Here is a 115,343-nt window from a genome sequence, read left to right as displayed (position 1 = left end):
TGAAGAATTTTCTTCAACAAATCAAAATATTGATATTATTTTCTTAGATATTAGTTTACCTCCATCAAAAGATGGTAAATTATTATCGGGTGAAGATCTAGGTTTGTTAATTAATGATAAACTTCCCAATTCAAAAATTATCATTTCAACCACTTTTAATGACAATTATAGAGTTCACAGTATTTTAAAGAATATAAATCCTGATGGTTTCTTGGTAAAAAATGATATTACTCCTGTAGAGTTGGTTATGGCGATTAAAGAAGTTCTATCTGAACCTCCTTATTACAGTAAAACTGTAATGAAAATGTTGAGAGACCAAGTAATGAATGATTATTTTTTAGATGATTTAGACCGAAGAATTCTATATGAACTCTCTATGGGAACAAAAATGAAAGATATGCCCAATTTAGTACCGTTATCTTTTGCTGCCATAGAAAAAAGAAAACGAGTTATTCGAAAAATGCTAGACGTATCTAGCTCTGAAGATAGAGAATTAATACTTACTGCTAAAGAAAAAGGATTTCTGTAACGAAATCCTTTTTCTCTTTTAATAAATCAATTCTAGTATTTATTATTCATTAAATTCTTTTGGGTATTCAACTATTCCACTAACATTTTTTAATCCATTTTCGATAAGTTCAATTGCCATACAATTCTCTTTTGGTACTTCAAATGGTAATTCTATTCCAAATTCATGTGCTTGTTTGTAACCGAATTTGGGATAATACTTTTCGTGTCCTAAAAGAATAATTGATTTATACCCTAATTCTTTAGCTATTTTGTGTGATTCGAGTATTAATTTTCCTCCAATCCCTTTTCCTTGAAATTCGGGTAAGACTGAAACTGGCGCTAAAGCTAATGAATTGAATTCATTTTCCTTATTTTTTATTTTTAGTTTTGTGGTTAAAATATGTCCAACAATTTTCCCGTCAATTTCCGCAACAATTGATAATTCAGGAATAAAGGCTTTTGACTTTCGTAATCTTTCAACTAAAAACTGCTCTTTATGGTCACTCATTTGTTCAAACTTAAAAGCCTTTTCTATTAGATTGAATACAGCTTTAAAGTCTTTTGACTCTTCTTTTCTTATGGTAATTCTCATTTCTTTTTATCCTTTTTTTTGCGTTTCATTCCTTTACATCACAACAAGTCATACTACAATCTATTATCAATAATACTCTGAACTACTTCTGGATTTAGAAGTGTAGATACATCTCCTAAATTATCCAACTCATTATGTGCAATTTTACGTAAAATGCGTCGCATAATTTTTCCTGAACGCGTTTTTGGCAGACCAATTGTAAATTGAATTTTATCCAATTTAGCTATCGGACCAATATGTTCTGTAATTATTTGATTGATTTCTTTTCTTAAATTATCATGATTTCTTCCTTCACCAACATCTTTTAGAATTACATATCCGTACAACGCATTTCCTTTAATATCATGTGGAAATCCCACAATAGCACTTTCAGCAACTGCTGGATGTTCGTTAATTGCATCTTCTATAGGAGCTGTTCCAAGATTGTGACCAGATACAATAATAACATCATCTACTCTACCGGTGATTCTATAATAGCCTACTTCATCACGTAAAGCTCCGTCACCTGTAAAATACTTGTTTTCAAACGTTGAAAAATACGTGTCTTTATAACGTTGATGATTTCCCCATATAGTTCTAGCCATTGATGGCCAAGGAAATTTCACACACAAACGACCATCAACTTGATTTCCTGTTACCTCTACTCCATTTTCATCCATTAAGGCTAATTGTATTCCAGGTAATGGTAACGTTGCATACGTTGGTTTTGTTGGTGTTGTATACGGTATAGGAGAAATCATCATCCCACCTGTTTCTGTTTGCCACCAAGTATCTACAATAGGTGATTTTTTCTTTCCTACATTGTCATTATACCAATGCCATGCTTCTTCGTTAATTGGCTCTCCAACAGTTCCTAACACTTTTAATGATGATAAGTCGTATTTATCTACAAATTCTAACTTTTCTTTTGCTAAAGCTCTAATTGCGGTTGGCGCTGTATAAAACTGATTGACTTTATGCTTCTCAACAATTTCCCAAAAACGACCAAAATCTGGATAACTTGGTATTCCTTCAAACATTACAGTAGTAGCTCCATTGGCTAATGGACCATATACTATGTAGCTATGACCTGTTATCCAACCAATATCTGCAGTACACCAATACACATCGTTTTCTTTATAATTGAACACATTTTTAAACGTGTAGGCTGTATAAATCATATAACCTGCTGTGGTATGCATCATTCCTTTAGGACTTCCAGTAGAACCCGATGTATATAGAATAAATAACGGATCTTCTGCGTCCATAATTTCTGGTTCGCATGCTGTTGATGCTTTATCTAACAATGGTTGTAACCAGTGATCTCTACCCTCAACCAATTGAATATTAGAATTAATCCTTTTTGCTACTAAAACAGTATCAACACAAGAACAACTTTCTAAAGCTTCATCTACAATTCCTTTTAAATCAATCGTTTTATTACCTCGATAAGAACCATCAGATGTAATTACCATTTTTGCTTCACAATCGTTAATTCTGGTTGCCAATGCTGTGGATGAAAATCCTGCAAATACTACTGAATGTATCGCTCCAATACGAGCACAAGCCAACACAGAAATAGCTAATTCTGGAATCATAGGTAAATAAATACAAACTCTATCTCCTTTTTGTATTCCGTTTTCTTTTAACACATTGGCAAATTTGCAAACACGCTCGTGTAACTCTTTGTAAGTTATGTGCTGTGCTTCTTCATCAGGATTATTAGGCTCAAATAAAATGGCTGTTTTATCTCCTCTAATTTGCAAATGACGATCAATACAATTTTCAGTAATGTTTAATTTTGCTCCTTCAAACCATTTTACTTCTGGTTTTGAAAAATCATAACTCAGTACATTATCCCATCTTTTTCTCCAGACAAAATGCTCTTCAGCAATTTCTTCCCAAAATAGTTCAGGATTTCGAACTGATTTACGATATACTTGAAAATATTCTTCTAAATTTTTTATATGATAATTACTCATTTGGCTAGCTTATTTTTAAAAGTGAACTAATCTACAAAAAAACGATTAAACTTAATTTTTCTAATATATTTGAGGTAATGGAAATTCTGCTTGAAACACTTACCTTAAATTGGCACATTATAAGTTTATTCTTAATTATAGCCATCTTATATTCTTCTGTAGGTTTTGGCGGAGGCTCAAGTTATTTGGCTGTTTTAGCTTTAACGGGAATTGTTTACACTCAAATACGATCAACTGCTTTGTTATGCAACATTATGGTCGTTTCTGGTAATGTTTTATTATATCTTCAACAGAAACAATACAACTGGAAAAAAGTAATTCCGCTTGTACTATTTAGTATTCCTTTAGCTTTTGTTGGTGGATATTTACGAATTAGTGAAACTTTCTTTTTTATACTTTTAGGCAGCACACTTCTTTTTGCTTCAATTACGATGTGGCTCTCAAAAAGGATTACAAATTCAATAGAAATTAGTGTACAAAAAAATGCTACTTATGGTGGAGTTATTGGCTTTATTTCTGGTATGGTAGGTATAGGCGGAGGTATATTTTTAGCTCCTCTTTTGCATCTAACCAATTGGGACACTCCCAAAAAAATAGCAGCAACTTCTAGCTTTTTCATTTTAGTAAATTCAATAAGCGGGTTAATTGGTCAATATACAAACCCTGAATTTACTATTGATTGGGGGTTAACTTCCGTTTTATTAATCACCGTTTTTATAGGAGGTCAAATAGGTAGTAGACTAAGTAATAAACTATTTAGTCCTATTCAATTAAAAAAGGCAACCGCTGTATTGATTGCCTTTGTAAGTATTCGAATTTTAATTAAGTATCTTTTTTAACCCAACCAAGCATTCATCATCCATACTGTTTTTTCTTGTTCTGAGATAAAATCACTCATCATAGAATTGGTTCCTTCATCGTCAGCTTCGTCAGATAATTCCAATATTGAACGTTCTATTTTTAATAATTCTGATAGAGAATCAACCACCAACTTAACCGCTTCAACATCGTTTGAAATATCTTTACCCACAGGTACTTTTGATACACTTGTATAATCTTCAAAAGTATGTAACGGAACTCCTTGTAAGGTTAAAATTCGCTCTGCAATCAAATCCACTTTTTCTTGTGCATCGGTATAAAACTCTTCAAATTTCATATGCAATTCAAAAAAGTTTTTCCCTTTAATATTCCAATGTAACCCTCTTGTATTTTGATAATATCCTTGAAAACTAGCCAACAATACGTTTAATTCATTTACTAATTCTTTTGTTTTCTGTTTATCTAATCCTAAAATTGTTGTCGTCATAATTTACTGATTTGTAGTTATTTTCTTTTACCACAACAAATTTATTGCAAGTTTTTATCGTTTTACTATAAAGGTAATTGATTGTTTTAATATCTTTATCGAAAATTATTATACAAATGACTATCACGCAATTAAAATATACACTAGCAGTTGCTGAATATAAAAACTTTACTATTGCTGCAGAACATTGTTTTGTTACCCAACCAACGCTAAGCATGCAAATTCAAAAGTTGGAAGAAGAATTGGATGCGAAAATTTTTAATCGCTCTAAAAAACCTATTGAATTAACTGAAGTTGGTAAGCGAATTGTAGAACAAGCTAAGGTTATTGTTGATGAAAGCAATCGAATTATTGATATTGTTCATCAGCAAAAAGGATATGTTGGAGGTGAATTTAAATTAGGAATCATTCCCACTATTATGCCAACACTACTTCCTATGTTTTTAAAAACATTCAGTAGAAATTACCCAAAAGTACAATTGGTAATTGAGGAATTAACTACCGAAGAAATTGTACGAAAATTAATGGATGGTCATATTGATGCTGCCATAGCTGCTACTCCGTTAGAAAACGAAGCAATTAAAGAACGTGTTTTATATTATGAGCCTTTTGTGGGATTGGTACCTAGTGAACACAGATTATTTAATCAACAAAAAATAAAAATTGATGATTTAGAAGTTGATGATATTTTATTGTTAGAAGATGGTCACTGCTTTAAAGACAGTGTTATCAACCTTTGTAGAACTAACAAAAGAAGTACTACGCATCATTTTCAATTAGAAAGCGGAAGCTTTGACACACTTATCAAACTTTCAAAAGATGGCTTAGGAATGACGCTACTTCCGTATTTAAATACCTTAGACTTAAACGAAAAAGATAAAACCCATTTAAGAGAGTTTGAAACGCCACCTCCTGCGCGTGAAGTAAGTTTAATTTACCATAAATCACAATTAAAAATGCAATTAATTGAAGCCTTAAAAAATACTATTGATAGTGTTATTAGAGGAGCTATTGCTTTTAGCGATGTGGAAATAATAAGTCCGCTTCAAAAGAATTAAAACATAAAAAATCCCGCAGATAGCGGGATTTTTATACTATTTAAACCAATATTTTGGCATCGTTCTGCGATTAAAAACTATATTCAGATAAAGGCTTTGGAAACTTTTCAGGGTTCGCTGCTAAATGATAACGAGGATCATCTATAGCTTCTTCAATAACATCCGTAAAAATTGGACTTGCCTTATATAATAACACTTTACAATCTTCACTTAAATGCTTTAAGGTTACCTTCTTCCCCACTGCTTGATACTTTTCTACCAATAAAAAGATTGCTTCAATAGCAGAATGATCAGAAATACGAGATTCAACAAAATCTATCTCAACATTAGCTGGGTCGTTTTTAATGTCAAATTTTTCATTAAAAGCTGTAATGCTTCCGAAGAATAAAGGACCCCATATTTCATAAACTTTGGTTCCGTCTTCTTTAAAACGTTTTCTCGCTCTAATTTTCTTAGCATTTTCCCAAGCAAAAACTAAAGCAGATATAATAACTCCAACAAATACTGCAATTGCTAAATCGAAAATTACAGTTACTGCCGATACAATTATTAATACAATGGCATCCGATTTTGGAATCTTATTCATGATTCTAAAACTAGACCATGCAAAGGTATCAATCACCATCATAAACATTACTCCTACTAACGCAGCAATAGGAACTTGCTCGATATACTTATCAGCAAAAAGGATAAAAATTAGTAATGTAACCGCCATCATAACTCCCGATAAACGTCCTCTACCACCAGCGTTTACATTAATTACAGTTTGACCAATCATTCCGCAACCGCCAGTTCCACCAAACAATCCGCTCAACATATTTCCTGCACCCTGAGCAACACATTCTTTATTTCCATCCCCTCTAGAGTCTGTCAACTCATCCACTAAATTCATAGTCATCAAGGTTTCAATCAATCCTACAGAAGCCGCTAAAAAGGCGTAGGGTGCGATAAACTTTAACGTATCTAAATTAAAAGGCAAGTGACTCCAAAGTTCTGCTAAATTCATTTTTTTAGAAATTTCATCAAACCCGTTTAAACCAGCTCCACCTCCATCTCTAATAAAATCTCCAACATTAATAGACTCTAATCCTCCAATGATTGAAACAAACGTAACAATTAAAATAGCTGTTAATGCTGCCGGAACTTTTGTTGTTAATTTAGGCAACAACCAAATAATTAACATGGTTAACAGTACCAAACCAATCATCGTATATAGTTTTGTTCCTTGTAAGGTTGATTTTACAACTCCACTATCTTTAACAGAATAAAATCCGTCTTTTTCAATATTATATACCACTTTTTTAGTTTTTGCATCGAAAACTTGAATATCTGACTTTACAAAAACCTCTTGGTTCGTTTGACTATTGATAACTGAATTTCCTTGGATTGAAAACAATTCAGTTCCTGATGCTAAATCTTTCACTTGATTATTTTCTACCTGATATACCAATTCTTTCGATTGAGTTTTACGCATGTTTTGTCCGAAAATATCCTTCTTATTTTCTTTGAACATTCCAAGCTGGGCTATAAAAATCACTACTGCTAAACCGTTTACAAACCCCATCATTACAGGGTGTGGAATTAATCTAACCAGCTTCCCAAGTTTAAAAACTCCTGCTAGTACTTGTATAATCCCCATTAAAACAACAGCCGCTAATAAATAGAAGTATCCCATGTTTTCAACAGGTGTATCAAACAACAATCCTTTTGCGTGCCCTTCTTGTATCATGTTTACAAAAATTACAGCAACAGCACCTGCTGCACCAGAAATTAAACCAGGTCTACCTCCAAAAATTGCTGAAATAATTCCAATCATAAAAGCTCCAAAAAGCGCTACAATAGGACTTATTTGAGCCACAAATGCAAAAGCAACAACTTCTGGTATCATAGCAAGTGATACGGTTATACCTGCTAAAGAATCGTCTTTAATGTTAATCTTCTTACTTTTAATGTATTTCATCATATCTAATCCGTCTTTTATTGGCTATATTTAGAAAAATAACAAAGAATTTAGCACCCTTTGTTCATTCTAAATCTCACAATGTGAGTAAAAGTCCGCAAATGTAAAGATTATTTTATAGACGCTCTTTTATGTTTCAGTAAGTTTAATTTTGTCAACGTAATTTTTTAGCTTATTTTTGAACGTTGAACTATCAAACCAATTTTGATAGCAAAACATGAGCAGAAAAACACTACTTACTTCGAAAGAAATTGAAATCATTCTGCATCGATTAGCGTGTCAGTTAATCGAGAATCACAACGACTTTTCTAATACCGTTTTAATAGGATTACAACCAAGAGGTACTTATTTAGCAAATCGCTTAACTAAGATACTTAAAGAAGAATATCGTATTAAAGACTTACAATTAGGCTTATTAGACATTACTTTTTACCGTGATGATTTTCGCAGAAGAGAAGCACCGCTTGAAGCTACTTCAACTCAAATAGATTTTTTGATTGAAGGAAAAAAAGTGGTGATTATTGATGATGTTTTATACTCAGGAAGAAGCGTTAGAAGTGCGTTAACAGCATTACAATCGTATGGTAGACCTGATAGTATTGAGTTGTTAGTACTTATCGACCGTCGTTTTAGTCGTCATTTACCAATTCAACCAAATTATAGAGGACGACAAGTAGATGCTATTAACGAAGAAAAAGTAGTAGTTAACTGGCAAGAAACTCATAAAAAAGACACAATTTATCTAGAACCCAAGCCTTCTAAGCTTGATTAGTTATGATTAAAAAAATAAACTAAAATGAAGCAGTTAAGCGTTGAACATTTATTAGGAATTAAATACCTTAACAAAAATGACCTTGAGCTTATTTTTGAAACTGCTGCTCATTTTAAAGAAGTCATTAACCGACCTATAAAAAAGGTTCCTTCGTTACGTGATATTACCATTGCTAATTTATTTTTTGAAAATAGTACACGTACCAAACTATCGTTTGAATTAGCTGAAAAGCGTCTTTCAGCCGATGTTATTAACTTTTCAGCAAGTCAATCTTCTGTAAAAAAAGGAGAAACTTTAATTGATACTGTAAACAACATTTTATCAATGAAAGTTGATATTGTTGTGATGCGTCACTCAAATGTTGGAGCAGGAATTTTCTTATCAAAACATGTAGATGCAAAAATCATCAATGCTGGTGATGGTACTCACGAACATCCAACCCAAGCATTGCTAGATAGCTTTTCGATGAGAGAAGCTTTGAACAGTGATTTAAAAGGTAAAAAGATTTTAATTGTAGGTGATGTTTTGCACTCTCGTGTAGCTTTATCAAATATTTTTGCCTTACAATTACAGGGAGCTAAAGTTAAAGTTTGTGGTCCAACAACTTTAATTCCTCGTTACATTTCAACCCTAGGCGTTGAGGTAGAAACCAATCTTAAAAAAGCATTAGAATGGTGTGATGTTGCCAATGTTTTACGTGTGCAGCACGAACGAATGGATATAAAATATTTTCCTTCTACAAGAGAATACACCCAACTTTTCGGAATTAACAAAGAGATTTTAGACAACCTTGGCAAGAAGATTGTTATCATGCACCCAGGACCTATAAATCGCGGTGTAGAATTAACAAGTGATGTAGCAGACAGTAATCAATCTATCATTTTAAATCAGGTAGAAAACGGGGTTGCTGTTCGTATGGCTGTTATATATTTGTTAGCACAGCAAATTAAAAGATAATTATGAAAATAGAACATAAAGCTGATTATACTTTAGTAACTTCTGACGAAGATTCTTTTTCTGATTTTTTTAGAAACTTTGAAAGTGAATATCAAAATTTCACAGGAAAAAACCTGATTCTTGCAATTTCACAACATTTTAATATTGCCAACAAAAATATTTTGCTATTTTTGAAATATGCTCATGAACATCAAGATAATGGCATGTCTTTTGTATTAATTGTAAAAGATGTGGATATTGATGAATTTCCTGAAACATTCAACATTGTTCCTACTTTAGTAGAAGCAGAAGATGTTATTGAAATGGAAAACATTCAACGAGATTTAGGTTTTTAACCTTATTTTAGTAATTATTCATTCCCCCTAAATGATAATCTATGGCAAAAAAAATACTTTTATTAACTTTCTTATTCTCGATTACATTTGGTTTTTCGCAAGAAAAATCAATCGATAAGTTGGTTGCATCCCCTAACCCTTTTACTAATAGTACTACTATTTACTTTAACGCAAAAAATGATCAAACAGTATTTTTAACTGTTAGAAATGTGTTAGGTAAAACAATTTATAGTAAAGAATTAAAAGTTGTTAAAGGACGAAATTCTTTTCCGTTTCAACGTAACGATTTAAAATCTGGAATGTACATTTATGCAATTCAAAGTAATAATGAAATAATTTCAAAACGCTTTGTAATTCGATAAATGAGTTTACACTTAACTATTTTAGGTTGTCATTCTGCAACCCCTAGAGTTAATGCTTATCCTACTGCCCAATATTTAGAAATTAACAATCGTCATTTTTTGATTGATTGTGGAGAAGGCACGCAACGACAAATGCGAAAATATAAAGTTGGTTTTTCTAAAATCAACCATATTTTCATCTCTCATTTGCATGGCGATCATTTTTTTGGTTTGGTTGGATTGATTTCTACATTCGGAATTTTAAATAGAGAAAAAGAATTACACATCTACGGTCCAAAAGGAATTAAAGAAGTAACCACACTTCAATTAAAAATTTCTAAGTCATGGACAAAATATCCTATTGTTTTTCACGAATTAACTTCAAAAGAAAGTGAACTTATTTTTGAAGATGATAAAGTTTCTGTAAGAACCATTCCTCTTGATCATAGAGTTTACACAAATGGTTTTCTATTTACCGAAAAGCCTAAGCTTAGAAAGTTACTTCTTGAAAATATTCAGCAATATGATGAAATAGAAACCTGTGATTTTCATAATATAAAAGCTGGAAAAGACTTTGTATTATCAACTGGAGAGGTAATTCCTAACAACGAACTTACAATAGATCCTCCAAAACCACTAAGCTATGCTTTTTGCAGTGATACGGCTTACAAACCTACAATTGTTCCGATAATTGAAAATGTAGATTTGTTATATCATGAAGCTACTTTTTTAAAGGATAGAGAAGATTTATGTGAGAAAACAAAACATTCTACTGCAGAACAAGCAGCATCAATTGCTCATCAGGCAAATGCTAAAAAATTAATAATTGGTCATTATTCCAGCAGATATAACAACATAGAAGATTTTAAAGCTGAAGCTCAAACAGTTTTTAAAAATGTTGAATTAGCTGAAGCTGGTAAACAATACAGCAACAACTCTTTTCCTGTAGAAATTCTAAATTAATACTGACCAGTAGACAACAGCACTAAGGTACACGCTATTTCACTTTCTATTTTATGCTCTTTTAAAACAGCCATAAACTCAGCATTTTCTGTTCCTGGATTAAAAATTACTCTTCGAGGTTTCAAACTTATAATATAATCGTAGTATTCAACTTGTCGAGTAGGATTCAGATATAACGTAACTGTATCAATATCTAAAAATTCTTTTTTATCTGTTTCAATCGTAACATTACCAACTTTCCCTTTTTTCAACCCTACAGCAACAGTTTTTATATTGTTATCTGTCAATCTTTTAATGGCAATATTTGAATATCGAACAGGATTTAATGAAGCCCCAAGTACCAATGTTGTCTTTTTCATTTTTGTTAATAATACGTTAAACTCTGTTAAACTAGGTAACAAAGATACACTACAAGAAGTCTATTAGACATTAAAACAATTCAAAAAACACCAAAATGAAAAACATATTACTAGTGCTTTTAGCTGTATTTAGTACTGGCGTATTTGCCCAAATGCCTAAAAGTAACCTTCCTAAACCAGGTGAAATTTCTGGTAAGGTCGTAGATCAAACAACCAAACAACCTCTACCTTATGTTAATATTATAATCAAAGATGCTGCCAAAAAAATTGTTACTGGAGGTATTACCGATGATAACGGTTTATTTGCAATAAAAAATATTCCTGAAGGAAACAGTACTGTTGAAGTTCAGTTTATAGGATACAAAACTGTTAGTAAACCTATTAGTGTTACTAATAAAAATAGAAAAATTGATTTAGGAGTTATCGGTTTAAGTGAAGATGCTACCACTTTAGACGAAGTTGAAGTACGTGCAGAAACCTCATCAGTAACTCAAAAAGTTGATAGAAAAGTAATTAATGTTGGTAAAGATTTAACTTCGGCAGGAGCCACGGCTTCTGAATTGTTAAACAATGTGCAATCGGTAAGTGTAGATAGCCAATCAGGAAACATTAGCTTACGTGGTAACGAAAATGTACGTGTACTAGTTGACGGTAAACCTACTAACATTCCTGCTGCGCAACTTTTAAAGCAAATTCCGTCTACATCAATTAAAAGTGTTGAATTAATTACCAACCCTTCTGCTAAATACAACCCTGAAGGAATGAGTGGAATTATCAATATCATTTTAAATAAAAATGCTAATATGGGCTTTAACGGTTCTATTAACACAGGTGTTGAAGCTGGTCATTTTGTTCGTTATAATGCTTCTACCAACATGAATTACAAAACTGGAAAAGTTAACTTCTTTGGTAACTACGGGTATAATGGTGGTGAAAGATATAACTTTGGATTTGTTAGTAGACCTGGAACAAATTATCAAGATTTTGTTTTTACAAATGATAACCAATCTCACTTATTAAAATTAGGTGCTGATATTTATTTAGATGACAAAAACACTTTGTCTTTTTACACAACACAAAACTGGTTTGATAGTAGTGCTGGTGGACGTGCAATAATATCAGACAGTAATGGTGATTTAATAGAAAACTCACCTAACACTCAAAATAACGAAAGTCATAATCAAGCATATAATGTAAATTATAAACACGATTTTGACAAAGAAGGGCACAATATTGAATTTGAAGCTAACTTTTCAAAAAATGAGTCTCCTAATTTTTTAGAAAATAGATTTTTACAAAACTCTCAACCTGACTATATCAATGATATTAATAATACAAGAGAAAATACATTATTAAATTTAGATTATACAAACCCTATATCAAAAAACGGAAAGTTAGAACTTGGGTTAGAATATAGAGTTGACCAAACGGATAATACCAACGAAACTACTCAAGTTGGCTTTAGCAATTCTTCTTTCAAATACGATAGAGATATTTATTCAGCATATATTAACTACGGACATAAATTCGGAAAATTAAATATGCAATTAGGTGCACGTTTAGAACAGTATAACATAGAAGGTGTATTTAATCAAGAAGGTGAAGCAACCGAAACCGTAAAAGACGATATTTTTACTATTTACCCGTCAGCTTTTTTCACATTCAATCCATCTGATAAAAATCAATTTCAGTTAAGCTATAGTAAAAGAGTTGACAGACCAGGAATCCAACAAGTAAACCCGATTAGAGAATGGAGTACTCCGTTAATCACTTCAGTTGGAAATCCTGATCTAGTACCTCAATTCACTAATTCTTTTGAATTTAACTACACAAGAAAAATTAAAGGAGGATCTATTACTATTGGAAGTTTTTACAGAAATATTAATGATGTAATTAACAGAGCAACATATAAAGACCCAAGTGATGATAACGACGTAAGACAAATATTAACTTTCGCTAACTTTGATGATACAGACGCATATGGTTTAGAATTCTCTGCTAACTACAAAATTGCTAAGTGGTGGCGTGCCAATGCTAGTATGGATTATTACTCACAAAAACAATTCGGCACTACCGATTTAAGTGATCCTAATGCACCTACTACAGAGGTTAAAACAGATATTTTTAATGCTAGAATAAGCAATAGCTTTACAGTTAATAAAAATTTACGTTTACAATTATTTGCGATGTATAGAGGTCCAAGAGAAGACATTCAATGGAATGTAAAACCTATGAAAATGGTAAACTTAGGAGCTAACTACAGCATACTAAAAGGTAAAGGAAATTTAACTTTTAGAGTAAATGATATTTTTAACACTATGAGATTTAAGTTTGATTCTACAAGACCTTTTGTTCAAAACGGGCGATTTAAATGGGAAAGTAGGACTACCTACATCGGATTTAACTACCGATTCGGAGGTGGTAAAAACAAAGCTAAACAACGTAGAAGAAGAGATAATAACGAGAAACAAGGTGGTGGAGGTTTCTTTTAAAACCTATTAAACTTCAAAAAAATAAAAAAACTGATGTAAAAAACATCAGTTTTTTTATTTTTAGAGAAATATTTAAGTCCCTTCGAATGAAAAAATTGCTATTAATAATTGTAACATTAAGTATACAATTATGCTTTTCACAAAATTATCAAGTTACAGGTAAAATACTAGACAAAAACACTAACAAACCTTTACCATATGTAACCATTACTTGTAAAACTACTACAAAAAAAATACTTACAGGTACGATTTCTGATAATGATGGTAATTTTATAATTAAAAAACTGCCAGAAGAAAAACTTTCTTTAGTTTTTCAGTTTATAGGTTTTAAAACAATAAACAAACAGTTAACTATTCAAGGTAATATTGATTTAGGTTCTATTTTTTTAGAAGAGGAAACCTCTTCTTTGGATGAGATAGAAATTCAAGGAGAAGCATCAACAATTATTCAGAAAATAGATAGAAAAATAATTAATGTAGGTAACGATTTAATTTCTGCTGGAGCTACTTCTTTAGAAATGTTAGAAAACATTCCTTCTGTTAGTGTAAATCATTTATCTGGAAGTATAAGTCTTAGAGGAAACGAAAATGTTAGAGTTCTTATTAATGGAAAACTGTCTAACATTAATACCGAACAATTATTAAAACAAATCCCTTCAAACACGGTAAAAAGTATTGAAATCATCACAAATCCTTCTGCGAAATACAATCCAGAAGGGATGAGTGGAATTATAAACTTAATCCTTAAAAAAAACACAACGATAGGTTTTAACGGAACCATTACAACAGGATTACAGCATAGTAAAAATACTAGACCTGAAATTTCTCTGAATACAAATTATAAAGTAGGAATTTCTAATTTTTACGCTAATTACAATACTAGTTGGGGAGATTATGAAACGATTAACAATTTAAACCGTACAGAATCTAATATTTTTCAAAATATTAATTTTCTAAACAATTCTAAAGTGCATAGCTTTAAACTAGGGGTTGATTTAGATTTAAACTCAAAAAGTGTATTATCGCTTTATACAAATCAAAATTTTGATACTAATAGTTTAAACACACACACATTAGTTAACGAAAACAATAACTTAACTTTTAATAATAATAGTATTTCAACCTACAAACAAAAAGACCATTCTTACAATATAGATTACCTCTATAATTTTGATGATAATGGGCAAAACTTAGAAATAGAATTAAACCATTCTATAACTAACAATCCTGAAAACACAATTAACTCTGAAATAGTTAACCCAACATCAAAACAATATAATTACACAAATTCTATTAAAGATACTCGTAAATTATGGTTATTAAATATTGACTATATAAAACCAATAAAATCGGGAAAATTAGAATTTGGTTTAGAGTATAGAAAACAAGATTTTCACAATCAGATAATTACTGACCAAGAAACCGCTATAAATACCTCAACAAATTTACAAGCTGTTGGAAATACTTCGCTAGATTACAACCGCAATATATATTCGGCTTATATTAATTTTAATAAAGAATATAAAAAATTCGCTTTTCAAACTGGCTTAAGGTTTGAGTATTTCTATTTAGAGGCTTTGTTTTCTAACACAGAACAAGGTAATACTCCTTTAAACGACCAAATTTTCAGCATCTACCCATCAATTTCTTTCAATTATAACATAACTGAAAAAGATGAAATGCAATTAGCATATAGTAGAAGGGTAGATCGTCCTTCTGCACACCAAGTAACACCTATCCAAGAATGGAACTCTCCTTTAACCATTTCAAGAGGAAACCTAAATTTAACACCTCAGTTTACAAACTCTTTAGAATTAAACTACACAAAAACAATTACCAAAGGCTACATCTCTTTCGGAACATTTTACAGACGAACAAACGATAAAATAGGTAGAATTCTTAAACAAGACGAATCGATTTCTAATAGAGTTATTTCTTCTTTCACAAATTATGATTTTGCCGATAGTTATGGAATTGAATTATCGGCAAGTTTCAAACCAAAAAAATGGTGGACGCTAAGACCTTCATTTGAAACTTACATTCAAGATTCTCAAGGAATTTTAAACAACGTGTTTTTAACTGTCAAAAACACTATATACAAAGCACGTGTTAGTAATTCGATTAAAGCATCTAAAAAACTTAGTTTTCAACTATCTGCAATTCATACCGGAAAGAGACAAAACATACAATATACCGTTAAACCTTATACAATGATAAATGCTGGAGCAAGATTAACAGTACTAGATGGAAAAGGAAAAATAACTCTTAGAGGTACCGATATTTTTAACAATGTGAATTTTGATTATTCTACAAACAATCCATTCAATCAAACTGGAAAATATATTTTAGAATACAACTCTATTTATCTTGGGTTTTCCTATAACTTCGGAAGTGGAAAAAATAAACAAAAAGGAAGAAAATATAGGGATGACAACGAATCTCAAGGAGGTATGTTTTAATAAAAAATCCGAAGGTTAAAACTTCGGATTTTTTATTTTATATAAAGATGATTTATTACCAACGAATCACTACAGACCCCCAAGTAAACCCACTACCGAAAGCAGCTAACACTACTAAATCTCCATCATTTATCTTACCTTTTTCCCATGCTTCAGTTAATGCAATAATAACAGATGCAGCGGTTGTATTTCCATACTTCATAATGTTATTAAACACTTTATCATCTGACAATTGGAACTTCTTCTGAATGAATTGAGCAATACGTAAATTCGCTTGATGCGGAATTAACATATCAATATCTTCTTTTTGTAAACCGTTTGCTTGCAAACCTTCTACAATAGCTTCAGAAAAACGAACTACCGCATGTTTAAATACAAACTGCCCGTTCATATAAGGATAATAAGAAGTATCATCTGGATCATTCTCTTCCATAATAGCATCTACCCATCTTCCTGTAGAAGGACCTATTAAAGCTAACTCTTTAGCATGCTTTCCTTCAGAATGTAAGTGAGAAGATAAAATTCCTTTTCCTTCCTCTTCACTACGAGATAAAACAGCAGCTCCTGCTCCATCACCAAAAATTACAGTCACCCCTCTACCTCTTGTAGATTTTTCTAAACCTCCAGAATGATTTTCAGAACCAATTACAAGAATATTTTTATACATTCCTGTTTTAATAAATTGATCTGCTACCGAAAGCGAGTAAATAAAACCAGAACACTGGTTACGAACATCTAACGCACCAATGGTAGGCATATCTAATAAATCTTGAATCTGAACTCCACCTCCTGGGAAATATAATTCAGGACTTAACGTAGCAAAAATGATAAAATCGATATCATCTTTTGTTAATCCTGCTCTTTCAATAGCTATTTTAGCAGCTTTAGCCCCCATAACTGAAGTAGTATCTTCAGTTTTTGGGTCAATCCAACGACGCTCTTTAATCCCAGTTCTCTCTTGAATCCATTCATCACTAGTTTCCATAAACTGAGTTAAATCATCGTTAGTCACCACGTTCTCAGGAACATAATAACCTAAACCTGTAATTTTTGAATTATACATATTTTTGTATCAATCTTTTTATTAAAATATAAATTATAACAAACAAAAATAATAATTAATTTATTACTCAACAATTTACTTAAAATAAACTCTTACTATTTTCGCCAAAAACAAATCATTTCTTGCAAGTTATACAACTTATCATTGAAATTTTGTTCTTTACACAAAAAAGTATTTTCTTAGACGTCTTATGAATCCTAAAAAAATATTTCATTTAATCTTATTTATTTTAGCAGCTGAGGTAATTTACACCTTGCCTTATGGAATTATACGAATTTTTAGACCCACATTTTTATATGCTTTTAATATTTCAAATACTGATATGGGCTATTGTTATACTTTATACGGAATTACCGCTTTAGCTTCTTATTTTTCTGGAGGGATCATAGCTGATAAATACCAACCAAAGTTTTTAATATTTTCAGGATTACTACTCACCAGTTTAGGAGGTTTTATTTGGGTTTTGATTCCTTCATTAACTACACTTTATATGCTTTATATTTATTGGGGAATCACAACTATTTTTTTCTTTTGGTCACCTGTAATTAAAGCTGTTCGTATATGGGGAGATAATAATAAACAAATAACTGGTTTTGGTTTTTTTGAGGGTGGTAGAGGTACTGTAGCCGCCTTAATAGGAACTTTAGGAGTTTTTATTTATGCCACTTCAATACCAAATATTGAGCTATCAAAAGAACAACTACAAATAGCTGTGAAAAAAGTTTATTTTATCGTATCTATTATAAGCATGCTTTTAGCAGGTTTGTTTTTATTATTACCTAATTATACTAGCAATGAAAAAAGTAAAATAATAACTACTAAAAGTTATAAATACAATGTTTTAAAATCATTACAATATCCTGTCGTTTGGATGTTAATGTTAATTATTCTATCGGCATATACAAGTTATAGAATAGGAGATATTTTCACACAATATGCTAGTGAAATATACCATTACAATGAAAAAGAATCTGCTACTTTAGGAGTATTTTTTGCTTACCTAAGACCCCTAGTATGTTTAATTATAGTGTTTTTAGCAAAAAATACTAATCCTACCAAATGGTTAATTATTGGTTTTATTATTATGACTTTAGGCAGCTTGTTGCTTACATTAAACCTTAATTTATCTATAACACATGTAGCGGGGTTAGCTTCTTTTGTTAGTACTTTAATTGGAGCATACGTGATAAGAGTTATATATTTTACCATTTTAGAAGAAACAAAAATACCTTTAACAATTACAGGAACCGTTATCGGTATAATATCTATCATTGGCTTTTTTCCCGATGTTTTTATAGGACCTTTAACAGGCTACTATTTAGATGAAATAGGAGGAAAAATAGGGTATCTATATCTATTCATTTTTCTTTTAGCAAACTCAATAATAGGTTTATTATCCTCTATATTACTACATAAAACCATAAAAGCAAAACGATAACCACTGTCATCTTGTCACTATACGTGCTTTGGTATTTTTTTTGTCCACTTTATCATCAGAAAAAACTAATTGTCATTTCGAGTCAATTTTCAAAGAATAAGAAAATTTGTATCGAGAAACCTCGACTCTACTCGATTTGACATCCATAAAATAAACATATAATTATGAGCAAAGGAAACATTAATGTATCGGTAGAAAATATATTTCCACTGATTAAAAAATTCTTGTATTCTGATCACGAAATCTTTTTACGTGAGTTAATTTCTAACGGAACTGACGCAACTACAAAACTAAAACACCTTATTTCTATTGGTGAAGCTGAGGTAGAATATGGTAATCCGCAGATTGAAATTAAAATTGATAAAGACAATAAAACACTTCATATTATCGATCAAGGTTTGGGTATGACCGCTGATGAGGTTGAAAAATACATCAATCAAATTGCCTTTTCTGGTGCTGAAGAGTTTTTAGAGAAGTACAAAGACTCTAATAACGAAACAGGTGTTATTGGTCATTTCGGACTAGGTTTTTACTCAGCATTTATGGTGGCTGATAAAGTAGAAATCATCACTAAATCGTTTAAAGACGAACCTGCTGCTCACTGGACTTGTGACGGTTCTCCTGAATATACGTTAGTTGAACATGACAAAACAGAAAGAGGTACTGAAATTATTTTACACATTTCAGAAGATGAAAAAGACTTTTTAGAAGATTCTAAAATTTCTGGTTTATTGACTAAATACAATCGTTTCAACCAAATTCCAATTAAATTCGGAACAAAAGAAGAAACCTTACCATTGCCAGAAGACGCTGCTAAAGATGCAAAACCAGAAAAGATTACTGTAGATAATATCATCAACAATACTGAACCTGCTTGGACTAAAAAACCAGCCGATTTAGAAGCTGACGACTATACAAAGTTCTATCGAGAATTGTATCCAATGCAGTTTGAGGAACCTTTATTCCACATTCACTTAAATGTTGATTATCCGTTTAACTTAACAGGTATTTTATACTTCCCGCGTTTGTCGCAAAACATGGATATTCAAAAGGATAAAATTCAGTTATATCAAAACCAAGTATTTGTTACCGATAATGTAGAAGGAATTGTACCTGATTTCTTACAAATGTTAAAGGGTGTAATTGATTCTCCAGATATTCCATTAAATGTATCGCGTTCGTATTTACAAGCTGATGGAGCTGTTAAGAAAATCTCTGGATATATTACCAAGAAAGTAGCCGATAAACTTTCTTCTTTATTCAAAAACAACCGTGAAGATTTTGAGCAAAAGTGGAACGACATTAAAGTAATTATCGAATACGGAATGTTATCAGAAGAAAAATTCTTTGATAAGGCTAAAAAGTTCGCTTTGTATCCGACGGTAAACGATACGTATTTTACGTTTGATGAATTGGTTGAAAAGACCAAAGATGCACAAACCGACAAGGACGGAAACCACATCATTTTATATGCTGCCAATAAAGACGCACAACACAGTTATATTGAAGATGCCAAAGCAAAAGGATATGAAGTAGTTTTATTAGACTCTCCTATTGTAAGCCATTTAATGCAAAAGTTAGAAATGGAATCGGGTGATGCTAAAGTACAGTTTAAGCGTGTAGATGCTGATGCTATCGATAATTTAATCAAGAAAGACGATACGGTAATTTCTAAACTTTCTGAGGAAGAAAAAGAGAAATTAAAACCAGTTATTGAAGGAGCTGTAAACAACTCTAGTTACACAGTTCAATTAGAGGCGATGGATTCTTCTGCTTCTCCATTTATTATTACTGTCCCAGAATTTATGCGTCGTATGAAAGAAATGCAAGCTTCTGGTGGTGGCGGAATGATGGGAATGGGTAATTTACCTGAAATGTACAATTTGGTAGTTAACACCAACCACGAATTAGTAAGTGAGATTTTAAATGCTGATGAAGACAAACAAAAACAATTGGTTTCTCAAGCGTTTGATTTAGCTAAATTATCTCAAAACTTATTACACGGTGAAGAGCTAACCAACTTTATAAAACGTTCGTACGAATTGATAAAATAGTAGTGAATCACCACAGATAAATTATAAACCTCTTTGAATACACAAAGAGGTTTTTGTTTTAACAAATTCTTAGCTATTCTTTTTGGTATATTTGTTTACAATCAAAACACGTAACCATGAAGAAAATCTTCTTAACCATTATAGCTACTGCTACCCTACTTGCTTCTTGTAAACAAGAAAAAAAAGAAGCAGTTACTACTCCTGTTAAAGAAAACACTGAGTTTAATCAACTATTAAAAGACTATAACGAAGGTAAACTACAATTAAATCCGCTAAATGCAACCTTTGCTGGAGATTATCGTTATAACGATGTATTTCCTAACTTTTTATCGGATGAGTATCAGCAAAAAAGCAATCAATTTTTTAACGATTACAAAGCTAAACTAGCTCAATTTAACGATGCAGACTTAACCGAAAGTCAACAAATGAGTAAGGCAGTTTTAGATTGGGATTGTGATATGGCTTTAGCGCAAGCTAGCTATAAAAACGATTTGTTAACGCCAATAAACCAAATGTGGACGGTTAATTTAACCATGGGCCAATTGGCTAGCGGAAGTAGTGCACAACCTTTTAAAACAGTACAAGATTACAAAAACTGGTTACAAAGACTAGAACAATACAATGTATGGTTACAATCTGCAAAAGAACGAATGACACAAGGAATTAACGAAGGGTATGTGTTACCAAAATCATTAATTCAAAAAGTAATTCCGCAGTTTGAATCGGTTGCAGAAACAAAACTAGAATATCATTTGTTTTATACACCTATCAAAAATTTGCCTGCTGATTTTTCTGAAGAAGAAAAAGAAAAATTAACCAACAGTTATACTACTCTTTTAAATGAAAAATTAATTCCATCATTCAAAAGTTTACATGAATTTTTAAAAACTGATTATTTAAATGCAGGTAGAGAAGATAGCGGTGTTGACGGTGTACCACAAGGAAAGGAATATTACCAACATGCTATTAAAAACTATACAACTACCAATATGACTGCAGATGAAATCCATGAATTAGGATTGAAAGAAGTGGCTCGTATTTTAGCTGAAATGGAAAAGGTAAAAACCGAGGTTGAATTTACAGGTTCTTTAAAAGAGTTCTTCAATTATGTTCGTGATAATAAAGAGTTAATGCCATATACGGAACCTCAACAGGTTATCGATAATTTTAATGCGATTCATGAAAAAATGAAGCCACAATTAGAAAAACTATTCGGTAACAAACCAAAAACTCCGTTTATAGTAAAACAAACAGAAAAGTTTAGAGAAGCTTCGGCTAGTGCAGAATATAATCCGGGTTCTTTAGACGGGACGCGTCCGGGGGTTTTCTATACGCCAATTCCTGATGCTTCAAAATACAATGTGTTTTCTGATGAAGCCTTGTTTTTACACGAAGCTATTCCTGGACATCATTATCAAATTTCGTTAACACAAGAAAACGAAGACTTACCAGATTTTAGAAAGACATTATGGTACAGTGCTTATGGTGAAGGTTGGGCATTATATACTGAAAATTTAGGTAAAGAATTAGGATTATATACTGACCCTTATCAATACTTCGGAATGTTAGGAATGGAAATGCACCGTGCTATTCGTTTAGTGGTTGATACAGGTATGCACGCTAAAGGATGGAGCAGAGAAAAAGCGATTCAATATTCATTAGATAACGAAGCTGAAAGTGAAGCTAGTATTATTTCTGAAATTGAACGTTATATGGCTAACCCTGGTCAAGCATTATCGTATAAAATTGGTCAGTTAAAAATTAGAGAATTACGCGATAAAGCCACCAAAGAATTGGGTGATAAATTTGATATTCGTGAATTCCACAATCAAGTATTAGAAACTGGTTGTATTCCGTTAGCTCTATTAGAAAATAAAATTGATAAATGGATTGCTTCAAATAAACAAGGGTAAAAACACCTTTTCAAAAAAAGAAAACACTCTTAAATAAAACATGAAAAAAACACCTTAATTAATTAAGGTGTTTTTTTTAGTTTCGTAACTCAAATAGTATTTATCATTTTTCCTCTTATCACCAACCAATTTTGTAATCAATTAACTAAAAACAAATAAAATGAGAAAAACTATTACCCTATTAACTATCTGCTTAGCTATTAATTTAGGATTTAGCCAAAATGTTTACATCCCTGATGCCAATTTCAAAGCTGCATTATTAACCGGTCCTAATTCAGGAATTGACACTAATAATGATGGAGAAATTCAAGTTTCTGAAGCACAAGCATGGAACAGTCCTATTGATGTAACTAGCAAAAGTATTTCAGATTTAACAGGAATTGAAGCTTTTATAAATATTGACATTCTAGCTTGTGGTGGAAATAATTTAACTAGTTTAAATCTAAATCAGAATACTAAATTAGAAAGGTTATTTTGTATGAATAACCAAATTGGAAGTTTAACTTTATCTAACAACAGTAATTTAACTCTTTTATATTGTTACGGTAACAACTTAACTAGATTAAATGTTTCTAACAATAACAACAGTGCTATTACGATTTTTAATGCTTCTAATAACCCGAATTTAAAATGTATTCAAGTAGATAGGTATTTTACGCCACCTAGTTTTTGGACAAAAGATGCTACAGCAGTTTTTAGCAACTATCCTTGTAAACAATCTATTGATCCAATAAGAACTCTACTTTCTTCGACTGGAGGGTTAGGAGATCCTTTAAAAACTGTAGAAAATGCAAGCGTGTATCCAAACCCAACTAGTGATATTATAACTATTAAAAGTTCAAAAAAGATTAAAAGAGTAGAAGTATATACTTTAAATGGTGATATGGTTTTAGAATCGACTTCTAAATCTTTAAACATTTCAAAATTAGAAAAAGGAATGTATTCAGTAAGAATCGTTTCTGATAAAAACGAAATTATTCACAGAAAGCTTATTAAAGAGTAGGTAGCTTTTTAGTAATAATTTAATGTGTAAAAACAGCGTATAAACGCTGGTTTTATATTTATTTAAACCTTTTTTAAGAACTATATTTTCTTCCAAAATGATTTTTTAAATAATAAATCTGAACAAAAATCATTATCGTAAAAAAGAAGCAAGCGTATAACATCGTATTGGAAACTGTAATTCCTTCAAATAGATTAGGGAATTGAAAACGTGAAAAGTAATCTAGTTCTAGCTTTGGCATTTTCACCCAAGGTAATGAAGTTCCTCTCGATACATATAGTATAGATGCAAAAAGAACTGTTGCTAAAACTCCCCATACTTTTTTTGAAATTAACGGAGATGCTTTATAAATTTCTGAATTTTCAGCATGCGAAACATGTTGCATTATATTCGCTGTAAAATCAACTGGTGGAGTCTCTATCTCTACTTCTTTTATGTACTTTTTTGCAAAAGCATCTAACTCTTCAATATGTTTATTTTCTCCCATAATGATTAATTAATTCAGGTTCAACATTTGTTTTTACTATTGATAATAGTCTTTTTCTTGCTCGGTGTAATTTTACTTTTACATTCGCTTCCGATAAATCGGTAATATCAATGATTTCTTTCAAACTTAATTCTTCAAAATAAAACATCCATAAAATAGAGCGCTCATCTTCTGGCAATTGCAACATACATTTATTAATTACTGCTGCTCTTTCTTTTCTTTCAATTCCTTCTAAAATTCCTTCAGTAGCTTTAATTTTATGAATCGTAATTTCGTCAATCGTATCAGTTTGATACTTTCCTTTATTCTTTTTAAAGCTATCTAAACAATTTCGATACGCAATTTTATACAACCATGTCGAAAATTTTGAATCTCCTTTAAATTTAGATAAATTCTTATAGGCTTTTATAAAAGTATCTTGCGAAATTTCTTCAGCCTCTTCTCTACTCTTTACCATTTTTAACGCCAAGGTATACACCATCGTTTTATACTTTTCAACTAAAAAAGCATAAGCATTTGCATCTCCTTTTAAGATTTTATCTATATATGTTTGGTCGTTAATAATAGTCATTTTAATCTTTGACTTCTTCTATTAAAAAAAGGTTACACTTTATTTTAAAAAATATTTTTATTTATTTTTTGTAACCTTTTTAAAAACATTGCAGTCATACTTGCAAACACATTAAAAATAATCATTTAAAATCAAAAAAATATGGAAGTAGCAATTGTATTTATGTTCTTATTCGCAGTAATCTTCGGAATCTTTTATTTATTCTATTCAACAAGAAACAAAGAACGTTTAGCTTTAATAGAAAAAGGTGTTGATGCTAAAATCTTCATGCAAGGAGAAAGAAAAAAATCAACATTAACTTGGAGAGTTATCATCTTAAATTTTGCTCTTTTAGCAATGGGAATTGGAGTTGGTGTATTACTAGGTGCTCTTCTAAGCTCAATGTTTGGCTATAGTGGTACTTGGGCAAACAGACCAAACAACGCAATCGATTCTGAAGTATTCTTTGTATCATCAATATTTATTTGCGCTGGTGCAGCTTTATTTGTAGGGTTTAACTTAACAAAAAAATTAGAAAACGAATAAATCTCATTACCTATATAAATTAAAACCACTTCTTTTTGAAGTGGTTTTTTTCTTTTAAAAAACAATGTATCTTTAGATCAATACTAAACAAACTATGAGTAAAGACTATAACAGTTCGGTTTTTAAAGATTTATTAGATAGATTACAGCAAGATAGCTGGCAATTAGAATTGCTTATTTCAGGTTTTGCCATTTTTGGATTATTTTCTGCTATTGGACCTATCGAAATTAACTACGAAATTGCAAAACACGACAGCAAGCTAGCAGAAACTATTTTGTGGTATGCCATTAAAGTATCTTGTTGGATTTTAATATCAAACCTATTAATTCACGTTATATTAAGAGGTTTATGGATTGGTGCTTTAGGGTTACGATATGTTTCTGGTGATATTGATTATAAAGAATTAAAATATACTTCAAAATTCACCAATTACCTTCAAACCAAAATAGGATCTTTTGATAAATACATAGCAAATTTAGAAAACTACTGTAGTGTGCTTTTTGCAGTTTCTTTCTTATTTATTTTTTACTTTTTAGCGTGTTTATTTACACTTTTAGGTATTTTATTTACTGTTTTTATTTTTTTAGATACCGATTTAGATGGTATATGGGAAAAAATTTCAACTTTTATCGGAATAGTTCTTATCGTATTCATTTTTAGCGGTGCCTTTTTAACCTTTATTGATTTTATTACTCAAGGTTTTTTAAAAAAGAAAAAATGGCTTGTTAAAGTATATTTCCCAGTATATAGAATTTTCAGTTTACTAACACTGTCCTTTTTATACCGTCCATTAGTATACAATTTCTTAGACAATAGATTCGGTAGACGATTAAGTTTTGTTGTAGTTCCTATTTATGCTTTTATCTTGTTTTCATCAACCTATACCTACAACAAGTCTAACTATTTAAAAGAAGACAGGAAATCTTCTGAAATTTATGCAAACCCAAATAATTACGAAGATCAATTAATCAATGATACCGATTTTATTGAAGTAGCTACGATACCCTCAAAAGTAATTACTGATAATCACTTAAATATTTTCATTGCTTTTAACGAACGATTGGAAGATAAAATTTTCAACTATAACAAAGATTTAAAACCCAAAGAAGATATTAGAGGGTTAAAATCTAAAATGCTTTTTTGGAATAGTTTCATTAAAAATAAAGACAGTTTAATTCATGTATATCATAAAACCTTTAACGATATGTTTTCTGTTTACATTAATAAAACTAAATATCCTACCGAGTTTATTGCTACAAAAAACAAACGTAAAAACTTAGGTTATGAAACTTACATAAATATCGATTCTTTATCAGCTGGTAATCATTTATTAAAAATCACTAGAAAAAGAATTCACAAAAACGATACAACTAATATTATAATAGCCAAAATTCCTTTTTGGCATTATAAAAAATAAAGAATGAAACCTCAACTATATTTTAAAACTGATACTGAATGGCGAGAATGGTTGGTAAACAATCACAATGAAAGTGATGGTGTATACTTAATTCTATACAAAGTTGAAACTAACAAACCAAGCATGCGATGGGAAGAAGCTGTAAAAGTGGCATTGTGTTTTGGCTGGATAGATTCTACTGTAAAAAGTTTAGGTGATGGAAAACGCCAACAATACTTTTGCCCCCGCAAACCAAAAAGTGTTTGGAGCGCTTTAAATAAAAGATATATTGAAGAGTTAACATCTAATAACCTTCTTCACAACTCTGGATTAAAATCGATACAAATTGCAAAAGAAAACGGTTCTTGGTTTGCTTTAGATGATGTTGAAAACTTAATTATTCCGAAAGATTTACAAATTGAATTTGATAAAAACACTACAGCCTTTAATAATTATCAAAACTTTGCTCCATCCTATCGAAAAAGCTATTTATACTGGTTGCAACAAGCAAAAAGAGAAGAAACTCGACAAAAAAGAATTATAGAAATAATTCGCTTGTGTACACTAAATGTTAAAACTAAATAATTTTTAGTATTTTGTTCCTAAATCAATCAACTATATGCAACTAGAATCCCTTGTAAAAGACTTTAGAAATAAAGACGTAAAAGCATTCGAGAGTCTCTACGAGATGTACAAACAAAGCGTTAATGGAGTAATTTACAATATTGTTAGAGACGAAACAATAGCTGAAGAAATAACACAAGATGTTTTTATTAAAGCATGGAATAATTCAGACTCTTATTCAGAAAATAAAGGACGGTTTTTCACTTGGATTATCAATATTGCTAGAAATGCTGCTATTGACAAAACAAGGTCTAAAAACTTTAAGAACAGTTCAAAAAACCTTGATGCTGAAATTTTCGTAGATATATTAGAGACCCAAGATAGTTTAGATTCAAAAACTGATGCTATTGGTATTAAAAACTTTGTTTCTAAATTAAAAGATACATGTATTAAAGTTATAGAACTTTTATACTTTAAAGGATTTACGCAAAAAGAAGTTTCTGAAGCTTTAAACTTACCAATAGGAACTGTTAAAACCAGAAACAGAAATTGTATTAACGAATTAAGAACCATGCTTAAATAATGGCTGTAAATAAACACATAGAATCTGGAATTTTAGAGTTATACGTTGCTGGTGCACTTTCTGAAAAAGAAAACCAACAGGTTTATAATTTAATAAAAGAGCATCCTGAAATTTTAGGTGAAATACAAGAAATTGAAAAATCAATTTCAATACTAACCGCCCAAGTTGCTCCAAAAAACATTGACAATTCTTTTAAAGATGTTTTAATTAAAATGTTGCAAGAAAAAGAAGATTCGGTTAAAACAATTCCTTTACGAACATCAAAAAACAACTGGGTAACTTACACTGGTTGGGCAGCAGCTTTTGTTGTTGGAACCACTTTAATTTTATCGTTAAGTAAAAACGCTAATTTACAAGGACAACTAGATACAATTAACGATGCTAAACAACAATATGAAATTCAGTTAGATAAAACTAATTCTGATTTAGCCGAAAATAAAAAACTTTTAGCCGTAATTAGAAATAAAGATATAGTTACCGTTCCTTTACAAGGGCAAAAAGTATCTCCTGAATCATACGCAAAAGTATATTGGAATAAAAGCACTCAAAATATTTATTTAGATCTTCAAGGTTTACCTGAACCTCCTGAAGGAAAAGTTTATCAAGTATGGTCTTTAAAACTAGATCCTCTTACACCTACAAGTTTAGGTACTATTGATAACTTTGCTGCTAACAATACTAAGATTTTTACAGTTAACAACCCTAACGAATCTCAAGCTTTTGGTATTACATTAGAACCAGCTGGAGGAAGTAAATTCCCTACTCTTGAACAACTTTATACTTTAGGATCTGTATAAAACAAATTATATATAAAATTAATATAGCCGCTTAAAGCGGCTATATTTTTGCTGCCATTCATCCTTCAAAAAATGACAACTTAGTTAGCCCCCCCGGACTACTGTACTATCTTAATTTAAAACGTATAACGTATTGATGCCTTTACTGAAAAAGGTGTTCCTGGTGTAAAATGGATTTCTTCTACAGAATTTGGTTCATTTTGCAGCCTAGATTCGGTAGCAAACTGAGTTTCATTCCATTCTACATCAAAAATATTTTCTAAAGCTAAACCTAACGTTATACTATCTATTTTATAACTAATATTGGCATCGGTAACTAAATAACCTTCTGCAACTATCGAATTATCTTCATTTGCTGGTCTGTCTCCTATGTATCTGTAATTTATTCCTCCAGAAAAATTATTGTAATTATTTACTGATAATCCTCCAGTAACAGTAACTTTTGGTGCTAGAGGAATATTATTCTCTCCAGACTGATTGTCAACACTTTCTGCTTTTGTAAAAGTAGCGTCACTATCAAAATACAACCAATCTGTTAATTGATATCTAAGACCTAAATCGATACCATAACGTTGTGCTTCTCCTGAAGGCTCTACAATACCAGCATCTCCAACATATACCAATTCGTCTTCTGAAAGTAAATACCATACTGCTGTATTTATAGCTACTTTTGAAGTAGGCTTCCAAACAGTTCCTAAGTCAACACCATAAGCTCTTGGTAATGTTTTCCTATTAGGTTGTGTAGCCACTACCCTGGTATCGTTTGAATGAAAACCTATTCCTGATTTTAAAAACCATTGAATTTTAGCATTTGGAGTATAGGTTACATTTATTTTAGGATTTACTACTACTTGTGATTTAGAAAATGTTTTGTACTCATCTAATAAGTAATCATTGTAGTTAAATTTTAAATAATCTAAACGTAATGCTGGAGCTACCATAAACTTTCCAAACTCAAATTCACTATTTGCAAAAGCATAATAATTCGTTTGATTTACCTTTCCTAATTGAATTTGATCTAGTACTTTTTTTCTTTGAAGTGTATGCGATAACTCTAAGTTATCTACAATATCAGCACGTAAACCTGTTCCAATAGTTAACTCTACAGGTGTATTTGATAATTGTGTTTTCTTTTTAAACTGTGTGTTAAACCCGAAAACATCTCTGTTTTCAGTTTGCTTTATTTGATCTCCGTTTACAGGGTCTTCTAAGAAGAAAGTAAAGTTTGAAAATAAATTGAAATTATAATTTGAATAGAAAACGTTTGAAGTTACACTAACATCATTCTTTAAAACTTTTGAGTGTTCTAAGTTTATGTTCGTTCGTGAAGTTGTTCCTCCTTCAGTATCATCAATTGAACCAAAACGAGTAATATTTCCATTGTCTACTTCTCTTTGTGGTATTTGTCCTGAAGCATCCCACTTACTCGTAAAATGCGAAGCTGATACTGATAAACTACTATTATCTTTTAAAAAGGTTCTATACTTCGTAAAAATATTAATTCGACTAAAATTTTGTGGAGACTCCACAAAACCATCTGTCTCTAAATATTCGATAGCAACATAAGCATTATCTGTACTGTTTTTATCTAACAAATTAAACATACCTAATGTTCTAAATGTATTGAATTGACCAATACCTACTTCTACTCTACTATTTTCTAAATATGTTTTTGTTTTAAAGTCTACATATCCAGCTGTATTAAAATCTCCTTTACTAGCATAATAAGGTCCTTTTCCGAAGTTAATTTTTTCAATGGTTTCAGGAATTATAAAGTGTAAATCACTATATCCTTGCCCATGAGCATGAGAAACCATATTTACAGGTGTTCCGTCTACCGACAACGCTATATCAGTACCGTGATCGATATCAAAACCTCTTAAAAATATTTGTTCAGCTTTTCCTCCTCCTGCATGTTGACCTATAAAAAGCCCTGGTACTCGTTGTAAAATTTGTTGAGATGAGTTTACTGGTTTTTTATCTAAATCAACCCTAACAATTGTTTGCAACGGATCTCTTTTATTAGACAACACCATTTCATCTAATAAAAAACTTTTCATTTCTAAAACTACCGTCTTAGGAAATTTTAAATCGTTTTCATTTAACTGGAAATTAATTTTTTCATATCCCAAAATACCAAGTTCTATAACATCTCCAATAGTAGAATTATCTAAAACAAACTCTCCGTTAACTTTAGTATGTGTATGACTATTACTGGTAATGTTATAAACATACACATTCTCTAAAGGCTTGCTATTAGTATTCAATACTTTTCCTTTAAATTGTTGCGCAAACACATGACAACTTCCTAGCAATAATGCTAAAAATAAAATCTTTACTTTCAAAATAGTGGGATTTAATTAAATGTTTGAAATTTTTTCTGTCATTAACGGACCTAATTCAAAAGAGCTTTCTAACAACTCATCTTTTAAAGCCATAGCTTTATCATTAATTCCATTTGCTTTGTAAATTTCAGCTATATGATACTGTATTTCGGGCTCGAAAGTTTTATCTACTACATGTGTGTTAATTACTTCTAAAGCTTTTTTAAACTCTTTATTTTTGTAATAATACCAAGCTAGTAAATCGTAAGACTGTGGTGTAGGTCTACTCTCAATTTCTTTTTCGATGTATGATAATGCACTAGATGTGTCATTAAGTTCTTCTAAATATAATTTAGCTAGATGCTGATTATACATTACACCATATGAGCTATTTTTTACAGCCGATAAATATACCTTTATATTACTTTCTTTCATTGTTAAATTATTCTTAAACTCGGCTATCTCTGCTTTTAACAAATAGTAATCTGGAGAAGAATGTTCGTTACTTATAATATCTAAAATTCGTAATGCTTCATCTGCATTTTTATCATGAGAATATACAATCCAAGCAATACCTTTTTTTGCATACGCATTATTATTATCTAGTTCTAATGCTTTCATGTATAAATTATAAGAATCCTTTATTTGACCATTATGTCCATAAAAGTCAGCTAAATTGGTATAACTCCATGCTTTTAAATCTTTATTATTAGCTTCTTTCGCTTTTTTCATGGCCTTTTCCATAAATCGAATTGCCGAAGACAAATCTCCTTTATAATCATGCCATTTAGATACTCTTATTAGGTAATCAAAGTCAGCATAGTTTTCAATTTCAGCTAAGTATTTAGAAGCCTTATCAGGTTCTCCTAACTCTAAATAAACATCAAACAACATTTTTTGGGTAGCATTTAGGTTTTCTCCATTTACCTCAGCTTTTTTTAGTAATTCTAACGATTCTTTAAATCGATGTTGAGAGATATAGTTTCTTGCTAATGATCGTAAATGTGAAGCTTTGTTATAATTTGTTTTTTGATTGATTTTTAACAGCTTTTTTTCCGCTTCTATCAAATAAGAAATATTTCCTTTTTCTGAGAAAAGTAATGTATTAGCCTTTGCTATTTTACTTAAATATGGATATTGCGTTGGCTGATTGTTTAGTTTTTTCTGCCAAAAGTCTAGTTCTTTTTGTGCTAACGATTCAGAAGTAGTTGTTATATTTTGTAAATATTTATTATACTCTTCTTGGTTGGCTACTTTTGTTGTTTTTGAAGTTGTACAACTCAGTATAGTGCTGCTTAAAATAGCACAAATAATTATTTTTATAGTTTTCATTTTAGAAGGATTTTTAGTTAATAGTTTGTTTAAAAATTGGTTGCTAAAAAGCAACCAATTTTAACCCCAGGAGGTTTAATCATCTCGTTCTACCAAGGACTTGCTAAATATGGAAAAGAACTTAAAAACTCTTTATCGTTTGCATCAACGTTATCGTTTGACAATGTTGGGTTTTCAGAAAAGTCCTCACCTCCAAAAATCAATAATAGTTCAACGGTAATCACATCATCAGCTAAAGCTCTACCTGTTAATACATTTGTTCCATCGTAAAAAGTTGTTTTTCCGTCTAAAGAAACCGTTAGTACATCAGTTGCTAATACACTTGCAAATGTTCTTGCATCTAACATTAATGCATTTTTATCTCCTTCGTTTGCATAAGCAGGACTTAATGCTTTTAAATTCGTTTCAAACATGGTTGAAAACTTTGTTCCTTGTTCTGAAGGAATCGTAATATTAAAATCATCTTTCATATCACTATTTACAAAAACAGTATTTATAGCTGGTCTACCCATTTGATCTTTTTGCATATAACTTCCTGAAAAATCTAATGAAGTCATTGTCATAGTATCATCTTCATCACAACTTGTTAATGTAAAGATTGATAATATTGAAAGGGTTAAAATTTTTATAGTATTAAGTTTCATGTCTTTTATATTTTAAAGTTGATTGAATTTATTGTTTAGTTTTAGTTTCTACCCAAGTGTTAATAGTACCTGAGCCTCCTATCATAGATTTTGGTACTTCAACAACAACCGATAAAACATTGGTACCTTTAAAAGTATCTGAACCAGGATTGTTAAAACCACTAGCATTTCCCGCTATAATTTCACCGTATTGTGCAAAATCCATAAAGAAAGGATCATCTCTTGGACCTGCAAAAAACTTCATTGCTCCTTTGCTTCCAACAACAGCAGAAGAACCATAAGGGGTTATAGACACTCCATATTCTGATCCATCTTGTGGTAATGTACTTGTTAAACCAGTTGTTGATGGATTATATGGTCCAAAAAAGTACATTTTTCCATCTCTAGGAATTGCTTGAATTACTAAATCTTCAACTTTATCATCATTGTTGTCGATATTAAATTCAATTAACACATTCTCATCAAATGTTGCTGAAGCTGTTGCAGATGGACTTAATAATCCTTGAATATTAGCTGCAAACACAATATTATCTGTATCTTCTCCTTGAAAAGCGTAAAAATCTGTAATATCGCTAGATCCTCCTTTTACTTCAGGAGCATCTATATGATCTGCAGCTAATAACACTAATCCTATTAATGCTAAAAAACCAGCTCCTATAATTAATTTCATTTTTTTCATTGTTGTAAATTTTAATAGTTAATTACTCATTCAACCATACTTACGAGAAAACAACAATGAGGGTTTTCTTTTTTATAAACTTTTTTTAAAAAAAAGTTACAACCTCTCTATTTTAAAGGGATTACGAATGATATTTTTTTTTCAAAAAACACAATAAACCTTCTTTCTTCTTTAAAAATGAATGCTTATTTTTGAGTATTATGGCTACAGTTTTAATTACAGGAGGAACAGGTTTAATAGGAAGGGAACTCACTAAAAAGCTAACTAACAAAGGACATATTGTTAATATACTTACCAGATCACCTAAAAAAAGTAACGAGTTTCTTTGGGATGTTAAAGACAATTTTATTGATAAAGACGCTTTTAATAATGTAACTCATATCATTCACTTAGCTGGAGCAGGTATAGCAGATAAACGTTGGACAAATAAGCGAAAAAAAGAGCTAATTAACAGTCGTGTTAAAACTGCTAACCTGTTATTTAATAAAATACAAGAATACAAAGTTCCTTTAAAAAGTTTTATTTCTGCTTCTGGAATTGGTTATTATGGTGCTGTAACTTCTAACAAAATTTTTATCGAGAATGATAAACCTGAGGGTGATTTTATCTCTAAAATTTGTGCAAAATGGGAAAAGGCTGCTTTTCAATTTGAAGAAGAAAACATTCCTGTTACAATCTTACGAACTGGAGTAGTACTTACAAAAAAAGGTGGTGCTTTACAGAAAATGAATACTCCTTTATTTTTATCTGCTTTAGGAGATGGTAAACAATATATGCCTTGGATTCATCTAAATGATTTATGTTCTTTATATATCAAATCAGTTGAAGATAAAAACTTCACAGGAATATTTAATGCTGTGGCTCCTGAACATCAAACCAATGAAAGTTTTACCAAAATCTTGTCAAAAGTTATAAATAAACCTATGTTACCTTTTAATGCTCCTTCGTTTGTTTTAAAAACCGCTTTAGGAGAAATGGCATATATTTTATTAAAAGGAAGTAGAGTTTCTTCAGAAAAAACGAGTGAGTTTTATACTTTTAATTTTCCTGATTTAAAATCTGCACTGAATAACATCTATAATGGAGCATAAACTTAAAAATCCTGTTTGGTATTCACTTTGTGAAACGCATCAAAAACATGTTATTGAGTTTGATAAGGTGAAGTTTTATAATCCTAACATTTGCCCTTTCGGTGCTTTTACTAATACTACCAAAACAATTCATGCTCTAAATGAATACTCAAAACGAACCGACTCTTTCTTTTTAGTCTCAGAAAATGAAACACCAGCCTACGATTCTTCAAAAATTATATTAGACAAGAAAATTGAAGGTGTTCAAATGGTATTGCAAAACTTAGAAGAAGTTGAAATTACTGAAGAAATAATTCCTTTAACAGAAGATTACGTAGATGAAATTTATAATTTAATTTGGTTAGTAATGCCTGGGTATTATAAAAAGAGAACGTTTGACATGGGAAAATACTTCGGTATTTTTAAAAACAATAAACTTGTTTCAATAGCAGGACAACGAATGCAAACAGATGATTTTATTGAAGTAAGCGGCGTAGTTACACATCCTGATTTTACCAAAAGAGGTTTTGCTAAACAACTAACCCAACATGTAACAAAAAATATTATAGCAGACGGAAAACATCCTATTTTACATACTACCAAAGGAAATCCAGCCATACAACTCTATGAAAAGTTAGGTTATCAACTTACGAGAGATATGAACTGGTGGTATTTTCATAAAAAATAAAAGCTCAGAAAATCTGAGCTTTTGTTTTTTATTTACTTACTTAGTTCTGGTACTGAAGTATAAATAAAATCTCCGTGATTAGGTGTAAAATACTTTCCCATTTTTTTTCTAAATTCTTTTCTTTTTTCTTCTGTATTCCAATGAGCTTTAAATAGTTCATCACTTTTTTTATATGATTTATCTAAATCATCCATACTTTCAAAAGCTACTGCTCTAGAAAACTCTGTTTTATCACTACCCCAAGCATGTCCATGTTGATAATAACCTTTTATCAAGTCATTTTTCATTATAACATTATCTATAAACTCCTTATTTAATTTTAAAAACTCTTCTTTTGTTCCTTCTTCAGGATAAGCAAAATGACCTTTTACAGCCAACCAAACTAATTCTTTTTTTGCATCTTCTAGTTTTATTGGTTTAGCATTACCTATAGGTACATAAATCTCATCGGAATGCGTGTGGGCATAATAGGCATTTCTCTTTTTAAAATACTCTTTCCTATCTGCTTCATTAGACCAAGCGCTTTTAATTAGTTCTTCATTTCGTAAGCTTGATTTTTCAATTGCTTCCCATGATGGATAAGCTGTAACAAAAATAATTTCACTGTTATCAGGTGTAAATCTATGAAGGTAAACTGACGCACCTAAAACATACTCATTCTTTTTAGTTACATTATCTAAAAACTCTTTTTCTGTAGCAATCCACTTCTCTTTATCAAAATTTTCATAATCCATATTCCAATAACCTGTGGTAACTGTAATAAATTTAGGACGTTTGTTTTCTTCTTGCGAAAAAATACTAATAGGTATTAATAACAAAAGCAACAATACCTTGATGTTTACTGTTTTCATAATAGTAGATCTTTAGTTAAGTAAATTAATTTTAGAGCTTTATTAATTTTTAATAAGAAAAGCTCATTGCGAGAAGTTAATGAGTGGATTGCAAATTTACTAAAGAAAAAAAACTAACTAACAGGTTTTTAACTAATTAATAAAAAGAAAAAGCTCAGAAAATCTGAGCTTTTGTTTATACTAAGTATTTTATCTTAATTTTTTACTTGAGTAATCTCAACATTAGTTGTTAAATCTTGACCTTGAATTTTCATTGCCATACTTATTGATGATTTTGATGATAATCCAGATTCTCTATCAATATTTACCTCTCCTTTAATATCTCCTTCAGCAATACCTGAAACTTTACCGCTAACATCTAGTACAACATTTTTTGCTGTAATTTCTTTTACTTTATAGGTAAAATTAAAATTCATTCCATCCTTATCTTTGCTTACATTCCAAGAATACCCAACAGAAACTGCTTCTTTAGGGTATTTAACACCGCTTGATTGTTCAGTAAAATTTTCAACACCTTGAAAAGTTGGTTCCGCTTTTGTTTCAATAATATTACCTAATTTATCTCCTTTGATAAAAAGAGTTGACTTTAACATAGGATCCATCTGAGTTTTCATCATTTTACCTGCAGCATCTAATTCTTCTTCACTTTTTGTAGAATCATACGATACTTGCATTCCTCCTTGGCTCATGTCCATTACATATTTAACAAATTTAGCTTCACTCTCATATACTTCACCAGTAACATTAGTAATACTATAATCCATATGGATATCCATATTATTTGTCATTAAACCTGCTCCCATAACTTGAGAGAGTTTTGTTTTAGTTGAATATGAATCTCCTTTCTTATAATTTAATCTCAACAACACTTTTTCTTGAGCAAAACTTATTGTAGTTACAACTAACAATAAACCTAATACAATTTTCTTCATTTTATTTTTATTAATATTTCTTGGCGAATATACATTTAATAAATAGTTTATTTATCACCAAATTTCAAATCAATATTTTTAAACTACCATTTTTAAGATTCTGATAAAAAACAACACCTAAAATTAAAAATTAGTTAAAAATTTACTTTGATTCTTCCTTTTTTTTAAGCACATTTGATATCCCTAAAATTTATATAATTAAATGAATAACACACAAACAACTATACATTATAACAAAGGAAAATTAAGTGACACAACACTTGTTAACCTATATAAAAGAATGCTTTTACCAAGATTGATAGAAGAAAAAATGTTAATTCTACTACGTCAAGGTAAAATATCAAAATGGTTTAGTGGTATAGGTCAAGAAGCAATTTCTGTCGGAGTTACTTCCGCGCTTACAAACGACGAATACATATTACCTATGCACCGAAATTTAGGTGTTTTCACCACTCGAGACATTCCTTTATATCGCTTATTTTCACAATGGCAAGGTAAAGCGAATGGTTTTACTAAAGGAAGAGATCGTAGTTTCCACTTCGGTACGCAAGAATACAAAATTGTAGGAATGATTTCGCATTTAGGTCCTCAATTGGGAATTGCAGATGGAATCGCTCTTGCAAATAAACTCAGAGGAGATAAAAACGTTTGCGCTGTTTTTACGGGTGACGGGGGTACGAGCGAAGGAGATTTTCACGAAGCTCTAAATGTCGCTTCCATATGGAACTTACCGGTGCTTTTTTGTATTGAAAATAATGGTTACGGACTTTCTACTCCTACCTCAGAGCAATACAATTGTGAGCATTTAGCTGACAGAGGAATTGGTTACGGAATGGAATCGCATATTATTGATGGAAACAATATCTTAGAAGTTTACACTAAACTTTCTGAACTAGCAGAAAGCGTGAGAGAAAATCCAAGACCTGTTCTAATTGAATTCAAAACATTTAGAATGCGCGGGCATGAAGAAGCTAGTGGAACTAAATATGTACCTCAGGAATTAATGGATTTCTGGGCGGTTAAAGATCCTCTTACCAATTATGCTGATTTTTTAATTTCTGAAAACATTCTATCTAAATCTAAAATTGAAGAGTTTACTGAAGAATTTAAAAATCAAATTCAAGAACATTTAGATATTGCTTTTGCAGAAGACCCTATTTCTTCAACGATTGAAAATGAATTGGAAGATGTATACAAAAAAGACACACCTACAAACATTCAACCTAACTCAACTACTGAAAACATTAGGCTAATAGACGCTATTTCTCAAGGTTTAAAACAAGCAATGGAGCGAGATGATTCTATTGTTATTATGGGACAAGATGTTGCTGAATACGGAGGTGTTTTTAAAATTACAGAAGGGTTTGTTGAAGCTTTCGGTAAAGAACGTGTCCGTAATACACCTATTTGTGAATCGGCTATCGTTTCTGCTGCATACGGACTATCAGTTAACGGAATGAAAGCAGTGATGGAAATGCAGTTTGCTGATTTTGTTTCTACAGGATTCAATCCGATTGTAAACTTGTTAGCAAAATCTCATTATCGTTGGAACCAACAAGCTGATGTAGTCGTTCGAATGCCTTGTGGTGCGGGTGTAGGCGCGGGTCCTTTCCATTCACAAACTAACGAAGCTTGGTTTACCAAAACTCCTGGTTTAAAGGTAGTATATCCTGCTTTTCCTTATGATGCTAAAGGATTACTTACAGCTTCAATTAACGATCCAAATCCTGTATTATTTTTTGAGCACAAAGCATTATACAGAAGTAAATATCAAGACGTTCCAACCGATTATTACACCTTATCTCTAGGAAAAGCTTCTATATTAAAAGAAGGAAATGATGTTACTATTATCAGCTTCGGAGCATCTGTTCATTGGGCTTTAGACACTTTAGAAAACGTAACCGTTTCGGCTGATTTAATTGATTTAAGAAGTTTACAACCATTAGATACTGAAACTATATATAATTCAGTTAAAAAGACTGGAAAAGTAATTATTGTACAAGAAGATTCGTTATTCGGAAGTATTTCTAGTGATATTTCATCACTTATAATGGAAAATTGTTTTGAATACCTTGATGCACCTGTAAAAAGAGTTGCGAGTATCGAAACTCCTATTCCTTTTGCTGGAAATTTAGAAAAAGAATACCTGCCAAAAGAACGTTTTAAAGAAGAACTATTACAACTAATAGCTTATTAATAATAAAAAAGCTCACTTTTTAAGTGAGCTTTTTTATTTCTGATTTATCTGTTTGATTAAAAATCTTGATTTACATCCCAAGATTCTAAAATCTCTTTGAACGTTTTAATAAAAGTTCCTCCTAGAGCACCATTAACAACTCGGTGATCATACGAATGAGAAACAATCATTTTTTGGCGGATTCCAATAAAATCTCCTTCAGGAGTTTCAACAACCGATGGCATTTTTCTAATAGCTCCTAAAGCTAAAATTGCCACTTGTGGTTGATTGATAATCGGAGTTCCCATAATAGAACCAAAACCTCCAACATTCGTTACTGTATAAGTACCTCCTTGAATTTCGTCTGGTTTTAATTTATTCGCTCTAGCTCTGTTTGCTAAATCATTTACTTGCTTAGTCATTCCAACCAAGCTTAACTGGTCAGCATTTTTTATTACTGGTACAATTAAATTTCCGTCAGGTAATGCAGCAGCCATTCCTAAGTTAATGTTTCCTCTGTGAATTATACTATCACCACTAACAGAAATATTAATTAATGGATGTTTTTTTATGGTTTGAGCTACCGCTTGCATAAAGATTGGAGTAAATGTTAACTTCTCTCCTTCTCTTTTTAAATAAGCATCTTTAACTTTATTTCTCCACTTTACAATATTCGTAACATCTATCTCAATAAAAGATTGAACGTGAGCAGAAGTTTGTACTGAGTCAACCATATGTTTGGCAATTAATTTACCCATACGACTCATTTCTACCACTTGATCTTCACCACCTAAAGTAATTGGTGTTGATGCTACTTTCTCTACAACAGGTGCTGCTTTAGCAGGAGTAGCGATTGGTTGTTCTACAACTTTTGGTTGATTTCCTCTATTTTCTACGTACGATAAAATATCGCTCTTAGTAACTCTACCTTCTTTACCAGTACCTTTAATTGACTCTAATTCTGCTATAGAAATTCCTTCTGTTTGCGCAATACTCTTCACTAATGGTGAGTAAAAACGATCGCTAGATGAAGTGTCTATCGTAGTAGCTACAGTTTCTTTAGCTACTTCAACTGTTTTCTCAACTTCTGCAACTGCAGCTGGTTGTGCTTCTTCTTTTTTGGGAGCTCCTGTAGATGCCGCTTCTCCTCCTTCAGTTTCTATAATTGCAATTGTTTCACCAACTTGAACAACAGCATCTTTTTCAAATAAGATTTCAACTAAGGTTCCTTCAACTTCACTAGGTACTTCACTATCTACTTTATCAGTAGCTACTTCTACAACGGTATCATCTATATCAATAGTTTCTCCAACTTCTTTAACCCAAGAAGTAATCGTTGCTTCTGCAACACTTTCGCCCATTTTAGGCAGCTTCAATTCGTATCTAGCCATAGTGTGTTTAATTTTGACGTTTGCGAAGTTACTAAAAAGCAATGATTTTTCATCGTTTTATTAATGAAAAAATTACTTTTAATTATTTGTGATTTTGAAATATCCTCAAAAAAAAAGACCAAAAATCAAAATTACCATTTTTAAACATTGATTTTCAGTCTTAAAATTACGTTATCTATAATCTTAAATCCAATTCTTAGGTTTTGCTAACACCTTTAATAATTTGGCTTCTTCACTTCCCTCTTCTGGATGATGATTGTATATCCATTGTACAGTTGGGGGTAAACTCATTAAAATACTTTCGATACGTCCGTTAGTTTTTAAACCAAACAAGGTTCCTCTATCGTGAACTAAATTGAATTCTACATAACGACCTCGACGTACTTCTTGCCAATCTTTATGTTCTTGAGTATATGCTATATTTTTTCTTCTCTCAACAATTGGTACATACGAGTTTAAAAAACTATTTCCTACCTCGGTAACAAAATCGTAACGACCTTGCATCGAGAATTCTTCTGTTTCTTTTAAATAATCGAAAAATAAACCACCTAAGCCACGCGCTTCATTTCTGTGTGCATTCCAAAAATACGTATCACAAGTTTCTTTAAATTTCGGATAAAAATCAGAATGATGCTTATCACACGCTTCTTTACAAACCGAATGAAAATGCACTGCATCTTCTTCAAACAAATAATACGGAGTTAAATCTTGACCACCTCCAAACCATTGAGTAACAATATTCCCTTCTCCATCGTACATTTCAAAATAACGCCAATTAGCGTGCACTGTTGGTACAAATGGATTTTTAGGATGAATAACCAAACTCAATCCACAGGCAAAAAAATCTCCACTTTCTACTCCAAATTGTTTTCTTAAAACTTCTGGCAACTCACCATGAACAGCTGAAATATTTACGCCTCCTTTTTCAAAAATATTTCCATTTTCAATTACACGAGTTCTACCTCCACCTCCTTCAGTACGTTTCCATAAATCTTCTTGAAATTTAGCTTTCCCGTCTACTTCTTCTAACTTTGAAGTTATTGTATCTTGTAATTGTTGGATATAAGCGTAAAATTGTTCTTTCATGTATTCTTTCTTTTGAAGTGCAAAAGTACTTATTCTGGTAATTCTTTTAATTGAATTCTCTTAATAGTTTCTGTAGTTGCTGCAGTTACCGATAATGGTAGCACTAGAATAACTCCAATAATAGGAATTAATAAAAATAGCATAAATACAATTCCGTTTCCTATTGCCAATCCTTTATTTTCTTTAACAAAACTGATACTTTCTCTGTACTTAAAATGACGCTCCAAAGTATAATCCATATTACCAAAACCTGCATAATATGCTTGCATTAAAAACAATAGTACAGTTGAAATTAGACCTATTATTGGAATAAATCCTAATAGTAAAATTGGGATTGTTAATAGTAATTCTCTTGTTAAGTTTCTTAGGTTGATTCTTATACCTCTAATAAGTTGTTCTTGAAAAGAAGTAATTCTATGTTTATGATTTTCTCCTCTTAAATGATCTTCAATTTTTTCGGAAACCGGACTCATAAACGGTGCTGATAAAGCCATTACAATGTGTTTATACAACACCAATCCAACGACAACAATTATCAATCCACTTAAAAAAGTACTTATAACCTCAAACGTTTGTTTACCAAATTCCCATTTCCAGAAGTTCGCTATATAATGTCCTATATTATCAGAAAAGGTATAAGCCATAAAACCTACAAAAAAGGCTGTTAAAAAGCTTATTATCATAGGAATGATAAAATATTTCCACAATTTTAATTTAGAAATCAAACTAAAAGCACCAAAATAAGCCTGAATTCCTTTTACAATGTTATGTATCATTTACTTTTTTGTGTGAAAATAAAAAACCTCTTTCGATTAAGAAAGAGGTTTGTAAAAATATTGTAGTAAGAATTACTTTAAAATCGGTGCTAAAAAGTCTTCGAAATTTTTGGTGTTCATTTCATTTACTTTATCCCATCCAAATTCTTTCGTTGGTGTTGCTGCTCCTCTTTTAACATTAACAAATTGCTTGTCTTTGTTAATTAAGTACGCTGTAGGATAATCTAATTTATGAACAAAACCACTAATGTCTAAATGATCTTTCTTTACCTTATCTCCTTCTCTAGCAGGAATGATAAAAACCTTTTTATCTAGTTTATCTACCATTCTTTTCGCCTTAGCTTCATCATCCCAAAGAATCATTATAAACTGTAGTTTATCTCCGTACTTTTCAACCATCTTGTTAATTGCTGGAATATCTCCGTGACATGGTGCCGACCAAGATGCTCCTGCAATAACTACAATTGGAGTTTTAATTTTATCTGTACTAATTTTCTTTCCGTCTATAGAAGTAAAATCATAATTTAATAAGTATGATCCTTTAATACAGTTATCTATTAAGTTCTCTGCACTTTCTTCAACGCAATTGTTTACTGCAAAGTTGTAATACGTTTTATTTTGTGCGAAGGTAATTGTAGTTATAAAACATACCAATACATAAAATAATTTCTTCATTTTTAAATATTTAAAGGGATTATCTGTCGGATTTATACTCTTTTACCGCTTCAACAAATGCTTGTGCATTTTCTAGCGGAATGTTAGGTAAAATTCCGTGCCCCAAGTTAACAATATATTTGTCTTTACCAAACTCATTAATCATTTGGTTTACCATTTTTTTAATTTCAGCTGGTGGCGACAATAATCTTGATGGATCAAAATTACCTTGTAACGTAATATTTCCTCCTGATAAATAACGAGCATTTCTTGCTGAACACGTCCAATCTACCCCTAAGGCTGATGCATTTGATTTTGCCATTTCACCTAAAGCAAACCAACATCCTTTACCAAAAGCGATAACCGGAGCATCATCTTTTAATGCTTCAATTATTTGATTAATGTACTGCCAAGAAAATTCTTGATAATCGATTGGAGATAACATTCCTCCCCAAGAATCAAAAACTTGAACAGCGTTTACACCCGCCGCTACCTTAGCTTTTAAATACACAATTGTAGTATCTGTTATCTTCTGAAGCAATTCGTGTGCCAAAGTTGGCTGGGTGAAACAAAATTCTTTTGCCTTATCAAAATTCTTAGACCCTTGACCTTGTACCATATAACACAAAATAGTCCATGGAGACCCCGCAAAACCTATCAATGGGATTTCATCATTCAACTTTTCTTTGGTCATTTTAATTGCATCCATAACATAGCCTAATTCTTGCTGTACATCTGGAACAATTACTTGATCTAAGGTTTTTCTATCACGGATTGGATTTGGTAAATACGGGCCAAAATTAGGTTTCATTTCTACCTCAACATTCATTGCTTGTGGTACTACTAAAATATCAGAAAATAAAATAGCAGCATCCATACCATATCTACGAATTGGTTGCACTGTAATTTCTGATGCTAATTCTGGAGTACGACAACGTGTAAAGAAATCATACTTTTCACGTAACTCCATAAATTCTGGTAAATATCTTCCTGCTTGACGCATCATCCATACTGGTGGACGATCTACAGTTTCTCCTTTTAAGGCTCTTAAAAATAAATCGTTTTTTATCATATCTTTTTATACGTCATTGCGAACAAAGTGAAACAATCTTTTTTTAGATTACTTCGTCATTCTTCCTCGTAATGACAATTTATCTATTCTACATTTTTGAAACAGCTTCCATCGACTTATCAATGGCTTTGGCTATCTTTTTAATATCTTTTTCTGTTAAAGCTGATGATAAGAACCATGCTTCAAACTGTGATGGAGGTAAAAACACTCCGTTATGCATCATCTCCCAAAAGAAAATTGCAAATTTTTTAGTATCTGACGATTGTGCTTCTGTAAAGTTTGTTACTGTTTTATTTGTAAAAAACGGATTAATCATCGATCCAAATCTATTCACAGTAATTTCTACGTCGTATTTCTTAGCTGATTCTAACAAGAATACTTCAATTATTTGAGCAATTTCGTTAAATTTCTCATACGGATTCTGCTTTTTTAACTCTGTTAAGGTAGCAATACCTCCAGCCATTGCTATTGGGTTACCCGATAAAGTTCCTGCTTGATACATTCCTCCTAACGGTGCTACCATTTCCATAATTTCATTACGAGCTCCATACGCTCCTACAGGAAATCCTCCTCCTATTACCTTACCTAAACACGTAATGTCTGCTTCTACATCAAATAACTCCTGTGCTCCTCCGAATTTAGAACGGAAACCTGTCATTACTTCATCAACAATCAACAAGGCTCCTTTCGAGTTTACATACTCTTTTAATTCCTTTAAAAAATTATTTTGTGGAGTTACTACTCCCATATTTCCAGCTACGGGTTCTAAAATAACTCCTGCAATATCATCGTGTGCTTCAAAATGTGCTTTTACACTTTCTAAATCATTATAATTTGCAATTAAGGTGTTTTTTACCGCTCCTTCTGGAACTCCTTTAGACCCTGGTAAACTTAAAGTCGCTAATCCTGAACCTGCTGCTACTAATAATGCATCTTGATGTCCGTGGTAACAACCTGAGAACTTTATAATTTTATCTTTTCCTGTAAATGCACGTGCTAAACGAATTCCGCTTAAAACCGCTTCGGTACCTGAATTTACAAAACGAACTTTATCCATTCCTGGAAAAGCATCACAAACAATTTTTGCTAATTTGATTTCGTTTTTGGTTGAAGCACCAAAAGAATATCCGTTTTTTAATGCTTTGGTAATTGCCTTTTGCACTTTTTTATGACGATGTCCTAAAATCATAGGTCCGTACGACAATACTAAATCTACATACGAATTACCATCAACGTCGGTAATTTTACTTCCTTTTGCTTTTTTAATAAATAAAGGATTTCCTCCTACAGAAGCAAATGCACGTACTGGTGAATTTACTGCTCCTACTAAGTTTACCAATCCTTTGTTATATAATTCTTGTGATTTTTTGAAATTCATTTATTTTTATTTTTATATAAAAAAACAATGCATGAAATAATAATTATGAACAACAATAAAAACTCTCCTTTTAAAAATGTTCTAAAAGCTATTTCAACATTATAGTAATTTGGATTTAATAACTTACTTACCTCATCACTAATAAAAAAATAAAATAATGATAGGGTTAAGAATATCAAAAAATGTATTATTAATATCCTTACCTTCATAAATTATTTATTTAAAACCTTAGCCGCTTCTTTAGCAAAATAGGTAATGATAATATCTGCTCCTGCTCTTTTCATGGATAGTAAACTTTCCATCATTACGCGTTCTCCGTCAATCCATCCTTTTTCAGCAGCAGCTTTTACCATCGCATATTCACCACTTACATTATAACATGCAATTGGTCTATCAAAGTTCTCCTTTAAATCTCTAATAATATCTAAATACGATAAAGCTGGTTTTACCATTAAAATATCTACTCCTTCTTCATCATCAAAAGTAGCTTCTCGTATGCCTTCATCTCTATTTGCTGGATCCATTTGATAGGTTCTTCTATCCCCGAAACTTGGTGTAGAATCTGCTGCATCTCTAAAAGGACCATAAAATGCCGAGGCATATTTTACTGAATATCCCATAATTGGTAAATTTGGGTAACCTGCTTGATCTAAACTCTCTCGAATCATAGCAATAGTTCCGTCCATCATTCCTGAAGGAGCAACCATATCTACTCCTGCTTTTGCATGCGAAATTACTTGCTTTGCTAAGTTTACTAAAGTAGCATCGTTATCAACATCATTATCATGTAACACACCACAATGTCCGTGCGAAGTATATTCACAAAAACATACATCAGTAATTACATACAAACTCGGATAGTTCTTTTTGATATAACGAACCGCTTGCTGCATAATTCCGTTATCGTTCCAAGTTTCTGTTCCTACTTCATCTTTCTCCGTTGGAATACCAAATAAAATAACCGCCGGTATTTTTAGAGCAACCACTTCATCTAACTCTTTAGAAATGGTATCTAACGACCAACGTTTAATTCCTGGCATAGAAACGATTTCTTTTTCTATTCTTTCTCCTTCTTCAATAAATAGCGGATATATAAAATCGTTCACCGACAGTTGGTTTTCTCTTACCAATCTTCTGATTCCTTCTGTTTTTCTAAGTCTACGTGTTCTAAACATCGTTTATACCTTTTTTGTCATTACTAGGAATGAAGTGACGTGGTAATCTTTTGACAGATTCCTTCGCTTCACTCGGAATGACGCTTTTATTTTTTTACAAAATGTAAATTCACCATTTCAATCACACTTTCTACTGTAGGTAGATTAGCTACTTGAACATCTTCAAAATGCTTGTTAGCTTCTTTAGCTGTACTCTCACCTATACAAAATGCAATTTTATCTGCTGTATTTTGTTGCATATAACTCTCTACACCTGACGGACTGTAAAACAATACTGCATTAACTTTTTCATCAACTTTTGCTGGACTATACATAGTTTTATACGCCTCAACCTCGTTAACAGCAATTCCGTTTGCTTTTAAAAGCATTGGTAACGTGTCTAATCGTAAATCGCTACAAAAATAGGTTACCTCTTCACCTTTAATTTCTTTAGAAAGATACTCTGCTAATTTCTTTGCATTTCTTTCCGACTTGGCAACTTTTCCTATTTTTTGTTCAATTAATTTTTTGGTTCTTCTACCTACACAGTAAATATTTTTGAACTGTAATTCATCTGAAGTAAATGAGTTTAAAATAGCTTCAACTCCATTTTTACTTGTGATAATTACATTTTCTATTTCTTTTTTAATCACTTTAGGAGCTATTCTATTAAAACGAATTTTAATAAAATCGCTATCCATAACCTCCATGTTGGTAGGTAATAATTTCTTTTGCGCTTCTGATAGTTTCTTTGTTGAATAAATTGAAAACTGCTTTTCAATTCCTTCATCTTCCATCATAATAAACTTACCGCCTTTATCAATAATATAATTAGCGCAATCTTTAGCGAGATATTTATGCTTACCAACTTTTACTTTTCGGCTAACTTCAATCTTCTTTTTACCATCTCTACTAAGTAAAACTCCTTTAAAGTTAATCTCGTCTTCTTTTTCGTTGATAAATGCTAAAGCTCCGATAGGTGCTGTACAACCTCCTTCTAAACGGTTTAAAAACTCACGCTCTATACCAGTACAAATTTCTGTATCCTTATCATTTAATTCTGCGCAAATAGTTTTAACTTCTTCATCGCTTTCTAAAGCTGTAATCATTATTGCTCCTTGTGCAGGCGCAGGTATCATCCAAGTTAAACTAACTGCTCCTTTCGGGCGCAATCCAATTCTTTCTAAACCAGCAGCTGCGAAAATAGCTCCGTTCCAATCGTTATCTTCTAGCTTTTGCAAACGAGTATTTACGTTTCCACGCAAGCCTTCAACTGTATGCGTAGGATAACGGTTTAACCACTGAGCTTTCCTACGTAAACTACCTGTAGCAATTGTTCCTTTAGGTTGCGACATGAATTCTTCATTGTCTTTTAACAACAAAATATCGTTATAGTTCGCTCTTTTTAAAACTGCAGCTTGAATAATTCCTTCAGGTAAAACAGTAGGAACATCTTTCATTGAGTGCACCGCAATATCAATATCGCCATTTAACATAGCGATATCTAAATTCTTAGTGAATATTCCTGTAATTCCTAGTTCATATAGGGGTTTATCTAAAACTAAATCACCCGTTGCTTTAACGGGGATTAATTCAGTTTGATGACCTAATTCTTCTAAAAGTTTTTGAACTTTCTTTGCTTGCCACATAGCCAATTGGCTATCTCGTGTACCTATTCTAATTATCTTCTGCATGGATAGTTTCTAAATTTGCTCCGAACACTTTTGCCATAACTTCAATACTTGTGTTTATTGAAGTATCTTCATCTTTTAAGTGTTTTACAAACTGTGTAGTTATTTTTTGAATAAATCTTGATGTTAGCATTTCTGCCTGTTCTTCATCAAAATCTTTTATTTTTTTCTTATGAAAAGCGATTTCATCTTGTTGAATCGTTTGCAATGATTCTTTTAACGCTGTTATTGCTGGTGTAAATCTTCTGTGATTTAACCATTCTTGAAATTCTTGATTATGAGTATCAATTATAGCTTCTGCAACTGGTACTTCTTGCTGACGAACAGCTAGAGTTTCATCAGTAATTTTAGATAACTCATCAACATTTACAATAGTTACATTCGCTAACTCTGCAACTTCCTTAGCTACATTTGCAGGCATTGATAAATCTAAAATCAATAATTCCTTATCCGTTGGAACGTGTTCTTTTGTAATCGTTGGAAAACTTGCTCCTGTTGAGACTATTAATACATCTGCATTGTGAACTTCAGCAATTAAATCATCGTATTTTGCATTTCTAATTAAAGGATGTTCTTTTACGAACTCAGAAACTTTTTCTTCTGTTCTGTTAATTAAACTCACCGATGTATTTTGGGTGTACTCTGCTAAATTTTTACACGTATGTTTTCCCATTTTACCTAACCCAAAAACTAAAATATTTTTAGAATTGTAGTTGGATAAATTATTGATAATATATTGAACTGCTGCGTACGATACCGAAGTAGTTCCTGAACTTAATTTTGTTTCGTTTTTAACACGCTTGCTCGCTTGCATTACATGGTTTAATAAACGCTCAAAATACGCATTGGTAGTTCCTACTTTTTTTGCTTGCTTAAAAGCTTGACGTAACTGACCTACAATTTCGTAATCTCCTAAGATTTGACTATCTAACCCAGTTCCCATTCTGAACAAATGATTAATAGCTTCGTTATTTTTATATACGTTTGATACGTTTACAAATTCTTCAACAGAGCCGTTAGAATATTTACATAACATGCTTATTAATTGAAAAGGATGTTCAGCAAAACCACAAATTTCGGTTCTATTACAAGTTGATAACACGAAAATACCATCTACTCCGTTCTCTTTTGCTTCTTTTAAAAGTGCTATCTGATTTTCTTTAGAAATACTAAACTTTCCTCTAATCGCAGCGTCAGCCTTTTTATAACTAACACCTATGTTATATAAGTTACTCTGATGTTTTTTTTCTACTGTCATTGAGTCTTCTTCTAAAAAGTCGGTCAAAAATATAAATATTGAACAAAAAAAAGTATCGACAAAAGTACTTTTAATATCGCTATTTGTTATTTAGATAAGTTTTACTTAAAAAAGTTACAAAAAAACGTACTTTTGTAGTGAAATAGCCTTGAAACAGTTGTTTATTTTAGAATCATTCTAAATAACTTTTTATTTTAAAAGCATTTTCACCATGTCAAAAAACATCGCAGAAAGTACATTTAGAGAAATACCTTTAGAGAAAGGTTTTTTCATGTTAAAATTTAAGAATAATTCTGAAAAAACAGAGTTTTACAACAGAGATATCGACAACTCTTACATACAGTTACACTACTGTGTTAAAGGAAATTGCAAGTTTCATTTTAACAACAATAGTTATACTTTTAATGTACTAGACAAGCATTCAATTTTTTTATACAACCCACAACAAAAGCTACCTATCAATCTAGAAATATTACCTAAAACCTCATTGGTTTCTGTTTTGATTTCTATTGAAAAATTTCATGCACTATTTTCAAAAGAAGCTAGCTACATCCCTTTTCTAAGTGACAACAATAAAAATAAAAAGTATTACGATAGTGCTGAAATAAACCCGAATGTTTTATTAGTACTCCAACAAATTTTAACTGCAAAAAACCAAAGTTCAATGAGGGACCTTTATATTAAAGGAAAAACATATGAACTTCTTAGCTTACATTTTGACAATGGAGAAAACACCAGCGAAGAATATTGTCCGTTTTTGGTTGATGATCGTGAAGTATTAAAAATTAGAAAAGCAAAAGATATTATTATTTCTAGAATGAGTGAACCTCCTAGTTTACAAGATCTTTCTAACGAAGTTGGTTTGAATTTAAAAAAGCTGAAGGAAGGCTTCAAACAAATTTATGGAGACACTGTTTATAGTTTTTTACTAGACTATAAAATGGAACACGCTCGCAAATTATTAGAAAGCAATCAACACAATGTAAATGAAGTTGGACTACAAGTAGGTTACAGCACTTCAAGTCATTTTATTGCCGCTTTTAAAAAGAAATTCGGCACTACACCTAAGCAATATGTAATGAGTTTACAACAGTAAGCCAAACTAACGCAATTTAAAATGAAACAACTTACTCATTACGATATAGAAAATACTCAACAAAAATTTCCGATAAGTATCGTTTGTGACGTCATCCGAACACCAGAAAACATAGGTATGTGTTTTCGTATTTCAGAAAGTTTTGGAGTATCAAAAATATTTTTACACGAAAGTTCTCCTACCGTAGACAATAGAATTGTGAAGAAAACTGCACGAAACACTATTCAGCAGATATCACACGAAAGTTATACTAATTTCGAACAACTCATCCTTCAATTAAAAGAAGAAGGAAATACTATTATTGGAATTGAAATTACTGATGAAAGCATAAATATTAGCGATTACAACTTTACTGCTCACGAAAAAATTGTATTACTTTTGGGTAGCGAAAGAAACGGTATAAAAAACGTAAACTTAGTAGATGCAACAGTAGCCATACCAATGTACGGACGAAATTCTAGCATGAATGTAATTCACAGTTTAGCTATCGCATTATACGAAACAACCAATCAACTGAATCAAAAGAACCTAAAATAAATCTTACCTATACATGAAAGGAGTTTTATTAGTAAATCTAGGGTCACCAGCGAGTACCGACCCTAAAGATGTAAAAAAATATCTGGATGAATTTTTAATGGATGAACGCGTAATCGATGTTCCTTATTGGTTACGAACATTTATAGTAAGAGGTATTATTTTAAATACACGTCCAAAAAAATCGGCAGAAGCCTATCAAAAAATTTGGTGGAAAGAAGGTTCTCCTTTAATAGTCCTTTCAGAAAGATTACAAAACAAGGTTCAAGCAAAAACAGAATTACCAGTTGCGTTAGCAATGCGCTACGGGAATCCGTCTATAAAAAGTGGTTTACAAGAACTACACGACAAAGGTGTAACAGAAGTATTATTAGTTCCGTTATACCCTCAGTTTGCCATGGCAACTACTGAAACTATTTTGGTATTAGCTGAAGAATTAAGAAAAGAATTCTTCCCGAACATGAAAATCACGGATGTTCCTGCTTTTTACAACAAACCAGAATACATTAAAGCATTATCAAACAGTATTAAAGATTATTTAGCTGATAAAGATTACGACCATATTTTGTTTTCTTACCACGGAGTACCTGAACGTCATATCCGCAAATCGGATATTACTAAATCACATTGCAATCCTGAAGCTGGAAATTTAGCTTGCTGTAACACTCCGTCTAAAGCACATGAGTTCTGTTATCGTAATCAATGTTATCAAACTACTAAAAATGTAATCGCAGAATTAAATTTAGATGAAGCTAAAGTTTCTACTTCGTTTCAATCTCGCTTAGGCGTTGATCCTTGGCTACAACCTTATACAGATAGAACCATTGTAAACAAAGCTGAAAAAGACGGTGTTAAAAAACTTGCTATAGTTACTCCTGCTTTTGTTTCAGACTGTTTAGAAACCTTAGAAGAAATTGCTATGGAAGGTAAACACGAGTTTTTAGAAGCTGGCGGAGAAGAATTTCATACCGTACCTTGTATTAACGACAATGATGAATGGGTAGAGGTATTAGCAAAATGGATTAACGAATTTAACAATAACTAACTATGGATTTTTTATACGTTAAAGCATTACATATTATTTTTGTCGTTACTTGGTTTGCGGGTTTATTTTACATGGTTCGTTTGTTTATTTACCATGTAGAAGCAGAAACTAAAGACCAACCTGCTAAAGAAATATTACAAACTCAATATAAATTAATGCAAAAACGCTTGTGGTATATTATCACATGGCCATCAGCAATTTTAGCCAGCTTTTTTGCCTTTTGGATGCTGTACAAAAACCCTATTTATTTAGAAGAAGGGTGGATGCTCGTTAAGCTTTCTTTTGTTTTGGTTTTATATGTATATCATGGGTTTTGTCAAGTAATTTACAATCAATTACAGCAAGATATAATTAAACAGACTTCGTTTAAACTTCGTTTATGGAATGAAGTTGCAACTATTTTATTGTTTGCTATCGTATTTTTAGTAGTTTTAAAAGACACTATTAACTGGATTTGGGGAGTTGTAGGTATTTTGTTAGTCTCTATTTTATTGATGTTAGCAGTAAAAGCGTACAAAAAAATAAGAGCTAAAAAATCGTGGGATAAATACGAACAAGAATTGATTGAAAAAGACAAAAACGAAGACCAACAACCTAATTAACATATTTTAACACATTACCCTGTAACAAAATCTGCTCTCAATCTTCTTAATAGTATAAAACAAGTTGGGAGAGTAGGTTTTCGTTAAAGTTGGCCTTCTCTCTTTTCTTTTATCCCTTAATTGATTGTTCAAAAGGAATTCTATTCACAATACTTCTTCCTAAAGTAACTTCATCAGCATACTCCAACTCATCACCTACTGAGATTCCTCTAGCAATGGTTGACGTGGTTATTCCGTATTTTTCTATCTGTTTGTAAATATAAAAGTTAGTTGTATCACCTTCCATGGTAGAACTCAATGCAAATATTAGTTCTTTCACCTCTCCTTCTTTCACTTTTTCTACCAACGATTCAATCTGTAAATTCTGAGGCCCAATTCCTTCAATGGGAGAAATTTTCCCACCTAATACATGATACAAACCTCTGTATTGCGCAGTGTTTTCAATCGCCATTACATCACGAATATCTTCTACCACACATACAATTTCTGCATTCCGCTTCGGGTTACTACAAATATCACACAATACCGTATCAGAAATATTATGACATTTTTTACAAGACTTCACATCTCCTCGCAAATGTGTTAACGCATCGGTTAAATACTTTGTGTTTTCGGTTGGCTGCTTTAATAAATGTAACACCAAACGTAGAGCGGTACGCTTACCAATACCAGGCAACCGACTTACTTCATTTACTGCGTTTTCTAATAATTTCGATGAAAAATCCATGCTGCGAATTTACAATTTTTCAATAAGGATTAAGTATCTTCGTACCTTTAAAATTAAACAAACAATTCACAATGAATTCAGAAATAAGAAACCTAGAACCGAAAGCTGTTTGGAAAAATTTTGCCGATTTAAACGCAGTACCTCGTCCATCAAAAAAAGAAGAAAGAGTTATTCAATTTATGGTAGATTTTGGCAAAAATCTAAACCTTGAAACCATGGTTGACAAAGTAGGAAATGTGATAATTCGCAAACCTGCAACTGCTGGTATGGAAAACCGCAAAACAGTTGTACTGCAAAGTCATTTAGACATGGTACATCAAAAAAATGCTGATACTGTTTTTGATTTTGATACAGAAGGAATTAAAATGTTTGTTGATGGTGACTGGGTTAAAGCGCAAGGAACAACTTTAGGTGCCGACAACGGTTTAGGTGTCGCTTCTATCATGGGGATTTTAGAATCTACAGATATTCCGCATCCTGCTATTGAAGCTTTATTTACCATTGATGAAGAAACAGGTATGACCGGTGCTATGGGACTTGAAGGCGAATTGTTAAAAGGTGAGATTTTATTAAACCTAGACACTGAAGAGGATGATGAAATCGGAATGGGATGTGCAGGTGGTGTTGATGTTACTGCAACTAGAAACTTCAATGAAGAAACTACCCCAGAAAACACCATTGCTTACGAAATTTCTGTTACAGGATTAAATGGAGGACACTCAGGAATGGATATTATCAAAGGTTTAGGAAACGCTAACAAAATAATGAACCGTTTATTATTTGACGGTTTCACCAACTTCGGATTACGTGTTGCTGAAATAAACGGCGGTAGTTTGCGTAACGCTATTCCGCGTGAAAGTTTTTCTACAGTGGTAATCGATACAGTGTCAAAAGAACCTTTCTTATTTGAAATTCATGAGCTTATCAACAGTATTAAAGCTGAGTTTGCAACATTAGAACCCAACCTATCTATCGAACTAAAAGAAGTTGAAACTCCTGAAACTGTTATGGATTTAGGTGTTCAAGAAGGATTCATAAAATCGATTTACACTGCTTTAAACGGTGTGTATCGCATGAGTCCTGATATTGAAGGATTGGTAGAAACTTCTAACAATATTGCTCGTATTATTGTAAAAGATGGTGCTATTAAAATTGGGTGTTTAACACGTTCTTCTTCTGAAACTAATAAGTGGGATTTAGCAAACTCGTTACGTTCAGCATTTGAATTAGCTGGTTTCGATGTAGAATTTTCTGGAGCTTACCCAGGATGGTTACCAAATGTAAACTCAGAAATTTTAAAAACCGTAACCGATTTATACGAAGATTTACACAACGAAAAACCTAATGTAGCTGCTTGTCACGCTGGTTTAGAATGTGGAATTCTAGGTCAGAATTACCCTGAAATGGATATGGTTTCTTTTGGTCCAAACATCAAAGGTGCACATTCACCTGATGAGCGTGCTCAGATATCTTCTACACAAAAATTCTGGAAGTTTTTATTAGCTATTTTAGAGAACACACCTGTTAAAAATTAAATTTTACACATAAACTTTTAAACCACAACTTTTCAGTTGTGGTTTTTTGTTTACATTTAGCAAATGAATTTTTTAGCGCATTTATATCTTTCAGAAAATAATACCAACATAATGATTGGTAATTTTATTGCAGATCATGTTAAGGGAAATAAATTTTCTCATTACCATGAAGATATTCAAAAAGGTATATTGTTACACAGAGAAATTGACACCTTTACCGATGCGCATGACATTGTTAGAACAAGTAAAAGAAGGCTTCACGAAAGATATCGTCATTACGATGGAGTAATTATTGATATTTTTTACGATCATTTTTTAGCAAAAAACTGGAAAAACTATTCTGAAATACCATTAAATGTATACGTAAACTCTGTTTATAACTTACTAAATGAAAATTTAGAAATTCTCCCAGAGAAAACGCAAGAGATGCTTCCAGTTATGATACAACACAACTGGCTGTATAACTATCAATTTGCTAAAGGAATTCACGAAGTTTTAAACGGAATGAACAGACGTACTAAAGGAAAATCAAAAATGAATTTAGCTACCGAAGATTTGCTAGAACACTACCAAACTTTTGAAGAAGATTTTACTTTGTTTTTTGAAGAGCTAAGAGAATTTTGTTTAACTAAAACTCTTAAAATTTAATAATTTACATTATGCGAATAACTATTTTTTATTCAATCGCATACTTCTCTATTCTCTAAGAAAACCTTTTTACTATAAACATTAAAGTTTAGGTATTTCTGTACTCAACCTACATCAACTACTCTTTAATTAAAGCATAAACAAAGAAGGTATATTTATGTTATTAATAATCTAAATAGTATTCCGACTTTATTCCAAAGTGAATTAGATGTTTTTTATACATTTGCCCAAACTATATTTATTGCTATGAAAAAAACATTTTTACTATTATTTTTATCTTCTTTCTGCTTTTCTCAAACCGTAAAAGATGAATATTACGATAAGTTTACAAACCCAAATCCTAACAATAAATTTTCTAATTACCTAAAAGAAAACCTTCATCAAGATTTATTAAAAAACATCGCTTATCCTGAAAAAAGCAAAAAAATTATTTTATCCTTTCAAGTCAATAAAGAAAATATTCCTTATCGAATTGATATTAATTCTTTCAGAAATAACGAATTGAATAAATCATTAAAAAAACTATTCAAAGAATTCAGTCTTAATAATTTTGCGACAAAACTAGATACAAGAAAAAAATATTCACTTCAAATTATCTCTAACAACGGAACACATAACACTATAAATTGTAGTACAGTTCCATTAGAAATTTCTTTTCCTAATTCTAAATCTTGTGACGATTTAGATTTTTATGACGATATTAATTATTGCATAAATAAAAATATTAGAAATCATTTTTATAATTCTATAAATTATAATTTAGCTGATAGTTTATTAACCAAAGAGGAAAAAATTATTTTAGATTTTAAAGTATTAATTGATAAAAATGGGAAGCTGAAGGTTACCGAATTAAAAACTCCAGAGATTTTCAAAAAAAACATTCTTGAAATTACCGAAAAATACGATACCGTTTTTGTTCCTTATATGATTAGTAACAAACCTACCAATTACTCCTACTACATAAAACAAGAGTTTGAAAAAGGAAAAAAACCTACATCTAACTTAGAATTAGATTATGATTTTGATAATATTTTCAAACCAAATTCAACAAATGAATTGGCAAACTATTTCAAAGAAAATTTAACAGAAGAAGACATAACAAACGCTAACTTAAATAGAGTAAATGACAGATTAAAACTTTATTTCGAATTAGACGTTACAGGTAAACCTTTTAAAGTCTCAACAAATTCTAGATCTGAACTACTAGAAAAAAAGATTATTAGTCTGTTCAAAAAATATAATCTTTCAAAATCTATTTTTAAAAACACGCATCCAGTAAATAAATATTACACACCTATAATAAAATACGAAAACGGCAGTAACAAAGTAGTTACAAATAGTATTATGGGATATAGTAGAATCCCCATTTTCCCTAACTGTAAAAATTCTTTAAATGCTACTATGGGAAAAAATTGTTACAATAGAACTATCCGAGAATTCTTCGTTAAGAAGTTTAACGCTAAATTAGCAAGCAGTCTTGGGCTTTCTCCAGGAAGAAAAAGAATTTTTGTTCAGTTCAAAATTGATAAAGAAGGGAAAGTTACTGATGTAAAATGTAGAGCTCCACACCCAAAATTAAAAGAAGAGTCTATAAGAATTATAAAAAAACTTACAAAAGCATCTCCTGCTATTTTTGGTGACAAACCGGCTAAAATTGGCTTTACTTTACCTGTTACTTTTAATGTTGAGTAATTATAAAAATATATCTTTGCGCCATGCGAATAGATATAATCACAGTTGAGCCCGATTTAATAAAAAGTCCTTTTGAAAACTCTATGATGAAAAGAGCTATTGAAAAAGGATTAGCAGAGGTTCATTTTCATAATTTAAGAGAATACGGTTTCGGAAATTATCGTCAAGTTGATGATTACCAATTTGGTGGTGGCGCAGGTATGGTGCTAATGATTGAACCTATTGCGAAATGCATTGAAAAACTACAATCAGAAAGAACATATGATGAAATTATTTATATGACACCAGATGCAAAAACCTTAAATCAAGCTACCGCAAACAACCTTTCTTTAAAAGAAAACATCATTATTTTAACAGGTCATTATAAAGGTGTAGACCAACGCGTACGTGATAAATTTGTAACTAAAGAAATTTCTATTGGAGACTATGTATTAACTGGCGGCGAACTTGCAGCTGCTGTTTTGTGTGATGCTGTTATTCGCTTAATTCCTGGTGTTTTAGGAGATGAAACTTCAGCTTTAACCGATAGCTTTCAAGATGATTTATTATCTCCCCCAGTATATACCCGTCCTGCTGAATATGAAGGAATGAAAGTACCAGAAGTATTACTATCAGGGAATTTTCCTAAAATTGAGGAATGGCGATCAGAACAGGCGTATAAACGCACCAAAGAAATACGACCAGATTTATTAGACTAGCTAACAATCAGTGTTTTATTTATTTTTTTTATCAAAATAAAAATTCTAAATTTGCAGCCACTAAAATCAACCTCTGACGAAGAAATCGTGCATGTTGCTTTTATACAACCATAAATAATTATAGAAATGGATTTAGTAAAATTTGTTCAAGACGAATTTGTAACAAGAAACGAATTACCAGAATTCGCAGCTGGAGACACTATTACAGTGTACTACGAAATTAGAGAAGGAGATAAAGTTCGTACTCAGTTCTTTAGAGGAGTTGTTATCCAAAAAAGAGGTAATGGAGCTTCTGAAACATTTACTATCAGAAAAATGTCTGGTACTGTAGGTGTAGAACGTATCTTCCCAATCAACTTACCATCTATCCAAAAGATCGAAGTTAACAAAAGAGGTAAAGTACGTAGAGCTCGTATTTTCTACTTTAGAGGTCTTACTGGTAAGAAAGCTAGAATTAAAGAAAGAAGACACTAAGATTTTCTTTCTACAAAAAGCAAAAGCACTGTGTTTTCACAGTGCTTTTTTTATTCACATTTTGTTAATAAATCAACCTTTTCAAGATGTTAGTAATTAATCAACTAAAAATCAGTATTTTAAAACAATATTCACTATATTTGATTAAGAGTTTACATATAAGTGACGTCAGAGCATAGTTAAACTATCATAATCACACAAAGTAAACCATTTAAAGTACGTTCTTTATATATTTTGTTTTTAAGTGTTGTATAGCTAAATACCATCGTAATTTTTGATTAATTGTAAATTTTAAATAGTTTATAATTTTCTAGTTATAAGTTTATAAGTATTTTGGTTTTAAAATTTAGCTAAACTAACCCGCTTAAAAACACTGAAGTTTTAATTTTATAGATAGAATGTTTATAGAATGAAACTTCAAATTTGAAATAGTAATGTAGTTTTTCTATGGAAGAAACATAAACACTGTTTTATTTGATGATGTAGCAATACAGGTCAGTGCCTTTACTATTTCAAGAAAGCCATGTCAATTACAAGAAATTGTTTGATATGGCTTTTACTTTTAATAACAAATTCTTCTTTTTAGGTTGTTTTATTATCATTTTCTCAACAAAACCCGTTAATTAATAACATTTTAGCATCAAAAAACTCATTCGTAATTCTTAAATTTGCGTCACTTCAAAATATAATTTAATTATTACATACAATATGAATAAGACTGCTAAAATTATGTATACAAAGACGGATGAAGCTCCTGCATTGGCTACTCGTTCGTTTTTACCTATCGTAAAAGCTTTTACAAAATCATCTAACATAGAAATAGAAACCAAAGATATTTCTTTGGCTGGTCGTATTCTTGCTAACTTTTCTGATTATTTAACAGAAGAGCAACAAGTAGAAGATGCTTTAGCATTTTTAGGCGATTTAGCTAAAAAGCCAGAAGCTAACATTATTAAACTTCCTAATATTTCTGCTTCTGTACCTCAGTTAAAAGCAGCTATTAAAGAGTTACAAGCTTTAGGATATGCATTGCCAAATTACCCTGAAGAAGCTACAACCGATGAAGAAAAAGCAATTTTAGCACGTTATAATAAAGTAAAAGGTTCCGCTGTAAACCCTGTTTTACGTGAAGGAAACTCAGACCGTAGAGCGCCAAAAGCTGTAAAAAACTACGCAAAAAAGAATCCTCATTCAATGGGAGCTTGGAGTTCAGACTCTAAAACTCATGTTGCTACTATGACTGATGGTGATTTTGCTCACAGTGAAAAATCGACAACTGTTCCTACGGCAACAGATGTACAAATTGTACACACAGATGCTAACGGAAGTAAAACCGTTTTAAAAGAAAAAGTTTCTTTATTAGCTGAAGAAGTTATCGATGCTTCTGTAATGAGTAAAAAAGCTTTATTAACTTTCTTAGATGAGCAAGTTAACGATGCTAGAGACAAAGGAGTTTTATTTTCTTTACACATGAAAGCAACCATGATGAAGGTATCTGACCCTATCATTTTTGGACATGCAGTTCGTGTTTTCTTTAAAGATTTATTCGCAAAGCATAGCGAAACTTTTAAAGAAATTGGTGTTGATGTAAATAACGGGTTTGGAAACCTAGTAAGCAATCTTGAAGAATTATCTGCTGATAAAAAAGCAAAAATCTTAGCTGACATCGAAACTATTTACGCTAACAATCCTGATTTAGCTATGGTAAATTCTGACAAAGGAATTACCAACTTACACGTTCCATCAGATGTAATTATTGATGCTTCTATGCCTGCAATGATTCGTACTTCTGGACAAATGTGGAATAAAGAAGGAAAACAACAAGACACCAAAGCAGTAATTCCTGATAGTTCATATGCTGGATTGTATCAAGAAACTATTGATTTCTGTATAAAAAATGGTGCTTTCGACCCAACTACAATGGGAACGGTTCCTAACGTTGGTTTAATGGCTCAAAAAGCTGAAGAATACGGTTCGCACGATAAAACTTTTGAAATCACTACTGATGGAAAAGTAGAAGTAATTGACAGTAACGGAACGACTTTATTAGAGCACACTGTTGAAGCTGGTGATATTTGGAGAATGTGTCAAACTAAAGACGCTCCAATTCAAGACTGGGTAAAGTTAGCAGTTACTCGTGCAAGAGCTACAGAAACTCCTGCTGTTTTCTGGTTAGGAAAAGAAAGAGCTCACGATGCAGAAATCATCAAAAAAGTTGAAAAATACTTAAAAGACCACGATACTACTGGCTTAGAAATTAAAATCTTATCGCAAGTAGAAGCTACTAAATACACTTTAGAAAGAGTTAAAGAAGGAAAAGACACCATTTCGGTTACAGGAAACGTTTTACGCGACTACTTAACTGACCTCTTCCCTATTTTAGAATTAGGAACTTCAGCAAAAATGTTATCGATCGTTCCTTTAATGAATGGCGGTGGGTTATTTGAAACTGGTGCTGGTGGATCTGCTCCAAAACACGTTGAGCAATTAGTAGATGAAAACCATTTACGTTGGGATTCTTTAGGTGAATTCTTAGCATTAGCAGTTTCTTTAGAACATTTAGGTGAAGTTAACAATAACAGCAAAGCAAAAGTTTTAGCAGACGCTTTAGATGATGCTACTGATAAATTATTAGACAATAAAAAAGGTCCTTCAAGAAAAACTGGAGAGTTAGACAATAGAGGTTCTCATTTCTATTTAGCAATGTATTGGGCTCAAGCATTAGCTAATCAAAATAGCGATGCTGACTTAAAAGCTCAGTTTACACCTATTGCCGAAAAAATGACTACTAACGAAGCTACTATTGTAGATGAGTTAAATACAGTACAAGGAAAAGCGGTAAATATTGGTGGATACTATGAGCCAAACGATGCTTTAACTGATGCTGTAATGCGCCCAAGTAAAACTTTAAACGATATTTTACAAAGTATTTAATTCGTTTTTAGCTTATAAAATTCAAAAGCAGGTGAGAAATCACCTGCTTTTTTGTTTAAAATAAGTAAACCAAACAAATTATTAAACAATATCCTCCCTGAATATCATAAGTCTCTCCTGATAAACAGCTCTGACATTAATTAAGACACAAACAATTTATAATAGTCACATTCTCGTTTTATACAACTTATAAATTAGTAAATTTGAAACATGAAGTTTACCAAAACAACCGAACAAGATTCCAAATACAATAACTTAGAAAAAATGAGTATTTCTGAGTTGTTATCTAACATTAATAACGAAGACAAAACAGTTCCTTTAGCTGTAGAAAAAGCACTTCCTCAAATAGAAAAACTTACCCAACAAATTGTTTTAAAACTAAAAGAAGGTGGACGATTATTTTATATGGGAGCAGGAACTAGCGGTCGTTTAGGTATTGTTGATGCAAGTGAGTGCCCTCCTACTTTTGGTGTTCCGCATGAATTGGTTGTTGGACTTATTGCTGGCGGAGATTCAGCAATTAGAAAGGCTGTTGAGTTTGCGGAAGATTCGACCTTACAAGGTTGGGAAGATTTACAAGAGCAAAACATCTCATCCAAAGATGTTATAATTGGTATCGCTGCTTCAGGTACTACACCTTATGTTATTGCTGCTTTAGAAAAGTGCAATCAAAACAATATTATAACTGGCTGTATAACTTGTAATGAAGGAAGTCCATTAGCTTTAACAGCGCAATTTCCTATTGAAGTTGTTGTAGGGCCAGAGTTTGTTACAGGTAGCTCACGAATGAAAGCTGGTACTGCTCAAAAATTGGTACTTAACATGCTATCAACTGTAAGTATGATTCAATTAGGTAAAGTAAAAGGAAATAAAATGGTTGATATGCAACTATCTAACAATAAATTGGTAGATAGAGGTGAAAAAATGTTAGTTAGCGAGTTAAACATCGACCAAAATACCGCTGCCAAATTATTAAAAAAGTACGGAAGTGTTCGTGAAGCCATTAAAAACTATAAAAATGACTAAACCTGTAACTTTTGAAAAAGGAGTAAAAAAACTCTTAATATTCTTAGGATTATTAATCGCTTCTCCTCTAGTTTTAAGTGTTGCTTTTAAAGCTTTAAGAATATTTAAAGAAGCTCCTAAAGTTTTTTTCGCTTATGGGCTGTTAGCTATAGGAGTTATACTCGTACTTTTTACTGTATATTTCGGTTTTAAAACGTTTAAAACTTTATTAGATTTCCTTTTTGAAAAAAAATAATACCATACAAAAAATCACAAACTGGGAGCATTGGCCCTCAGCGATGTTTTATGTTCCGAATATACCATATGCTTTTTATTTAGCACTACGAGCTAAACATTTAGCTTTTTTTAGCGCTGCAAATCCATGTATAAAAAGCTCAGGAAACGGAACAGAAAGTAAATATGAAACTATTTTATTGGTTCCTGAAAAACATCGACCAAAATCGGTTTTAGTAAAACCTAATGACGATTTTAACGAGGTGCTATCTAAAATTCAAGAACAGCAAATCAGTTTCCCATTAATTGCAAAACCTGATATTGGTTTTAGAGGCTTGTTGGTAAAAAAAATAGCTTCTAAAAATGAGTTGAAAAATTATTTAGAAAGATACCCTATCGATATTATCATTCAAGAGTTTTTAGATTATGAGAATGAATGTGGTGTTTTTTATCACAGAAATCCGAATAGTAATACTGGTAAAATTTCCTCTCTAACCTTAAAACGGTTTTTATCTGTTGTAGGTGACGGAAAATCAACTCTTAAAGAATTGATTTTAAAAGATGAAAGAGCCAGTTTGTATATTGATTTATTTAGTGAAATTCATAAAGAAAAAATGAATTCAATTCCGAAGAATGAAGAAACAATAAAACTTACAGCCATTGGAAATCATTCAAAAGGAACTCAATTTATAAATGGTAATCACCTAATCAGCAATAAGTTAATCAACACTTTTGATAAATTAAGTAAAGATATTCCTGGTTGGTACTACGGAAGAGTGGATATAAAGTATAATACCTTTGAAGAATTAGAAAACGGAAGTGATTTTAAAGTATTAGAAATAAACGGAATAATTGCTGAACCTACCCACATTTACGATGCAGAAAATTACACGTATTTAGAAGCTTTGAAAGCTATAAGAACTCACTGGAAATCATTATATAATATAGCAACAGAAAACCATACTGTATTTAATACGCCGTATAAAAACTCATTAAGCTTTTTAAACGAAATAGTTTTATTAAAAAAATACACTAAACGAATAAAAAAACTAAGCCAGTAGTATAAATCTAGGCTGTATTATTTTTTTTTATATATTAGCAACTAGATATTTATATCTAAAGAAACCAAAACGAACTTAGTCCCCCTCTGAATGAAAAGAAAACTACTATTACTACTTTTCTTACTTTCTTTCACTACTATTTCCTTTACTCAGGTAAAAGTTGGGGATAATCCTTCGTCTATACATACAAGTTCAATTTTAGAATTAGAAAGCTCTGATAAGGTTTTAGTTATTAGTAGAATGACTAATGCTCAGATGAATACTGTTCAACCACTTCGTGGTGCTTTAGCATTTAACACAGATCAAAACTGTGTTTTTATGTATGATGGTAATGTTTGGAGAAGTTTATGTAATACCGGTGCAGGTATAAATGTAACCACATCAGCAACAGCACCAACCATAAATAATTTAGGTGATTTCTGGATTAACGACACACAAAACAACGCTACCTATATTTGGGATGGCACTAGTTGGATTTCTATAGACAATAACCCTAGAAGAGGTAATGGCGCACCTACGTCAACTACTGCCCCTAACCCTACTTCAGGTGATGTATATGTAGATAGTTCAACAGGAAATATCTATGCGTATGATGGTACTACATGGGTAAACTCAAACACTACTCCAACTGCCAACAATGGTTTGTTAATTAATGCTGGTAATACCATACAACTTGGTGGTGCTTTAATTCAGCCAACAATAATTAGTACAGATATTACAAACACATTAGCAATAACAGGTTTACAAAATGGAGACACAGCTACTGATGATATTGTAACAGTAGATAGAACCACTGGTGTTTTAAAAAGAACCTCAGCTTCTAACTTGTTAAGAGAAGAAGTTACTGAAATTATTGCAACAGACAACCAAGTTACTTTTAGTGGCTTAACATTATATACAACCGACAAAATAAATGTATATAGAAATGGTGTACGTATTGATTTTACCATAATTAATCCTACCACCATAGAGATAGAATCTGCAGCTACATGCTATGCAGGTGATGAAATAAGAATAGTTCAACTTTATTAATAATCCTCAATTTTCAAATTTTAAAAACAATTAATTATCAAATTATGAAAACAATTACAAACAAATTTAAATTAGCACTCTTTGCTGTTGGTTTATTTTCCATTGGAACTGTAAATGCACAAACAACACCAGCAAATTCTGGTACAGCTAACACAACGCAAGCTAATTCAGCTGGACCTTCTATTAGATTAATAGATAATAAGGGTACGATAAAGTACATACAATCTAACAATGGTATCACTACAATCACATCAACTGATTCTGGTAACAGAACTACTACAACTTGGCAATTAGGTGGTACTTTGGTTGAAAATACTTATATTACAGCTGGGACCGGGACTGAGTTCGCTTTAAACGGTCTTGAATTATTAGACGGTACAGCTGTTGCCTCTACAAACTCACAGGATCGTGGTGCTCATGATGATGGATTAGGTGCTACTGGTTATACAGTATTACTTAGAGATGAAGCTACAGGAGCTGTAAAAAAAATGCAATTATCAGACTTACTAGAAGTACAAGGAGGTCAAGAAGAATTTTTAGGTGAAGAAACTACAGCAGCTGCAGGTAGAATTCTTATTGCTACTGCTACAGATATACCAGGTACACCTTTAGGTTTAAACGCTGGAAAAGTGAGTGTATATAGAAATGGAGCAAAATTAAGAGCTGGGTTTGATTATACAATAACAGATGGAGCTACTTTATCTCAATTAACTTTAACTAATAGAAGTGCAGAAGCTAGTCCTAATGATTGGACTTTATATAACGATGATCTTATTGAAGTACATTGGATTAAATAGTATTATAAATACTTTAATGTATAAAAACATTAAACATATAAAATTATTTATACTAACTTTAGCATTGGTACTTTTTTCTATAAGTACCAATGCTCAAGAAGTTAGGGTTATTGATAATAAAGGAACTATTCAAAACATTAAAAGCAACACTGTAAACACATCAACAAGTGCTTCTGAAAGCACACCAGCAACGTTTACTTTTCCTGCTGGTTACACAGCTATTGAAAACGATACTTTTATATACAAACCTACTACAGGTGAAAAAGTATATTATATTTATGATGGCACTGAATGGAATATGATAGCACCAACCAAAGCCGCTAGAGTATTCTATCCTCCATCAATCGCTATAGATGCTTCTTCAACAGGTACAGGTAGAACTATTAATTTATACAGTTCTTATTTTAGTCAATTCAACGGGCCATTAATTAGATCTGATATTGGTGGAGCTAATGAAGCACCTGCTTCAATACCTACTTATGCTGCTAATGAATTATATTACTATGTTACAGATTATGATACTAGTATATTAACCATTAATAGTATTGATAGTAGTGGATTAATGACATATAGCGTTGACGCTATACCTACCGATGACAACACTATTATTAATGTAGTATTTGTTGTAAAGTAATATTCAAAAAAGAAAGCTTATGAGGTTTTTAAAAACATATTTTTTTTTCTTTTTTGTATTTTCTCTTACAAGTATTTTTTCTCAATCTTTAGGTGATTTTAGATCAGTAAATGATGGTCTTTGGACTAACCCAGCTAGTTGGGAATATTTTAATGGATCAACGTGGGTATCTCCTCCGGCTAATACTAATTATCCTGGTGACGGAGTAGTAACTGCTAATGATGTTGTTATTGCTAATGGAACAAATATTTCATTGGGTTCAAATATAGCTGGAGCAATAAATTCAGTAACTATTGGAGATGAAACAGGTACTGCTGTAATTGAAACTTTAACTATAACTAATACGTCATTTTTAAATACTACAAATTTTACTATTGCATATGATGGGCTGTTATTTTTTAGTGCCAACAAAACATTCTCTCTTCCAGCAGGAACAAATTTTATTGTAGAAAGTCCTAATCCTGATGGTCTAGTTCTAGGAACTGATCATGGTCTTTATACTCAATATGCTAGTTGCAGTGCTTCAAAAACTATTAAAATAGGTTCATCTGAATACGCTACATGTAATGGTGGAGGTGGTGGATCTAGTGGTAATGAAACGTTTGATCAAGTAAATAACTCCGGTGGTAATTTAACTGTGTCTCCAACCTATACTGCTCCTCCTTGTATAAATCAAACACTAAACTTATTTGCAAACCCTGGAGGTACAGAACATGATGCCTCAACAACTTTTAGCTGGACAGTAACACCTCCTGTTGGAGCAGTATATATGCTTTCTGGAGAAAACCCTACAGATACACCAACAACAACTGGAATTTATATATATGAAGTTACCGCTACTAGTGGTTCTATATCAAATACAAACTCAGTATCAGTAGAAATTATTTCTTGTAACAAAACAGTAATTACCAATCGCCGTATAACCTATAGAGTAAAAAAATAATGAAGTATAAAAAATACATATCATTTATTTTTGTTATAAGCAGTACTATTAGTATTGCTCAAAATGCTTTTTACAATACTGGAAATGTACAGTTACACACTGGTGCTCAAATAGGTTTCCATACCGATGTTATTAATGATGGAGTTCTTGATAACTATGTTGGTTTTGCTGGTTTTTATGCTGATAATGAAACACGCATCATTTCTGGAACTAATAGAATTGCCTTTTTCAATGTAGAGATAGATGCACTCCAAAATTTAGAATTACAAAATTCATTAGGGGTTCGTAATCAGTTAGATTTTATTAACGGACAAGTGATCACACCAAGAAACAACACCAGTATTAGTTTAGACTTTATAAATCATGATATATACGCTGGTGAAGATAACGATCGTCATGTAAACGGATATGCATCTATAAAATTTGGAACTAGAAATAGTAATTTTACTTTTCCAATCGGTGATGGCACTATGCTTCGCCCAATGAGTGTCCCAAATGCTAATAAATTCTACTTATTTAATGGCGCTTATTTCTATGAAGATCCGAATACTCCTTCTACTTTCACCGCTAGCTTTTTAACCGATCAAAAGCAAGCTATTATTGAAAATATAAGTAATTTAGAGTTTTGGGATTTAGATGGCAATAATGAAACTCGAGTTACATTAACATGGAATTCACGCAGTGATATTACTACTTTAGCGAATAACATCTCACAACTTATAGTGGTAGGTTGGAGTAAAATTGATAACCAATGGGTTAATTTAGATGTTTTAGAAGTTACTGGTAATTTGTCTGAAGGAACCATTACTTCAGCTGCATTTGTCCCTAACAATTATGAAGTAATCACTATTGGTTCTTTATTAAGTGATGAAGTTGATTCTGGCAATAACAACAACATCTTAATTTCTCCAAACGGAGATAACTTAAACGATGTTTTAATCTTTGATGAAGTAAACGAATTTGCTCATAACAAACTAACTATTTACAATCGATGGGGAAATATTGTCTATACTACAGAAGATTATAGAAACGATTGGGATGGAACTTCTAACGGTAGAGCAATATTTAACAAACAAGAAAAATTACCCTCTGCTACTTATTTCTATTACCTTGAGTTAGCTGACGAGCCTAACACATACCAAAAACTTAAAAAAGGTTGGGTATATATTACCCGATAACTATTCTGCTAACTCTTTTTTAGGTGTTGTTGGGTTGTATCCAAAATCAGCATCAGGCAACTCTATTCCTAATTGATTAATAATAAAACCGATACTTGCAAAATGATGTATTGCATGACTGTGCGCTTGTATCAATGCACTACCTAGCGTATAATTTGTAGTTACTTTGCCCGTACCTAAATCATCAGTAACCGCTATAATTGTATCAAAATCTTGTGTAGATAAACAATGCAATTGATCAATAACCTTGTTAAAATAATCAATACCAAATTTGGTTTGTTCTTCTGCTAATAGATTTCGCTCTCTATCAGAAAAATCAACACATTTTCTATCCAATCCATTAAAAACACAAGCAAAAACATCTAAGATATGTCGCATATTAGCTCCTATGCTCGAATAATAAGGGGGAATAGTTGTATCGCTATACTGTTCGTCGCTAATTGCTTCTAATAATTTAATTCCTCGCTGTAAATTTTTCTCAATAGCTTCTACCATTCGTTTATATAAGTTTTCAAGTATGTCGTATAAATATAGAACTTTTTACGCTGGAAATAAATTATTTTTCAACACAAACATAACCAACTAAATATCAATACAGTACCCCTTCAATTTTCTGCAAAAAATATTTTCAAAATCTTAAACATTATTTTTTTGGCACGCTCTTTGAAAATTAGACTACAAACGCGGAAGCTGAAAAGCATATAGAGTAAGCATAACCCTAAAATTAGCAATTATGAGAACAGGGATACTATTATTATTAGCAATGATGTCGTTAACCACAGTAAGTGCCGATAACATTGAAAAATCAACTAGCAAAATTGGGGTTACTAGTCGTTACAACGACGCTGTTACCTTTGTTGAAAGAGGAATTCAATTCCATGTATTTTTAAATGGAGATTTCGATTTTAACACGCATTACGATAGATTCTCAGATTATGGCGTACGAATAAATCGTGACCGTAGAGGTAGAATTAGAAGTATTGGAAACGTTTACATTAACTACGATGTAAGAGGAAATGTTACACGAATTGGTAGTGTGTTTATGAAATACAAATTCGGTAATTTATTTAAAGTAGGAAACTTACGTATTAAATACGACAGATGGGGAAATCCTATCTACAGAGGCTTTGTAAAACCAGGAAACCGTCATTATGATGATTACTATTATGAAGATGATAGCTGCGGAATTGATATTGACATAAACATTGGTGATATTTTTGATTATGATGATGTTTATTTCTACAGAAAAGATTTTGGAAGAAACTATCGTCAATATAGAGAAGATAACGATTTCTTTTACTACAGAGCTTTACCAAATGCTAAAATAGGTAAGAAAAGTAAAGTTATTAAAAGACGTAAAAACAAAGCTTACAAAAAGAAATACTACAAAAAAGGTAAGCCTGAACAAGTAGGAAGATCTAGAAGAAATAATTAAAAAGAAAATCCCTCATCAAAATGATGAGGGATTTTTTATTTGATAACATTAAATATGTTTACTTGGCAACGTTAACTGCTCTCGTTTCACGGATAACAGTAACTTTAACTTGACCTGGATACGTCATATCATTCTGAATTTTTTGAGAAATATTGAATGATAATTCAGCAGCTTTGGTATCATTTACTTTAGCACTTTCTACCATAACTCTTAACTCACGTCCTGCTTGAATAGCATATGCTTTTTGTACACCTGTAAATCCAAAAGCTATATCTTCTAAATCTTTTAAACGTTGAATGTACGAATCTAATACTTGACGACGAGCTCCTGGTCTTGCTCCTGAAATTGCATCACACACCTGAACAATTGGTGCTATTAAAGTCTTCATTTCAATTTCATCGTGGTGAGCACCAATAGCATTACATACATCTGGTTTTTCTCCGTATTTTTCTGCCCATTGCATACCTAGCAATGCGTGAGGTAATTCACTTTCTGTTTCAGGAACTTTACCTATATCGTGTAATAAACCTGCACGTTTAGCTGCTTTTGCGTTTAAACCCATTTCTGCAGCCATAATACCACATAAATTTGCTACTTCACGCGAGTGTTGTAATAAGTTTTGACCGTAAGAAGAACGGTACTTCATACGTCCAACCGTTTTGATTAATTCAGGATGTAAACCGTGAATTCCCAAATCGATAACTGTACGTTTACCAACCTCAATAATTTCTTGAGTGATTTGCTTTTCAGTCTTTTTAACAACCTCTTCAATTCGTGCTGGGTGAATTCTTCCGTCTGTAACCAATTTATGCATCGATAAACGAGCAATTTCTCTACGAATAGGGTCGAAACAAGATAAAATAATAGCTTCAGGAGTATCATCAACAATAATTTCAACGCCTGTAGCAGCTTCTAAAGCACGAATATTACGTCCTTCACGACCAATAATTCTACCTTTAACATCGTCAGATTCTAAGTTAAATACCGAGACACAATTTTCAACAGCTTGCTCTACTCCTACTCTTTGAATTGTGTTTAACACAACTTTACGAGCTTCTTGTTGCGCCGTCATTTTAGCTTCTTCTACTGTATCTTGAATAAACGACATTGCATCTGCTTTAGCTTCATCTTTTAATGACGCCACTAATTCGGTTTTAGCTTCATCTGCCGATAAACCAGAAATTTGCTCAAGCATATCTACATGACGCTTGTGCATTTTTTCAATTTCAGACTCTTTCTTCTCTAAAAACTCTAGTTTATAATCAAAATCAGCTTCTTTAGTTTCTAATTGCTTATTAAGCTTTTTTGTTTTATCTAATTCAGATGATACTTGACTTTCTTTATCTCTAATTCTTTTTTCTACATCAGAAACCTTTTTCTCTCTCGATAAAATTACCTTTTCGTGTTCTGATTTAAGCTCTATAAACTTTTCTTTTGCTTGTAATATTTTATCTTTTTTAATTGCTTCAGCTTCTACTTTAGCTTCTTTAATAATACTACTAGCTTCTTTTTTAGTTTCTTGTATTAATTTATTTGCATTAGATTTCTCTAACATCTTAGCAATAAGAAAACCTATTGCTATACCTATAATTCCTGCTAAAACAGGAAATAATATTCCCTCCATAATTTTAAGTTGATTGTATAAAAAAAGCCTACATTAATAGGGTTATCATAAACTCCAAAAAACAAGTTTAGGATTAACTGGTTGCTCAAGGATCCGAGGTAAAATCGGCATGCTTTACTAACCACGACTCATCCTTTATAATTGAATAACGTTGAGTTTAACAAACGATGTACTAATGTAGGCAGTATGTTTAAATATTATATTTTAAAGAACGTGTTATAAATGATTTTCTAGCAAGTTAGCCAATTCATTTATTTTTTGCAACACTTCGGTATTTTCTTTAGTATTTTTTAACGATACTATTTCAGCTTTTGATGCAAATTGCAATGCACACATTGCTAATACATCTTGTTTATCTGCTACCGCATAATTTTGTTCAAACTTGGCTATTAATTCGTTAATATTTTTTGCTGCTTTACGCATCCCTTCTTCTTCATCGGTACTACTTACACTTAACGGGTAGGTTCTTCCAGCAATTACAACATTAACTTTTATTTTAGCCATGTAAAGAACTTCTTTTTATGAGTTTAAGAGGGTGATGCATTTATCAATCTCTCTAACTAAAGCGTTTATTTTGAGTTTTGTTTCTCTTGTATTCTCGTTACTGCCTTCTATAGTTTTGGCTACCTTTAGCAAATTATATTCTTTTTGCTGATTTTCGAGCTCTTTCTCTTTTTGTTGTAATAAAACCTGTAACTCCGCATTGTTTTGAAGTAAAACCTGATTTTCTTCTTTCAAAAATTCATAATTTGAAAGTAACTTTTTTAGGGTATCTTCCAGTAAATGAATTGCTTCTAAAGGGTTACTCATTTATTTTTGAGAATAAAACTATATTCACAAAGTTATTAATATAACTGATAATTAACAACTCTTTTACTATTTTTTACCAACTAACTGTTTTTTAAGCCTTTAATAGGTTGGCATAATTTTAGTATTTTTGTTTGAAAACTATGGTATTTTGAAGCTTTATTTTTCACTTTTTTTACTAATTATTACATCTGCTGTTACAGCCCAAAAACAGTATCCTAAAAATTATTTTTCTAATCCAATGAGAATTCCTGTGGTTTTAGCAGGTACTTTTGGTGAATTACGCAGTAATCACTTTCATTCTGGAGTAGACATAAAAACGCAAGGAAAAGAAGGAGTTCCTATTTACGCTCCTGCTGATGGTTATGTTTCTCGTATAAAAGTTCAACAATACGGTTTTGGTAAAGCTTTATATATAAATCACCCAAACGGATATACAACTGTTTATGGACACTTAAAAAGGTTTGAACCTACAATTCAGCAATATGTAAAAGATATACAGTATAAAAAAGAAAATTACAATACTGGTAACCTTTTTCCTACACCAGATAAGTTTCCTGTAAAAAAAGGACAACTTGTTGCTTATTCGGGTGATACTGGTGGTTCGGGAGGACCACATTTACACTACGAAATTAGAGATACAAAAACCGAGCATATTATAAACCCTATGCATTTTGGTTTAATTGCCGAGGACACCAAGTCGCCAACAATTCAAAAATTAATGGTGTATCCAATAACTGATGATGCTCGTGTAAATAATTCGTCTATAAATTCCGTGATCTCTTTTAAAAATACAGGAAATGGTAATTATGTTGCTGAAAAAATTACCGCTAGCGGAACCATTGGTTTCGGAGTTAGTGTTTTTGATCGTTTAAATGGAGCTTTAAATAAAAACGGAATTTATAGCTTAGAAATGCAAGTAAATGGAAAGCGTGTATACTATCACGATGTTGAAACTTTTTCATTTGCAGAAAGTAAATACATTAACCTTTTAATTGATTATAAACATTATAAAAAGTTTAGAAACAGACTTCAGAAAACACATAAAGTAGATGCTAACAAACTTAGCCTGTACAAAGATTTAATTAACAATGGTAAAGTACAAATAGAAAACGGAGCTAATTATAATATTGAAATTATAGCCAAAGACTTCAATCATAACACTTCTAAAATTAGAATTCCTGTACAAGGAGTTGAAAGCAACTTAGTATTTAAAGAAAAAGACACTACTAATTACAAAATAATAGCAGCTAACTTTAACAAATACACGCAAAAAAATATTACAATAGCCTTTCCAAAAAACACATTTTACGAAGATTGTTTTATTGATTTTAAAGTTAAAAACGGAAATGCAATAATCCATAATCCAACAATTCCGTTAGACAAAAGGTATACACTTACTTTTGAAACCTCTTTTTTAACTGAAGAGCAAAAGCAGCATGTATATATTGCTAATGTTACCAATTCAAAATATCCAAGATACACTTCTACCAAAAAGAAAATCGACAAAGTATATACAACAACAAAGCTTTTAGGAACCTATTCTTTACGTTTTGATAGTAAAAAACCGACAATTCAACTATACAACTTCAATAACAATCAATGGATTTCTAAAAACAAAACCCTAAAGGTTAAAATTAGAGACACCGAAAGTGGTATAAAAAATTATCGTGCTTCTATTGATGGTAAATGGATTTTAATGGAATACAACCATAAAAAAGGAATTCTTACCTATGATTTTAACGATTTAGAATTACAAGGGAGTAAGCACCTTTTTAAACTTATTGTTTCTGATAATGTTGGTAACACCGAAACTATTTCTACAACTTTTTTTAGAAAATTGAACTAATGAAAACCACACCTAAACAAGATCAACGAATAGCAACTATGACATTTGCTTCTGTATATCCGCATTATGTTACAAAAGTTGAAAAGAAAGGCAGAACAAAAGAAGAACTACATGAAGTTATAGAGTGGTTAACCTGTTTTGGTTCTAAAAAACTAGGTGAATTAATTAATCAAAAAGTAACTTTTGAAACCTTTTTTAAAGAAGCTAACCTTAACTCGAACGCTCATTTAATAAAAGGTGTTATTTGCGGTTACAGAATTGAAGAAATTGAAACTCCGTTAACAAAACAAGTGCGTTATTTAGATAAACTTGTAGATGAATTGGCTAAAGGGCGAAAAATGGAGAAAATTCTTCGTCAGTAAAACAAAAAAGAGACTGTTATAAAAGTCGTCATTCCGAATGAAGTGAAGGAATCTTTAAAATAGCAAGTTGCTATATGTGAGATTACTTCGAAATTAAAATTTCTCGTAATGACGTTAGTTTATAACTTTTCAAACAGCTTTTTTATTGATTTTATACTGTTGCTTTCGGCTTTCTAAACATCAACCAAAAACCGATTAATACCAACGGAATACTTAATACTTGACCTGTATTTAAGGTATTAAACACCCAATCTTCTCGTCCTTCAACTTGTGCTTCTTTTAAAAACTCGATTACAAATCGTAACGACCATAACACAACCATAAACAAACCGAATAAGAAACCTGTTTGGTTCTTTTTGTCTGTTTTCCAGTAGAAATACCACAACGCAAAAAATAACACTAAATAACTAAATGCTTCGTACAGTTGAGTTGGATGACGTGGTACTGTCTCTCCTGCTCTTTTAAAGATTACTCCAAAACTACTTCCTGTTGGTTTTCCATAAATTTCAGAATTGAAAAAGTTTCCAAAACGGATAAAAAACCCTGCTAAGGCAACCATAATTCCTAATCTATCTAAAATAAACAACCAAGGTTTTTGTAAATGTTTTTTAGCATAAAAGTACATTGCAATAGGAATTGCAATTGCAGCTCCATGACTTGCAAAACCAGTAAATCCAGTAAACTTCCATCCATCTAATAAGCCAAATAAAGCAGAGGCTCCTTCTTGCTTTTTAATTGGTAAAATAATTTCTAATAAATGATTTTGGTAATAATCCCAACTATAAAAGAAAACATCACCTAAACGCATTCCTATTAACATAGAAACGAATACGTACATAAATAAAGGATCTAGTTTTTCAACTGAAATATTATCTGTAATGTAAATTTTCTTCATTAATCGAAGTCCTAATACAAACGCTGCTACAAACATTAAACTGTACCAACGAATACCAAAACCTCCGATGTTCATTATTTCTGGGTTCCAATCCCAAACTATGGATAAAAAATTCATCTATTATTATTTTAAACTGTCATTGCGAATGTAAGGAAACAATCTTTAAAAAAGCTCACCTCATTTTTCTCACTAATGACGATTATTTATTTTCTTTTTTCTCTGGAACAGGATCATACCCACTTCCTCCCCAAGGATGGCAACTAAAAATTCTTTTCAACGCTAGCCAACCTCCGTAAAACAATCCGTGTTTTTGCAAAGCTTCAAGAGTGTAGCTTGAACATGTTGGCGAGTACCTACAGGTTGCGGGTGTAAACGGTGAAATTGCAGTTTGATAAAATCGAACCAACAAGATAAACGGGTATGCTAAAATCTTCTTCAATTAACTTACTGTAAACGTTGTTCCTTCTCTACCGTCTTTTAATTGAATACCTAGGGCTAATAATCTATCACGAATTTCATCAGACAATGCCCAATTTTTATTTTCGCGAGCTTCTTTTCTCATGTTGATTAACATCTCCACTACTCCACTTAATTTATCGGAATTATTACCTTCTGATCTTTCATTCATCAATCCTAACACATCAAAAACAAACGCGTTTACAGTGTTTTTGAACACTGTTAAATCTTTTGAAGTTAAACTAGCTTTAGCTTCTTTTATTTGATTGATAACCTTAACAGCTTCAAATAAATGAGAAATTAAAATTGGCGTGTTAAAATCATCGTTCATCGCATCGTAGCAGTCTTGTTTCCATTTTTGAACATCAAAAGTAGACGTTGAACCAGCTTCAATTTTATCTAAGAAACTAACAGCTTCCATCAATTTAGTATGTCCTTTTTCGGCAGCTATTAATGCTTCTCCTGAAAAATCTAAAATGCTTCGGTAATTCGCTTGCATATTGAAAAAACGAACCACGCTTGCCGAAAATGCTTTTCCTAAAATGTCATTTTCTCCTGTTAAAATTTCATTTGGAAGAATGTAGTTCCCTGTTGATTTAGCCATTTTTTGACTGTTCAACAACAACATATTGGTGTGCATCCAATAATTAACAGGCGTAATTCCGCTACAAGTTTGCGATTGTGCGATTTCACACTCGTGGTGCGGAAATTTTAAATCCATTCCTCCACCGTGAATATCAAACTGTTCTCCTAAGTACTTTGTACTCATTACAGAACACTCTAAGTGCCAACCTGGGAAACCATCACTCCAAGGTGAAGGCCAACGCATAATATGGCGCTCGTCAGCTTTTTTCCAAAGTGCAAAATCTTGCGGATTTCTCTTATCTGATTGTCCGTCTAACGCTCTGGTATTATGAATAGCATCTTCTATTTTTCTACCAGAAAGAATTCCGTAGTTACCCGTTTCGTTATATTTTAACACATCAAAATACACCGAACCGTTTACTTCATAAGCGAAACCTTTCTCCATGATTTCTTTAATCATTTCAATTTGCTCAACAATATGACCTGTTGCAGTAGGCTCGATACTTGGCGGTAAAAAATTGTAATTATTTAATACATTGTGAAAATCAACCGTGTAACGCTGAACCACTTCCATTGGTTCAATTTCTTCTAAACGTGCTTTTTTTGCAATTCTATCTTCACCTTCATCTGCATCATTTTCTAAGTGACCAGCATCGGTAATATTACGTACATAACGTACTTTATACCCCAAGTGTAATAAATAACGATACACCACATCAAAAAACATAAACGTTCTTACATTTCCTAAATGGGCGTTGCTATATACCGTAGGACCACACACATACATTCCTACGCGTCCTTCGGTTACTGGTTTAAAAAGCTCTTTAGATTTGGTTAAAGAGTTATATATTTTAAGTTGATTTTCTTTGTATAATTCCATAGTAAAAGTGACTATTTACAAACGCTAAGATAGGCACTTTATAAAGAATATAGAAATGGAATTTTGCAGTAATTTTTAAGAAGAAAAAGTAATTTTATTTCAATAAACTTTATTGTTTTTTTAAAGTTAATTGACTGTATTTTCCGTCAATTTCTATCTTACTATCTTTTGATAAAATGATAAAATCTCCATTAAATTTAATATCTCCATTCTTAGAAGTAACCATATTTCCATCAGCATCAAAATTTAATTTATTCTTTATTTCTGAGGAATTTATACCTGCATCAGAGTAATTTAAAAACACTTTTAAAGTATTGTAATTAGGATGAACTTTTTCAATGGTTAAGTTTCCAAATTCGTTTTTTACTTCAACATCGTTATAAACATTACTCACCACTACACCCGATGAATTAGAGTTTACCGATGCGTTAGTAACCGATGCTAATTGAGCATCGGTTACATTATTTAAAAACAACGTACAAGCGTTTAATGAATTTATGTTTACTGGTGAATACGATACGGTTAGTTTACCGCCATCTATCGCATCTGCCTTAAATGTACCGTAACTTACTTTTCCAGAAGCTTTTGTTTTAGGCAACGTAACTTTACAGTGACGCGTATTTAAATCGAACGTAGCATTTTTAGGAACTTTTACGATAATCTTCTTAGTTACCTTTACTTTTTTACCATTTACTGTAAAGTTGTTACTATCGGTAGCAAAAGAATAGCGAACACGATTTTTTTGCATTTCTTTTCTAGCCTTAGCCATTTCTTTTCTTGCATTGGCTAACTCTCTTTTAATTTCTTCTCTGTTAATTTTTCTAATCTCAGCTCTGGCTTTAGCCATTTCTTTTCTTAATTCTTTCTGATTGATTCTTTCAACTCTAACTCTTTTTAATTCTTCTTGAATTTCTTTTTTGCGCTCTTCTTGATGTTTTTTGAATTCTTTATACTTATCTGTTTTCTTGAATTCTTCCCATTCTTTTTTTGATTTGATTGTGATGTCATTTACACCATCTTTCCAGTGGAAAAAATAATCACCACCATCTTTCGCATACTTATCAAAATCAAATTCTATGTTTTCTAAACCTGTAACAATTTCTTCAAAATTAATTTCAGGTATTACAATTTCAGGAAGTTCAGGTATCTCAGGAATTTCTGGCATCTCAGGAACAACAATCACAGCATCATCACTATTGTATTGAAATACTTTTGGAAAATTGTTTTCCGATGAGTTAAAGAACACAATGTTGTCATTTCCTAAAGAGTGAAAACTACTTCTGTTTGCGTTTATTTGAACTTTACTTTTGTTACCTAAAGCTTCAAACTTCCAGTTATCTAAATATTTTTGAGCTTCTTTTTTATCAAGCCCTTCTACTTCAATAATTGCTTCTATCGAAACTTCATTTTTATTCCAGGTAGTTACATCAATTTCTGCATTTGAGGCATTAATTTTCACCTCTACATCTTTATTGGTGTTAAAATTTTCGCTTATTTTCTTGTCGTATTTCTGTGCTGATACGACAGTAGTTACTAACAGTAAAAAAATACTGATTTTAAATTGTTTGAATGTCATTTTGAGTTGGATTTTTAAATTCTTGTAATTGTTTTTGCATACGTTTTAACAGCTGTAAACGCAGTTGCAGGTTTCCAATCAATGCATTGATAGTATCGTCGTTAATTCCTTTTGTATTGAGCTCTTGAGTTAACGATTTATATTCTTTAGTTAATTCACCTATCTTGGTTAAATAACCGTCAAAAAGTTCTTTATTATCGTTGGTTAATTCTAACTGACTTAATTCATAATTTATAGTGTTTACATAGTAATCTTCCACCGTTTTTAACTCTGGTGAAATGGTTCCTAAACTAATTTGGTTTCTCAATTCTATAGGAACTTCTTTAATCGTTGGTTCTATAGTAGTTGTCGGATAAAATTTTATCCCCACACTCACCAACAATAGTAAAGACGCTGCAACAAACAACCATTGATACGATTTTTTTGTTTGTGGTTTTGCATGCAACTCATCTTGTAATTTTTGTTGAAAACGCTGTCTGTGATTTGTTGATAACTCCGATGAGTTTTCAATATTATTTTTTAGTATTTCTCTTAAATCTTTAGACATGATGTACTGCTTTTAATTGCTCTTGTACTTGTTTTTTTCCGCGTAATAAATGTGTTCTCGAACTCACTTCTGAGATTCCTAATATTTGTGAAATTTCTCCGTGATCGTATCCTTCTAACAAAAACAGTGTTAACACTATTCTGTACTTTTCTTTTAATTGCTGAATGCAGTTTACAATATCTTGGTACGATATGGTTGATGCTACACTCCAATTCTCATCTTCTTCTACTAAAGTGCTAGTTTCTTCATTAATTGCAACCAGCTCTAGTTTTTTCTTTTTTAAACAATCAATACTTTGATTGATTACGATTCTTTTTAACCAAGCACCAAAGGTTACTTCTTCTTTATACGAATCAATACTTTTAAACGCTTTAATAAAGGCTTCTTGCATCACATCTTCGGCAGCAAACGAATCTTTTACATATCGCAAAGCCACTGTATACATAGCATCGCAATACAAATCATACAATTGCATTTGCGCTTTTGCATCATTATTTTTACAGGCATCTATAACCGGTTGATGTAGCTGTTTGGTTGATTTCATTATTGATTTCTTACCCTAAAGACGAGTCTTTTTATACTCCGTTGCATTTTCCTGCATTTTTATTTCTAAATTTACATTATTATTCTGTTTTAGCTATACAATGACCGATAAAAACAAATCTGCACTTACCGAAAAAGACGGAGTTTCTCAACCTGAAACCACCAGCAAAGCATCCGCAGAAAAAATAAAACAAAACAGAAGAAAAAACACCTCTACTGAAGAATTTGTAAGGCAAATTTTAGCTGGAAACATTCCTTTTTTAAGTAGAGCGATTACTTTGGTTGAAAGCACCAACCCAAAACACCAAGAACAAGCCAATGAAATTTTAGAAGCATGTTTACCACATGCAAATAAATCTATCAGAATTGGAATTACAGGTGTTCCTGGGGTGGGAAAAAGTACGTTTATCGAATCTTTTGGAAAGCATTTAACTGCCTTGGGTAAAAAAGTAGCTGTTTTAGCAGTAGATCCGAGTAGTTCGGTAAATAAAGGAAGTATTTTAGGTGATAAAACTCGTATGGAAGAGTTGGTAACTGATAAAAATGCCTTTATCCGCCCTTCTCCTTCTGGTACTTCTTTAGGTGGTGTTGCTCAAAAAACACGTGAGAGTATAATTTTATGTGAAGCTGCAGGTTTTGATACCATTATTATTGAAACTGTGGGCGTTGGTCAGTCTGAAACTGCAGTACATTCTATGACCGATTTCTTTTTATTATTGAAGTTGGCTGGTGCTGGTGATGAATTGCAAGGAATAAAACGCGGAATTATTGAAATGGCTGATGCTATCGTGATTAATAAAGCAGATAGCGGCAACGAAAAAAACGCAAAAATTGCCAAAGTAGAATTTAACAGAGCGTTGCATTTATATCCGCCTAAAAATAGTGGTTGGCAACCAAAGGTTGTATTAGCAAGTGCACTCCATCACCAAAGAATTGACGCTATTTATACCATGATTGATGAATATATGAGTTTAGTTAAAGACTCAGGGTATTTTCAACAAAAGAGAAACGAACAAAACAACTATTGGTTGTTAGAAACCATTAATCAGCAGTTAAAAAGTAATTTTTACAACAATCCTAAAATTAAAGAATTACTACAGCAAGAAATTGCGAAATTAGAAAGCGGAAAAACAACTCCGTTTACAGCAGCAAAACGGTTGTTAAGCAACAAATAAAAAAAATAAGACCTCCACTTGTAGGGTTATAAATATATGGAAGAGAACACACTTACTTGGAACGATTTCACCAAAGTAGAAATGCGTATTGGCACTATTATTTCTGCGGAAATTTTTAAAGAAGTAAAAAATCCTGCTTATAAAATGCAGGTAGATTTTGGCGACTACGGAATTAAAAAAACATCTGCGCAAATTACCAAACTATACCAACCTGAAGATTTAATTGGCAAACAAGTGGTAGCGGTAGTAAACTTTCCTAAAAAGCAAATCGCCAATATAATGAGTGAATGCCTAGTGTTAGGTGGTTTAGATGATGATAAAGAAGTAACCTTATTAACTACCGAACGTACTGTTAAAAATGGGACGAAGATTGCATAAACTTAGTTTGATTCTTAACCGATAGCGAAACATATTAAAAATAATACCCACAAAAAAACCTCACTATAACAGTGAGGTTTATTAATATATTACTAAGAATTAATTTTTGGCTATCGCCCTGCAATTAAAAAGTTTTAAGCGTTTAAAACTTCTTGTACTTTATCAGCAGCTTCTTGGAACTCAGTAGCTGAGATAATTTCCATTCCGCTGTTGTCAATTAATTCTTTTGCTTCTTTAGCATTGGTTCCTTGTAAACGACAAATAATAGGCACATTAATTTTGTCTCCCATGTTTTTGTAAGCATCTACAACACCTTGAGCAACACGATCACAACGAACGATTCCTCCAAAAATGTTTACTAAAATTGCTTTTACGTTCGGGTCTTTTAAAATGATTCCAAAAGCAGTTTCAACACGTTGTGCATCTGCAGTACCCCCTACATCTAAGAAGTTTGCAGGATCTCCACCAGCTTGCTTAATTAAATCCATAGTTCCCATTGCTAAACCAGCTCCGTTTACCATGCATCCAACATTACCATCTAAATCTACATAGTTTAATCCAGCAGCTTTCGCCTCTACTTCAATTGGGTTCTCCTCACGCTCATCACGCATTGCAGCATAATCTGGGTGACGGAATAAAGCGTTATCATCTAAAGTTACTTTAGCATCAACCGCCATAATTTTATCATCAGACGTTTTTAATACTGGGTTAATTTCAAATAACGCAGAGTCTGACTTTACGTAAGCAGTATATAATGCAGTAACGAATTTTGTCATTTCTTTAAACGCAGCACCACTTAAACCTAAGTTAAAAGCAATTTTACGCGCTTGAAAAGGCATTAATCCTAAAGCAGGATCAATTTCTTCTGTAAAAATTAAGTGTGGTGTTTCTTCGGCAACTGCTTCGATATCCATACCTCCTTCAGTAGAATACATAATCATATTTCTACCAGTTGCACGATTTAATAAAACCGACATATAAAATTCATTCGGCTCGCTATCACCAGGATAATATACATCCTCAGCAATTAACACCTGATTTACTAATTTTCCTTCTGCAGAAGTTTGAGGCGTGATTAACATCATTCCTAAAATATCATTAGCAATAGATTTTACCTCGTCTAAGTTTTTAGCTAACTTAACTCCTCCTCCTTTTCCACGACCACCTGCGTGAATTTGAGCTTTAATTACATGCCAACCAGTTCCTGTTTCTTCAGTTAATTGTTTAGCTGCTTCAACAGCTCCTTCTGGTGTAGTTGCAACAATTCCTCGTTGTATTCTAACACCAAAACTACTTAATATTTCTTTACCTTGATATTCGTGTAAGTTCATTCGATATGAATTTTAAAAGTCGAACAAAAATACAAATTCAATTTATAATACCTTATAATTTGCAGGTTAATTTACCATAAATCTTAATAGGTTAAACTTATTTAACATTCACATTTCTTTAACATTTATTTTGTCACAGTATTTTTTTTAACATGTCTTTATAGTAATTAACACGAATTTATGATTTAGTGTACCAAATCATAAATACTTTAGCAATACCAATACCTATACTATTTCATCAACTATGAGGAGGATTTTAACACTCGCTATTACTTTATTTTTTATTTCACAAGTAACTACTGCTCAAGAAATTAACCAAAACAGAAAAAAACTAGAAGCAACCCGAACAGATTCTCCGCCTCGTATTGATGGTGAATTAGTAGATGATACTTGGGCAAACGTACCTGTTGCAAACAACTTTGTAATGATGCGCCCTGATAATGGAAAACCAGAAGTTGATACGCACAAAACAGAAGTTAAATTAGTATATGATGATGAAGCGGTGTATATATCAGCAATGATGTATGACCCTGAACCATCTAAAATTCCAGCTGAATTTACCAACAGAGACAATTTCGGGAATTCAGATTTTTTTATGGTGATGATGAATCCTATTGATGACGGACAAAACCCAGTAATGTTTATCGTTACTGCTGCTGGAACTCAAATTGACTCGAAAGTTTCTAATAAATTTAATGAAGATTACAACTGGAGTGCAGTTTGGGAAAGTGCTCATAAAATAACTGATAATGGCTGGAGTGTTGAAATGAAAATTCCGTACCGAGCATTACGCTTCGCTAACAAACCAATTCAGTCTTGGGGTATGAATTTTCATAGAGAAATTAGAAATTTAAATTCTCGTTATACATGGAATCATATCGATAACCAACAAGGTGCTTGGACGCAGTATGATGGTTTAGTTGAGAATCTTAAAGATATTAAACCACCAACAAGATTATCTTTTTATCCGTATGCATCTATTACCTCTGATAATGGTACAGTTTCTTCAAATAGTATTCTCGTTGGATTCAAAGATTTACAATACAATTTTGGTATGGATGTAAAATATGGTATTACTGAAAATTTTACGTTAGACGCTACATTAATACCTGATTTTGGACAAGTTGGCTTTGATAATGTTACTCTTAATCTTGGACCTTTCGAACAACAATTTACTGAGCAACGTCAATTTTTTACCGAAGGAACAGAGCTTTTTACCAAAGGGCGTTTATTTTATTCTAGAAGAATTGGAGCTTCTCCTATTAAATCTGCAAACGTAGATGAAGATAATGAAACCTTAATTGAAAACGATGACAAGGTTAAAATGTTGAATGCCGTAAAGATATCTGGAAGAACCAAAAACGGACTAGGTATAGGTTTTTTTAACGCTATTACTGATAAAACAGAAGCTACAATTCAAAATAATACTACAAAACAAGTTAGAAAAGAAACTACCAATCCACTTTCTAACTATAATATAATGGTGTTAGACCAGCAGTTCAACCAAAACTCATCGGTTTCTTTAATCAACACTAACGTAACTAGATTTGGAGATTTTAGAGATGCTAATGCCACAGGATTGTTATGGCATCTTGAAGATAAGAAAAGTACCTATAACATTGATGGGTCTGTAAAAATGACAAACATCAGTGATGATCCTTCTGAACCAAATACAGGTTATGCTTTTGACACCAGTATTGGTAAACACGCTGGTGCTTGGCGTTGGGAAATTGGATATCAATTTGAAAATAAAGACTTTAATCCAAATGATATGGGTATCTTATTTAGTAATAACGAACAGGGCATTTACGGATTTACAGGATATCGTTTATTAAAACCTAAAGGAATTTTCAACAATTACGGTATCAATTGGTATTATAACATTAATTTTTTACATCATTCAGGTGTATATACTGGTGCTAACTCTGGATTGTCATTTTGGGCAAATACTAAAAACCGTTTTAGCTTTGGTGGTAACTTAAATTATAGTACTGAAAGAAAAGACTTCTTTGAACCAAGACATTACAAAGGTTCATTAGGAGGTGTTTATTTTAAAAGACCTGAGAGATTAAACATTAACCACTGGGCTTCTAGTGACTACCGTAAAAAATTCGCGATTGACTATGATTTTTGGTACACTTTTAACAGGCAAACAGTAGAGGAAATAGACCAAATGAGTTATGGATTTGGTATTAGACCAAGATATCGTTTTAACAATCAATTCTCATTAATTTACGGTTTAAATTATAGTAAATCTGAAAACCAATTTGGTCAAGTTAGTAAAGAAGACGACGACACAGATTTTTATTTCGGTCAACGCGATTGGACTTCTTACAACAATTCTTTAACAGGAAAATACACGTTTAGCCCAACATCTTCTTTATCTCTTACATTTAGACACAACTGGAGTAAAGTTCCGTACGATCAATTTTTTCAGTTAAATACAAATAACGGAACATTAGAAAGCACAACGTATACTGGTGAGCATGACATGAACTTTAATAGTTGGAATTTAGATTTAAATTACGCATGGCAATTCGCCCCAGGAAGTCAATTAATTGCTTTTTATAGAAATTCTATTTTTAGCTCTAACGACAATGCAAATCAGAGTTTCTTTAAAAACTTAGACAATCTTTTTGAAGAACCAAACCAACATACATTTTCTCTTCGAGTTGTGTATTTTATAGATTATAACAATTTGAAAAATATATTTTAAAAGGGGATTTTATCTATTGTTTGAAATCAGGTAAGCTGTAAAGTTTATCTGATTTCTTTTTTATACATTCGTTACTTTGAAAACTACATCATGATTGTTGCTAAAAACATACACAAACATTACGGAGATGTCGAAATCTTAAAAGGAGTAAATCTTCACATTAAAAAAGGAGAAATTGTAGCTATTGTTGGTCCTTCTGGAGCAGGAAAAACTACCTTACTTCAAATTTTAGGAACGCTTGATAAGCCTTTACAACAACAAAATTACGAGTTATTTGTAGATGGAATTTCAATTAAAGATTTAAACGATAAAGAAGTTTCAGCTTTTAGAAATAAGCATATCGGTTTTATTTTTCAATTTCATCAATTATTACCTGAGTTTACTGCTATAGAAAACGTATGTATTCCAGCTTACATAGGCGGAAAAGGGAAAAGTGAAACAGAAAAACGTGCTAAAGAACTGCTTTCTTTTTTAGGTTTATCGCACAGAGAAAATCACAAACCCAACGAACTTTCTGGAGGTGAGCAACAACGTGTTGCTGTTGCTAGAGCACTAATTAATGAGCCTTCGGTAATTTTTGCTGATGAGCCTTCAGGAAATTTAGATTCTACTTCTGCTAAAAATTTACACGAGTTATTTTTTAAACTTCGTGATGAATTCGGGCAAACCTTCGTGTTGGTTACTCACAACAAAGATTTAGCAGCCATGGCAGATAGAACACTTACTATGAAAGATGGTGTTATTATATAACGAATATGTTATTGCACCGCTCTATATTTTTTCTGCATACATTATCATTTTATCTTTAGTCATAGCTTTTGCTTTGTTTTCATCTTTGCTAAAAAAGTTAATATATACAAAATCTTTATTTCCTTTTGTACCTGGCATAAAACAGATAAAACTATTTTCATCATATGTTACAAAATACAGTCCCATACTGTTATAAAATGCAGGTTTGTTAACTACTTTGCTTAACTCTAGTTTATAACTATAAATAGCGGGAAAACATTTTTCACAAGCAGCAACCGCAGCCATTTTTACTCCATTATTTTCGGCTAATTGTACGAGCATTGTATTCGTTTTCCCTTTAACACCTTTTTCAGCAAAAGTTGTATAATAAACACCGTCCATACTTTTAGTTGGTTCTAATTCTTGGGCAATAATTTCTTGAGTTGAAATAATTATTACTAGAATTGTAAAAACCTTAAAAAAATCTTTTAACTTGATCATTGTAATTTATTTTTTTGTTGTCAATAAATATAAGTAATATGAATAATTTTATAAAAGATACTAAGCAAAACTTTCCAAAAGCATCATAAGGCTACATGAATTTACAACTATTAACATTAAACAGCTGTGTAAAATACATTCAAACAATGTAACGCTTTAATCATTTCATCTACTTATTATAAAATCAACCAAACCATGAAAGAAACTTTTCAAGAGCTTATTACCTATTTAAAAAATCCTATTTTAGAAAAAGATCCGAATCAAAATAACTCGTATAGATTTTCTAAATTCTTACATCTTTTATTAATTAGTTTTATAACCGCTATGTTTAGTTTGGTTTTAATAGGATTAGTTGATGAACTTGGATTAGTTAATCTTGCTGAAGATCATAAAGCTGAAGAACTTTTTAATTCTCTCCCAAAACTTGCAGTATTCTTTCTTGTGGTTGTATTAGCTCCTTTATTAGAAGAATCAATTTTTAGAGCTCCGCTAACCGCTTTTAAAAAAGGAAAACAATTTAGAATAGCATTTTACATTTTTGCTATTCTTTTCGGAATCGTTCACATTACCAATTATGAAATTTCTACAAATGTGTTATTACTTTCTCCTATTTTAGTTTTACCGCAAACATTATTAGGTTTCTATTTAGGTTTCATTCGTGTTCGTTTCGGATTGTTATGGTCTATAGCATTACACGCTGTGTATAACGGAATTTTTGTAATATCAAGTTTTATAGGAGAATTACTATAAAATGAATAAAACTGAACTAAAAGATTTCCTAGATCAAAAGGTATTACAGTACAATAATGCTGATTTTATTGATAGCGACCCTATTCAAATTCCGCATCAATTTACTGTAAAAGAAGATATTGAAATTGCTGGTTTTTTAGCTGCAACGATAGCTTGGGGAAATCGAAAAATGATTATCAATAATTCACATAAGATGATGGAGTTAATGGGAAATTCACCGTATGATTTTGTTCTCAATCATTCTGAAGAAGATTTAGCTGATTTTGACGGATTTGCACACCGAACCTTCAATGCTGAGGATTTTAAGTTTTTTGTGAAGTCATTGAAAAACATTTATAAAAATCATGGTGGTTTAGAAAACGTATTACATCCACAAAAAGAAGACAATTATAAAATTGCTATTCATAATTTCAAAAAAACATTCTTTGAAATCCCATATCAAAACAGGACTTTAAAACATGTTTCTGATCCTATGAAAGGCTCTGCTTCAAAACGAATTAACATGTTTTTACGTTGGATGGTTCGAGAGAATACTACTGGAGTTGATTTAGGAATCTGGAAAACACATTCACCAGCACATTTACACTGTCCGCTAGATGTGCATACAGGAAACACTGCAAGAAAACTAGGAATTCTTACCAGAAAACAAAACGATTGGAAAGCTATTCAAGAACTTGATATTACTCTTAGAGAGTTCGATAAAGAAGACCCAGTTAAATATGATTTCGCTTTGTTCGGATTAGGAGTTTTCGAGAAGTTTTAAGTCACAATACCAAAAGCTAGTGTCATAATTTTTTACTTCTTCTTTGGTTGATGTATGACAGTTTTGTGAGTCATCTTTATTCAACGTATAAGATCTTTGAATCTTCTCTCCTATTTCAAATTCTACAGGTTCTTTAAAAATGGGGCCATCATAACAAAATGTATGAAACTCTCCATTTTCTCCACATACATCAATATTTTTAGGTAAATCTTTAATAAAATCTTCATCAATAATTCTACCTACAAATTCTTTACCTAACAATTTTGCGTTGGTACAAACAGTAATTGTTTTAAAACCTAATTCGAGAAACTCATACAATAAAGTTTTGGTGTCTTTTTTCCACAATGGATACACCCCTGTAATTCCTACTTCTTTTAATTTTGAATCTCTGTAATTGCGTAAATCTTCTAAAAAAATGTCTCCAAAAACAGCATAATTATATCCTTGATTGGTTAATTCTGAGGTTTTCTCTTTCATTTTTTGATTGTATAAATCCATCGTAACATCCGCAGGAAATTCTATTTTTTCTAATGAAATCCCGATGCTTTTTGCTTGCGCTTCTAACAAACTTTCATGCAAACCATGCATCGATACACGTTGATAATCTTTATTAATATTGGTAATCAACTTATCAACCTGATACTCTTTTTCTTGTAAAACTTTATACAACGCTAACGAAGAATCTTTCCCTGAACTCCAATTAAAATAAGCTTTTTTCATGTAACAAATATGCATAAAAAATCCTGCAAAAGCAGGATTCTTATTCTAATATAGTTTTATTTTCTCTTATTTAAAGGAACTGGTCTTTCTTGCTTTACAACTGGCGTCCCATGCAAATCATAATCACCTGCATCGTGTATTTCAATATCGATAAATTCACCTAACTTAATATAATGTTCACGAGCATCTACGATGACATCATTATCAACATCTGGTGAGTCAAACTCAGTACGACCATAGTAATACTCTCCGTCTTTTCTATCAAATAAACACTTAAAAGTTTTTCCAATTTTTTCTTGATTCAATTCCCAAGAAATTTGAGATTGAACTTCCATTATTTCGTTAACTCTTCTATATTTTACGTCTTCTGGAACATCATCTTCTAAAGCAAAAGCTCCAGTATTTTCTTCATGAGAGTATTGGAAAGCACCTAAACGTTCAAAACGCATTTCTTCAACCCAATCTTTTAACTCTTGGAATTGCTCTTCTGTTTCACCTGGGTACCCAACAATTAAAGTAGTTCTGATTGCCATATTAGGCACATACTCACGAAATTTCTTAATTAAATCGGTTGTTTTTTCATGGGTAGTACCACGTTTCATCGATTTTAAAATCTCGGTATTGATGTGTTGTAACGGAATATCTAAATAATTACAAACCTTTGGTTCTTCTTTCATCACATCTAACACATCCATTGGAAATCCTGATGGGAAAGCGTAGTGCAAACGAATCCATTCAATTCCATCTACTTTAACCAATTTTTTTAACAAATCCGCTAACGCTCTCTTTTTATAAATATCTAACCCATAATAGGTTAAATCTTGAGCAATTAACATGATTTCTTTGATGCCTTTTTCTGCCAATTTAGTAGCTTCGGTAACCAAATCTTCAATAGGAGTTGATTTATGCTTTCCTCTCATTAAAGGAATTGCACAAAACGAACACGGACGATCGCAACCTTCAGCAATTTTTAAATAGGCATAATGTTGTGGAGTTGTAGTTAAGCGTTCACCTATCAATTCATGCTTATAATCTGCCTCTAAAACTTTTAATAAATTTGGTAAATCGTGCGTACCAAAATACTGATCTACATTGGTAATTTCTCTTTCCAAATCTGGTTTATAACGCTCACTTAAACAACCCGAAACAAATACTTTATCTACTTCTCCAGCTTCTTTGCGCTGCGCGTAATGTAAAATGGTATCAATACTTTCTTCTTTGGCTTTACCGATGAAACCACAGGTATTAATTACCACAATATTACCATCATCATTCTCATCTTCATGAACAACATTTTTACCATTTGCCTTTAGTTGTCCCATTAACACTTCACTGTCGTAAACGTTTTTAGAACACCCTAAAGTAACTACATTAATCTTATTCTGTTTTGTTGTTTTTGTACGCATCTTATAAAAAATTCGGTGTGCAAAGATACGTTTTAATTCAGCTTTTTATAGGGTTTAGATTCTAAAAATTTAGTTTGATTCTTAACCTTTAAACAACTAACTTCGCTATCGGACGATATCAATCATTAAAACGACGGATATCTTAACCTTTGTATTGAATTCAGCTAAAGCTGACCTATGTTGCTACGTTGTGCGCTGCGCTTCAACTCCCGCCCCACAGGAAATTCAATACAACGACCTGCTAAACCAAATTGCTTTTTAAACTAACTTTTTGAATACTCACCGCAACTTTAGCTGCCCATCGAGGGAAAACTCAAAACTACATAAGCTAAAATCAATTTGGTAACGTTCTACTTGTCTTTAATCTTTTTTATGAATAAATTCACAAAAAAAATTAAACCCAGAACGTAACTGCGTTTAGCAGGTCGTTAGCGAAACATAATTCTTTACCCTTTCTAAAAATTCCAAATAAACGTATCTTGCAGCTTCTTAAAAAGAACCTACAATGCAAGACAATAACATACACGCCTATATAAAAAATGTATTAAAAAATATGCCGTCAGATTGGTTAAACTTAACCACGCACCGACTGGATATTTATATAGAAAAATTAGCAAAAACTCAGTTTTTAGAACAATTCGAAGGTTTATATAAAAATAACAATGCTACTGCTTCTGCTTTGAGTGAGTTACCAACTGCGTACGATTATATTCGATTAGGACATCCGTTATCGTCTGTATTAGAATGGACGATTGCTAAACTATACAACACAAAAGCAGAAAATGTTATTAGTTTTTCGTCACAAACGATTCCTGTATTGGCTGTGTTAAGAGCGAATTTATTTACTAATAAAAACACTTTAATAACATACACCAATGAATTACCTAGTTCATTTGATTCCGAAGTAATTAAAAATGTATACGGTTACCAATTTGAGTTGAAAAAAGTTAATTCGATTGACGAAATTTCTGAATTCGATGGTAGTGTAGTGTTTATTTCTGAACAAAATAACATTTGCAATTTTAGCAACAATTCAAATATTGATTTCACCATCAATACGCATCCCGAATTAGGAAGTATTTTATTGGTAAATGGCGAGCAAAACGATTCTTATATCTCAGAAATTCAACATGTAAGAAGACGAGAAACTATTGCTATGACTCCTTCCAATTCATTAAAAGCGTTGAAAAGTCTTGTCGACGAACCTTACAATGCTGAAGTAACTGATTTGGTTAAAAACAAGACAAAAGTTAAGGAGTTAATCAATCAAATTACCAACACCAATACCAAAGCGTTAGTGGCTTCAAGCGGACTTTCAATTCAGTACGCTATTTTGATGGGATTGATTGATTACGCTAACGAAAACCACAACGGAAAAGCTATTAAAATTGTGGTTCCACCAAATTGTTACGGGGGAACAAACGACCAAGCAAGACGTATTGCTGCTTGTTTAAATAATGTTGAAGTGGTTGATTTTGCTGTTGATGGAGACAATGACATGGTAGAAAGTATCGATACTGTATTAACAAACATTGCCGAACAAGATGCAGTTCCGTACATCATTGCTGAAATCCCTACCAACCCAAGAGTAGAAGTACCAAATCTTACCAATTTAAGAGAGGTATTGAGTAAAAAACGTGCTACACTTTCTGGTGAAACAGCGGTAGATCCTGTGTTTATTTTAGACCAAACTTTTTGTCCGAATGTTCATTTTTTAGGTGATAACGACATATTAGCAAATGTTAGAACTATTTCTTTTGCAAGCGGATCAAAGTTCCCAAGTGGAGGAAAATGCACTGCAGGATATTGTGTAGGAAATAAAAAAGCAGCCACTTTAATTGATAAAATAGAAAAACATTTACTGCTTTGTGACAACGAAGCTACTCCGCTTCAATATGAAATACTAGCAACACAAATGCCATCGATGAATCAACGAATTGTTGATGCGTATAAAAACACACGTGCTTTTGTAAACTTTATTCACGAAGTTTTACCAGACGCAAAAATTAATTTTGTTTCTGAAGAATTGGCTTCGCAAGAGTTTATGCCTTCCGTTTTTTCGCTAGATCTTCCTACCAAAGGTAATACTGCTGAAGAAAAAGAAGCTTATAAAAGAGCTTTAAACTTAAAGCTTATCAATTTGATGATTACTGAAATTCCGAATGAAAGTAAGTATTGTGTAAGTTACGGGCAGTTAAAAGGTTGCTACTGGACGATTCCTGCAACCTCAACCCAAGGAACTACCAAAGAAGGCGATAAAGATTATATTGCTCGTGTAGCGCTGTCACCAAATATGAATTTAGAACGACACAAAGAAGTTTTTTTAGACTTTGTAAAAAGTATTTAACAAACAAAAACGTCATTGCGAGTGAAGTGAAGCAATCTTTATTTTAACTAACAGATTACTTCGTCATTCTTCCTCGTAATGACGTTTAAAAATTATCTTATTGGCTAAACCTTGTGACTTTTAATCAGTAACTAGTAACTAAAACCTCCAACAAACAATTCGGGTTACTTTATTTCCTTGATTCATTGGAATCACTTTAAATTCTTTTACTCCGAGTTTTTTACCAGAACTTTGCAAACTCTCTACATTTTCTTTTTTAGAAACCAAACTTGTAAACCATTTACTAGCATTAGGAACTTGAGAACTTTCATATAAATAGGTATGCAAAAAAGCTTTTTCACCACCTACATACCACAATTCATTGGAATTTCCTGCAAAATTCCTAATCGCATTATTACCTAAATTTCTAGACTTCCTTCGGTTTGCTCCTCTTGCCTCTTCTTCTGACTTATAAAATGGCGGATTACACATTGTTAATGTAAACAGATCATCTTCTTTGGTAATTCCTTTTAAAATATGAGTTTCATCTTTTTGATAACGAAGTGAAATTTTATCTTCTAAATTATTTTTATCAATAATTTTTTGAGCATTCGATAACGATTTTGCATCAATATCCGAAGCGGTAAACTCCCAACTATATACAGCATTTCCTAACAATGGATATATACACGTTGCTCCTGTACCAATATCTAAAACTTTTACATCTTTCTCGCCTTTAACCAAATCAGCTAAATGATGAATATAATCGACCCTACCTGGAATTGGCGGACATAGATTTTCATCAGGGAATTCCCACGAAGTTATTCCGTAATAAGAAACCAACAACGCTCTGTTAAATTCTTTTACCGCTAATGGGTCTGAAAAATCAATCGTTTCATTTTCAAACTTTTCAATAATAAAACTAGAAAGTTTAGGATACTTTTTTACTAACAACTTAAAATCGTATCCTTGGTTGTGTATGTTCTTAGGGTGTAATCCTTTTTGTGTGCTCATTAAAGTGTAAGAATTGTAAATTCTAATTGCAACGGATGTAAATTATCTTTTAAAATTTGGATAAAATCACTTCCGTATTCTAAATAAAACTCTGAAAAATTTCGCTGACGCTCTTCTAAACTTTGGTTTGGTAAAATTTCATTTTGTAACAACGTGATTCTTTCTACCATATCTTTTTGCCTTCTTTTCTCAGCTCGCAACCAACGCTTTTCTAAGTTTTCTAATCCTTTTAACTGTTTTTGTTCTTGTGCATTTACTGCACCTACAAACGATTCATCTGTTTTTGTTGCCAATTCTCGTAAATCATCAAACTGCTTTTGTAAAAAATCTTTTTGTTGTGAAAAATCTATTTTTACATTAGAATTATTCAACACTTTTTTTGCTAACAAATCGTTTTGTTTTAAAAACAATTCTTCTACAGAAACACCTAGTTTTTCAAGCTTTTTTTGTTGTTTTTCTGAAAGAATTTGAGCCGAATTTCTTAACAACAGAATTGGAAACGGAATATTTACTTTATCAAAATACGATTTTAACTCCAACCAATAAGCCAATTCACCTCCACCACCGATATAACACAAGTTAGGTAAAATCACTTCTTGATATAACGGACGCATAATTACATTTGGCGAAAAACACTCTGGTTGTTTGTGCAAATGATCTAAAATTTCATCTTTTGTCCAAGAAATTGAAGTATTCAACACTTTATAAACTCCATTTTCTAAAACAATACGCTCTCGCATTCCTTCAGTTATATAAAACAGGTTTATTTCACGCGGATTTACTTGTACATTATAATGCTCACCAAATTCACTTATCGTTTTTGAAACTTCTTTATACGATAATTGATTCAATAACTCATATTCTACATACGGAGTAAATTGTCGTTTTAGAGTTTTTGAATCAGCATCTAAAATTACCAATCCGTAATCTCCAAAAAGTTCATTAGCTATATATCTGGTTGCGTCAGCTAAAGTATTATGCTGTAAATAGCCTTTTTCAAAAATGTTTTTAATTTCTTTTGCATTAGTTGAATTTCCTAAATGCTCTGAAAAAACTTCAAACACTTCTTGTAACCCTTCGGTAGAAAAACGCCCAACTGCTCCTGTTTGATTGGAATTCCACTGAACTTTTTTTCCTTTATAATTAAAATAGTTTATTTCTTCAAAATCGTGATCTTCAGTAGCCATCCAATAAATCGGAACAAAATTTTCATTCGGATATTGCATCGCTAAATGCTCACACATATTAATTGCTGAAATTATTTTATACAGAAAGTACAACGGACCAGTGAACAAATTCAACTGATGACCTGTAGTTATTGTAAACGTATTTTCTTCGGCTAAACTTTCAATATTTTTTTGGGTTAAAGATGATGTTTTAACATCTGAATACTGTTCTTGTAACACCTTTACCAATCTTTGTCTTTGCGATGAAGTAAAATGTGATGCTTTCTTCTCTTCTATTTGTTTTTCAAAATTTCGCAGACTAGGAAAACGGTTGTAAAATGATTGAATCTTCTCATCCGCATTCAAATAATCTTCCATTGTTTTAGAGAAGAAGCCCGTATTTTTATACTGTATATTGGTTATTTTCATTAGCTTTTTCTTTGAAACAATGTGTAAACATAAGGTCTTTCGCCTCCATATGGATTTATAAATGTGTGATTGAACGAATCTAACAAAGTAAAATCATCACCTAACTTTTCTTGCAACATTTTAGTATTGTATCGCTGTAAAGGTAATCCGCAACATTTCTCTGCTCCGTTTAACGCAAAAACAGCTATAATTACAAATCCGTTAACTTTAACCACTTTTTTTAATAAATTAAAATACTTGTTTTGCTCTTCTTCTTTTAAGAAAAAATGGAGTACTGCTCTATCATTCCAAACATCTACATTCTCTAAATTTTGAAGTTGATTCGGATTTGTTAAATCATCATTGATAAACGTAACTTTTGAAGCTTCAGAGCCTAATCGAGTTTTTAAATCATTTAAAGCCTTTTCAGACAAATCGTTAGCAATTAGTTGAGAATATCCTTTAGCAACCAACTCGTCGATTAACATTGATGAACCCACACCAACATTTAGAATTGTAGCATCCTTTGCTACTCCTGATTTCTCTAACAATTCAATAGTTTGAACCGAACTTTCTTCAAACCACCCTAGTTTTTCAGTTGGATTTTTTTGATACGCAGCTTCCCAATGATTTTTTAAAAATTCACCAGGAAGTGTACATTCACTCTCTTTTGTAGTCATAGTTCAAAAATAGGAAATTTTAATCCTTTGTCGAAAACCAAACTAACTTCTAACAGATTTTTAACTTCATTCTTTTTTAAACCAGCAATTTGGCTATTTTTACAAATGGTAAAACACAACTATGCAGTTTAAACACCCAGAAAATTTATATTTCTTAGCTTTTTTACTCATTCCTATATTGGTGCATTTGTTCCAATTACAACGCTTTGTAAAAGTTCCTTTTACCAATGTTGCTTTTTTACAAAAATTGTTGTTGCAGACTCGTAAAAGTTCTCGCATAAAAAAATGGTTGATTTTAACCACTCGATTGTTATTACTTACTGCTTTAATTTTTGCTTTTTCGCAACCTTATTTTAGTAATCATAAAGCTGAAGAAAAACAAGATTTTTTTATTTTTTTAGATAATTCTCTAAGTACATCTGCCATTGGAGAAAAAGGGAATTTACTACAAATAGCATCGCAAGAAATTATTGAAAACTTATCAGAAAAAGCTAGCTACACTTTAGCTACTCATGATAATTTTTATAAAAATAAAACTGCTTCAGAGCTTAAAGGTATACTACTAAAAACAAGCAACACTGCAAGAAATACTAGTATAAAAGATATATTATTAAAAGCTGCAAACGAAAACGCATCAAACAACACAAAAAACATTCTTATTTCTGATTTTCAAAACGTTAAAAAAGAAGATCTGAATGAAATTAACGAGAATACAACTTTATTAAAATTAAATCCTGAGGAAAAAAGTAACCTGTCTATTGATAGCGTTTTTGTAGATGATAATGGTTCTTCAAATTATACCATCAACATCCTTATAAAAAATCAAGGAACTGCAAAAAAAGAGATCCCGATTGCTCTTTACAATGCTGAAAAACTAATCAACAAACAAACTTTTTCAGTTGAAGAAAACAGCACCAAGCAAGTTTCTTTTTCTGTTGTAAAAACACCTCTTTTATTAGGGAAAGTTGAACTTAATTTTAAAGACACTTACGGGTTTGATAATTCGTTTTATTTCGCCATAAATACCAACGATAAAATTAACATTCTAAGCATTGGAGAACCCGCTGAGTTTTTATCTAGAATTTATACTAAAGAAGAATTCAATTTTTCTACTTCTTCTTTACAAAACGTGAACTATAATACGATTCCAAAACAGCATTTGGTGATTTTAAATGAATTAGAAGATATCCCACAAACTCTTATTAATAGCTTAGAATCGTACACCGAAAATGGAGGAAACATTATTATTATTCCGAATAAAAATTCAACATTTACTTCCTATAATAGTTTATTCAACAAATTAAACATTGGAAGTATTCTTTCCCAAAAATCCGATAGTTTAAAAGTTACGGATATTAATTACAACCATCCTCTTTTTAAAAATGTATTTGAAAAGAAAGTTACTAATTTTCAATATCCATTTGTAAAAAAATCATTTTACACCTCTTTTAAAAACGCATCTAACCTTATTTCTTTTGAAAATAAGCAAGGGTTTATTCAACAAATACAATTACCAAAAGCGTCTTTGTATTGGGTAGCTGCTCCACTTCAAAAAGAAAACAGTAATTTCACTAATTCACCGTTGATTGTTCCTACTTTTTACAATATTGGAAAACAAAGTTTACAACTCTCGGAACTGTACTACACAATTGACAAACAAAACATCATTGACATTGATAAACACTTAGGAAAAGATGAAATTTTGACCATAAACTCAAAAGAAAATTCACTCATTCCTTTGCAACAAACTTTTCAAAACAAAGTTAGAATTACTACAAAAGAAGAACCTATTTTAGCTGGATTCTATGAAATAAAACAACAAAATGATCTGATAAAAAATTGTGCTTTCAACTTTCCTAAAAGTGAAAGTTCACTAGATTTTTTAGCAATATCAGACATCAATAATACTTCAATATCAACTTCAGTAAAAAGTACGTTAGAAAATATTAATGATGAACATAAAATTCAATGGCTTTGGAAATGGTTTTTGGCTTTAGCTATTGTATCTTTGCTATTAGAAATTTTGATCTTAAAATTCTTTAAACCATGACAACGCTGCTTAAATCGGCAACTATAATCGACACTTCTAGTCCTTACCACAAGCAAACCAAAGATATTTTAATTACTGACGGAATTATCACTAAAATTGACGATTCTATCACCTCAAAAAAAGAGTATCAAATTGTGGAACTTGATAACTTACATGTTTCAAACGGATGGTTTGACACTAGTGTTTCTTTTGGTGAACCTGGTTATGAAGAACGAGAAACGTTACAACACGGGGTGCAAGTAGCTGCAAAAAGCGGATTCACCGATGTAGCAATTAACCCTAACACACAACCAATTGTTGATAATAAATCAGCTGTTGAATTTTTAATTAACAAAGTAAAAGGAGCGGCTACTAACATTTACCCAATTGGAGCATTAACTCAACAAAGCAAGGGAGTTGAAATGTCTGAAATGTACGACATGCAGCAATCTGGTGCTATTGCTTTTGGTGATTATAACAAACCAGTTAGCAATGATAATTTGTTAAAAATAGCTTTGTTATATGCTCAAAATTTTAACGCATTGGTGTTAAGTTTTCCTAAAAACAATGCTATTGCGGGCGAAGGTGTTGCTAACGAAGGTAAAAATAGTACGTTATTGGGCTTAAAAGGAATTCCTGCTTTAGCGGAAGAAATTCAAATTTCTCGCGATTTATTTTTGTTAGAATATACAGGAGGAAAATTACACATTCCAACCATATCTACATCAAAATCGGTACAATTAATTAAGGAAGCAAAGAAAAAAGGGTTGGATGTTACTTGTAGTGTTGCTGTTCATAATTTGTTTTTAACTGATGATGAGTTACATGGTTTTGATGCGAATAAAAAAGTGAATCCGCCATTACGTACTGAACAAGATAGAAGAACATTGATAAAAGGGATAAAAGATGGAGTTATCGACATGATTACTACCGATCATAATCCTATTGATGTTGAACACAAAAAAGTAGAGTTCTCAACTGCAAAAGACGGAACTATTGGTTTAGAAAGTGCTTTTGGGGTTTTAAATACGGTGTTAGATATTGAAACTATTGTAAAATGTTTATCAGATAATCCAAGAAAGCGTTTTGGTTTAAACAACATTTCTATTAAGGAAAATGAAAAAGCTAGTTTAGCTATTTTTAATCTTAATGAAAGCTATACTTTTTCTGAGAAAAACATCTTATCAACCTCAAAGAACAGTGTTTTTTTAGATAAAAAATTAAAAGGAAAAGTATACGGAATTTACAATAACAATCAACTTATTCTAAATTCTTAATTTCATGAAAAATAACATAGTTAAGGAAGGAAAGATAAATGCTGCCTTAAGTTATATAACCCTAGTTGGCTGGATAATTGCTTATCTTTTAAACAAAAACAGCAACAATTCTTTCGTTAAATTTCATATTCGCCAATCATTAGGTTTGCATCTAATTTTATTTCTAATATCATTTATTCAAAACTTTAAAGTTCTAGGTTTTAACTTAAAATTTATTGCTAGCGCTTTTGCAATCATCTTCTTAATTATTGGATGCATAAACGCTTTATTTGAGAAAGAAAAGTTAACTCCTCTCATTGGAGAGCATTTTCAAAACTGGTTTAAATCATTATAAAATATGAGTTTACATTACTTAGTTAGAGAACCCAAAACTTCAATCGAAAATCCACCTTTATTAATTTTACTTCATGGATATGGTAGTAATGAGGAAGATTTGTTTTCATTTGCTCAAGAACTACCTGATGAATTATTAATTGTAAGCGCTAGAGCTCCTTATGAAATGGGTTATGGAGGTTACGCTTGGTATGCAATTAATTTTGATGAAATAAATGGTAAGTTTTCTGATTTAGTACAAGCAAATGAATCAGTTGATAAAATTGCCTCTTTTATTGATGAACTAAAAGAAAAATACAACACTAATCCTGAAAAAACTTTTTTATTAGGCTTTAGTCAAGGGGCAATTTTAAGTTACGCTTTAAGTTTCAAATACCCCAACAAAGTACAATATGTTGTTGCTTTAAGTGGCTATATAAACGAAGAATTATTACCTAAAGAAATAAACACTTTAATTTACACAGATTACTATATCTCTCACGGAACAGTTGATCAAGTACTTCCGATAGATTGGGCAAGAAAAGCACCTATAATATTAAAAAGCTTTAATTTAGAAAGTGATTACTCAGAATATCCTGTAGGACATGGAGTAGCTCCTCAAAATTTTTACAGTTTTAAAAACTGGATTGAGAAACGATTGTAATGTAACAATCGTTTTTTTTCTATAAAAAGAATACTTTTGCAACATAAAAAAGAAAGTTATGAATAGTTTATTCAATCAAGAAATATTATACTATTGGAGCGGGTACTTTTTCCTTTTTGTAATTTTTCTAGAGATGTATTTTAGCTATAAAGCTAAAACAAAAAACTACGAATTTAAAGATACCGCTACAAATGTATACTTTGCCTTAGTAAATTTTAGTCTAGACTTATTAATGAAAGTTACTTCATTTGCTATTATGGGGTTTTGCTATAAATACAGAATTATTAACTGGGAAGGAAATATGCTTTGGACATATTGGTTATTAGCTTTTATTGGTCAAGATTTTTTATATTATATACATCATTATGTAGATCATCATTCACGCTTTTTTTGGGCTGTACATGTAACCCACCACAATTCTGAATTTTTCAATATTTCAACTGGTTTTAGATCTCCAGTTTTACAACCTTTATTTAGGTACATGTTCTTTTTACCTTTAGCTTTTTTAGGTGTAATGCCATTACACATTATGTTCGCTTATGCTATGAATCAAAACTACGGAACACTATGCCATACTAATTTTATTAAAAGTAAATTAGGATGGTGGGGTTATATTTTCGTGACTCCATCTCATCACAGAGTGCATCATGCTTCTAATGCTAAGTATCTAGACAAGAATATGGGAATGGTATTAATTATCTGGGATCGTATTTTTGGTACTTTTCAAGCTGAAGAAGACGAAACTGAATATGAAAAATTACGTTACGGTTTAACCAAACCTATAGAAAACAAAGGACCTATTAACATTATCTTTCATGAGTGGAAAGAGATTTTTAACGACTTCTTTGTTCGTAAAAAAGATTTACCTTTTACTACTCGATTAAAGTATGTTTTTATGCCTCCGGGTTGGAGTCACGATGGAAGTTCTAAAACAAGTAAAGAGTTACAAAAAGAACTTCGTTTAACAGAAATAAGTTCTAAAAACTTTGCTACAAAAAAACTTCATTAAATAAAAAGAGCGATAAATATCGCTCTTTTTATTTGTGAATTATATCACTAATCTACTTCAAAATCTGACTAGCGTGTTCTTTAGTTTTTACTTTCGTTATCACATCTTCAATCACTCCATTTTCATCAATAACAAAGGTAGTTCTATGAATTCCATCGTATTCTTTACCCATAAACTTTTTAGGTCCCCAAACACCAAAAGCATTGATAACTTCTTTCTCTTCATCAGCTAAAAGAGGGAAAGGTAACTCATGCTTATCTATCCAATTTTGTTGACGTCTAGCTGAATCCGCACTCACACCTAACACATCGTAACCTTTAGCTAAAAATGTTTGATAATTATCTCTTAAATCACAAGCTTCAGCAGTACAACCAGGTGTACTTGCTTTCGGATAAAAAAACAAAACTAGTTTTTTGCCAGAATAATCTGTAAGCTTTACAATATTTCCTTTTTCATCTACTGATTCGAAATTTGGGGCTTTATCTCCTACTTTTAATGTTGTCATATTTCTTATTAAGTTGTGTTAAGGTACAAAGATACAAAGCAAAACTATTAATAATCAAATTCAACTTTGTAACTTGCATCCTTTGAAACTTTGCACCTAAATATATGACTAAGACAGAAAAAGTTCAATTTGTTATAGATGCTTTAGAAGAATTATACCCTGAAACACCTATTCCATTAGATCATAAAGACCCTTACACTCTTTTAATTGCCGTATTAATGTCTGCTCAAAGTACCGATGCTCGTGTAAATACTATTACACCTTTATTGTTTGAAAAAGCAGATAATCCTTACGATATGGTAAAACTTTCTGTGGATGAAATTCGTGATATTATAAAACCTGTTGGGCTATCACCTATGAAATCAAAAGGAATTCATGGTTTGTCTAAAATTCTGATTGAAAAACATAATGGTAAAGTTCCTATTGATATGGAAGCCTTAGAAGAACTTCCTGCAGTGGGGCATAAAACCGCAAGCGTTGTAATGTCTCAAGCATTTAATATTCCCGCTTTTCCTGTTGATACCCATATTCATAGATTGATGTATCGTTGGAACTTATCAAACGGAAAAAGTGTTGTACAAACTGAAAAAGATGCAAAACGCTTATTTCCTAAAGAATTATGGAATAAACTTCATTTACAAATCATTTATTACGGAAGAGAATATTGTCCTGCTCGTGGTTGGAAGCTAGAAAATGATATTATTACTAAAACAATTGGTAGAAAATCGGTGATTGACGATTACTATAAAAAATGAGCCTAAAAAAAGCCCCAACCTTGTTGAAGCTTTTTCCACTCTTAATTCAAATTCAATTCAATGAGATAGTTTGATTTCGTTTTAACTACTGTTAGCGATTTAGAAAAATTAATCAAATATTGAACTGTTTCTTGTTTTGGTTTCATGGTAAAGTCGGGAGACTTTTCTGAGTAAATTTGCATCATATAACCCCTTTTTATATCTTGTTATCAATGAATTAACGATGCTTTTTTACAAATATTGTTTAGTCAGCTAAAATAATTTTATTTTTTTCAATTATTTTTCTCAAGTTTATTAATGCGTAGCGCATTCTACCTAAAGCTGTATTAATACTAACACCTGTATTTTCTGATATTTCATTAAAACTCATATCATTATAAATACGCATAATTAGCACTTCTTTTTGTTCGTCAGGCAACTCTTCTACCAACTCTTTTACATCATTTAAGATTTGTTCTTTAATAATTTTTCCTTCAGCATTTAGTGCTCCATCACTTAAAACTGAAAAAATATCAAACTCATCACTATTATTAAAGGTAGGCATACGATTACTCTTTCTAAAATGATCAATAATCAAGTTATGAGCTATACGCATAACCCAAGGTAAAAACTTACCTTCTTCGTTATAATTTCCTCGTTTTAATGTTCGTATTACTTTTATAAAAGTATCTTGAAAAATATCTTCTGTAGTATCTCGATCGTGAATTTTACTGTAAATAAAACTATACAATCTTTGTTGATGGCGTTTAATCAATAATTCAATAGCCAATTCATTACCATTAATGTAATCTTTTACTAAAGCACTGTCATCTACTATGTTTCTCATAATAATTACTTTTCTGAAAAGAATTTTCACGTTCTTTTCTTGTTAAGGGATATTAAGTTATAAAGTAATTATTGTGCTATAGGCTTTTGTCTATTGATTAATAATGAGTTACAAATATTGAATTTTTTCTTAATAAATGCAAAAAAATCTAATAAAAAAGAGAAAAACACTAACATACTCACATTAAAATCACTCAAAAATTGGTATTTTTATCGCTTATTTTTTGAGTATATGAAGACTGATATTTCCACAGTAAATCCTAAAGAAAACATCATAATTAAAGGAGCAAAACTGCACAATTTAAAAGATATTGATGTTGTTATTCCTCGTAATAAGTTAGTAGTAATTACCGGACTTTCTGGTTCAGGAAAATCTTCTTTAGCTTTTGACACACTGTATGCCGAAGGCCAACGCCGTTATGTTGAAAGTTTAAGTTCATATGCACGTCAGTTTTTAGGAAAATTACACAAACCAAAAGTTGACTATATAAAAGGTATTGCTCCTGCCATTGCTATCGAGCAAAAGGTAAACTCTACCAATCCACGTTCTACCGTAGGTACCTCAACAGAAATTTACGATTATATCAAACTTTTATATGCTCGTATTGGTAAAACCTTCTCTCCTATTTCTGGTGAAGAAGTAAAAAAACATACGGTTACCGATGTTATTAATCATGTAAAGTCTTTTGACGAGCGCACCAAACTCTTATTGTTAGCACCAATTACAATCAATAAGGATAGAGATATTAATACTGTGTTACAAGTTTTAACACAACAAGGATATGCACGTTTAAAATACCAAAACACGGTATATAGGATTGATGAATTCCCTACTGATGATTTTAATGGAGACGCCTTGTTTTTAGTGGTGGATAGAATTGTAGTGAAGGATGAAGAAGATTTTTACAATCGTTTAGGGGATGCTGTACAAACCGCTTTTTTTGAAGGAAAAGGAATTTGCTTTATTGAAAATTTATCAGATGGAAATACAACTGAGTTTAGCAACAAATTTGAGTTAGACGGGATTTCATTTTTAGAACCCAATACACATTTATTCAGTTTTAACAATCCGTACGGAGCATGTCCTACTTGTGAAGGTTATGGAAATGTAATTGGAATTGATGAAGATTTGGTTATTCCAAATACTGGACTTTCTATTTATGAAGATGCAATTTTTCCGTTTAAAACCGATTCTTATAAAAAATACAAAGACGATTTAATATTGAACGCCGAAGCATTCGGTATTTCAATACACAAACCTTGGTTTGAGCTTTCCGAAGAACAGAAAAGTTTAATTTGGAACGGAACTAAAAAGTTCAAAGGAATAAATCACCTTTTCAAAAAACTAGAGGAAAAAAGTTATAAAATTCAAAACCGGGTAATGCTTTCTCGCTACCGCGGAAAAACAAAATGTACCGAATGTGAAGGGAAACGTTTACGAAAAGAAGCAAATTACGTTCAAGTGTACGGAAAAACAATTTCTGAACTAGTAACACTTCCATTAGATGAATTAGCTGTTTTTTTCAACGGAATAAAATTAAACAAATACGAAGAAAAAATTGGTAAACGTTTACTTACTGAAATCAACAATCGCTTACAGTTTTTAACCGATGTTGGCTTGAGTTATCTTACGCTAAATCGTACATCAAATACGTTATCAGGAGGAGAAAGTCAGCGAATTAACTTGGCTACTTCTTTAGGAAGCTCACTAGTAGGTTCCATGTATATTTTAGATGAACCAAGTATTGGATTGCATCCAAAAGATACCGAGCGATTAATTGGTGTTCTTAAAAATCTTCGTGATTTAGGAAATACCGTAATCGTGGTTGAACACGATGAAGACATCATGAAAGAAGCTGATTATATTATTGATATCGGTCCTGAAGCAGGAACTTATGGTGGAAATGTAGTTGCTGAAGGCACATTTGATGAAATTCTACAATCAGATTCGTTAACTGCAAAATATCTTTCCGAAGCATTAAGAATTGAGGTTCCAAAAAACCGAAGAAACTCAAAAAATAGTATTGATATTATTGGAGCAAGAGAAAACAATCTTAAAAATATTGATGTTTCTTTCCCTCTAAATAATCTAACGGTTATTACAGGAGTTTCTGGAAGTGGAAAAAGTACTTTAGTAAAGAAAATACTGTATCCAGCAATGCAAAAACATTTGATTGGATACGGAGATAAATTAGGACAACACACAGCTATTGAAGGTAGTTTCGACACCTTAAAACATGTAGAGTTTATCGATCAAAATCCTATTGGTCGTTCCTCGCGTTCTAATCCTGTAACTTATATAAAAGCCTATGACGATATTCGAAAATTGTTATCCGATCAAAAGCTATCTAAAATAAGAAACTACCAACCTAAACACTTTTCGTTTAATGTTGAGGGTGGTCGCTGTGAAGTTTGTAAAGGTGAAGGTGAAGTTACTATTGAAATGCAGTTTATGGCAGATGTGCATTTGGAGTGTGAAACTTGTAATGGCAAACGTTTTAAGAAAGAAGTGTTAGAAGTAGCTTTTGAAGGAAAAAACATCGATGATATGTTAAATCTAACTATTGATGATGCTGTTGATTTCTTTACAAAACACCAACAAACCAAAGTAGCCAAAAAGCTAAAACCTTTACAGGATGTTGGTTTAGGTTATGTACAATTAGGACAGTCTTCTTCAACGCTTTCTGGTGGAGAAGCGCAACGTATAAAATTAGCTTCTTTCTTAGTAAAAGGAAACACGAAAGACAAAGCACTATTTATTTTTGATGAACCTACAACAGGATTACACTTTCATGATATTAAAAAACTATTAGCCTCATTCAACGCTTTGATAGAAAGAGGACATTCAATTATCGTAATTGAGCATAATATCGAACTCATTAAATGTGCCGATTATATTATTGATCTTGGTTTAGAAGGTGGTAAAAAAGGTGGAAGCTTAATTTTTACAGGAACTCCAGAAGAATTAGCAAAAAACACCAAATCATATACTGCTAAATATATAGCAGAGAAGTTATAAAAAAAGAACCGTCAAATATAATTTGACGGTTCAGAACATAACAAAATTCAATAATTACATTTATTGAAATTTCTTCTTTCCTTTTTCTGGGTTTAACTGATAGTTAAACGTATAATGTCTTCCATTTTCAGGATTCGTAGCATCTCCATCTTTATAGTAAGTGGTAATTTCCATTTTTGCATAATTTCCTTCAATAGTTTTCACCACTAAAACGACACCTGCAATAGGATTGATTCCGTGATTGGTCGGATTATAATTATACCATCCGTTGCTACTTCCAACAGGCAATGCTAAAGCTTCTACTCTATCTTGTTTAAAAGTTTCATCTGACGGTGCTTCTGTAACATCGTTAAAAGTAGTATTTGGAATAATTGATAGACTAGCTTCTCCTGTTCTATCAATATCTTCTAATAATTTCCCTTTTTCTCCTCCGTTTACAATAATTTCAGTAGCTCTAAAAGCAATGTCCCAATTATCGCCTTCAACAGTAGCTCCTGTATGAAAACTAAACTTTGTAAAATCTCCCGTATAATTACCTCTCCCTTCTGCTGGAGCATATAAGTTGTTTACCGTTTTGGTTTGTAGGTTTATTAATTCTTCAATATTTTCATTATCGCTACATGATGCGAAAATTGCTAAAACAGCAGTTACTAAAACTAATTTTAAGTTTTTCATTTTTGATTGATTTATAATTATTTATTTAAAAATTTGATTTGTTCTGGTTGATATAAAATGTTCTTCATCTTTTTTACTGTAAGGATTAAAAACCATATATTGATAAGAAGCAATCCTAATGTTTGTAATAATTCTCCTATTTCTTCAAACTCTAAAAACAAGTGAAATAAAAAGATATTTATTACTAAAGGGAAAGCCATAATTGCTCCTAATAAGGTGAATACTTGACTTAGTAATAAGAGTCCGCATAGTATTTGCATCGCTCCTAAAAACTGCCACATATATCCGGTTTGTTTCATCCCGTTGATGTACAATATTTTTTGAAGTGTTTGTGCTTTTTCAGGTTGCTGAAACTTTTGTGCTTTCTCTACAACTTGATTTGGTGTTGGGTTTTCTTTTGAAAACTTTCCTATTCCACCATAAACTAACATTCCTCCTAAAATGATACTTAACACTAAATTGATGATTCTCTCTATTGTCATAATTGATTGATTTATATTAAAATTTGAATTGAATTCTACTGTAAAAAGTGGTTCCTAAACGAAGCACACTATCGTTATTAGAAAATTTATTGATGTTTTTTAAACCTTTTTCGTTAAAGACATTATCAACACCTATTTGTAGGTTTATAAAATCTTTAAAGGTTTTGTCTATTGCAAAGTTTACTTGTAAGTTATCTGACACAAAACTGTCATACTCATCTATAATTCCCTGACTATTATTCGTATCGAACAAAGCGTATTTACTTCTGTAAACTGCTCTAATATTTGCAGAAAAATCATGCTGAAAATTCTCGTAGAACAATTTTAAGTTAGCGGTGTGTTTAGAGCGATTCGGTAATCCAAAGTAATTTTGAATTGTTAATTTTTGGGCTGAAGAAGTTGGAGTTTTTCTAAAAAATACTTCCCCTTTTTTAATTTCCTCTTCTTGCTCTTTATCTCCGGTTGTTAAAAATTGATATCCTCCTAAAAATTGAAGATTGTTGTTGATTTTATAATTTAAATCTACCTCAATACCTTGTGTATATACTTCTGAAATATTTCTGTAAGAAAACACTCTCGTATTTTGTGGTAAATTTAATTTTTCTACATCTAATTGAGTATCGAACGTATCTATCAAATCAGAAATGTCGTTTCTAAAAGCGTTGATATTTAATTTAAGATTCTTTGTTGGTTGTAACTCAAAACCAAAGTTATAACCTACAGAAGTTTCAGGTTTTAGCTCTTTTTCAACCACATTAATTCCATCAACATTCGGATATAAATTATGAATTGCTTGTGTACCCAAAACAATGTATCCTCCTTCTCCATTTCTAAAATTAAAATACAATTGTCTAAAATCTGGAGCTTTAAAACCTTTACCTATTGAAGTTTTAGCAGAAATCCAATCATTGATTTTATAATGAACAGATAATTTTGGAGAAAAAGCTGCTTTGTATTTATCAGGATTATCAAATCTTACTCCTAAAATTACATTTAAGTTGGTTATTGGTTTAAAATCATACTGAGCGAAAGCATAATACGCTGTAAAGCTTTTTTTAGCATCAAATTCATTTCTTGCTAAAGCATCATAATTTGCACCAATTCCTGATATTAAAGTAGCCTTGTTAGAACTTAATTTAGTTTTAATTTCTGGTCGGTAAAGACTTCTATCAAAAATAGTTTCTTCGTTATTAAAAACACTTTTTGCTTTGTATTGTGTTCCGTAAAATGAATATTCTAAACTCCAACTATCGGTTAAATTATGATTCCAAACTGTATTAAAATTCCAACCTTTTTGACTATTCTCGCCAAAATTGTTTTCTTGATTTTGAGCATAATATCGTTGCGAAATACTTCCTTTTAGTTTGTTAGAAAAATCATACAATAATTTTAAATTCCCTGTAAAATTCTGATGCGGGTAAGCAGTTAATCCAGATGTTTCAGGTGATAAATCATAGCCTCCACTTGAGTTCAGATTTATATCTGCAACAATACCTAATCTGTTATTTTTAGAAACAATTCCTGTATTGATGTCTAGTTCTTGTTTAGCTACGAATCTGGTAAATAATTGAAAATTTCCTTTAAACTGATTGTTTTTTGGTGTTTCTGTAATAATATTAATCACACCACCAATAGCTTCAGAACCGTATAAGGAAGACGACGGTCCTTTAACAATTTCAATTTGTTTTATGTTATTAACCGTTAGCCGATTTAAATCTATATTCCCAGAAGTTCTGCCAACAATAGGCACTCCATCAATCATAATTAGTGTATAGTCTGCTGAAACACCTTGTAGCTGAACACCTTCCGAATTTCCAAAATCACTTACTAACACTATTCCCGTTTGTTCTAACAAAATATCTCGCAATCGTACAGAACCCGATTTTTGCAATTGCTGTTTTGTTATTAACATAACTGGCATTGGTAAAGAAGATAACTGTCTTTTGGTGCGCGTTGCAGTTACAATTACTTCATCTAATTCATCTGCTATTTTAACCTCTTCTATTTCTTGTGAAAAAATCCAATTTGAAAAAAATAAAAGCAATAGAATATGTTTTTTGTTTAGAATCATTCTTAATAATTTTCATGCAAATGTATATATTATTTTTATTCAATCTAAATAAACTTTATATATTTGTCGAAAATTTTAATCAAAACAAATTCATAAAATGAAAAAAATAGCCTTTGCAATTATTGCATTAACCTTAGTAACAAACAGTTGGAGTCAAAAAACCAAAAAAGAGAAAGATATTGCTGCTATAAAAGCAATGAGTGGATGTTTTAAAGTAGGTTTCAATTTTACTGAAACATTTAATTATTCTAAAGACAGTGCTTATACACCATCAAAAACTAAACATGAAACTGCTTTAGAATGGGTTGAAGTTGTTACAGACAAGTCGGATAAGATTCAACTACAGCATTTATTAATCGTTGGCAAGAAAGAAAACCCGCATATTGTTAAGCACTGGAGACAAGATTGGATTTATGAAAACCAAGATTTTCACCAGTTCAATAAAGATAAAAACTGGAAGTATGTAGAGCTTCCTAAAAATGAAGTAACAGGTCAATGGACACAAAAAGTATATCAGGTTGATGATAGCCCAAGATATGAAGGAAGTGCTACTTGGGTACACGTTGATGGTAAAAGCTACTGGGAAAATAAAACGGATGCTCCTCTTGCTCGTAGAGAACACACACAACGTAGCGATTACAATGTTTTAGTAAGAAGAAACAGACACGAAATTACTAACAATGGCTGGATTCATAATCAAGATAACGACAAAGTTATTCGTGAAGACAATGAAAGAGACTTTTTATTAGCTCAAGAAAAAGGATACAACACTTATGAAAAGGTAGAAAACTCTAAATGTGAAGTTGCTATTGCATATTGGAAAGACAACAAACGCTTTTGGAAAAATGTAAGAAACACCTGGGATAATGAATTCAAAATGAAAAAAGATATAACTCTACAAGCAAAAGTAGATAACAAACCTCTTTTTATGCACATTTTTAAATTAGGAAAAGATGCCAAAAAGAAAGAAATTGAAGAAGTAATTACTAAATTTTTAAAATCCTAATTGTTAGATTTTGTTTCTATTCAAACCCTTTGTTTTCCTTAAAAAGAGAGTGAAGGGTTTTCTTTTTTAACGAATTCTAATTTATCTCCTACGAATTCTAATTTCTTTCAAATTTAACTACATACCTCACCTAATTTTGATCATATAAAAAACCTCATAGAGGTAATTTGAAACTAAAACAAAACTAAATTTTTATGTGGTCAAACAACAATTATTCATCAGTATTAAAAATGTATTTAAGTAAATACACAAGTTTAAAATTACAAGTAAACACTAACGGATTAATCGCTTCTGTTGAAAAACAAGAAAACGGTCAATGGATAAATGATAGAAACCTACCTAATATTCTTAACAAATTATCAACCGATTTTAATTTAGGTAAAGATGTAACTATCATTTTACAACAATAACACTATAACAATAACCTTAAAACAAAAAACTATGAAACAAAACATTTTAAAAGTAGGTTCAGTAATGGGATTACTACTACTTATCGGAGTATTTACAAGCTGTAACAACGCTAAAAAAGAAAACAACCAAGAATTGGGAAACATTGCTAGTATTGAAGAAACTATTGAAAAACCAGCTGTAGAACTAAGAAAACCTATTGTATTTATTACAGGAAACGACAAAGGAAACAGTCATTTTTACGACAGTGCTCGTGTGTTCTTTAAGCAGAAAAACTACGAAGTTATCAACGGTAAATATTCAGTAGAAGAAATCATTTCTTGGATGAACGAAAACGCGACTAAAAATCCTTATGGTGAAGTTCATATTGTAAATAATAACAATCCGTTTAAAGCTATGGCGTTAGAAACAGTAGTAAATGGAGAAAAAGTTACCACTGAAACTTTACAAAAGGCGATTAATGAAAAGAAGTTACCCTTGGTAAAAACTGAAGCGATTACTGATGATACAAAAATCATCTTTCATTCAAATCAGTTAGCAGCAAACACAAACTTGGTAAACACTTTAAAAAGTGCTTTTATTGCAGAAAATAAAGTTCCACAAATAGTAGCTTCAACTTATTATAATGTTTTTGGAGGAGAGTTTTCTAATCATTACTTAGCAAAACCATACTATGTGTTTTATCCAACAGCAAATTCACCGGGAAAAGTAGATTTATCAAAAGAAATTGCTAAAAAATATCCTGAAGAAAAAGAAATTGTTTGGTTTGATGCATTAAATAATGAAAGAGAACGTTATATAGGTGAACCATATACAATTCAGCATACCGTACCAGTAAACTTAGAATTAGATTATCATAATTCAGATAACGAAATTCCTCAGTTTGAAATGCAAGAAGAAATCATGGATTTCATTGCTAGTGAAGAAGATTTACTTAAAGAAGTTCAAAAAACAAATATTCCGTTAGAAAAATTTAGATGGACATACGTAGTAAAAAACAGTAAACTAAAAATTAAAGGAAGATCCTCTGTATTATGTGTATTAAAACCTTTAACTAAACCTTATGGAGATTTAGAACACGTAAAACCAGACACCAACAATAAGCGTTTATACGCTATGAAATAACTAATAATTGTTGCGCAAACGTCATTACGAATAAAGCAAATACCCTCCTGCCTTTCGTAATGACGTTTAATTTAAGTATGTTTGTTATATATGATTTTTTTAAGCAGAAAAAGAATAAAATTGGTTCGTAAAACTCACTACATTTCAAGAAGAAAACAACTCTTGATGTTTGTTTTTTCATACTTCTTTTTTTTGAAATTTTCTCTAATTTCTGCTCAAAATCAATCGATAAAAACCTACACAAAAAACAACGGTTTACCTAGTTTACACATACAGGATATTGCTCAAGATAGTATTGGTTATTTATGGTTAGCTACGCCTAAAGGATTGGTTAGATTCGACGGAAATTCTTTCATAACATACACTACTAAAAACGGATTACTATCAAACAATATCAATACAGTTTTTGTAAATAACAACTTGATTTTAATTGGAACAAATAAAGGGTTAAGTGTTAAAAGTCGTAACAACTTTAAAAATTTTGAAGGAAACAATATCAATTGTATTTTAAATGCTAATAATCATACTTTTCTAGGAACTGATAAAGGAATTTTCCGTTTGCGTGAAGAGTATTTATCTCCGCTTCGTACCAATTTTCAAATTGATTTAAACGAAATAAACGACCTAAAATTCGATGGAAAATTTTACTGGGTGGCTACCAATAAATCTTTATGGAAAGTTGATAAGCTTACCAATCCTACAATTTTAGAACGTATTGATGTTGACAACTACACTTCTATTCTTGTTGATAACAAGAAAATTATTGTTGCCACTTATAATAACGGAATTAAAATTATTATTAATGGTGAAGTAAAAAATCAACCTGTAACACTCCAAAATATTATAAAGGTTAAAAAGATTGACAATCAATTTTGGATTATTTCTGAAGATGAAGGAATTCAGGTGTTTGATAATGACTTTAGTTTTGAAAGAACTATTAACAAATACAACTCGCTAAGTTCAAACAATATAACTACTATTTTTGAAGACTCAGATCAAAACAAATGGATTGGCACTCAAAATGCAGGCTTATATACTATTAAAAATGACAATCCTTCACCTAAAAAACCACAAATTTCTTTTGAAAACATCGAAGTAGTTTTTAAAACTCTTGATAGCATTAACATTAATAATTACAATGAAATATTACAGTTACCATCAAATAAAAATCATATTTCTTTTTATTACAAAACGGTAGATATTAGCAACTCAAAAAACATTGAATATCGTTATACATTAAATAACAAAACTAGCCCTTGGAGTAGTAAAAACAACGTAGATCTAGCTTATTTATCACCGGGTAATTATACGTTTAGTTCACAATCAAGAATTGGTAACCTTGAAAGCGAACCTATTCAATTTAACTTTTATATTGATACTCCTTTGCATCAAAAAGAATGGTTCATTTTTTCTAGCATAGGGTTAGCTTGTCTGTTATTAGGTTTGATAATTTGGTCATACATTCGAAGAATTCAAGTTAAAAACAAAACGAAAATTGAAAAACTAGAATTACAAAACCATTTGTTATCCTTAGAACAAAAAGCATTGCAATTACAAATGAATCCGCATTTTATTTTCAATGTTTTAAACGGAATTAAAGCCTTAGGTAACTCTGGTAAATCTGCTGAATTAAACGAAACCATTAGCAAATTTGCTACACTTTTACGAGGAGTTTTACACAATTCTAGACAAGAAGAAATAAGTTTAACTGAAGAAATAACAACTCTAAAAAATTATATTGAACTAGAGCAACAAATGAGTACTAATTCTTTTGAATATCAAGTCACAACTAATTTATCGATTGATTCAGAAGAAATTTTAATTCCTCCAATGCTTATTCAACCTTTTGTTGAAAACAGTATTAAACACGGTGTTTCGACAATTGAAAAAGGAAGGATTGATATCTCTTTTTCAACAAAACACAATCTGTTACAATGCGAAATCCTCGATAACGGAATTGGATTCCATCAATCTCAAAAAAATAAACAACCTAGTTCTCATCGATCTGTTGCTATGCAGGTTACTAAAGATAGAATTGAAAGTTTATCGAACAAGAGTACTTTCTCTATGACTGAAATTAAAAAAGAAGGAAAAGCCTATGGAACAAAAGTGCTGTTTACGATTCCATTAAAAACCGATTTTTAAAAATGACAAAACTTACCGCAATTTTAGTAGACGACATGCCAATAGCATTAGAAATGCTACAAAACGATTTAACCCAATTTCATCCTGAAATTGAAATTATTGGTACTGCTAAAAGTGTTGTTGAGGCTTCAAAATTACTACGAAAACAACAACCTGATATTTTGTTTTTAGATATCATGTTAGGTGACGGTACAGGATTTGACGTTTTAGAAATTCACCCAAATCTATCTTCAAAAATTATTTTTGTAACTGCGAGTGATGAGTATGCTATTAAAGCTTTTAAGTTTGCAGCTATCGATTATGTTCTTAAACCGTACTCAAATGAAGATTTAACAAACGCAATTAACAAAGCTAAAAATCAAATTAAACCTCATAAAGAACAATTAAATGTTCTTCAACAATCTATTTCAAAACCTAACCAACGACCTAAAAAAATATCTTTAAACACTTCAGATAAGATTATGGTGGTTAATTTAGATGATATTGTTCGTTGTCAGTCCGATAATAATTATACTGAGTTTTTTATGAATGACGGACAAAAAATTTTGGTAGGCAAAACTTTAAAACATTTTACCGACATGTTAAAAGAGTTTGATTTTTTAAGAGTTCATCAAAGCCATTTAATTAACATTCAGTTTGTTAAAGAATTTATAAAATCAGACGGAGGTTATTTGGTTTTAAAAAATAAAACGACCATTCCTGTTTCAGTAAGAAAAAAGAACGATGTTATCGCAGCTTTAGAAAAAATGTAATCACCGTTTTTTTCCTGTTTTTCCTATAAAATTTAGCGCTAATGTTAAATTTTTACTAATTTTTTATTTAAATTAGTGTTTATAAACTAAAAAAATATGGTTGCACTTAAACCACAAAAAGGTAGGTTGCTAATTGCAGATCCAGCAATTTTAAACGACAGCTCCTTTAAAAGGACCA

Annotated in this window: 109 protein-coding genes and 1 other RNA gene (2 of these 110 running past the window's edge); 63 read left to right on the top strand and 47 right to left on the bottom strand. The window is 31.5% G+C overall.

What is annotated here, in order from left to right; genetic code table 11:
- Nucleotides 1-529: the 3' portion of a response regulator gene (locus ACKTST_RS04715; RefSeq protein ID WP_408046581.1), read on the top strand. Its footprint begins 155 nt before the window's first position; the window shows 529 of its 684 coding nt (coding positions 156-684); its start codon lies off the left edge, out of view; the stop codon is at nt 527-529.
- 42 nt (nt 530-571) lie between these two features.
- Here ACKTST_RS04715 and ACKTST_RS04710 read toward each other — a convergent pair whose 3' ends face one another.
- Nucleotides 572-1,102: a GNAT family N-acetyltransferase gene (locus ACKTST_RS04710; protein ID WP_408046580.1), complete on the bottom strand. Its 531-nt coding sequence runs from the start codon at nt 1,100-1,102 to the stop codon at nt 572-574.
- Nucleotides 1,103-1,155: 53 nt separating this feature from the next.
- Nucleotides 1,156-3,063, bottom strand: a complete 1,908-nt coding sequence (acs, locus tag ACKTST_RS04705; RefSeq protein ID WP_408046579.1) for an acetate--CoA ligase — start codon at nt 3,061-3,063, stop codon at nt 1,156-1,158.
- A 77-nt stretch (nt 3,064-3,140) separates the two neighbouring features.
- Here acs and ACKTST_RS04700 point away from each other — a divergent pair, with 77 nt between their 5' ends.
- Nucleotides 3,141-3,902: a sulfite exporter TauE/SafE family protein gene (locus ACKTST_RS04700; protein WP_408046578.1), complete on the top strand. Its 762-nt coding sequence runs from the start codon at nt 3,141-3,143 to the stop codon at nt 3,900-3,902.
- Here ACKTST_RS04700 and ACKTST_RS04695 read toward each other — a convergent pair.
- Nucleotides 3,899-4,369, bottom strand: a complete 471-nt coding sequence (locus ACKTST_RS04695) for a Dps family protein (RefSeq protein WP_408046577.1) — start codon at nt 4,367-4,369, stop codon at nt 3,899-3,901. The two genes, ACKTST_RS04700 and ACKTST_RS04695, sit on opposite strands and share 4 nt — an antisense overlap.
- A gap of 116 nt (nt 4,370-4,485) precedes the next feature.
- Between ACKTST_RS04695 and ACKTST_RS04690 the strand changes: the two genes are divergently transcribed.
- Nucleotides 4,486-5,427, top strand: a complete 942-nt coding sequence (locus tag ACKTST_RS04690; RefSeq protein WP_408046576.1) for a hydrogen peroxide-inducible genes activator — start codon at nt 4,486-4,488, stop codon at nt 5,425-5,427.
- A gap of 70 nt (nt 5,428-5,497) precedes the next feature.
- On the opposite strand, the gene ACKTST_RS04685 is transcribed toward ACKTST_RS04690, so the two are convergent.
- Nucleotides 5,498-7,390 carry a SulP family inorganic anion transporter gene (locus ACKTST_RS04685; RefSeq protein ID WP_408046575.1) on the bottom strand — a complete coding sequence of 631 codons (1,893 nt, stop codon included), beginning with the start codon at nt 7,388-7,390 and terminating at the stop codon, nt 5,498-5,500.
- Nucleotides 7,391-7,604: 214 nt separating this feature from the next.
- On the opposite strand from ACKTST_RS04685, the gene pyrR reads away from it, so the two are divergent.
- From pyrR to ACKTST_RS04660, 5 genes are read left to right on the top strand one after another with little or no spacing between them, the layout of a single operon-like run.
- Nucleotides 7,605-8,159, top strand: coding sequence for a bifunctional pyr operon transcriptional regulator/uracil phosphoribosyltransferase PyrR (pyrR, locus tag ACKTST_RS04680; protein WP_408046574.1), 555 nt, complete (start codon nt 7,605-7,607; stop codon nt 8,157-8,159).
- A 24-nt stretch (nt 8,160-8,183) separates the two neighbouring features.
- Entirely contained in the window at nt 8,184-9,116 is a 933-nt protein-coding gene (locus tag ACKTST_RS04675; protein ID WP_408046573.1) for an aspartate carbamoyltransferase catalytic subunit, read from the top strand.
- A gap of 2 nt (nt 9,117-9,118) precedes the next feature.
- The gene (locus ACKTST_RS04670) at nt 9,119-9,451 is read left to right on the top strand and encodes a hypothetical protein (RefSeq protein ID WP_408046572.1); all 333 of its coding nucleotides are present in this window, start codon (nt 9,119-9,121) and stop codon (nt 9,449-9,451) included.
- Nucleotides 9,452-9,492: 41 nt separating this feature from the next.
- Nucleotides 9,493-9,813, top strand: coding sequence for a T9SS type A sorting domain-containing protein (locus ACKTST_RS04665; protein WP_408046571.1), 321 nt, complete (start codon nt 9,493-9,495; stop codon nt 9,811-9,813).
- Complete coding sequence (locus tag ACKTST_RS04660; RefSeq protein WP_408046570.1) at nt 9,814-10,755, top strand: ribonuclease Z; 942 nt, start codon at nt 9,814-9,816, stop codon at nt 10,753-10,755.
- On the opposite strand, the gene ACKTST_RS04655 is transcribed toward ACKTST_RS04660, so the two are convergent.
- Nucleotides 10,752-11,114: a CoA-binding protein gene (locus ACKTST_RS04655; protein ID WP_408046569.1), complete on the bottom strand. Its 363-nt coding sequence runs from the start codon at nt 11,112-11,114 to the stop codon at nt 10,752-10,754. The two genes, ACKTST_RS04660 and ACKTST_RS04655, sit on opposite strands and share 4 nt — an antisense overlap.
- 95 nt (nt 11,115-11,209) lie before the next feature.
- On the opposite strand from ACKTST_RS04655, the gene ACKTST_RS04650 reads away from it, so the two are divergent.
- Together ACKTST_RS04650 and ACKTST_RS04645 are read left to right on the top strand one after the other, a co-directional pair.
- Nucleotides 11,210-13,606 carry a TonB-dependent receptor domain-containing protein gene (locus ACKTST_RS04650; RefSeq protein ID WP_408046568.1) on the top strand — a complete coding sequence of 799 codons (2,397 nt, stop codon included), beginning with the start codon at nt 11,210-11,212 and terminating at the stop codon, nt 13,604-13,606.
- Between the two features lie 86 nt (nt 13,607-13,692).
- Nucleotides 13,693-16,065 carry a TonB-dependent receptor domain-containing protein gene (locus ACKTST_RS04645; protein WP_408046567.1) on the top strand — a complete coding sequence of 791 codons (2,373 nt, stop codon included), beginning with the start codon at nt 13,693-13,695 and terminating at the stop codon, nt 16,063-16,065.
- A 55-nt stretch (nt 16,066-16,120) separates the two neighbouring features.
- Here ACKTST_RS04645 and ACKTST_RS04640 read toward each other — a convergent pair whose 3' ends face one another.
- Nucleotides 16,121-17,128, bottom strand: a complete 1,008-nt coding sequence (locus tag ACKTST_RS04640; RefSeq protein WP_408046566.1) for a 3-oxoacyl-ACP synthase III family protein — start codon at nt 17,126-17,128, stop codon at nt 16,121-16,123.
- A 190-nt stretch (nt 17,129-17,318) separates the two neighbouring features.
- On the opposite strand from ACKTST_RS04640, the gene ACKTST_RS04635 reads away from it, so the two are divergent.
- The 4 genes from ACKTST_RS04635 (at nt 17,319) to ACKTST_RS04620 (ending at nt 23,536) form a co-directional block, all read left to right on the top strand.
- Entirely contained in the window at nt 17,319-18,566 is a 1,248-nt protein-coding gene (locus ACKTST_RS04635; RefSeq protein WP_408046565.1) for an MFS transporter, read from the top strand.
- A 164-nt stretch (nt 18,567-18,730) separates the two neighbouring features.
- Nucleotides 18,731-20,620, top strand: coding sequence for a molecular chaperone HtpG (gene htpG / locus ACKTST_RS04630; protein ID WP_408046564.1), 1,890 nt, complete (start codon nt 18,731-18,733; stop codon nt 20,618-20,620).
- A gap of 116 nt (nt 20,621-20,736) precedes the next feature.
- A complete protein-coding gene (locus ACKTST_RS04625) occupies nt 20,737-22,533 on the top strand; it encodes a DUF885 domain-containing protein (RefSeq protein WP_408046563.1) in 1,797 nt (598 codons plus the stop codon).
- Between the two features lie 160 nt (nt 22,534-22,693).
- Nucleotides 22,694-23,536 (top strand): T9SS type A sorting domain-containing protein, encoded by an 843-nt coding sequence (locus tag ACKTST_RS04620; RefSeq protein WP_408046562.1) that lies wholly within the window; start codon nt 22,694-22,696, stop codon nt 23,534-23,536.
- Nucleotides 23,537-23,609: 73 nt separating this feature from the next.
- Here ACKTST_RS04620 and ACKTST_RS04615 read toward each other — a convergent pair whose 3' ends face one another.
- The gene (locus ACKTST_RS04615) at nt 23,610-24,023 is read right to left on the bottom strand and encodes a hypothetical protein (protein WP_408046561.1); all 414 of its coding nucleotides are present in this window, start codon (nt 24,021-24,023) and stop codon (nt 23,610-23,612) included.
- Nucleotides 24,010-24,594 carry an RNA polymerase sigma factor gene (locus tag ACKTST_RS04610; protein WP_408046560.1) on the bottom strand — a complete coding sequence of 195 codons (585 nt, stop codon included), beginning with the start codon at nt 24,592-24,594 and terminating at the stop codon, nt 24,010-24,012. Before ACKTST_RS04610 ends, ACKTST_RS04615 begins: the two co-directional genes overlap by 14 nt.
- A gap of 141 nt (nt 24,595-24,735) precedes the next feature.
- On the opposite strand from ACKTST_RS04610, the gene ACKTST_RS04605 reads away from it, so the two are divergent.
- From ACKTST_RS04605 to ACKTST_RS04585, 5 genes are all read left to right on the top strand, one after another.
- Nucleotides 24,736-25,119: a DUF6249 domain-containing protein gene (locus ACKTST_RS04605; RefSeq protein ID WP_408046559.1), complete on the top strand. Its 384-nt coding sequence runs from the start codon at nt 24,736-24,738 to the stop codon at nt 25,117-25,119.
- Nucleotides 25,120-25,213: 94 nt separating this feature from the next.
- A complete protein-coding gene (locus ACKTST_RS04600; protein ID WP_408046558.1) occupies nt 25,214-26,536 on the top strand; it encodes a hypothetical protein in 1,323 nt (440 codons plus the stop codon).
- A 3-nt stretch (nt 26,537-26,539) separates the two neighbouring features.
- Nucleotides 26,540-27,100, top strand: coding sequence for a YdeI/OmpD-associated family protein (locus ACKTST_RS04595; protein WP_408046557.1), 561 nt, complete (start codon nt 26,540-26,542; stop codon nt 27,098-27,100).
- 34 nt (nt 27,101-27,134) lie between these two features.
- Nucleotides 27,135-27,662: an RNA polymerase sigma factor gene (locus ACKTST_RS04590; RefSeq protein WP_408046556.1), complete on the top strand. Its 528-nt coding sequence runs from the start codon at nt 27,135-27,137 to the stop codon at nt 27,660-27,662.
- The gene (locus ACKTST_RS04585; RefSeq protein ID WP_408046555.1) at nt 27,662-28,459 is read left to right on the top strand and encodes an anti-sigma factor; all 798 of its coding nucleotides are present in this window, start codon (nt 27,662-27,664) and stop codon (nt 28,457-28,459) included. The genes ACKTST_RS04590 and ACKTST_RS04585 overlap by 1 nt, the downstream gene beginning before the upstream one ends.
- A gap of 116 nt (nt 28,460-28,575) precedes the next feature.
- Here the strand turns inward: ACKTST_RS04585 and ACKTST_RS04580 are convergent, their stop codons facing one another.
- From ACKTST_RS04580 to ACKTST_RS04565, 4 genes are all read right to left on the bottom strand, one after another.
- Nucleotides 28,576-30,804 (bottom strand): TonB-dependent receptor, encoded by a 2,229-nt coding sequence (locus tag ACKTST_RS04580; protein WP_408046554.1) that lies wholly within the window; start codon nt 30,802-30,804, stop codon nt 28,576-28,578.
- A gap of 15 nt (nt 30,805-30,819) precedes the next feature.
- A complete protein-coding gene (locus ACKTST_RS04575; RefSeq protein ID WP_408046553.1) occupies nt 30,820-32,115 on the bottom strand; it encodes a tetratricopeptide repeat protein in 1,296 nt (431 codons plus the stop codon).
- An 89-nt stretch (nt 32,116-32,204) separates the two neighbouring features.
- Entirely contained in the window at nt 32,205-32,759 is a 555-nt protein-coding gene (locus tag ACKTST_RS04570) for a DUF4331 family protein (protein ID WP_408046552.1), read from the bottom strand.
- A gap of 28 nt (nt 32,760-32,787) precedes the next feature.
- Nucleotides 32,788-33,438 (bottom strand): DUF4331 family protein, encoded by a 651-nt coding sequence (locus tag ACKTST_RS04565; RefSeq protein ID WP_408046551.1) that lies wholly within the window; start codon nt 33,436-33,438, stop codon nt 32,788-32,790.
- A gap of 200 nt (nt 33,439-33,638) precedes the next feature.
- On the opposite strand from ACKTST_RS04565, the gene ACKTST_RS04560 reads away from it, so the two are divergent.
- Complete coding sequence (locus ACKTST_RS04560; protein WP_408046550.1) at nt 33,639-34,529, top strand: TIGR01777 family oxidoreductase; 891 nt, start codon at nt 33,639-33,641, stop codon at nt 34,527-34,529.
- A complete protein-coding gene (locus tag ACKTST_RS04555) occupies nt 34,519-35,196 on the top strand; it encodes a GNAT family N-acetyltransferase (protein ID WP_408046549.1) in 678 nt (225 codons plus the stop codon). Before ACKTST_RS04560 ends, ACKTST_RS04555 begins: the two co-directional genes overlap by 11 nt.
- Nucleotides 35,197-35,228: 32 nt before the next feature.
- Here the strand turns inward: ACKTST_RS04555 and ACKTST_RS04550 are convergent, their stop codons facing one another.
- On the bottom strand, nt 35,229-36,047 hold the full coding sequence (locus ACKTST_RS04550) for a hypothetical protein (protein WP_408046548.1): 819 nt from the start codon (nt 36,045-36,047) through the stop codon (nt 35,229-35,231).
- Between the two features lie 194 nt (nt 36,048-36,241).
- The gene (locus ACKTST_RS04545) at nt 36,242-36,979 is read right to left on the bottom strand and encodes a DUF6263 family protein (RefSeq protein WP_408046547.1); all 738 of its coding nucleotides are present in this window, start codon (nt 36,977-36,979) and stop codon (nt 36,242-36,244) included.
- Nucleotides 36,980-37,181: 202 nt separating this feature from the next.
- Here ACKTST_RS04545 and ACKTST_RS04540 point away from each other — a divergent pair, with 202 nt between their 5' ends.
- Nucleotides 37,182-39,176 (top strand): alpha-ketoacid dehydrogenase subunit alpha/beta, encoded by a 1,995-nt coding sequence (locus tag ACKTST_RS04540; RefSeq protein ID WP_408046546.1) that lies wholly within the window; start codon nt 37,182-37,184, stop codon nt 39,174-39,176.
- A 56-nt stretch (nt 39,177-39,232) separates the two neighbouring features.
- On the opposite strand, the gene ACKTST_RS04535 is transcribed toward ACKTST_RS04540, so the two are convergent.
- The 9 genes from ACKTST_RS04535 to hemA form a co-directional block, all read right to left on the bottom strand.
- A complete protein-coding gene (locus ACKTST_RS04535) occupies nt 39,233-40,546 on the bottom strand; it encodes a dihydrolipoamide acetyltransferase family protein (RefSeq protein ID WP_408046545.1) in 1,314 nt (437 codons plus the stop codon).
- 183 nt (nt 40,547-40,729) lie between these two features.
- Nucleotides 40,730-41,632 carry an oxygen-dependent coproporphyrinogen oxidase gene (gene hemF / locus ACKTST_RS04530; protein ID WP_408046544.1) on the bottom strand — a complete coding sequence of 301 codons (903 nt, stop codon included), beginning with the start codon at nt 41,630-41,632 and terminating at the stop codon, nt 40,730-40,732.
- A 29-nt stretch (nt 41,633-41,661) separates the two neighbouring features.
- A complete protein-coding gene (locus ACKTST_RS04525; protein ID WP_408046543.1) occupies nt 41,662-42,408 on the bottom strand; it encodes an EI24 domain-containing protein in 747 nt (248 codons plus the stop codon).
- Nucleotides 42,409-42,480: 72 nt separating this feature from the next.
- On the bottom strand, nt 42,481-43,083 hold the full coding sequence (locus tag ACKTST_RS04520) for a TlpA family protein disulfide reductase (RefSeq protein ID WP_408046542.1): 603 nt from the start codon (nt 43,081-43,083) through the stop codon (nt 42,481-42,483).
- 19 nt (nt 43,084-43,102) lie between these two features.
- Complete coding sequence (gene hemE, locus ACKTST_RS04515) at nt 43,103-44,134, bottom strand: uroporphyrinogen decarboxylase (RefSeq protein ID WP_408046541.1); 1,032 nt, start codon at nt 44,132-44,134, stop codon at nt 43,103-43,105.
- A gap of 88 nt (nt 44,135-44,222) precedes the next feature.
- On the bottom strand, nt 44,223-45,512 hold the full coding sequence (hemL, locus tag ACKTST_RS04510; protein ID WP_408046540.1) for a glutamate-1-semialdehyde 2,1-aminomutase: 1,290 nt from the start codon (nt 45,510-45,512) through the stop codon (nt 44,223-44,225).
- Nucleotides 45,513-45,724: 212 nt separating this feature from the next.
- Complete coding sequence (hemB, locus tag ACKTST_RS04505) at nt 45,725-46,687, bottom strand: porphobilinogen synthase (RefSeq protein ID WP_408046539.1); 963 nt, start codon at nt 46,685-46,687, stop codon at nt 45,725-45,727.
- Between the two features lie 86 nt (nt 46,688-46,773).
- Nucleotides 46,774-48,360, bottom strand: coding sequence for a hydroxymethylbilane synthase (gene hemC / locus ACKTST_RS04500; RefSeq protein ID WP_408046538.1), 1,587 nt, complete (start codon nt 48,358-48,360; stop codon nt 46,774-46,776).
- Entirely contained in the window at nt 48,344-49,615 is a 1,272-nt protein-coding gene (hemA, locus tag ACKTST_RS04495; protein WP_408046537.1) for a glutamyl-tRNA reductase, read from the bottom strand. The genes hemC and hemA overlap by 17 nt, the downstream gene beginning before the upstream one ends.
- A 211-nt stretch (nt 49,616-49,826) precedes the next feature.
- Here hemA and ACKTST_RS04490 point away from each other — a divergent pair, with 211 nt between their 5' ends.
- The 4 genes from ACKTST_RS04490 to ACKTST_RS04475 are packed head-to-tail and all read left to right on the top strand — an operon-like array spanning nt 49,827 to nt 52,892.
- Entirely contained in the window at nt 49,827-50,711 is an 885-nt protein-coding gene (locus tag ACKTST_RS04490; RefSeq protein ID WP_408046536.1) for a helix-turn-helix domain-containing protein, read from the top strand.
- A gap of 21 nt (nt 50,712-50,732) precedes the next feature.
- On the top strand, nt 50,733-51,248 hold the full coding sequence (locus tag ACKTST_RS04485; protein ID WP_408046535.1) for a TrmH family RNA methyltransferase: 516 nt from the start codon (nt 50,733-50,735) through the stop codon (nt 51,246-51,248).
- A 13-nt stretch (nt 51,249-51,261) separates the two neighbouring features.
- Nucleotides 51,262-52,290 (top strand): ferrochelatase, encoded by a 1,029-nt coding sequence (gene hemH, locus ACKTST_RS04480; protein ID WP_408046534.1) that lies wholly within the window; start codon nt 51,262-51,264, stop codon nt 52,288-52,290.
- A 2-nt stretch (nt 52,291-52,292) separates the two neighbouring features.
- Nucleotides 52,293-52,892: a CopD family protein gene (locus ACKTST_RS04475; RefSeq protein WP_408046533.1), complete on the top strand. Its 600-nt coding sequence runs from the start codon at nt 52,293-52,295 to the stop codon at nt 52,890-52,892.
- A 109-nt stretch (nt 52,893-53,001) separates the two neighbouring features.
- Here the strand turns inward: ACKTST_RS04475 and recR are convergent, their stop codons facing one another.
- Nucleotides 53,002-53,619 carry a recombination mediator RecR gene (gene recR / locus ACKTST_RS04470; protein ID WP_408046532.1) on the bottom strand — a complete coding sequence of 206 codons (618 nt, stop codon included), beginning with the start codon at nt 53,617-53,619 and terminating at the stop codon, nt 53,002-53,004.
- A 71-nt stretch (nt 53,620-53,690) separates the two neighbouring features.
- On the opposite strand from recR, the gene ACKTST_RS04465 reads away from it, so the two are divergent.
- The 14 genes from ACKTST_RS04465 to ACKTST_RS04400 all read left to right on the top strand — a co-directional run bounded on the left by ACKTST_RS04465 (nt 53,691) and on the right by ACKTST_RS04400 (nt 68,484).
- Complete coding sequence (locus ACKTST_RS04465) at nt 53,691-55,154, top strand: aminoacyl-histidine dipeptidase (RefSeq protein ID WP_408046531.1); 1,464 nt, start codon at nt 53,691-53,693, stop codon at nt 55,152-55,154.
- Nucleotides 55,155-55,217: 63 nt separating this feature from the next.
- The gene (locus ACKTST_RS04460) at nt 55,218-55,802 is read left to right on the top strand and encodes an acyl carrier protein phosphodiesterase (RefSeq protein WP_408046530.1); all 585 of its coding nucleotides are present in this window, start codon (nt 55,218-55,220) and stop codon (nt 55,800-55,802) included.
- 246 nt (nt 55,803-56,048) lie between these two features.
- Nucleotides 56,049-57,494 (top strand): energy transducer TonB, encoded by a 1,446-nt coding sequence (locus ACKTST_RS04455; RefSeq protein ID WP_408046529.1) that lies wholly within the window; start codon nt 56,049-56,051, stop codon nt 57,492-57,494.
- A gap of 23 nt (nt 57,495-57,517) precedes the next feature.
- Entirely contained in the window at nt 57,518-58,192 is a 675-nt protein-coding gene (gene trmD, locus ACKTST_RS04450; protein WP_408046528.1) for a tRNA (guanosine(37)-N1)-methyltransferase TrmD, read from the top strand.
- Nucleotides 58,193-58,318: 126 nt separating this feature from the next.
- Nucleotides 58,319-58,666, top strand: coding sequence for a 50S ribosomal protein L19 (gene rplS, locus ACKTST_RS04445; protein ID WP_408046527.1), 348 nt, complete (start codon nt 58,319-58,321; stop codon nt 58,664-58,666).
- Nucleotides 58,667-59,374: 708 nt separating this feature from the next.
- The gene (locus ACKTST_RS04440) at nt 59,375-61,600 is read left to right on the top strand and encodes an NADP-dependent isocitrate dehydrogenase (RefSeq protein WP_408046526.1); all 2,226 of its coding nucleotides are present in this window, start codon (nt 59,375-59,377) and stop codon (nt 61,598-61,600) included.
- Nucleotides 61,601-61,810: 210 nt separating this feature from the next.
- Nucleotides 61,811-62,626, top strand: a complete 816-nt coding sequence (gene murQ, locus ACKTST_RS04435) for an N-acetylmuramic acid 6-phosphate etherase (protein ID WP_408046525.1) — start codon at nt 61,811-61,813, stop codon at nt 62,624-62,626.
- Nucleotides 62,619-62,861: a DUF6095 family protein gene (locus ACKTST_RS04430; protein ID WP_408046524.1), complete on the top strand. Its 243-nt coding sequence runs from the start codon at nt 62,619-62,621 to the stop codon at nt 62,859-62,861. The genes murQ and ACKTST_RS04430 overlap by 8 nt, the downstream gene beginning before the upstream one ends.
- Nucleotides 62,848-63,900: an ATP-grasp domain-containing protein gene (locus tag ACKTST_RS04425; protein WP_408046523.1), complete on the top strand. Its 1,053-nt coding sequence runs from the start codon at nt 62,848-62,850 to the stop codon at nt 63,898-63,900. Before ACKTST_RS04430 ends, ACKTST_RS04425 begins: the two co-directional genes overlap by 14 nt.
- 90 nt (nt 63,901-63,990) lie before the next feature.
- Nucleotides 63,991-64,932 carry a hypothetical protein gene (locus ACKTST_RS04420; RefSeq protein ID WP_408046522.1) on the top strand — a complete coding sequence of 314 codons (942 nt, stop codon included), beginning with the start codon at nt 63,991-63,993 and terminating at the stop codon, nt 64,930-64,932.
- 44 nt (nt 64,933-64,976) lie between these two features.
- Nucleotides 64,977-65,729, top strand: a complete 753-nt coding sequence (locus ACKTST_RS04415) for a hypothetical protein (protein WP_408046521.1) — start codon at nt 64,977-64,979, stop codon at nt 65,727-65,729.
- A 16-nt stretch (nt 65,730-65,745) separates the two neighbouring features.
- Nucleotides 65,746-66,363: a hypothetical protein gene (locus ACKTST_RS04410; protein WP_408046520.1), complete on the top strand. Its 618-nt coding sequence runs from the start codon at nt 65,746-65,748 to the stop codon at nt 66,361-66,363.
- Nucleotides 66,364-66,382: 19 nt separating this feature from the next.
- The gene (locus tag ACKTST_RS04405; RefSeq protein WP_408046519.1) at nt 66,383-67,306 is read left to right on the top strand and encodes a hypothetical protein; all 924 of its coding nucleotides are present in this window, start codon (nt 66,383-66,385) and stop codon (nt 67,304-67,306) included.
- Nucleotides 67,306-68,484 (top strand): gliding motility-associated C-terminal domain-containing protein, encoded by a 1,179-nt coding sequence (locus ACKTST_RS04400; protein WP_408046518.1) that lies wholly within the window; start codon nt 67,306-67,308, stop codon nt 68,482-68,484. Before ACKTST_RS04405 ends, ACKTST_RS04400 begins: the two co-directional genes overlap by 1 nt.
- On the opposite strand, the gene ACKTST_RS04395 is transcribed toward ACKTST_RS04400, so the two are convergent.
- Entirely contained in the window at nt 68,485-68,979 is a 495-nt protein-coding gene (locus ACKTST_RS04395; protein WP_408046517.1) for a DinB family protein, read from the bottom strand.
- A gap of 238 nt (nt 68,980-69,217) precedes the next feature.
- Here ACKTST_RS04395 and ACKTST_RS04390 point away from each other — a divergent pair, with 238 nt between their 5' ends.
- Nucleotides 69,218-69,919, top strand: coding sequence for a hypothetical protein (locus ACKTST_RS04390; protein WP_408046516.1), 702 nt, complete (start codon nt 69,218-69,220; stop codon nt 69,917-69,919).
- 58 nt (nt 69,920-69,977) lie between these two features.
- Here the strand turns inward: ACKTST_RS04390 and rny are convergent, their stop codons facing one another.
- The 4 genes from rny to ACKTST_RS04370 form a co-directional block, all read right to left on the bottom strand.
- Complete coding sequence (gene rny, locus ACKTST_RS04385; protein ID WP_408046515.1) at nt 69,978-71,543, bottom strand: ribonuclease Y; 1,566 nt, start codon at nt 71,541-71,543, stop codon at nt 69,978-69,980.
- A gap of 49 nt (nt 71,544-71,592) precedes the next feature.
- Nucleotides 71,593-71,700, bottom strand: a non-coding RNA gene (gene ssrS, locus ACKTST_RS04380) — 6S RNA.
- Nucleotides 71,701-71,759: 59 nt separating this feature from the next.
- Nucleotides 71,760-72,047 (bottom strand): cell division protein ZapA, encoded by a 288-nt coding sequence (locus ACKTST_RS04375; RefSeq protein ID WP_408046514.1) that lies wholly within the window; start codon nt 72,045-72,047, stop codon nt 71,760-71,762.
- A gap of 15 nt (nt 72,048-72,062) precedes the next feature.
- Entirely contained in the window at nt 72,063-72,353 is a 291-nt protein-coding gene (locus tag ACKTST_RS04370) for a hypothetical protein (protein ID WP_408046513.1), read from the bottom strand.
- Between the two features lie 148 nt (nt 72,354-72,501).
- Here ACKTST_RS04370 and ACKTST_RS04365 point away from each other — a divergent pair, with 148 nt between their 5' ends.
- Nucleotides 72,502-74,199: a M23 family metallopeptidase gene (locus ACKTST_RS04365; protein WP_408046512.1), complete on the top strand. Its 1,698-nt coding sequence runs from the start codon at nt 72,502-72,504 to the stop codon at nt 74,197-74,199.
- Complete coding sequence (locus ACKTST_RS04360; RefSeq protein ID WP_408046511.1) at nt 74,199-74,561, top strand: DUF2200 domain-containing protein; 363 nt, start codon at nt 74,199-74,201, stop codon at nt 74,559-74,561. The genes ACKTST_RS04365 and ACKTST_RS04360 overlap by 1 nt, the downstream gene beginning before the upstream one ends.
- Before the next feature lie 151 nt (nt 74,562-74,712).
- On the opposite strand, the gene lgt is transcribed toward ACKTST_RS04360, so the two are convergent.
- From lgt to ACKTST_RS04330, 6 genes are all read right to left on the bottom strand, one after another.
- Complete coding sequence (gene lgt / locus ACKTST_RS04355) at nt 74,713-75,573, bottom strand: prolipoprotein diacylglyceryl transferase (protein ID WP_408046510.1); 861 nt, start codon at nt 75,571-75,573, stop codon at nt 74,713-74,715.
- Nucleotides 75,574-75,655: 82 nt separating this feature from the next.
- The gene (gene yidD, locus ACKTST_RS04350) at nt 75,656-75,895 is read right to left on the bottom strand and encodes a membrane protein insertion efficiency factor YidD (RefSeq protein ID WP_408046509.1); all 240 of its coding nucleotides are present in this window, start codon (nt 75,893-75,895) and stop codon (nt 75,656-75,658) included.
- Nucleotides 75,896-77,377 (bottom strand): cysteine--tRNA ligase, encoded by a 1,482-nt coding sequence (cysS, locus tag ACKTST_RS04345; RefSeq protein WP_408046508.1) that lies wholly within the window; start codon nt 77,375-77,377, stop codon nt 75,896-75,898. It lies immediately after the preceding gene.
- Nucleotides 77,378-77,486: 109 nt separating this feature from the next.
- Nucleotides 77,487-78,953 carry an MAP7 domain-containing protein gene (locus ACKTST_RS04340; protein WP_408046507.1) on the bottom strand — a complete coding sequence of 489 codons (1,467 nt, stop codon included), beginning with the start codon at nt 78,951-78,953 and terminating at the stop codon, nt 77,487-77,489.
- Nucleotides 78,934-79,500, bottom strand: coding sequence for a hypothetical protein (locus ACKTST_RS04335; protein WP_408046506.1), 567 nt, complete (start codon nt 79,498-79,500; stop codon nt 78,934-78,936). Before ACKTST_RS04335 ends, ACKTST_RS04340 begins: the two co-directional genes overlap by 20 nt.
- Nucleotides 79,493-80,044 (bottom strand): RNA polymerase sigma factor, encoded by a 552-nt coding sequence (locus ACKTST_RS04330; RefSeq protein ID WP_408046505.1) that lies wholly within the window; start codon nt 80,042-80,044, stop codon nt 79,493-79,495. Before ACKTST_RS04330 ends, ACKTST_RS04335 begins: the two co-directional genes overlap by 8 nt.
- A 100-nt stretch (nt 80,045-80,144) precedes the next feature.
- Here ACKTST_RS04330 and meaB point away from each other — a divergent pair, with 100 nt between their 5' ends.
- Together meaB and ACKTST_RS04320 are read left to right on the top strand one after the other, a co-directional pair.
- Nucleotides 80,145-81,218: a methylmalonyl Co-A mutase-associated GTPase MeaB gene (meaB, locus tag ACKTST_RS04325; protein WP_408046504.1), complete on the top strand. Its 1,074-nt coding sequence runs from the start codon at nt 80,145-80,147 to the stop codon at nt 81,216-81,218.
- 36 nt (nt 81,219-81,254) lie between these two features.
- Nucleotides 81,255-81,596 (top strand): tRNA-binding protein, encoded by a 342-nt coding sequence (locus ACKTST_RS04320; RefSeq protein WP_408046503.1) that lies wholly within the window; start codon nt 81,255-81,257, stop codon nt 81,594-81,596.
- A gap of 134 nt (nt 81,597-81,730) precedes the next feature.
- On the opposite strand, the gene sucC is transcribed toward ACKTST_RS04320, so the two are convergent.
- Nucleotides 81,731-82,927, bottom strand: a complete 1,197-nt coding sequence (gene sucC / locus ACKTST_RS04315; protein WP_408046502.1) for an ADP-forming succinate--CoA ligase subunit beta — start codon at nt 82,925-82,927, stop codon at nt 81,731-81,733.
- Nucleotides 82,928-83,171: 244 nt separating this feature from the next.
- Here sucC and ACKTST_RS04310 point away from each other — a divergent pair, with 244 nt between their 5' ends.
- Both ACKTST_RS04310 and ACKTST_RS04305 read left to right on the top strand, forming a co-directional pair.
- Nucleotides 83,172-85,643, top strand: coding sequence for a DUF5916 domain-containing protein (locus ACKTST_RS04310; protein WP_408046501.1), 2,472 nt, complete (start codon nt 83,172-83,174; stop codon nt 85,641-85,643).
- A gap of 90 nt (nt 85,644-85,733) precedes the next feature.
- Nucleotides 85,734-86,393 (top strand): ABC transporter ATP-binding protein, encoded by a 660-nt coding sequence (locus ACKTST_RS04305; RefSeq protein ID WP_408046500.1) that lies wholly within the window; start codon nt 85,734-85,736, stop codon nt 86,391-86,393.
- A 21-nt stretch (nt 86,394-86,414) separates the two neighbouring features.
- Here ACKTST_RS04305 and ACKTST_RS04300 read toward each other — a convergent pair whose 3' ends face one another.
- Entirely contained in the window at nt 86,415-86,873 is a 459-nt protein-coding gene (locus tag ACKTST_RS04300; RefSeq protein WP_408046499.1) for a hypothetical protein, read from the bottom strand.
- Between the two features lie 195 nt (nt 86,874-87,068).
- On the opposite strand from ACKTST_RS04300, the gene ACKTST_RS04295 reads away from it, so the two are divergent.
- Both ACKTST_RS04295 and ACKTST_RS04290 read left to right on the top strand, forming a co-directional pair.
- Nucleotides 87,069-87,623, top strand: coding sequence for a CPBP family intramembrane glutamic endopeptidase (locus ACKTST_RS04295; RefSeq protein ID WP_408046498.1), 555 nt, complete (start codon nt 87,069-87,071; stop codon nt 87,621-87,623).
- 1 nt (nt 87,624) lies between these two features.
- A complete protein-coding gene (locus tag ACKTST_RS04290; protein ID WP_408046497.1) occupies nt 87,625-88,386 on the top strand; it encodes a TIGR02757 family protein in 762 nt (253 codons plus the stop codon).
- Here the strand turns inward: ACKTST_RS04290 and ACKTST_RS04285 are convergent.
- Nucleotides 88,363-89,106 (bottom strand): Dph6-related ATP pyrophosphatase, encoded by a 744-nt coding sequence (locus ACKTST_RS04285; RefSeq protein ID WP_408046496.1) that lies wholly within the window; start codon nt 89,104-89,106, stop codon nt 88,363-88,365. The genes ACKTST_RS04290 and ACKTST_RS04285 overlap by 24 nt on opposite strands.
- A gap of 56 nt (nt 89,107-89,162) precedes the next feature.
- Nucleotides 89,163-90,512 carry a 30S ribosomal protein S12 methylthiotransferase RimO gene (gene rimO / locus ACKTST_RS04280; RefSeq protein WP_408046495.1) on the bottom strand — a complete coding sequence of 450 codons (1,350 nt, stop codon included), beginning with the start codon at nt 90,510-90,512 and terminating at the stop codon, nt 89,163-89,165.
- 505 nt (nt 90,513-91,017) lie between these two features.
- Here rimO and ACKTST_RS04275 point away from each other — a divergent pair.
- Nucleotides 91,018-92,859: a PLP-dependent aminotransferase family protein gene (locus ACKTST_RS04275; RefSeq protein ID WP_408046494.1), complete on the top strand. Its 1,842-nt coding sequence runs from the start codon at nt 91,018-91,020 to the stop codon at nt 92,857-92,859.
- 138 nt (nt 92,860-92,997) lie between these two features.
- Here ACKTST_RS04275 and rlmF read toward each other — a convergent pair whose 3' ends face one another.
- Genes rlmF through ACKTST_RS04260 form a run of 3 tightly spaced genes read right to left on the bottom strand, consistent with a single transcriptional unit; the run spans nt 92,998 to nt 96,106 of the window.
- Entirely contained in the window at nt 92,998-93,852 is an 855-nt protein-coding gene (gene rlmF, locus ACKTST_RS04270; RefSeq protein WP_408046493.1) for a 23S rRNA (adenine(1618)-N(6))-methyltransferase RlmF, read from the bottom strand.
- Nucleotides 93,852-95,447: a bacillithiol biosynthesis cysteine-adding enzyme BshC gene (gene bshC, locus ACKTST_RS04265; RefSeq protein ID WP_408046492.1), complete on the bottom strand. Its 1,596-nt coding sequence runs from the start codon at nt 95,445-95,447 to the stop codon at nt 93,852-93,854. The genes rlmF and bshC overlap by 1 nt, the downstream gene beginning before the upstream one ends.
- Nucleotides 95,447-96,106, bottom strand: coding sequence for a class I SAM-dependent methyltransferase (locus ACKTST_RS04260; protein WP_408046491.1), 660 nt, complete (start codon nt 96,104-96,106; stop codon nt 95,447-95,449). Before ACKTST_RS04260 ends, bshC begins: the two co-directional genes overlap by 1 nt.
- A 121-nt stretch (nt 96,107-96,227) precedes the next feature.
- On the opposite strand from ACKTST_RS04260, the gene ACKTST_RS04255 reads away from it, so the two are divergent.
- The 5 genes from ACKTST_RS04255 to ACKTST_RS04235 are packed head-to-tail and all read left to right on the top strand — an operon-like array spanning nt 96,228 to nt 101,397.
- Nucleotides 96,228-98,156 (top strand): BatA domain-containing protein, encoded by a 1,929-nt coding sequence (locus ACKTST_RS04255; protein WP_408046490.1) that lies wholly within the window; start codon nt 96,228-96,230, stop codon nt 98,154-98,156.
- On the top strand, nt 98,153-99,412 hold the full coding sequence (locus ACKTST_RS04250) for a dihydroorotase (RefSeq protein ID WP_408046489.1): 1,260 nt from the start codon (nt 98,153-98,155) through the stop codon (nt 99,410-99,412). The genes ACKTST_RS04255 and ACKTST_RS04250 overlap by 4 nt, the downstream gene beginning before the upstream one ends.
- Before the next feature lie 4 nt (nt 99,413-99,416).
- Nucleotides 99,417-99,746 carry a DUF4870 domain-containing protein gene (locus tag ACKTST_RS04245; protein ID WP_408046488.1) on the top strand — a complete coding sequence of 110 codons (330 nt, stop codon included), beginning with the start codon at nt 99,417-99,419 and terminating at the stop codon, nt 99,744-99,746.
- Between the two features lie 3 nt (nt 99,747-99,749).
- A complete protein-coding gene (locus ACKTST_RS04240) occupies nt 99,750-100,388 on the top strand; it encodes an alpha/beta hydrolase (RefSeq protein ID WP_408046487.1) in 639 nt (212 codons plus the stop codon).
- 58 nt (nt 100,389-100,446) lie between these two features.
- The gene (locus ACKTST_RS04235) at nt 100,447-101,397 is read left to right on the top strand and encodes a sterol desaturase family protein (protein WP_408046486.1); all 951 of its coding nucleotides are present in this window, start codon (nt 100,447-100,449) and stop codon (nt 101,395-101,397) included.
- 52 nt (nt 101,398-101,449) lie between these two features.
- Here ACKTST_RS04235 and bcp read toward each other — a convergent pair whose 3' ends face one another.
- On the bottom strand, nt 101,450-101,902 hold the full coding sequence (gene bcp, locus ACKTST_RS04230; RefSeq protein WP_408046485.1) for a thioredoxin-dependent thiol peroxidase: 453 nt from the start codon (nt 101,900-101,902) through the stop codon (nt 101,450-101,452).
- A gap of 104 nt (nt 101,903-102,006) precedes the next feature.
- Here bcp and ACKTST_RS04225 point away from each other — a divergent pair, with 104 nt between their 5' ends.
- Complete coding sequence (locus tag ACKTST_RS04225; protein WP_408046484.1) at nt 102,007-102,657, top strand: endonuclease III domain-containing protein; 651 nt, start codon at nt 102,007-102,009, stop codon at nt 102,655-102,657.
- Between the two features lie 244 nt (nt 102,658-102,901).
- Here the strand turns inward: ACKTST_RS04225 and ACKTST_RS04220 are convergent, their stop codons facing one another.
- Nucleotides 102,902-103,483: an RNA polymerase sigma factor gene (locus tag ACKTST_RS04220; RefSeq protein ID WP_408046483.1), complete on the bottom strand. Its 582-nt coding sequence runs from the start codon at nt 103,481-103,483 to the stop codon at nt 102,902-102,904.
- 231 nt (nt 103,484-103,714) lie between these two features.
- Here ACKTST_RS04220 and uvrA point away from each other — a divergent pair, with 231 nt between their 5' ends.
- Nucleotides 103,715-106,501, top strand: a complete 2,787-nt coding sequence (gene uvrA, locus ACKTST_RS04215; RefSeq protein WP_408046482.1) for an excinuclease ABC subunit UvrA — start codon at nt 103,715-103,717, stop codon at nt 106,499-106,501.
- A gap of 60 nt (nt 106,502-106,561) precedes the next feature.
- Here the strand turns inward: uvrA and ACKTST_RS04210 are convergent, their stop codons facing one another.
- Genes ACKTST_RS04210 through ACKTST_RS04200 form a run of 3 tightly spaced genes read right to left on the bottom strand, consistent with a single transcriptional unit; the run spans nt 106,562 to nt 109,729 of the window.
- Nucleotides 106,562-107,176 carry an HmuY family protein gene (locus ACKTST_RS04210; protein WP_408046481.1) on the bottom strand — a complete coding sequence of 205 codons (615 nt, stop codon included), beginning with the start codon at nt 107,174-107,176 and terminating at the stop codon, nt 106,562-106,564.
- Nucleotides 107,177-107,193: 17 nt separating this feature from the next.
- Nucleotides 107,194-107,658, bottom strand: a complete 465-nt coding sequence (locus ACKTST_RS04205) for a DoxX family membrane protein (protein WP_408046480.1) — start codon at nt 107,656-107,658, stop codon at nt 107,194-107,196.
- A gap of 16 nt (nt 107,659-107,674) precedes the next feature.
- Nucleotides 107,675-109,729 (bottom strand): TonB-dependent receptor plug domain-containing protein, encoded by a 2,055-nt coding sequence (locus ACKTST_RS04200; protein WP_408046479.1) that lies wholly within the window; start codon nt 109,727-109,729, stop codon nt 107,675-107,677.
- A 97-nt stretch (nt 109,730-109,826) separates the two neighbouring features.
- On the opposite strand from ACKTST_RS04200, the gene ACKTST_RS04195 reads away from it, so the two are divergent.
- The 6 genes from ACKTST_RS04195 to ACKTST_RS04170 form a co-directional block, all read left to right on the top strand.
- Nucleotides 109,827-110,735, top strand: coding sequence for a DUF6607 family protein (locus tag ACKTST_RS04195; protein ID WP_408046478.1), 909 nt, complete (start codon nt 109,827-109,829; stop codon nt 110,733-110,735).
- 194 nt (nt 110,736-110,929) lie between these two features.
- Nucleotides 110,930-111,145, top strand: coding sequence for a hypothetical protein (locus tag ACKTST_RS04190; protein ID WP_408046477.1), 216 nt, complete (start codon nt 110,930-110,932; stop codon nt 111,143-111,145).
- 31 nt (nt 111,146-111,176) lie between these two features.
- Nucleotides 111,177-112,268 (top strand): hypothetical protein, encoded by a 1,092-nt coding sequence (locus tag ACKTST_RS04185; RefSeq protein ID WP_408046476.1) that lies wholly within the window; start codon nt 111,177-111,179, stop codon nt 112,266-112,268.
- A 192-nt stretch (nt 112,269-112,460) separates the two neighbouring features.
- Entirely contained in the window at nt 112,461-114,413 is a 1,953-nt protein-coding gene (locus ACKTST_RS04180) for a sensor histidine kinase (RefSeq protein WP_408046475.1), read from the top strand.
- Between the two features lie 2 nt (nt 114,414-114,415).
- The gene (locus tag ACKTST_RS04175; RefSeq protein ID WP_408046474.1) at nt 114,416-115,165 is read left to right on the top strand and encodes a LytR/AlgR family response regulator transcription factor; all 750 of its coding nucleotides are present in this window, start codon (nt 114,416-114,418) and stop codon (nt 115,163-115,165) included.
- Between the two features lie 96 nt (nt 115,166-115,261).
- A protein-coding gene (locus ACKTST_RS04170; RefSeq protein ID WP_408046473.1) for a YqgE/AlgH family protein crosses the window boundary here: on the top strand, nt 115,262-115,343 show its beginning. Its footprint extends 476 nt past the window's final position; 82 of the gene's 558 nt are visible here — the first part of the coding sequence; its start codon is at nt 115,262-115,264; its stop codon lies beyond the right edge, outside the window.

Source organism: Tenacibaculum crassostreae (assembly GCF_964512405.1).
Taxonomy (GTDB): domain Bacteria; phylum Bacteroidota; class Bacteroidia; order Flavobacteriales; family Flavobacteriaceae; genus Polaribacter; species Polaribacter crassostreae.
This window is presented reverse-complemented; position numbering and strand designations above follow the sequence as displayed.

Coding starts and splice junctions, on each gene's coding strand:
- murQ (WP_408046525.1), top strand. CDS start 61,811: ATGAAGTTTACCAAAACAACCGAACAAGATTCCAAATACAATAACTTA.
- ACKTST_RS04685 (WP_408046575.1), bottom strand. CDS start 7,390: ATGATGAAATACATTAAAAGTAAGAAGATTAACATTAAAGACGATTCT.
- lgt (WP_408046510.1), bottom strand. CDS start 75,573: ATGAATTTTTTATCCATAGTTTGGGATTGGAACCCAGAAATAATGAAC.
- ACKTST_RS04565 (WP_408046551.1), bottom strand. CDS start 33,438: ATGAAAAAAATGAAATTAATTATAGGAGCTGGTTTTTTAGCATTAATA.
- ACKTST_RS04610 (WP_408046560.1), bottom strand. CDS start 24,594: ATGACTATTATTAACGACCAAACATATATAGATAAAATCTTAAAAGGA.
- ACKTST_RS04675 (WP_408046573.1), top strand. CDS start 8,184: ATGAAGCAGTTAAGCGTTGAACATTTATTAGGAATTAAATACCTTAAC.
- ACKTST_RS04320 (WP_408046503.1), top strand. CDS start 81,255: ATGGAAGAGAACACACTTACTTGGAACGATTTCACCAAAGTAGAAATG.
- ACKTST_RS04175 (WP_408046474.1), top strand. CDS start 114,416: ATGACAAAACTTACCGCAATTTTAGTAGACGACATGCCAATAGCATTA.
- ACKTST_RS04185 (WP_408046476.1), top strand. CDS start 111,177: ATGAAACAAAACATTTTAAAAGTAGGTTCAGTAATGGGATTACTACTA.
- ACKTST_RS04605 (WP_408046559.1), top strand. CDS start 24,736: ATGGAAGTAGCAATTGTATTTATGTTCTTATTCGCAGTAATCTTCGGA.
- hemB (WP_408046539.1), bottom strand. CDS start 46,687: ATGTTTAGAACACGTAGACTTAGAAAAACAGAAGGAATCAGAAGATTG.
- ACKTST_RS04400 (WP_408046518.1), top strand. CDS start 67,306: ATGAAGTATAAAAAATACATATCATTTATTTTTGTTATAAGCAGTACT.
- ACKTST_RS04485 (WP_408046535.1), top strand. CDS start 50,733: ATGAAACAACTTACTCATTACGATATAGAAAATACTCAACAAAAATTT.
- ACKTST_RS04225 (WP_408046484.1), top strand. CDS start 102,007: ATGACTAAGACAGAAAAAGTTCAATTTGTTATAGATGCTTTAGAAGAA.
- recR (WP_408046532.1), bottom strand. CDS start 53,619: ATGGATTTTTCATCGAAATTATTAGAAAACGCAGTAAATGAAGTAAGT.
- ACKTST_RS04535 (WP_408046545.1), bottom strand. CDS start 40,546: ATGGCTAGATACGAATTGAAGCTGCCTAAAATGGGCGAAAGTGTTGCA.
- cysS (WP_408046508.1), bottom strand. CDS start 77,377: ATGGAATTATACAAAGAAAATCAACTTAAAATATATAACTCTTTAACC.
- ACKTST_RS04335 (WP_408046506.1), bottom strand. CDS start 79,500: ATGTCTAAAGATTTAAGAGAAATACTAAAAAATAATATTGAAAACTCA.
- ACKTST_RS04600 (WP_408046558.1), top strand. CDS start 25,214: ATGAGTAAAGACTATAACAGTTCGGTTTTTAAAGATTTATTAGATAGA.
- ACKTST_RS04205 (WP_408046480.1), bottom strand. CDS start 107,658: ATGACAATAGAGAGAATCATCAATTTAGTGTTAAGTATCATTTTAGGA.
- ACKTST_RS04240 (WP_408046487.1), top strand. CDS start 99,750: ATGAGTTTACATTACTTAGTTAGAGAACCCAAAACTTCAATCGAAAAT.
- ACKTST_RS04710 (WP_408046580.1), bottom strand. CDS start 1,102: ATGAGAATTACCATAAGAAAAGAAGAGTCAAAAGACTTTAAAGCTGTA.
- ACKTST_RS04475 (WP_408046533.1), top strand. CDS start 52,293: ATGGATTTTTTATACGTTAAAGCATTACATATTATTTTTGTCGTTACT.
- ACKTST_RS04640 (WP_408046566.1), bottom strand. CDS start 17,128: ATGTATAATTCAAAAATTACAGGTTTAGGTTATTATGTTCCTGAGAAC.
- ACKTST_RS04615 (WP_408046561.1), bottom strand. CDS start 24,023: ATGGGAGAAAATAAACATATTGAAGAGTTAGATGCTTTTGCAAAAAAG.
- ACKTST_RS04550 (WP_408046548.1), bottom strand. CDS start 36,047: ATGAAAACAGTAAACATCAAGGTATTGTTGCTTTTGTTATTAATACCT.
- ACKTST_RS04555 (WP_408046549.1), top strand. CDS start 34,519: ATGGAGCATAAACTTAAAAATCCTGTTTGGTATTCACTTTGTGAAACG.
- ACKTST_RS04190 (WP_408046477.1), top strand. CDS start 110,930: ATGTGGTCAAACAACAATTATTCATCAGTATTAAAAATGTATTTAAGT.
- acs (WP_408046579.1), bottom strand. CDS start 3,063: ATGAGTAATTATCATATAAAAAATTTAGAAGAATATTTTCAAGTATAT.
- ACKTST_RS04330 (WP_408046505.1), bottom strand. CDS start 80,044: ATGAAATCAACCAAACAGCTACATCAACCGGTTATAGATGCCTGTAAA.
- ACKTST_RS04220 (WP_408046483.1), bottom strand. CDS start 103,483: ATGAGAAACATAGTAGATGACAGTGCTTTAGTAAAAGATTACATTAAT.
- ACKTST_RS04245 (WP_408046488.1), top strand. CDS start 99,417: ATGAAAAATAACATAGTTAAGGAAGGAAAGATAAATGCTGCCTTAAGT.
- ACKTST_RS04250 (WP_408046489.1), top strand. CDS start 98,153: ATGACAACGCTGCTTAAATCGGCAACTATAATCGACACTTCTAGTCCT.
- hemF (WP_408046544.1), bottom strand. CDS start 41,632: ATGAAAGAACAATTTTACGCTTATATCCAACAATTACAAGATACAATA.
- ACKTST_RS04665 (WP_408046571.1), top strand. CDS start 9,493: ATGGCAAAAAAAATACTTTTATTAACTTTCTTATTCTCGATTACATTT.
- ACKTST_RS04300 (WP_408046499.1), bottom strand. CDS start 86,873: ATGATCAAGTTAAAAGATTTTTTTAAGGTTTTTACAATTCTAGTAATA.
- ACKTST_RS04635 (WP_408046565.1), top strand. CDS start 17,319: ATGAATCCTAAAAAAATATTTCATTTAATCTTATTTATTTTAGCAGCT.
- ACKTST_RS04460 (WP_408046530.1), top strand. CDS start 55,218: ATGAATTTTTTAGCGCATTTATATCTTTCAGAAAATAATACCAACATA.
- htpG (WP_408046564.1), top strand. CDS start 18,731: ATGAGCAAAGGAAACATTAATGTATCGGTAGAAAATATATTTCCACTG.
- ACKTST_RS04465 (WP_408046531.1), top strand. CDS start 53,691: ATGAATTCAGAAATAAGAAACCTAGAACCGAAAGCTGTTTGGAAAAAT.
- ACKTST_RS04455 (WP_408046529.1), top strand. CDS start 56,049: ATGAAAAAAACATTTTTACTATTATTTTTATCTTCTTTCTGCTTTTCT.
- ACKTST_RS04595 (WP_408046557.1), top strand. CDS start 26,540: ATGAAACCTCAACTATATTTTAAAACTGATACTGAATGGCGAGAATGG.
- ACKTST_RS04690 (WP_408046576.1), top strand. CDS start 4,486: ATGACTATCACGCAATTAAAATATACACTAGCAGTTGCTGAATATAAA.
- ACKTST_RS04560 (WP_408046550.1), top strand. CDS start 33,639: ATGGCTACAGTTTTAATTACAGGAGGAACAGGTTTAATAGGAAGGGAA.
- ACKTST_RS04590 (WP_408046556.1), top strand. CDS start 27,135: ATGCAACTAGAATCCCTTGTAAAAGACTTTAGAAATAAAGACGTAAAA.
- ACKTST_RS04575 (WP_408046553.1), bottom strand. CDS start 32,115: ATGAAAACTATAAAAATAATTATTTGTGCTATTTTAAGCAGCACTATA.
- ACKTST_RS04370 (WP_408046513.1), bottom strand. CDS start 72,353: ATGAGTAACCCTTTAGAAGCAATTCATTTACTGGAAGATACCCTAAAA.
- ACKTST_RS04625 (WP_408046563.1), top strand. CDS start 20,737: ATGAAGAAAATCTTCTTAACCATTATAGCTACTGCTACCCTACTTGCT.
- ACKTST_RS04440 (WP_408046526.1), top strand. CDS start 59,375: ATGAATAAGACTGCTAAAATTATGTATACAAAGACGGATGAAGCTCCT.
- ACKTST_RS04660 (WP_408046570.1), top strand. CDS start 9,814: ATGAGTTTACACTTAACTATTTTAGGTTGTCATTCTGCAACCCCTAGA.
- ACKTST_RS04210 (WP_408046481.1), bottom strand. CDS start 107,176: ATGAAAAACTTAAAATTAGTTTTAGTAACTGCTGTTTTAGCAATTTTC.
- ACKTST_RS04620 (WP_408046562.1), top strand. CDS start 22,694: ATGAGAAAAACTATTACCCTATTAACTATCTGCTTAGCTATTAATTTA.
- hemA (WP_408046537.1), bottom strand. CDS start 49,615: ATGACAGTAGAAAAAAAACATCAGAGTAACTTATATAACATAGGTGTT.
- trmD (WP_408046528.1), top strand. CDS start 57,518: ATGCGAATAGATATAATCACAGTTGAGCCCGATTTAATAAAAAGTCCT.
- ACKTST_RS04285 (WP_408046496.1), bottom strand. CDS start 89,106: ATGAAAAAAGCTTATTTTAATTGGAGTTCAGGGAAAGATTCTTCGTTA.
- ACKTST_RS04395 (WP_408046517.1), bottom strand. CDS start 68,979: ATGGTAGAAGCTATTGAGAAAAATTTACAGCGAGGAATTAAATTATTA.
- ACKTST_RS04420 (WP_408046522.1), top strand. CDS start 63,991: ATGAAAAGAAAACTACTATTACTACTTTTCTTACTTTCTTTCACTACT.
- ACKTST_RS04645 (WP_408046567.1), top strand. CDS start 13,693: ATGAAAAAATTGCTATTAATAATTGTAACATTAAGTATACAATTATGC.
- ACKTST_RS04275 (WP_408046494.1), top strand. CDS start 91,018: ATGCAAGACAATAACATACACGCCTATATAAAAAATGTATTAAAAAAT.
- ACKTST_RS04655 (WP_408046569.1), bottom strand. CDS start 11,114: ATGAAAAAGACAACATTGGTACTTGGGGCTTCATTAAATCCTGTTCGA.
- rimO (WP_408046495.1), bottom strand. CDS start 90,512: ATGCGTACAAAAACAACAAAACAGAATAAGATTAATGTAGTTACTTTA.
- ACKTST_RS04260 (WP_408046491.1), bottom strand. CDS start 96,106: ATGACTACAAAAGAGAGTGAATGTACACTTCCTGGTGAATTTTTAAAA.
- ACKTST_RS04520 (WP_408046542.1), bottom strand. CDS start 43,083: ATGAAGAAATTATTTTATGTATTGGTATGTTTTATAACTACAATTACC.
- ACKTST_RS04415 (WP_408046521.1), top strand. CDS start 64,977: ATGAAAACAATTACAAACAAATTTAAATTAGCACTCTTTGCTGTTGGT.
- rplS (WP_408046527.1), top strand. CDS start 58,319: ATGGATTTAGTAAAATTTGTTCAAGACGAATTTGTAACAAGAAACGAA.
- ACKTST_RS04430 (WP_408046524.1), top strand. CDS start 62,619: ATGACTAAACCTGTAACTTTTGAAAAAGGAGTAAAAAAACTCTTAATA.
- rny (WP_408046515.1), bottom strand. CDS start 71,543: ATGGAGGGAATATTATTTCCTGTTTTAGCAGGAATTATAGGTATAGCA.
- hemL (WP_408046540.1), bottom strand. CDS start 45,512: ATGAATTTCAAAAAATCACAAGAATTATATAACAAAGGATTGGTAAAC.
- ACKTST_RS04585 (WP_408046555.1), top strand. CDS start 27,662: ATGGCTGTAAATAAACACATAGAATCTGGAATTTTAGAGTTATACGTT.
- ACKTST_RS04375 (WP_408046514.1), bottom strand. CDS start 72,047: ATGGCTAAAATAAAAGTTAATGTTGTAATTGCTGGAAGAACCTACCCG.
- ACKTST_RS04670 (WP_408046572.1), top strand. CDS start 9,119: ATGAAAATAGAACATAAAGCTGATTATACTTTAGTAACTTCTGACGAA.
- meaB (WP_408046504.1), top strand. CDS start 80,145: ATGACCGATAAAAACAAATCTGCACTTACCGAAAAAGACGGAGTTTCT.
- hemE (WP_408046541.1), bottom strand. CDS start 44,134: ATGATAAAAAACGATTTATTTTTAAGAGCCTTAAAAGGAGAAACTGTA.
- ACKTST_RS04200 (WP_408046479.1), bottom strand. CDS start 109,729: ATGATTCTAAACAAAAAACATATTCTATTGCTTTTATTTTTTTCAAAT.
- ACKTST_RS04235 (WP_408046486.1), top strand. CDS start 100,447: ATGAATAGTTTATTCAATCAAGAAATATTATACTATTGGAGCGGGTAC.
- ACKTST_RS04360 (WP_408046511.1), top strand. CDS start 74,199: ATGAAAACCACACCTAAACAAGATCAACGAATAGCAACTATGACATTT.
- ACKTST_RS04700 (WP_408046578.1), top strand. CDS start 3,141: ATGGAAATTCTGCTTGAAACACTTACCTTAAATTGGCACATTATAAGT.
- ACKTST_RS04390 (WP_408046516.1), top strand. CDS start 69,218: ATGAGAACAGGGATACTATTATTATTAGCAATGATGTCGTTAACCACA.
- ACKTST_RS04570 (WP_408046552.1), bottom strand. CDS start 32,759: ATGAAACTTAATACTATAAAAATTTTAACCCTTTCAATATTATCAATC.
- hemC (WP_408046538.1), bottom strand. CDS start 48,360: ATGCAGAAGATAATTAGAATAGGTACACGAGATAGCCAATTGGCTATG.
- ACKTST_RS04295 (WP_408046498.1), top strand. CDS start 87,069: ATGAAAGAAACTTTTCAAGAGCTTATTACCTATTTAAAAAATCCTATT.
- ACKTST_RS04340 (WP_408046507.1), bottom strand. CDS start 78,953: ATGACATTCAAACAATTTAAAATCAGTATTTTTTTACTGTTAGTAACT.
- ACKTST_RS04650 (WP_408046568.1), top strand. CDS start 11,210: ATGAAAAACATATTACTAGTGCTTTTAGCTGTATTTAGTACTGGCGTA.
- bshC (WP_408046492.1), bottom strand. CDS start 95,447: ATGAAAATAACCAATATACAGTATAAAAATACGGGCTTCTTCTCTAAA.
- ACKTST_RS04525 (WP_408046543.1), bottom strand. CDS start 42,408: ATGATACATAACATTGTAAAAGGAATTCAGGCTTATTTTGGTGCTTTT.
- ACKTST_RS04540 (WP_408046546.1), top strand. CDS start 37,182: ATGAATAACACACAAACAACTATACATTATAACAAAGGAAAATTAAGT.
- pyrR (WP_408046574.1), top strand. CDS start 7,605: ATGAGCAGAAAAACACTACTTACTTCGAAAGAAATTGAAATCATTCTG.
- ACKTST_RS04490 (WP_408046536.1), top strand. CDS start 49,827: ATGTCAAAAAACATCGCAGAAAGTACATTTAGAGAAATACCTTTAGAG.
- ACKTST_RS04545 (WP_408046547.1), bottom strand. CDS start 36,979: ATGAAGAAAATTGTATTAGGTTTATTGTTAGTTGTAACTACAATAAGT.
- ACKTST_RS04405 (WP_408046519.1), top strand. CDS start 66,383: ATGAGGTTTTTAAAAACATATTTTTTTTTCTTTTTTGTATTTTCTCTT.
- ACKTST_RS04195 (WP_408046478.1), top strand. CDS start 109,827: ATGAAAAAAATAGCCTTTGCAATTATTGCATTAACCTTAGTAACAAAC.
- ACKTST_RS04290 (WP_408046497.1), top strand. CDS start 87,625: ATGAATAAAACTGAACTAAAAGATTTCCTAGATCAAAAGGTATTACAG.
- sucC (WP_408046502.1), bottom strand. CDS start 82,927: ATGAACTTACACGAATATCAAGGTAAAGAAATATTAAGTAGTTTTGGT.
- ACKTST_RS04305 (WP_408046500.1), top strand. CDS start 85,734: ATGATTGTTGCTAAAAACATACACAAACATTACGGAGATGTCGAAATC.
- uvrA (WP_408046482.1), top strand. CDS start 103,715: ATGAAGACTGATATTTCCACAGTAAATCCTAAAGAAAACATCATAATT.
- ACKTST_RS04255 (WP_408046490.1), top strand. CDS start 96,228: ATGCAGTTTAAACACCCAGAAAATTTATATTTCTTAGCTTTTTTACTC.
- ACKTST_RS04410 (WP_408046520.1), top strand. CDS start 65,746: ATGTATAAAAACATTAAACATATAAAATTATTTATACTAACTTTAGCA.
- ACKTST_RS04310 (WP_408046501.1), top strand. CDS start 83,172: ATGAGGAGGATTTTAACACTCGCTATTACTTTATTTTTTATTTCACAA.
- bcp (WP_408046485.1), bottom strand. CDS start 101,902: ATGACAACATTAAAAGTAGGAGATAAAGCCCCAAATTTCGAATCAGTA.
- rlmF (WP_408046493.1), bottom strand. CDS start 93,852: ATGAGCACACAAAAAGGATTACACCCTAAGAACATACACAACCAAGGA.
- hemH (WP_408046534.1), top strand. CDS start 51,262: ATGAAAGGAGTTTTATTAGTAAATCTAGGGTCACCAGCGAGTACCGAC.
- ACKTST_RS04695 (WP_408046577.1), bottom strand. CDS start 4,369: ATGACGACAACAATTTTAGGATTAGATAAACAGAAAACAAAAGAATTA.